We start from the raw sequence: 81,928 nt of genomic DNA, 5'->3' as shown, positions 1-81,928 counted from the left end.
CCAACGGAAGAGAAACAAACAATCCGACAGGAACTATCACTAACGAAAAGAAGAAGATAGTTGACGCACTGTAGGAAAGAATAAATAGCGCCCCTCTGAACGGAACGCTCTTCGTCTCATTCCATAGATTTGGAAATAGCCAAGTAGCTACACCATCGAAACTAAAAGGAGTCCCTGGGGGATCGGTGTCTGGTTTCATATGTGGACTAACAAGTGCCAAGCAGTTGACATGCGTGAGTACGTACAGGAGTTGTCCAAAATGACTCCCCTGAGTTCTCATTTGAACCCATATTCCCCGCTCCAATTCCGATTAGCCGCGAGGTCGAAGTCCCCATCAACTGAGTAGACAGGTTGCCAGAGGTGGTGGGTATCCACTGATTGGCCAATCCTGCAGAGACATTTGCACCAAGCTTTATTGTGCTGCCGAGTGCTCCGCCGAAGGCGCTCACGGATAGCTGCAAAGGAGTGGCATTGGGATTGAAAAGGAGAGTGCTCCCCATGGAAAATCCACTGCCTATCGCCATTGAGCCAAACCACTGCCCGGGTGTGACAGTTGCGATATTCCCAGAGGTCAATGTAGTTTGTGCAGTCACCCCCCTGAGCATGAGCCACGGCGCGCCAAAGTACGTCGCAACTGGCGCACCGACGATCAACAGAGCGGCGCCAACACCATTTCGCCCTCGTTCAGCCTGTGCCTGGTTGGTCGGATTGTTGGGGTTCCAGTTCGCTCCGTAGACCAAACACGTCGTGCTGGCGCACGGGAAATACTGCGGATTGTCAGCGCTATTGGCCGGCCCATAGGTCATTCCGGTCGTATCAAAGACGTAGGGTGACCTCGCTCCGCCCGTGCCCTGGACGATGAAGTTCATCAACTCCCGGCTGGGCGCGCCGGGCAGGGTTTCCTGGAGGGCATAGCCATTTGCTACCACTCTCAGGCCCGGGTCATAGACCATGTCCCCCGCCACCGTCCGGGTCGGCGACTGCGAACTGTAGGCTTGCCCGGTCGCTGAATCATAGGACTGCAAACCGCCCGAAGGAGTGGCCACATTGCCGGACGCGTCACGCACACCGGACCATCGCAGGGCCTCCGCAATCTGCTCCGGGGTGTACTTGCCGCCGGACTGAGCTGCGAGCAAATGTGCGTTCACCGTATCGCTGGGATGCAAGATGCGGTTGTTTGCATCGGTGTTGTAGGCGCTCGCAGCGCCCGCGGTTCCGCCAGCGAGCGCGCCAACCACGGAAGCGAACCCGGCGCCCAGCGTGCTTGCAGCCACTCTGGCAGCCGACGGACTCAGTCCCGCGCCTATCAGGCTATCCAACATGCTGTTTTGCAGGTCGTTGAGCGATTGCGCTCCGGCAGCAGCGGCGCCCGCGCCTGCAGCGCCGCCCGCGCCACCCGCCAACCCACCGACGACAAGATGGGCAGCAACGCGGTAGACACCGCTTTCACCCCACTTTGCCGCCTCCGCCACCATCGCATCGCGCTCGGGCGAGGGCCCCATGGCATTGGCTTGACGCATCAGCGTTCGATACTGATCCTCGGCGTAGTCTCCAACGGCGCGCGAAGCCTGCGATCCGAACTGCGACGTGATCAGAACCTGCGCCTGAATGTCGCGCATAGCACGCTGACGATTGGTCATCTGCAGCGCGTTGGTGCCGTCCACGCCGGTCCGGATCGCCGTATTGCCCGCAATGCCCGAGATGCCGCTGCGGGTCGTGCTGGACCGGTCGATGTCGCTGTCGCCGATGCCTGCGCCCCCGCCGCCTGACGTGCTGATGTTGAAGCTATAGCCGCTGCCCTTGAAAATATCCCGGTTCACGAGATCGGTCATCGTCAAGCTGGCGGTGTTGAAACTGTTCTTCCCTTCGTCCACGGCCGCATCCTTGCTGCTGATGGCGGCGCCGACGAGCGTCGTATTGCCCCGAACGCTGACACCAAAGCCCCCGTCGCCCGCAAAGAAGCCGCTTTGTTGGGTCGCGCTGGCAAAGTCGCCATCGCCGCGCATGTTGTTTGCGCTCACGCTGACGCTGCCGCCGTAGCACGCGTAGATGCAGAAGCTTCCGCTGAAGCCACCGCCGCTGTTTTCGCTATGGTAGGTGCTGGTATCTTGCAGGGTCTCGATGCGTAGATTGCCACCTACATTCGCTTCGACGCGCTTGCCCGAGACAATGGCCCCTCGCACAGTGGTATCCCCACCGCTCTGGATGCTGACCTGCTGCCCAGCCTTGACGGTGGTGTTCGTCCACGCGCCGTCGGTTCCGCTGTCGCGTCCGCTCTGGCTGGCCGCCGCGACTTCGAGCGTGATGCCATTGGTCTCGCCGAAGGCCACGCCCACACCGATGCTCGCGTTGCTGCTGCGGCTGGTAGAGCTCTCCTTCTTGATATTTGAGGCCGCTTCCAACGTGACGTTGTTGTCCGCCGCGAGGCTGACGTTCTTCCCGCCGTCGATCTGGCTGCCTCGCACGAGAATGTTGGAGTCTCGCCCACCACCGGCGGCGACGATGGAGACGTTGCCGCCGGCCTGCACGCGCGAGCGCGCCGAGGTGTCGCTGCTCTCTTTGCGTGTGGATTCGCTCGAGCTGCTGCCGATGGTCAGCGTTGCGCCCATGCTAACGGCTCCAGTGCCGTCCGGGTTTTGGGTCGCGGCCTGCTGTGCAATGTCCTGGTAGGCCGAAAAGCCGCTCAGTCCGATGCTTGCCGCGCCCAGCGCCTTCATGCGGTCGTCCTTGGTATTGCCCATGGCTTCGGCCGTGTCCTCCATGCCCCGCAGCATGTCGATCAGCGGCGCCTTGAAGCCCAGCGTGATGCCACTTTGCGAGAAGCTTTGTGTGCTCTCGCTGCGGCTGCTTTCGCGCGCTTCCACGATCTGCACATCGCGCGCCTGTATGTCGATGTTGCCATCGGGGGCCGTCACATCGCTGCCCACCTGGCTGTAGCGGTTGCCGGCAGTGATGGTGACATTGCCCGAGATGGCGCCCACCGTGCTGCCCACGGCGGTGCTTTCATCGCGCTTGCTGGTGCTTCGCATGTCCTGGTGACCCCAGGTCCAGCCTGAGCCTGCATCGAAGATGCCGCTCTTGGATTCCTCGCGCACGGTCTGACTGTCCCGGGTCTGCTTGGCAGCCTCGATGGTGATGTTGTTGCCGGCCTGCAGTTCGGTTCCCTTGTCACTCACCACATTCGAGCCGCGGATGCGGATGTCGTTGCCGGCATCCAGCACCACGGTCTTGCCGCCCAAGCTGCTGCCGATGACGCCGGTCGAACCGAAGGTGCCCTGATCCTTGCGGCTTTCGCTTCCTCCGAAACCATGGTCACTTGTTTGAAGACCCTCGTTCAGTGCCGTGCCGGATTGGCCCTCGACGATATTGATGTCGCGCTTAGCGATCACCTCCAACGCTCCGTCCGTGCTGTCGATGGTGGCGGCACGTGCGTTGACATCCCGCTGGGCTCGCAACCGGATGTCGCCGCTGGCCTCGACGCGGGTGCCGACTTCCTGCGTGCTGGCCTCGGCGCGGTAGTTGCCCACATCCCGGACCGTGGCGTCCTGCCTGGCGGTAGTGACGGTGCCCAGGTTGATATCGCGGCCCGCGCCGATCTCGGTCGTGCCTTCCTTGCCGCTGTTGGCGACGAGGGCGCCAATCAGGTTGACGTCACGCCCAGCCGAAGCCACCAGCACGCCCTTGGAGCCGGTCACGTAGAGGCCGGCCACCCGGTCGACGATGGTGGCGCCGCGCAGGCTCACGGCCCCGGGGGTAAGGTCCAGGGCCAGCCCACTGCTGCTGGTCGTGGTGCGCACGTTGATGTCGCGCCCGGCCTCGATCTTGAGCTGGCTGGCCGCGTCGATCGTGCCGCCGATGTTGTTCAGGTCGGTCCGGGCCTTGAGGTCGAGGCTGCCACCGGAGATGCGGCCGTTCAGGTTCTGGAGGTTCTCCGCGGTGATGCTGACGGTCCTGCGCCCGGCGACCGTGCCGCTGTTGACCAGGTCGCCATCGAGCTTGAGGTTGACCTCCTTGCCGGCCAGCAAGGCGCCCGAGCCGTCGACGTCGCCGTTTTTTACTCGCGCATAGACCTGTGGCACGAGCACGCGCTGAGTGCTGCCGTCCGGCAGTATGACGGTCTGCTCCACCAACCAGACGATGTCGCTGGTCAATTGCGCCATCTGTGCTGGCGTGAGCGCGATTCCCGGGCGCAGTGCGTATTGGCGCGCAAAAGTGAGGCCCGCATCCATCAGCGCGGCGTATTGCTTGTCGTCGCTGTCGTAGCCGTCCAAGTAGCGGTAGCCCGTCAGTTGCGCCACCTGCTCGCGGATCAGGCGCTGCTCGTAGAAGCCGTCGCCCAGGCGCTTGAGCGTGTTGTTCGGGTCCTGCCCCAGGTTGTTCAGCAGGTAGTCGCTGCTGAGCCAGTTGCGCTGGTTGGCAAAGCGCGGATCGGTCTCTATCAGGTAGTGGCTCGAAGCCTCCGCATGCGTGCGGAAAAGGCTGGCCGACGGGACGGTCAGGTTCGGCAAGGTGGCGCGGACGACCTGTGTAGAACCCGAACTCTCGGCCAGACGCACCTCGAAAATCGGATGGACGATGGGGCCCGTCGCGCCGCCAGAGGCCGTACCTGACGCGTTCACCGGCGTGCCGGTCCCGCCCGCCACGCCCGTGGGACCGCCGGCATTGATGCCACTCGGACCGGTGATGCCCTGGTTGGTGTGGCCGGGGGTCAGGGTGCCGGTGGATCCGCCGCTACCCGCCACCGAGACATTGCCCTCCTGCCGTGCCGCCGCCAGGGTCACGGTGATGGGCACGCTGGTGTTGTAAGGAGATACCTGCTCGCCGTCACCCAGACCCGCCTGGAACAGCTGCACTCCGGTGCGAGTCTGCGCCCCGGAGACCTCGACGTTCTTGTTCGTGATCGTTCCGCCGGTGACGGTCAACGCCCCCCCGGCCAAGATCTGGCTCATGTCGTTGGTGCCGCTGCCTACGGCGATGTTCATCTTGCCGCCAGCGATGATGCGGGCGGGCGACGACGTCTGCAGCACCGGGGTGGTGGTCGACTCGGTATAGGCCCAGGCGTAGTAGGAGCGCGCGTAGTTGTCGTAGACGTCCCGGATGAAGGCCTCGGTCGAGGCGTCGAGGCGCTTGTGGGCCTCAAGGTAGGCCGCCAGTTGGGCGTCGTTTGTCGGCAAGTCGGTCGCCGGTGGCATCACACCGAAAGCGGCCCAGATCGGATCGGTGCGCGAGTACCAGGCACCGGGCTCTGTGAACGGCTCGCTGAAATCGATATTCACATAGCGTATGCCATGCAGATCGCTGCTGTTGCGCGGCGGATTCGCGTAGTAGGTGCCGTAGCGGGACAGCGGATAGCTGGCCGAGGGCACCAGAATCCCCGAGAACTGGCCGAAGACGGGTCCCGCGGCGTAGCTCACGAAGCTGGGCCACAGATACCCCATCAGGTGCTCGAAGTCGACCGAGGGGCCCTGAACCGTCACGAAGACCAGCTGGCTCGGATCGTAGCGCGTCGAGCTGCCGGGCAGCGCATATTCCCTGTGCTCTCGACCATCCGACGTGGTCTGGGTGCTCCATGTCACGCCGCCGTTGGTGTTGTTCAGGACATTGGTTTTGATATCGGCATTGCCGACTGCCTCGATGGTGGCCGCGTGGTTGTTCAGCGTGCCGGCTGCTTCGCTGGCCTTGCCGTCGACCAGCTTGCCGCCGATGAAAAGGTCTCCACCACTCAGGATCAGCGCGCCATCGCGGTTGTTGATGGTGCCGGCGCCGATGTCCAGTCGGTCTCGTGCCGCAATGGTGCCGGCCGAAGCCACGCCGTTGACCGTTTCCGCGCTGTTGTTGAGCGTGCCGGCACCGATCGCGATGTGGTCGCCATAGATACGACCAGTGCCAAGGTTGTCCAGTGTCCCAGCATTGATCCGGGTCTCGATGCCATCGATCACACCTCGATTGGTCAATGTGCCGCTGGCGTTCAGCGTGGTGTTCTTCCCCTGGATGTCGCCAGTCGCCGTGTTGTTGATGTCCTTCGCGGAAAGTGTGAGGTCGTTGCCGGCACTCAGCTTGCCACCATTGGTGATATTGCCGGCCGTCGATATGTTCAGGTTGTGGTTGGCGATGGTTTCGCTGCCTGCGGCAAAGGCGATGTCCTCGGTGACCCCCAAGCTCATGTCGCCTTGCGACAGCAGCTTTCCGTCCCACGTGACCGAACCTGCGTCGAGCAAGACGTTCTTGCCGGCGATCAGGGTGCCGCCGGTGTTGAGCACTGACAGGCTCTTGACTGCACCGGGGTCCTTCACGGTGAGCGTGTCGCCTGCAGATACCAGGCCCGCGCTGTTGTCGATCTGCCCGCTGCTGGTGAGCATGGCGTTCTCGTCCGCACGAATTGCACCCGTTTTATTGGAGAGCGACTGCGCCGAGATGTTGACATTCTTGCCTTCGATGCCCAGCTCTGCGCCCTGAGTGCCGGCGTTGTTGAGCGTGACGGCGTGAAGCGTGGTCGTCGCCGTGGACCGGATCAGGCCTTGCACATTGGCAAGTCCTGTTGTGGTGAGGCTGAGGTCCCCAACCGCCAGAGTTTGCCCGCCGCTGTTGTCATACCCCGCGAGACCTGTGTCGATCGCAACGGTTGATTGGCCCAGCACCATGCCGCCGCCAGAGTTGGAGAAGGCGCCGGTATCGGCGGTCAGTGCATTCTTCGCGCCGATGAATCCGGCCGCGTTGTCGACCGCACCGCTCTTGATATCGAGCGTACTGGCACTGGTGATGCCGCCCTGCTTGTTGTCATAGCCAGCGGCGTTGGTGTTGCGCAGCGTCTGGCCCTTCGTGTCGATGGTCATTGCGGCGCCGGACTGGATCAGTCCGGTGTCGTTGTTCAAAGCGCCCGACTTCAGATCGACAGTGGTGGTCGCCGCCAATGTCCCTTTCTCGCTGTTGTCCAGGGCATTGCCGCGTGTGTCCACCGTCAGGCTGTCACCAAAAACCTTGCCGCCCGTGTTGATGAGGCCACCATTGGCCAGGGCAACCTTGCCTCCGGCCTGCAGCGTTCCTTCGTCATTGGTCGTCGCACCGGAAGTGGTCACGCCCAGGTTACCCTTGACTGCCGCGACAGTGCCGAGACGATTACCCAAGGTGGCTGCAACGAGCCTGGTGTTCCCGTTGGCAGCCAGGGTGCCACCCGCGTTCGTCGCGGCACCGCCGATGGTGAGGCTCAGATCGCCGACAGCCGTTGCGCTGCCACTGTCGTTGTTCAGCTGGCCGGCGGTGATCGTGGCGTTGCCACCTGCGCTGACCGTGCCTTTGTTGCTGTTGTCGAGCACGCCAGTCACTGCCAAACCGAGGCTGGAAGCTTCGGCCGCACGGATCGTTCCGCCCTGGTTCGTGAGACTGCCCGCGGAGAGGCTGACGCCGCCGTTGCTGGCGATGGTGCCGCCGGTGTTGTCCAACGCAGCTTTCGCCGTGATGCGCGCAGCTTCGCTGCCCGTCTGAACAATCTGTCCACCGCGGTTGCTCAAGGAGCCTGCATCAACGGTGATCTGCTTGGCGCTGGTCTCGCCACCATCCTGGTTGAAGGCGCTGGACAGCGCGACCACCAGAGCGCCGTTGGTCGTAATCTTGCTCGGGACACCCCCCGTTTTCGCGCCATCGTATCGGCCGCCGGTGATGGTCAATGCGCCCAGGCCAGCGTGCTCGACCTTGCCCGCGTTGTTGGTGATGGACGCGGCCTGCAGAGTCAAGTCCTGTCCGTTGCTGGCGATGCGGCCGCCGTCGTTGTTCAGCGCTCCGCTGGCGGCGATGGTGGTCGCACCCGTGCCGGTCTGAACGATCTCGCCCTCGTGAGTGTTCGAGATGTTCGAGACCTTCAGGTCCAACCGGTCTGCGTTGAGTGTGCCGCCATCGTTGACCAGCGTTTGCCCGGCATTGCTATTGGCCGTGATGGCAAGCGTGCCGGGCGTGATGACCGTGGCCTTGCTTGTGATCACGTTGCCCTGCGTCGCCGTGATCCCAATGTTGGCCGCGTTTGTCTGGCTGGCCGACACATCGACACTCGCGCCGTGCAGCACGGCGTCACCGGCCGCAAGGTTGGTGCCGCTGGCAACGAGCGCTCCGGAAGTCGTGACACGCAGTTCGCCCGCACTGCCGAGCTTGCCGTCGCTCTGGATGCCCGCGCCAAAGACGCCTGTCGTCCCGCTTTGCACACGGCCTGCCGCGACCGTCGTGTGGCGGCCTGCCGTGATGCTCCCGTCGTTCGCCAGCTGACCCTCAACCACGACGCTGACATCGTTCTCGCCCCGCAAGCTGCCGCTGTTGGCGATCGAACCCGCCTTGACATTCAGATCGGTCGCTGCACCAAGCGAGCCACCGCTACCGTTGATCAGCGCATTGACCACGTTGACCTGCACGCCCCCCTGTGCCGACTGGATGCTGCCCGTCGTGTTGTCGAGGCTGCCGGCGCCCAGTGCCATAGCCTGATTGGCGATCAGCGTGCCGGCGTTGTTGTTCATGGCCCCCACCACGTGTGCCATCAGGCGGCCGGTGGCCGAGATCGTGCCGCGCGTGTTGTCTGCCTTGCCGCCGACCGCGAGGCTCGCATCGCTGCCGCTGGCTAGCGAGCCATCGACGTTGATCAGGTCGCCGCTCGTGACGATGTTCAGCGAACCCGCATTGAGCTTGCCGCCGGTGTTGTCGAACCTCCCGACATTGGCCTCGAAACCGTTGCTGACGTTGAGCGTGCCGCCGTGGTTGTCGAACGTGGGCTGGCTCACGGCCATGCTGGCGACGCTCAGGGTGCCGCCGTTGTTGTTGATGTTGGCGCTTTGCAGGCTGATGGGCCCGCCGGCGTAGATCTTGCCCCCGTCGTTGCGCAAGGTGCCGGCCGCGGTGACGGTACCGGGCGATGGCGGCACATACGGCGCCGGCGCGATGGTGCCGGTGCCTGCTGTCGGCGCGCCTGGGGTGGCAGTGCCGCCCGTTCCAGTTCCTGTGCCCGTACCGCCGCCGGGGCCGGGCGTGGAAGGCGCAGCCGCCACCGGCTCCAGCCCGATGACGCCGCCGCTGGTGTTGCTCAAGGCCGGCGCATTCAGCCCGAGGCCGGCGCTGCTGGTCTGGCGCAGGGTGCCGCCGCGGTTGTCGATGTCGCCCGCGGTGCTGGCGAGCTCCAGCCGCGCGCCTTCGAGCGTGCCGCCCGTCCCGTTCAGTGCATTGGCCAGGTCGCCCTGGGTCGTGAGCTTCAGGTTGCCGCCGCTGCTGATGCGGCCGCTGTTGGCGAGCGTCAAAGCCGCGAGGTTCGCATCGGCGGTGGCTTGGAGCGTGCCGATGTTCTCCAGGCGCCCGGCGCTGGTGACGATCAGTTGGCCCGCGCCCATCAGCGCGGCGGCGCCCGGCGCGGCCTGGATGGTGCCGGCGTTGCGCACGCCCAGGCCGGCTTCAGTGCCGATGAGGGTGATCTTGCCGGCGTACATGCCGCCGAGCGCAGCCACGTCCAGGGCAAAGGTGGGCGCCGTTCCGGTGCCCGTGGTAGGCGTGACTTGGCCGTGGTCGGCGCTGACCGTGTTGGCGCCGGTCACCACCTTCAGCTCGCTGGCCCAGATGCCGGCGTTGGCCTGCACGGCGCGCGCGAGGATGGCGGCGTAGTCGGTCTTGCTGGCGTCCAGGCCCGCGCCGTCGATGGTGATGGTGCCGCCGCGCACAAGGAAGCTGTCCAGGCCGCCCACGGCATTGAACTGCGGTGTGCCGGTGGTCAGCGTGGCTCGGCTCGCATTGATGAAGCCGCCGCCGTCGACGCTGATGCCAGCGGGGTTGGCGATGATCACTTCGGCCCTCGCCCCGCCGACTTCGATGTAGCCGCGCAGCTGGCTCGGACTGCCGCCGTTGACCTCGCTCAGAATGATCCGCGCGGGCCCCCTCGCGAGGAACGGATTGCCCTGAACAATGCCACCAAGTTGCGTTTGCACGTTGGTGCGGCTGTTGTTCAGGATGGCGCCGTTGGGGCCGACGTTGAACTGGTTGTAGATGTTGCGCGAGACACCTGCAGCCGACGGCGTCTGGATGTTGATCAACGGCACACCGTTGGGTGCCACAAGAACTGTGGGCCGCTGATTGCCCGGGACGTTGGGTGCGCCAACCATCTGCGCATGAACCGGACTCGCCGTGAACATGCCCGCGAAAGCCGCCCCCACAAGCATCGGAGCAAGAGCCGCAGCCCCCACCAACGCAGCCCCCGCAACCGAGGTCGCTTTGGAACGCCCTTTCCCCGTGCTCGCCGCAGTTTCCTGAACCACCATGCGCATGCCTCGGGCTGCATTGAAGATGATGCGGTGCAGATGGCGATTCATATCCTGAGCTCCCTGAGATTTTTTTAGTACCCGCGTCAACGTTGTATCAAAACGCGTCGCAGTCCAATTGTCGGGGGATGAACGGCCTATATAGCGTGACGTCATGCCGGCTCCTGCGCACAAGGTCACGAATTAAGGCTTGGCAAATGTCAAGAATTCTCGAATTGATCTTTCGATTAATTCTTAGGTATTCATGCCCACTCAAGCCGGGCTGCTGCAGAACAGCGCCGTTCTGGGCGATCGATCAAACCGGGGGCAACCCAGCAGGGTGTTGATTGCCGCCGAAAATTGACCCAGCTAACGCAGTAATTTCCGTCTAAGACTGACCCACGTAAAACCCTACCCTGCTGATTTTTAAAGCAAGGGGATCCTAGGAGTGATAGACGTGGCGACATTGAATGTCATCAGACGTTGGGCCCTGCGCGAGCAGATGTCCATCCGCGAGATAGCTAGGCGTACAGGCCTGTCTCGCAACACCGTAAAGAAGTACCCGCGAGCCGGCGATGAAGAGCCGCGCTACGCCAAGCGGACGAGCTCAAGCAAGCTCGATCCCTATGCCGAGAAGCTCGCGACCTGGCTCGCGATCGAGGCAACCAAATCGCGCAAACAGCGGCGCAATCTGCGGCAGATCCACACAAGCAGCATACAGATCTGCATCAACGTTGGGCGTTACGTTCTCCATTGCACTTGTTCTCCTGTTTGCGCATGTTGGCAGATCGCTCTTCTGTGCCGGATTCCCATGGAGTTCATCAACTTTGATTCGAATAGCCTTCTGGCTCAAGAATTGAGCACCATCAAACACGATGCCGGTGTCAAATTTATTGCGTAAGTAGTTGATATTTTTGAAAATGAAGGCGCATTTATTTTGACCCCCTACACGCGTCGCACGCTACCAGAGCAAGCTCAGCGGCCCGCTGCTGGACCGCATCGACCTGCACATCGAGGTGGCGGCCGTGTCGGCGCCGCAGCTGCTCGATGCGCCGGCAGGCGAATCGACCGACAGCATCCGTGCGCGCGTCGTGAGCGCGCGCGACCGCGCGCTGCAACGCCAGGGCCATGCGAACCAGGCGCTGCAGGGCCGCGCGATCGACACGCACGCCGTGCTCGACAACGCTGCGCGTCAGTTGCTGCAGCAGGCCGCCGCACGGCTGGGCTGGTCGGCGCGCAGCACGCACCGCGCATTGAAGGTGGCGCGCACCATCGCCGACCTCGCGGCGGAAGATGCCGTGCAGGTCGCGCACGTGGCGGAGGCGGTGCAGTACCGCCGCGCGCTGCGCACGGGCGCGCCCTGACCTCGCCCTTTACTTGAACTCGTGGCTCACGACCGGTGCGGACTTGCTGTCCTGCACCGTCACGCGCTGGCGGTAGGCCGTGAGGTCGCCGTTGCGCACCTCGATCGTGTAGATGCCCGGGCGCAGCGACAGCGACTTGAGCGGCGGGCTCACGCCGCGGTCCGCACCGTCGACGAAGACCTGGCCCCAGGGCCGGATGTTGAACTGCACGCGGCCCATGCCGGGCGCCGCAGCCGAAGGCGGTGCGGGTGCGGCCGGCGGTGCGCCCGCGACCACGGTCGGCACGGGGTTGCTGCCCGCCACGGGTGGCGGCGGTGACTGCCGGTTGAGCTGGGCGATGGCGTTGCGCGCCTCCCGCGCATGCAGGCCGCGGCGGTGGCGCCGCAGGTAGGCCTCGTAGCCTTCGCGCGTGTTCTCGGCTTGGGCCAGGTTCCAGTCTTCCACCTCGGCGACCACGGCGGGGTCGGGGGGTGGCGGCGCTTCGGGTGGTGCGGGCTGAGCCGGCTGCACCGGTTGTGCAGGCGGAGCCTCGGGCTCGGCCGGCGGCGCGGCAGGCGGCGTAGGCGCGGCAGCGACCGGCACGTTGTCGAGCGGGCTCAGCGGCGCGCTGGCCGACGCGGCGGGCGCGGACGCAGGCGGTGCCCCGGAGGCGGTCCCTGTCGGCGGCATCGCCGCTGGGGGCGCGCCCGGATCGGACATCGGCGTGCCGGGCGGCGGTGCCGACGCCACCATCGGATCGGACGGCGCCTTGGCCGTGAGCCGCCAGCCGATCCAGCCGCCGACCGCGAACAGCGCGAGCACCAGCCCGCCCACGAGGAACCACGGCGGGCGCTTCGACGGCTTCTTCGGCCGTGCGACGGGCGACGGCGGTGCAGGCGGTGGTGGTGTCGATGCGCGCGCAGCCACCGCTTCCGCAGGCACGGGTTGCACCTCGGGCGCGGGCGGTGGCGCCTCCACTTCCGGCTCCGGCGGTTCCTCTGGCACAGCCGCCGCGACGGGCACGACAACAGCAGCCGTCGCCACCGCCAGCGCCGACCGGTCCACCACATAAAGATCGCCCAACTTCACCAGCCCCAGCTCGGCCGCGAAGGCCGCCACCGTCTGCGTGCGGTCCTTGCTGTGCACGGCCAGCGTGTGGTCCACCGCGGCGCAGAAGGCCGGGCTCAGGTCGTCGCGGTCCATCGACGACAGCGGCACGAAGGCGTCCTGCACGCTGCGCACCACGGCCGAGGGCGGCGGGTGGCCGGTCACCGCGCGGTACAGCACGGCGCCGAGCGCATAGAGGTCGGTCCACGCGCCCTGCAGCAGCGTGTTGTCGTCGGCGTACTGCTCGATCGGCGAGTAGCCCGACTTCACCATCACCGCGACCTCGTCGACGAGGTCGGCGATCGACTTGCGCGCGGCGCCGAAGTCCAGCAGCACCGGGCGGTCGTCCTGCTGCTGGATGAAGATGTTGTCGGGCGCGATGTCGCGGTGGAAGCACTGGCTGTGGTGCAGCGTGTCGAGCGCACCCAGGAGCGGCCCGAGCATGCCGAGCAGCCAGGGCTCGGTCAGCGTGCCGGGTTCGCTCTCGGCCAGCTTGCGCAGCGTGCGACCCTTGTACAGCTGGATCGCCATGTAGGCGGTGGAGTTGGCCTCCCAGAAGCGATGCACCCGCACCAGCGCCGGATGGCTGAACTGCGCCAGCGTGCGCGCCTCGTTGATGAAGCTGCGCAGGCCGGCCGCGAAGGTGGCCGTGAGCCGCTCGGAGCGCACGTGCACGCTGTTGTCGCCCACGCGGCGCGCGAGCATCGAGGGCATGTATTCCTTCACCGCCACCTCGCGCTGCAGCGAGTGGTCGTAGGCGCGGTAGACGATGCCGAAGCCGCCTTCGCCGATGACTTCGAGCAGCTCGAACTCGTCGAGCCGGTGGCCCGTGCCGAGGGGATGGGGGCGCTCCTCCGGCGGGTCGGGCGTCACGCTAGGGCTGGCGGGCGTCGTCATGGGGTGTCTCTTTTTCCTGCGGGTGGGTCGGGCGTGTCATGCCCATGGCACGTGGCCTTGCGAAAACAACTGGGAGAACAGCGGGGTGTTGAGCCCGCCGCCGTGCGCCGCGGTGCGCAGCGGCGAGCCGTCGGCCTGGTTGGTCCACCAGTAGCTGGTGCCGCCGAAGGGGTCGAAGCACAGCGGCAGTTCGGGCCAGCCCAGGCGCTGCTGCGCGCTCGCGCCGTATGCGCCATGCACACCGTTGGCAGCAGGGCCGGCGGCCGCGCCGAGGATCGAGAGGATGTCGTCCGAGCCGCCGCTGGCCGTGCGAAAGCCCGTGCGGCCCGCGGCCAGCACCTGGCTGTCGAAGAGGTCGGGCGCCACGCCGTGGCGAATCGCCTGCAGCAGCGCGCTGCCGCACTGCCAGTACCACGCGGCCGAGCCTTCGAGCACGGCGGGGTGGTAGCGGCTGGCGTCCACTTGCAGCGTCACGCAGGCCGGGTAGTAGCGGCCCACGCGGTCGCAGCTGGGCGCGATGCAGCCGAACTGCACCGCGTTCACGCCGTGCGTGGCCGGAATGGCGAAGTTCCAGACCGGCGCCACCGCGTAGTGCCGCGTCATCGCGTCGGGCCAGCGCTTGAAGCTGCTCAGGCCGTTCTGCATCCAGCGGTCCCACCAGGCCTGCAGCTCGCGCGGCATGCGGCGATAAAGAAAGTCGCCGGCCGACGGCAGCTTGCCGTACCAGCCGATCTGCTCGTCGACGGGCGACCAGGCCTGCGGAGGAAGGGGGCTGTTCATGCAAGGCCCCTGCTGATGTGGTTCATCTCAGGATTTCCCCGGGCACGAGAAGCTGTTCATCTGCGACAACCGCAGCGGGTTGTAGACGCTGTTGGCCGTCACCGCGAGCACCACCTTCTTGCCCTGCAGATCGAAGGTCGCATTGAACGATTCGGGCGTGCGGCCCGACGAGATCGAGGCCTTGTCGAACAGCCGGTGCAGCGCCCACGGCCCTTCGGTCACGATGCCGCCGGCCGGCGTGCCGTTGGCCACCGTCACCTGCAACCGCACCTGGTTGCTGTTGCGCGGACCGGGCCACTTGATGCTGCTGGGCGCCTGCGGGCCGTGGGCATAGCGCACCGTCTGGCCGTCGATGTCGAGCGTGAACTGCGTGAGCGTGGCGTCCATGTCCTCGGGGCGGATGTCGAGCGTGAACGAGGGCGTGCGCCCGCCCGCCATGCCCGAGAAGAACACGTCGCGGATCGCCTGCGCCTTCTGGAACGCGTCGAGGTACGCCGAGCGTCCCGACGCGCTGCCGTCCACGCCGCGCTTGAAGGTCCACGGGTTGACCGAGGTGTCGACCTGCGAGGCGAGGTTCTTTTGAAAGAAGTCGTCCATCATCCCGCCGGGCGCGAACAGCTGCGCGAAGTCGCCCGCCGCCACGTCGCGGTTGGAGCCGCGCGCGAACGGGTAGCGCCCCGCAATCGCCTGGCTGCAGAACTGCCCGATGGTCGCGGCGGCGTTCTGCCCGATGTTCTGCCGCGTCACCGCTGCGGCCTTCGACGACGCGGTGGCCGAAAGATCATTCAGCATGCCCTGGAACGGCACCGGCAAACGCCCTGCCTCCGCCTGCAGCTTGGTCACCGCATCGCTCGACGGTGGGATGTTGCCGCTGCGCAGCGCGGTGTCGGTGGCGGTGAGAAAAGTGTAGAGCTCGTTGATGAGCGCGGCCGTCTGGTCCAGCGGCGTCTGGCCGCCGGCCTTGGGCGCGGTCACCATGCGGCGCAGCGGCGCGAAGTGGTTGTCGACCAGCGACTCGGGCCGGTCGGGCGCGGTGTTGCGGCGCTGGCTCCCGTCGGGCTGGCCGATGAGCTGCTCGATGCGCTCGCGCGTGCTCGTCACGCGGTTCTGTGCCTGGTCGAGCAGGCTGCGCGTGGCCTCGTCGTGGTTGCGCAGCAGGTCGGTCTCGCGCGCCGCGCCGCGGATGATGCGCGACATCGGCGACTCGCCGGTCGACAGCACGCGCGTCATCTGGATGCTCTGCAGCAGCGACTTGCTCTCGGCCAGCCGGATGTCGGCCAGGTACTCGTCCCAGGTGCGGATGTAGTCGGTGAGGTACAGGCGCCGCACCTCGCGCAGCAGCAGCTCGCGCGACGTGATGTCGGCCATGCCCGGCGCGCGGATCTGCAGCACCCAGCGGTCTTCCTGCTCCAGCGCGAGCGTGGTCTCGGCCATGCGCTTGTCGAAGATGTCCCAGTAGCCGCGGTAGGTGAAGAGCGTGGGAATGCCGTCGGTCAGCGGCTTGCCGCTGGCACGCCGCACCACCAATGCCGACTCCGCACCGCCCGCTTCGGCGATGGTGAAGGCATTGGGCGCGCTGGTCTGCAGGAGGATGCGGCGCAACCGCGCATACGAGCGCTGCGCGAGCGGCACGCCGGCCAGGCGCTCGCGCGTCTGCGCGATGAGCTTGTCGTCCTTGGTGAAGGGCGAGGTCACAACGCGGTCGGCGAACAGCGTCTTCAAATGCGCCTCGAGGTTGGTGCGCTGCTCGCGCGTGAGCGAGGCGCCGATCTTGCGGTCGACGTCGGTCAGCAACCAGGCCTGCAAGAAGTCGGCGTCGTAGCGCTCGGGGTCGTACAGCATGAGATACGCCTTGAGCGCCTCGTAGCTGTATTCGGCATCGGCCTTCGCGGCCTCGCGCAGCGACTGCTCCACGCGTTGCGCGGCCTGCGGCAGCAGCACGGTTTCCAACGCGCGCTGGTACACGCCGTCGGTCGCGGCCTGCAGCTTCTCGCCCTGGTAGAGCCCGAAGCGGTAACCCACGGGCGGATCGCCGATGTCGAACTCGGCCGACTTGGGCAGGCCGCGCAGTCGGTCGAGGATGAGCAGCGAGCTCGCGACGTCGCCGCTCGAATCGACCACCGTCGGCAGCTCGCCGCGCGCCGCCGCCTTGTTGAAGGCCTTCGCGTTGCCGTCGACCTCGGCCACGTAGGCCTTGTTGTGGCGCCAGCTGTTGGCCCAGGCGCCCAGCAGCACCACCGCGAGCAGCCCGACCAGCGCGTAGCCCGCGAGGTCGATCGCGCGGCGGCGGCGGTACCAGCGCAGGTTGGTGCCGGCCACGCCCGCGTCGCGGAAGATCACCTGCTGCAGCAGCTCCTTGAGGAAGTAGCTCTTGCCCGGGCCCGGCGGCGGCGCGGGCGGCGCGTTCACCTGCAGGTAGCGCTTGATGGCCCCCATCACGCGGTCGAAGGCCGTGCCCTCCTGCGTGCCGCTGGTGAAGTACACGCCGCGCAGCAGCGGCGCCACCTCGAACTTCGACGGGTTGAACACGTCGGCCAGGAAGGTGCCCAGGATGTCCTCGAAGCTCGCGAACTGCTGCGGCAGCAGGTAGGCCTGCGCGCGCCGCATCGGGTCGGGCTCGGTCGCCATCAGCTCGGGCAGGCGCTCGTCCAGGCGCTGGTGCAGCAGCTTGTACTCCTGGTGAAAGCGCTCGCGCAGGTCGGCCTTGGCCGGGTCGGCGGGGTTGCCCTCGATGGGGAAGGTGAAGCCCCACACCTGCTGGCGCTCGGCGCGGCCCAACGAGCCGAAGTACTCGTTGAAGCCGGCCAGCAGGTCGGTCTTGGTGACCAGCACGTACACCGGGAAGTTGATGCCCAGGTCGTTGCGCAGCTCGAGCAGCCGCTTGCGCAGCGCCATCGCGTGGCGCGCGCGCTGCGCGTCGTCGGCCAGCGGCAGATCGGCGATGCTGATGGTGAGGATCGCGCCGTTGATCGGCTGGCGTGGCCGGAACTTCTTGAGCAGCTCGATGAAGCCCTTCCACTCGCCCTCGTCGGTCTCGCGGTGGCTCTCGTGCGTGGTGTAGCGCCCCGCCGTGTCGATGAGCACGGCCTCGTTGGTGAACCACCAGTCGCAGTTGCGCGTGCCGCCGATGCCGCGCACCGCCGCCTTGCCGAGCTGGTCGGCGAGCGGAAAGTCCAGGTCGGAGTTGACCAGCGCCGTGGTCTTGCCCGAGCCCGGTGCGCCGATGAAGATGTACCAGGGCAGCTGATAAAGGTACTGCCGGTCGAACAGCGCGAAGCGCCCCGCCGCCTTGCCGCCAGGGCCCGGGCCGAAGCGCATGTTCTTCAGCACCGCGGTGGCGTCGGAGAAACCGCTGTGCAGTTCCTTGATCTCGGGCGCTTCTTCGGGCTTGGCTTCCTTCGCCTTGGGCGACGGCGTGCGCAGCTGGTGCAGCAGCTGCGCGTTGAGGCGGCGCTCGCGCCACTTGCGATACGCCACGCGCAGCAGCCACACGCCGAACATCAGCGCGATGACCACGATGCGCACGAACTCGCTTTCGAGCGGGCGGTAGCGGCCCACGGCGATCACCGGGCCGATGACCCAGATCAGGAACGCAAGCGCAATCAGTCCGAACAGGACCCAGAGGTCGCGGCTGACGAGAAAACGGAAGAGCGAGCGCAGCATCAGCGGGTGCCTCCTTGCGAGGGTTGCTGTTGCGGCGCAGTACCCGGCACGGGCACGCCCGCGACCGGCGCCACCAGCAGCGTCACCTCCACACGCCGGTTGCGCGCGCGGTTGGCTGCCGAGTCGTTCGGCACCAGCGGATCGGCGTCGCCGCGGCCTTCGGCGCGCAGGCGCTCGGGCCGCGTGAGGCGCCGGCCGATCATGGTCTTCACCGCATCGGCGCGCGCCTGCGAGAGCTGCCAGTTGGACGGGAAGCGCACGCTGCGGATCGGCTGGTCGTCGCTGAAGCCGCTGACCAGCACGTTGCCTTCCACCGCATTGAGCGCGTCGGCCACGCGCGCGAGCACCGGCGCGTAGCGGTCGAGCACGCGGTCGGAGCCCGAGGCGAACAGGCCGTCGCCGCGCAGCACCACCACGCTGCGGTCGGCCTCGTCGCGCACCGTGAGCAGACCATCGCGGATCTCGGGTTCGAGAAAGCGCTGCAGGCGCGGCTGCACCGCCACGGGCGCGGCCACCGCGCGTTGCGTCTGCGGCAGGCGCACCGCGCTCACGGCCGAGAACGCGCCGTCGGAATGGCCCGCGAGGTTGAAGGTGAGCACCGCGAACACCAGCACCAGCAGCACCGCTGCCACCGCGCCCACGGCCCACACCGGCAGCCAGTGACGCGTGCGACGCACCGGCGCGCTCGCGTCCTGCCAGTGCGGCGACAGCGGCACGGCAATTTCGCCGCGCGTCTGCCGGATGATCTGCAGCAGCCGCTGCTTGAGCGTTTCGAGCTGCGAGCGGCCGTTGTCGATGACACGAAAGCGCCCCTCGAACCCCATCGCCAGGCAGAAGTAGATGAGCTCGATGAGGTGCAGGTGCTGCTGCGGGTTCTGCACCAGCCGCGACAGCAGCTGGAAGAACTTCTCGCCGCCCCAGGTCTCGTTGTGGAACATCACGAGCAGGCTCTGCGACGACCAGATGCTGCCGCCCCACGGCGTGAGCGCCGCGGCCTCGTCGACCGCCGTGCACAGGCAGTAGCGCGCGCCGATGATCACTTCGGGCGCAATGCCGGCCTGCTGCGCGCGCGTCTCGAAACGCCGCACCTCGTCGACCAGGTGCTCACGCAGCTGCGCGGGCGCCGGATGGTGGCCGGTGGCGCGGATCTGCGGGATCAGGTCGAGCAGCGGATTGGCCGCCGCCACCAGCGGGTTGTTGCCCGCCAGCGCCGTGTCGCCCGCGTGCGGGCGCCGCGCGTCGTGCCACGCGGTGAAGGCATCGGGCAGGGCCTGCGGTGGCTGTGGTTGCTGCGACCCCGGGCCGCTGCTGGTGTTCGCACCGCCGCCCGGATTGGGCGGCACGAAGCCTCCCGGGCCGACGGCCATGTCATTGGCACCGTTCATAGGGTCCCTCACGGACGGATGGCCCAGAACTCCATGGCGAGCCCCGGAAAGTCGCCGGCCAGGTGCATGGCGACGCCGCCCGATTTCTCGAGCTGGCGCCACATGTCGCCGCCCTTGTCGAGTTCGAAGTAGTGGTAGCCCGCGTGGTACGGGATCTGTCGCGGCGCCACCGGCAGCGAGCGCACGACCACGCCGGGCAGCTGCAGCTGCACGAGGTCGCGGATGCGCTCGACCGAGCCGATCTTGACCTGCGTCGGAAAGCGCTGCTGCACGGCATCGGCCGGCAGATCGGCATGCACCGCGAGCACGAAGGCCGCGTTGCGCACCAGCACCGGGTCGGGCATGCGGCCCACGCGCACGCCGTGGCTGCGCTCTTCGAGTTCGATGGCGATGGCGCTCTGCTCGAGCACTGCCGACAGCGAACGCCGCAGCTCTTCCATCAACGGGCGGATGCTCTCGTTGAGGTTGTCGTGGTCGTACACGGGCCACACCACCGGACGGCGCGTGGGCGAGGTGTGCGTGGCGAGGTCGCAGGCCAGCTTGAGCCAGTCGACGAACAGCGTCTCGGGGTGCACCTGCACCGCCTGCTGCGCATGCCAGGTGAGTGCGAGGTAGCGATTGACCAGCTCCAGCAGCAGGAAGTCGGAGACCTCGCTCACGCCGCCGCGCCCCGGTTGCGACAGCCGCGAGGCCAGCGCTTCGGAACGCTGCGTGAGCAGGCCGTGCAGCTCGGCCGTCATGCTGCGCAGCATCGGGTGCGCCGAGGCATCGAGCACCGGCGGAATGTAGTTGGCATCGACCACCAGCTTGTGGTCGGTGCGCCGCTCGATCACGCGCACCGCGCCGATGGCCTGCCACTCGGCCGTGAGCGACGACGCACGCGCCAGCCGCAGGCGCGGCTTGGCCAGCTGCAGCACCGCGGGGCCGAGCGCGACCGCGTTGCCGTCGGCCACTTCGCGTTCGACCACGCCGAAGCGCGCGGCCGAGCCTTCGTCTTCCGAGAAGATCACCTCTTCGCTGCCGGGCCGGCGCAAGGGCAGCGCAAGCACGATGAGTTCGTCGGTGAGGTCGGTGGGCACGTCGAAGGGCATCGGTGCGTCTTCGAGGCCGAATGAGAACGGCGTGCCGTCGGGCAGCACGCCCGCGCCGCCGAGCAGCGACACGCGGCCGAGCGCGAAGGCATCGCGGTCGATGTCCAGATGCAGCCATCCCCAGTAGGCACCCTGCATGCCCGCGGTGCGGCGAGTGACGTACTGCTCGACATAGCGCTCCATCTGCTGGAAGTGCTGGGGCCGCAGGTACATGCCTTCGGACCACACCACGCGATTCGCCAATGCCTGAGGTTGGGCGCCCTGACCGGCCGCGCCCGCGTTGCGAACTGTCACCAAAGAACCTCCTGGAGTGCTCACACGGAGGCGGGGAATGCGCTGTACAACGGCTCCCCGCTCGATCTTCTTTCGCGTCTGATGCTACACGGCGCCTCTTGCGTTCTGCACGACTTTTCAGAGGCAGATGCGCCGCACTTTTGTATTAGCGCGCGCTGAAACTTAACGACTTGGTAGCACTTCGAGCCCGCTCTTGCGCACCGCGATGCGCACGCCCTGCTCGCTCGGAGAAAACTGCCACACCTTGTAAAGATTCGTTTGCTTGGGCTCCTTCAACGGCAGCACGATGCGCCACCGAGCCGCTTCCAGCTTGCGATAACCGGCGATCACGCCGATGGCGCGCGAGTCGAGTCCGGCCTCGCGCTTGAACACGCGTTCCTCGCCGCTGCGCAAGATGGCCTGGTCCGCGTTCACGAGTTCGGTCATGAGCGTCTCGCGGTCGCGGTCCTGCAGCGCGAAGTAGTCTGCCGTCTCAAAGTTGCCGGAAGATTTCAGTTCGAAGACCTTCACGAGAATCGGTGCCGACTGGCCGCGGCCGTCGGGATTCACGCCCTCGTCGATGCGCACGGTGATGGCGTAGGGCGTGGGCATCGACTTGGCTGTCGATGCGCATCCTGCAATGCCAGAGAGGCCTGCGAGCAACGGTGGTGTTGCCAATGCGCCTTGAATCAAGGTCCGTCGATGCATGAGATCTCCCTGAAAGCTTCGCGATCTATATTATCGAAACCATGCACGCGCACGGTGTGCATTGCGTGTTGTTGCATCACGATGCACAGCACACCCTCACTCACGCATTGCCTCTCGCGAAGTAGGAGAAAAGATTGAAGTCTTGCCTGCCTGTTCTGTCTTTTGCCTTCATGCTTGCGCTGTTGAGCGGCTGCCAGAGCACCCCGGATGCATCGCAGCAACCCGAACGCCTGAGCCAGCAAGTGGCGCGCACCACGCTCGAACGTGCGCAGCAGGCCTACGACACCGGCGACTACGCCAAGGCCATCTCTACGTTGAAAAGCGGCGGCGTGTCGGTGTTCGACGGGGCCGAGCCCGTGACGCGGCTCGCTGCATTGAAGCTCGAAGCCTTCAGCTACTGCGTGAACAACCAGATCGCGGAATGCCGCACGCAATTCCGCAAGCTCCTCGATGTGTTCCCGAGCTTCGACCTGAACGTCGCGGAACGCACCCACCCCGTGTGGGGCCCTGCGTTCGAGGCCGCGAAGAAGATGAAGCGCGGATGACACGCGGCCGGCCACGGCCGCGCATTGCTCATGCCGCGACAAACATGGAGATGCCATGCGCTGGACAGTGATTGAACACGGCGGCACGCCCGTGACCTCGGGGCCTTCGGCGTTGCTCGCAGCCCCGGGCGGCACCATCGGCCGCAGCCCCGACAACCACCTCGTGCTGCCCGACGAACAGCGGCAGATCTCGCGCCTGCAGGCCACCGTGCGCTTCGACGACGAAGGCGCCGCCGTGGTCCGCAACATGAGCGCGGTGTTGCCGATCAGCGTGAACGGACGCACGCTGCGCCACGAAGAAGAGTCGCGCGTCGCGGAAGGCGATCGCGTGACGATCGGCAGCTACGTGCTTGAAGCTGCGAATGCCCAACAGGCCAAACAGGCAGCGCCCTCCATCACCGAGGCCCCGATCACCGAACCGCTCAGCGAACATCCGGTCGCGCCGATCACGGAGCCGCCGCCTGAGTTGCCCGTGTCCATGCCTGCAGCGCCGGCCCCTTCGCCTTCGATCAGCGCGCTGCTGCCTGCTGCATCGCCGGCGTCCGATGTCTTTGCAGACCTGTTCGGCGAAGGCGCGCTGCCCCTCGGCGATGCACTGCCCGAGACGACGGTCGCGATGCCGACCTTCGCGCCCGCGCCGGTGAATGCGCCGGCACCTGCGCCCCTGCCTGCGCCGCCGCCACCACCACCTCCGTCTTCGACTCCGTTTTCTTCCGCTGCTGCAGCGGCTCCCGCGACCACGCAGGTCTCCGCGCAGATGCCGTCGGCCGCCGACTGGGACGCCATCCTCGCGAATGCACCGCGCCGCGCCGACGATGCGGCGGCGCCGATGCCCGACCCGATGGCGCAGGAGCCCTTCGCCCTGCCCTCGCAGGCGCAGCGCAACCCCGTCGATCCGCTCGCAGAGTTGAACCCGCAGTCGACGCAGGGCCTGTCCGACCTCGCGCTCAAGCGCAGCATGGACCCGCTCTCCTTCTTCGCCGAAGACCGCGACGCGCCCTCGCCGCTGTCCGACCCGCGCCCCACAGCGCTGACGCAGGAGAACCCGCTCGACGACGTGCACCCGGCGATGGACCTGATCGCCAGGCCGCCCGCGGCATCGTCGGGCCACAGCCTCGCGAACCATGCGCGCGAGATGACGTCGCAGTTCAATCCGCCGCAGCCGGTGGCGGCCACGCCGTCGGTCGCAACGCCAGAGCCTGTGGAAGAGGTGGCGCCAGTTGAAGAGCCTGTCGTTGCCGCAGCGCCGGAGATTCCCATCGCGGTGGCGGAGCCCGTCGTCCCTGATGAAGAAGCGCCGCCGGCCTTGCCCGTCGCTGCAGTCCCTGCGCCAGCGCCCGCATCACCACGCCCGCCCTCATCCGGCGACGACCTGTTCAAGGCGTTCCTCGAAGGCGCCGGCGTGCCCGAGATCGCGGGCCAGCAGCCGCTCGATGCCGACGCGATGCGGCACCTCGGCCGGCTGATGCGCGCCTTCACCGACGGCACCATCGAGCTGCTGTCGTCGCGCGCCATGCTCAAGCGCGAGGTGCGCGCCGAGATCACCATGATCGTGGACGAAGAGAACAACCCCTTCAAGATTTTGCCCAACGGCCGCGCCGTGCTCATGCAGATGTTCGGCGCGCGCATGCCCGGCTTTCTCACGCCCGAGGCCGCCGTACACGATGCGCTGGGCGACCTGCAGTCGCACCAGCTCGGCATGGTCGCCGGCATGCGCGCCGCGCTGCTCACGCTGCTGCACCGCTTCGATCCGGGTGGGCTCGACAAGGCTACGCCGCACGACGGCGGGCTCGGCGAGAAGCTGTTGCCCGGTGGTCGCGAAGCGCGGCTGTGGCGCCAGCTGAAACAGCTGCACGCCCACACCACGGCTGCTGTCGAAGACGACTTCCAGGCCGTCTTCGGCCGCGCCTTCCAGCAGGCCTACGACCGCGAGATGGAACGCTTGAAGGAGGCGCGCCGTGCTTGAAGCCACTCACGCCTTCGCGGTGCCCATCTCGACCTCGCAGTTCTCGTGCGTGGGCGAACGCAGCGGCAACCAGGACGCCATCGGTTATCACCTGGACGAACGCAACGCCTGCTTCGTCGTGAGCGACGGCGTCGGCGGCCACGCAGGCGGCGAGCTGGCCTCGCGCATCGTGGTCGACACCGCGCTCAACACTTTTGTCGACCACCCGTCCGTCGCGGCCGAAGACATTCGCCACGCCGTGAAAGAGGCCAACGATGCCGTGCTCGCCAAGCAGCGCGAGCTGGCCGACCAGAACCGCATGAGCGCGACCATCGTCTCGCTGTTCGTCGACCGCGCCACCGGCGAAGCCTGCTGGGCCCATGTGGGCGACAGCCGCCTCTACTGGTTCCGCCGCGGCGCGCTCATGCAGCGCACCGAAGACCACAGCCTGTCGGAACGTTCAGGCGAAGCCGCCGCGGGCCACGGCGCCAACGGCGGCGAACGCCTGGTGAAGAGCAACCTGCTGTACCGCGCGCTCGGTGCGCGCGCGACGGCGGAAACGTCGGTGTCGACGCCGCAGCGGCTTGCCGACGGCGATGCGTTCCTGCTGTGCACCGACGGGCTCTGGCAGCTCATCTCGCAGCAGGTGATGGAGCGATCACTGCAGCTCGCCGACAGCGCCGAAGAGTGGCTCGCCCTGCTGCGCCGCGCGGCCGAAGCCAAGGCCGACGAGTCGCGCGACAACTACTCGGCGCTGGCGGTGTGGGTGGGGTCGCCGCAGCAGGTGACGCTGGCGGGGCCGGTCTGAACCGACGCGCCCTCAGGGCGCCAACATCAGCACCTTGTACTGGCTCGGCACGATGCGCATGCCGACGATGTTGCAACGGTTCTGCGTCGTGATGCTGGTGACCCGCGTGGCCGGCGTCCCCTTGAGAAGCACGGTGAACGCGCCTGTCACATGACGCGATTGCTGCATGAACGTCTGCGACACCACGCCGCCCAGGGCCCCGGGCTGATCCCCCAGGGTGATGGGCGTGGTCGTGGCCATGTTGTGTGCCGGCATCGCCATGAAGAGGATGTTCCAGGCATTCGGAACAGCCATCGGCCCCATGGCCATGTTCGGGTATGGAATGGGCACCGGCGTCTTGCAGACGTCGGGGAATGCCATGTCCATTCCCATGAGCTGACAGTTGGCAAACATCGGGTACCTCCTCGTTTAGCCCATGTGGATCTGAGCCGCGTCCACCTTCACCAGCTCCTGGCCGGTGACCACCGTGTGATGGCCATGAATGCGCACCGTCTCGCTGGCCTTGTAGTCCATGTGGCCCGCACGCACCTGGTCGACTTCATCCGTCAGGCGCAGCGTCTGACGCGCCATCTGCACGATGCGATCAGCCACGGTCTCGAAGACCTTGCCGACCAGCCGGACGCTGCCGGCCGCGGCCTGCACGGAGCGCGTCACCAGCCGCAGTTCACCGATGTCGCACTCGCCCTCTTCTGCCTTGAGTACGAAGCGCTTGTCCGCGCGAAGCCTGAGCTCCGAGGCACTCGCGATGGTCACCCGGCCGTCGCCGGCAGACGCGAAGGTGACGTCGCCCGCCGCCTCGATGCAGCTTGACGACGCATCGGCCTGCTCGATCACGGCGATCAGGTAGGTTCGCGCGCTGTCGGGACCGGACACCAGCACGGTATCGCCGCTGGCCGGTTTGAGCAGGCAGCTCGCCGCGCGCCGGCACACCCAGACAGCACCCTGCTCGTCGTCGACGGTGACACGTCCATCCGGCAGCAGTGCGGCGACCACCCCCTGGAAGTGAACCGGCGCCGTCAGCTTCGAGGCTTTGTGCAGTGAAACGACTGACATGGAGGTCTCCTTGTTTCGATGGGTGAACAGTGGAACGGACAGGCCTGACGGCATCAACGCGGCGGATGGATCTCTTGAGCCTTGAACAGCTCCGCATCGTTTTCGATGATGCCGCCGCCTCCCGAGAAACGCGCCTCTGCGCGCGCGGCCCGATGAAAGCGAGTGCGCAGAAAACGTGCATTGCGCAGATCCGCGTTCTGAAGTTCGGCATAGGAAAAATCAGCATCGTGCAGGTCCGCGTCGCGAAAGCTGGCACCCGTCGCGTGCGCGCGATGGAACACACTCAGCGGCAGGCGCGAGCGGCTGAAATCGGCACCTTCGAGTTGAGCGTCGGCCCAGATCGACTGATCGAAGATGGCATCGCTGCAATTCGCTTCACGCAGATCGGCTTCCGGGAACATCGTCTGTGCGGCATCCACTGCGCTGAAGTTCGCCTGGGTCAGCGTGGCGCCCTTGAAGTTGCTCTGGGTCAGCACGGCGCCGCTGAAATCGACCCCTGCCATCGCGCTGTCGGTGAACTGGCAGCGCAGGAAGGCGGTGTGCGCCAAGCGCTGGCCTTCGAGATTGCACTCCATCAGGATCGAACCGTCGCATTGGGCCTGGGCGAACTCGACCGTGCGCAGGTCCATGCGATAGAACATCAGGTGCAGCAGCTTCGCCCCACGGCAATCGAGCTGGTCGACCCGTGATTCGGTGACGACGATCTGATCGCAAATGCTGGGCCTCAACACCGCATGCCCGAGCTCGCATCTGACAAAAGCCACGCGCTCCATTTGCGCCTTCCCGAAATCCGCGTGAGCCAGCGAAGATTCGAAGAAGTTGGTGTCCAGCATGAACGCGCGGCCGAGTTGCGCGGCCTCCAACCGGCACCGAAACACGCGCACGTCTTTCAAGCTGGCCGCCGACAGGTCGGCTTGATCGAAGTTGCATTGCGCCAGCGAACTGTCGTCGAGGCTGGCGCCACGCAGATTCGTCCGGCTCAGGTCGACGTGCTCCATCTGTGCCCCCGACAAGTCGACGCCGCTGAGGTCCTGACCCGCGAGACTCGCTCTGACCACCGGTTCGCCATGCCGAATCTTGTCCAGAAGTTCTTCGACTGTCATCGAACGGGCTCAGTCCTTCGTGCGGGCAAGGTCTTGGCGCCTTGGGTGTAGGCGCCGATGAAGGTGGTCGAGCCGTCGATGGCGGCCTGCGACACGTCGGCGCGAAACAAATTGGCGTCCTGCAGGCTGGCAAAGCGCAGGTCGGCCTTGGAAAGATTGGCGTCGATGAGGTTGGCCCCGCGCAACGAGGCTTCGCGCAAGTCCGCGCGAATGAACAGGCTCTCGCCGGCATGCAATCCCTCCAGCCGCGCGCGCCGCAGGTCGCACTCGGAGAAGTCGCAGCCGTCAAGGCGTGCCTTCGCGAGGTCAGCGCCAACCAGTAGGGCGCCGCGCAGGCCGCACTGCTTGAGCGAAGCGGCGCAGAACACGGCCTGCACCAGGCTGCAGCCATGAACGAAGGAACAGGTGACGAGGCTGGCCTCGGTGAAGTCGACCCCCTCCTGCGCATCGAGGGTGACGAAAGCACAGGCGTTCAGCGCGGCGCGTACGAAGGATGTCCCCTTGAAGCTGCACTCGATCCAGCTCACCTGCTTGAACGCGGCGTTGTCGAACGCCATGTCTTCCAGTGCCAGCTTGACCATCGCCATCTGCTCCCAGTGCGAGCCGCGCGCATCGCAGCGCACCCATTCGCTTTCGAACAGATCGGCTTGGTTGAACGCGGCCTTCGCCAGCACGCAGGAACGAAAAATGGTCTTGTTGCAACGCGTCTGCACGAAGCTCGCACCCGTGAAGTTCGCGCCTTCGCATTGCGCGCCACCCAGATTGGCCTCGTCCAGCCGCGCATCGGTGAGCGAAGCCCGGACAAGCCGCGTCCGCGCAAGCACCGCGCGCGTGAAGTTGCAGCCATCGAGCCGCGCGTCGCTGAAGTCGACGTCTTCGAGGTTCGCTTCCGTGAAGTCGGCACCACGCAGATCCAGGCCCGAGAGGTTGGCGCCGACGAAGCTCATGCCTGCGAAACGACGCTCACCGCTGGCTGCGGCCTCCAGACGCCGACGCAGCCGCCTGGAGCGCAGGCTGCTGGCCGGCGGCGCCGGCTCGAGCAGGTGTGCGCCGTGGAGGTGTCCCATGCGTGCGCTGTGCCCTGCCTGCTCGCGCAGCCGCGCGCTTTCGGCGGCCTCGTCGGGTGTGAGGGGTGTTTGGCGCTCGCGCGCCGCGTCTTCCTCGAGGCGCGCGAGGTCACGCAGCAGGTGGTCCGGGTCGAATCGGCGCTGCACAGGCTTGCCGGTCCGCGCCGTGACCTCGGTCATGGCCTTGTCGATGCTCGCCTGGATCTCGCCGGACAGCTTGCGCGGGTCCATCTGCGACAGCGGCGGGATATCGATATCGGGTTGGATGGCAGCGGGCATCCCGTGTGCGACGGCCTTTGCGCGGTCCTCGGCGGCGCGGGCAAGGGCCGCCTTGCGCATCTGCTCGAGGGCTTGATCGGCCTTCTCGGCGAAGTCGGGCAGATCGTCCATGGAGGCAGGCGGCTGCAAATCCGGTTCGGACAGGGGCGGCAGATGCTGCTCGGGATCCAGGCCCTGCGCCAGCAGTCGGGCGCGCAAGCGTTCGTGCTCGCGCTGCCGGCCTGCGCGCAGGTTGCGCACCTGCGGAAGCGAAGCGATATCGGGCATCTGGTCACCTGCCCATGGCCCCATGACAGCCTTGGGGACCAGGTCGCTGTCACGCAGGACCAGCACCGCCTTGGCTGGATCGATGCGCTGCTGCAGCACCTGCTGGTAGTGGGCGAGCGGCCGCGGCTGATCGCGCAACTCGAGCGCGGGCATGATGTGCTTGACGTCGGCCGCGTCATCCTCGGCGATGGGCGATGCACCGTGCCAGACCAGGATGACGCGCTCGGCGTGCGGAAAAAACCAGGCCGTGCTCAGGCGCAGCGAAATTTCCGACAGCGCGCCACCGTCTTTCTGAAAGCTGGCGAAGCAGCGCGCCTGCCAATCGGGCAGCTGGCCGCGCATCACCGGCTGCCGAGGGTGCATGTTCCACAGTTCGTAGGCGGCGCCCGGCGGCAGTTCGCGCTGGCCGGGCAGGCGCTGGTCGGCAGGTGCGGCATTGAAGTAGCGCCAGTCCATGTCCTCGGCGAAACCCGGGTAGTCGTGCTGCAGCCACTGCTGGTCGTAGGCGCGCCCCATCAGCGCAAGCCGCTGCGGCCGATCGGGTGGTACGGCACCGAAACCCGCAGGCACGATGCGCCGCCCGGGTGCGTCCTGACGCGCGCCGGGCAACTCGACATGGGGAAGCCGGCGCGTATGTACGCCGTTGATCGTTTCATCGAAGCTGCCGATGCCTTCCGGGTTGTCGGGCTCGCCCGGGCCGCCATAGGCATGTGCCCAATCCAGCCTCAGGCGTTCGAAAGGCTGGGCAGGCGTCGCGCGGCCGTCAAGCCAGTAGCGATCACCACTCACCAGCACTGACTTGGCTTGACCCTGGAAGACGGCCTGGGCCGCGCACAGTGTCTTGTCGTCCTGATGCGCCGTGTACGCATAGCCGCTGACCAGCCACTCCGGCTCGATCTTGGGCACGCCCAGGTCCAGCACGTTGCCGGGCCCGATTTCGTCGGCCGCCAGCTTCCAGAGATCCTGGTCGGGCATCAACAAGGGCTCGGGCGCCAGGCTGGCCATCGCGAAGACCGAGACGCCCAACAGGTCTTGCCGCTGCCGTCGGAAGGGCCGCGTGAGGATGCTCAGGCGAAAAGGCTTGATGGTCTTCATGGGGGCAGCGCGCCTGCTTCAGCGCATCGGCTGGTCGATGGCGATCTCGCGCGAGACCGGGTCGAAGCGCAGCTTCACGGAGCGCCCCGGTGCGAAGTCGGCGAGCTTCACCGGGCTGATCGGGGCGACCAGTTCCGTCTCGTAGGCAGGCAATCCGCCCTCAGGCTGTACCAGCAGCTTGAGCCGCACGAGGATATAGATGCGCTCGACCCGCATGGCCGTGTCATAGCTCTCGAGCACCCTCGCTGCGGCCGGCTGGCCCGTACGAAGCACTCGTTCGGCGAGATCCGCACCCATCACGTGGCGGTTGACCACATGCTGCAGATGCGTCACGCGCAAGACATAGCGCTTGGCCAGCGTGGTCAGCACGAACGGCAGCAGCACGACGACCGCGAGGGGGACAATCAGATACCAGTACTCAGTGAACCACATAGCGAAAAGATCCAACACGCGCCCCAAGCTCAGAGATAGACGGTGATGCCTCTGGGGTTCACCCTGACTTGGGAGTAGTCGACTTTTGACGCAGGGTTGTCCGTCGTGAAAAGCGTCCGGGTGGCGGTATAGAGGCCGATCGCACCGCTGGCGGAAAACATGTCGAACTTGTTGATGGCGCCCGTGATCGAGTAGGCGTTGAAACCCACGTTCTGGGCGGCGACGCTGATCACCCGCCCATTCAGGAATACGGCAGCGCCATTGATGCTCACGTTGATCCCGGTGATCCCCATGTTGAAGCCCTTGAAGGCGATGCCCCAGTCCGTGAAGGTCACCTTCTTGGCCGACTTGTCCTCCACATGAGGTGCATCCAGGATGATCTTGGTCGGTGACTTGATCGTGATGTCGTCCGCGGTGCTTTCCAGGTGCATCGCGCCATCCGTCGTCGTTGTCAACGACGTGTCCGCGTGCACCTTTTGCGCTCCCTTGACGAGATAGTCCTCGTCGCCCTTGACCGTCACCTTCTTGCCCTTGGTTTCTTCGGTGTACAGACCGAGCACCGTGGTGTTCTGCGGGCCATCGATGTCTTCCTTGAGCGACGTACCGATGATTCGCTCTTCACCGCCGTCTACCGTGTCCGTGCGCTTGCCGGTGACGTGGATGGTCTGATTCCCGATGACATCGATCTGCTGGTTGCCACCATCCACCTTGATGAACTGGTCGCCGCCGTTGACGGTGATCTTCTGCGGCCCGCCCTTGTTGACCGTCAGCGTGTGCGGCCCGTTGACCGTCACATCGAGCGAGGTATTGGTCGTGTAGGTGTCCGAGCCTTCGATCACCGTCACGCGCGTGCCGTCCACGGTGTGTGTTTCGTTGTTCTCGACGTTGAGGCTGTAATCCTTCTGCGCGTGCATCTTGATCGACTCGTTGCTGGGGTCGTCGTCGATCATGAAGTGATTGGCCAGCTCCCCGTCGCCCTTGATGGTGCGGCTGATGAACCCACTGACCGTCGCCTTGGCCGGCAGCTCCAGCGGCGGCATCTGGTCGGCGTTGTAGACGCGGCCGATGATGATCGGGCGGTCGGGACAACCGGCGATGAAATCGACGATGACCTCCTGCCCCACGCGCGGATGGTTCACGGCGCCGAAGTTGGAGCCCGCCCACGCGCTGGACACGCGCACCCAGCACGAGCTGTCTTCGTTGCGCTGGCCGTAGCGGTCCCAGCGGAACTGCACTTTCACGCGGCCGTACTTGTCGATCCAGATGTCTTCGCCGGCCGGCCCGACCACGGTGGCGGTCTGCGGGCCCTGCGTGCTCGGCACGCGCGTGATGCGCCTTGCGCGGAACGGGAACGAGGTGGGCTGCACGCCGAAATGAAAGCTGTACTCGCCCTGCATGCCACCGCTGGCGTAGCCGCCTTCGCGCAGGCTGTACATCACCGAGACGACGAGGTACTCGCGGTTGTCCTCGTTGCGCGGTGCGTTCTGCATGGTGAAGCGGTAGCCGGGCGCCATGCCGCGCACGTTGGTGTGGCCGGTGTCGACCTCGGCCTGGGCCTGCGCCTCTTCGAGGCGGATGCGCGCGTAGTGCTCGCCCTGCCCCGCATCGCTGTAGCCGCCCATCCACTCGTACATCTCGTAGCGGCCGTGGTCGTTGCCGCGCGGCTGGCTGCGCGTGTTGAGCAGGTCGGCCTTGGGCTTCTTGAAGTCGAAGTCGTCGACCACGTAGGTGCCGGGGCGGATCTCTTCGGTGACTTCCCACTGGTCGATCACTTCGCGGCCGGGGTCGGTCGCACGGTCGCTCGCGAGGTAGCCGATCTTCGGGTAGCCGGGCAGCGTCTCGTGGGCGCTCATGTCGTCGGCCAGCACCAGCGTGTGCTGGTTCTTGTCGTGCTTGAAGTAGTAGTAGATTCCCTCGTGTTCCATGAGGCGGCTCACGAAGGCGAAGTCGGTCTCCTGGTACTGCACGCAGTACTCCCACTGGCGGTACGAGGCGCTGAGCTTCTTCTCGAAGGCGAAGCCGTACTCGCCCAGCACGTCTTCGAGAATTTCGACCACCGACTTGTTCTGGAAGATCTTGCAGTCGCTGGTGCGCGTGAGGTACCAGAGCCAGGGCCGCACCGAGGCGCGGTACACGGTGTAGCGCGAGGAGCCGCCCTCGCGGCCGATCATCGTAAAGCGCGTGATCTGGCCGTTGAGGTAGCGCGGCGTGCCGCTCAGCGTCTGTATTTCCAGCCCGAGCGGCTTGCCGAGCAGGCCCTTCATGTCGACCGAGGTGTTCGGGCTCAGCAGATCGACCTCGAACTCGAACAGCTGCGACAGCCCTTCGCTGCCGTGCATCGAGCGGAACAGCAGCTGTTCTTCTGCGAGCGGGGTGTGGGCTTTGACGACTCTGTCCATGCGGCTCTCCCTGGTGTCTACGCGGGGCGTTCTGAAAACTCGTACTGGAAGTCGTCGCCTGCTGCACCCAGCTGAACGCCGGCGAGCTTGCGCGCACTGACGGTGGCGCCGATGACTTCTTCGCTCAGTCGGGGCAGGATGGTGTGCGTGAGGATCGCGTCGATCATCCGGCCACCCGACTCTATGGCCGTGCAGCGGCGTGCGACAAGCGCGACGGCGCTGTCGTTGTAAGCCAATGCAATGCCGTGGTTGGCCTGCAGGCGCGCCGCGATGCGGTCCAGCTGCAGGCGAATGATCCGGTGCAGCGCATCGGCCTGCAGCGGGTAGTAAGGCACGACCACGAGCCGCCCGAGCAGCGCGGGCGCAAACACCTTGAGCAGCGGCTCGCGCAACGCGGCGGCCAACGGCTCGGGGTCGGGGCGCAACGTCGGGTCTTCGCACAGCTGCATGACGAGGTCGGTGCCGACGTTCGACGTCATGATGATCACGGTGTTGCGGAAGTCGATGTGCCGACCTTCGCCGTCTTCCATCCAGCCCTTGTCGAAGACCTGGAAGAAGATCTCGTGCACGTCGGGGTGCGCCTTCTCGATCTCGTCGAGCAGCACGACGCTGTAGGGCCGGCGGCGCACGGCCTCGGTGAGCACGCCGCCTTCGCCGTAGCCCACGTAGCCGGGCGGTGCGCCCTTGAGCGTGGAGACGGTGTGCGACTCCTGGAACTCGCTCATGTTGATGGTGACGAGGTTCTGCTCGCCGCCGTACAGCGCCTCCGACAGCGCGAGCGCGGTCTCGGTCTTGCCGACGCCCGAGGGGCCGCAGAGCAGGAACACGCCGACGGGCTTGTTGGGGTTGTCCAGCCGCGCACGCGCGGTGCGGATGCGCCGCGAGATGGTCTCCAGCGCATCGGGCTGCGCGACCACGCGGGCCGACAGAATGTCGCCGAGCCGCAGCACCGACTGCGCATCGTCGCGCACCATGCGGCCGATGGGAATGCCGGTCCAGTCAGCCACCACGGTGGCGACGGCCTGTGCATCGACGGCCGCGAGGATGAGCGGTGTCTCGCCTTGCAGCTGCACGAGCTGGTCTTGTGCCTCGTTGAGTTCGGCGCGGATTTCCTCGGGTATCCGCTCGGGCTCGGCGGGCGCTTCTTCGTGGTTGTCTTCCACTTCCGCCTGCACCGGCACCGCCGCAGGCGACAGCAGCTTGCGCAGCGCGACGATGCGCTCGACCAGCGCGGCCTCTTCCACGCGCCGCTGCTCCAGCAGCGCGAGTTCGGCCTGCGCCGCCGCCACTTGCGCGGCGATGTCTTCGACGCGCTGGTGCTCGCCGACGCCGATCGCCGCCTCACGCCCCGCGATGCCGGACTCGATGCCCAGCACCTCGATGCGCCGCTTCAAATCTTCGAGTGCCGCCGGCAGCGCATGCTGGCTCAGCGCCACGCGCGCACACGCCGTGTCGAGCAGGCTCACGGCCTTGTCGGGCAACTGGCGCGCGGGAATGTAGCGGTGCGACAGGCTCACGGCCGCTTCGAGCGCGGCATCGAGGATGAGCACGCCGTGGTGTTTTTCCAGCTCGGCCGAGATGCCGCGCAGCATGACCACGGCCTTGGGCTCGGTGGGCTCGTGCACCTGGATGGTCTGGAAGCGCCGCGTGAGCGCCGGGTCTTTCTCGATGTACTTCTTGTACTCCGACCACGTCGTCGCGCCGATGGTGCGCAGCCGCCCGCGCGCAAGCGCAGGCTTGAGCAAATTGGCCGCATCGCCGGTGCCGGCCGTGCCGCCCGCGCCGACCAGCGTGTGCACTTCGTCGACGAACAGCACGATGGGCTTGGGGCTTTTCTCGACCTCGTCGATCACCTGGCGCAGCCGCTGCTCGAACTCGCCCTTCACGCCCGCGCCGGCCTGCAGCAGCGTGGGGTCGAGCACCCACAGCGACACGTCCTTCAGCGAAGGCGGCACGTCGCCTGCGGCCAGGCGCGAGGCCAGGCCTTCGACCACCGCCGTCTTGCCGACACCGGCCTCGCCGGTGAGCAGCGGGTTGTTCTGGCGGCGGCGCATGAGGATGTCGACGATCTGGCGGATCTCGTCGTCGCGGCCGTACACGGGGTCGAGCTCGCCCGCGCGCGCCTTGGCCGTGAGGTCGCTCGCGTACTTGGCGAGCGCCGAGCCGCCGGCGGCGGGCGCATCGCCCTGGTGCTGCGCAACGGGTGCGCCTGTGCCCGCATCCGACGCGGCGTCGTAGTCGTCTTCCGGCGAACCTTCGGTCCACGCCGCGAGCTGCGCGACCAGCACATCGGGCACGAGCTTGTCGAACTCGCGCGAGATGCCCGAGAGCACCTGGCGCAGGCCCGGCGTCTTGACGATGCCGGCAAGCAGGTAGGCACCGCGGATCGAGGTGGCCTCGAAGCGCAGGCTCGCGTACACCCACGCGCGCTCGACGGCGTGGTCGACGTGCTCGGAGATGTCGCTGATCGACGTGGCACCGTGCGGCAGGCGGTCGAGGGCGCGCACGAGGTCCTGCTCGACCGCATCGAGATTGAGCCCGGCGCGCTTCACGATGCGCAGCAGGTCGCTGTCCTGCAGCTGCAGGATCTGGTGCAGCCAGTGCACGAGTTCGACGTAGGCATTGCCGCGCAGCTTGGCGAACGCAGTGGCGGTCTCCAATGCCTTGTAGAGCATCGGATTCAGTTTCGAAAAGAGAGAGACGCGGCGGATGTCGGTCATGAAGGTGCCGGTGCGTTGCGGGAAAAGAGCGCCTCGGGCTGGAACACCATGTCGCCGGCGTCGGTGTCGGACAGGCGCGTGCCGAGCCAGCTGCCCCAGCCCAGGCGCTGGTCGCTGCTCAGCCGCATGCCGCGCGCCTCGGGCTTGCTGAGCACCAGCCGCAGCTCCCAGGCGAATTCGATGCCGACGTACTGGCGCACCCAGTCGACCACCTGCTGCAGCCGCGGACTGCCCGGCAGGAACTCGCGGAACTGCTGTTGCGACAGCGGGCCGAGTTCGAGGCGGAACTTGCTCTGCGCATCGCGCACCGCCAGCCCGATGGTGGCGCCGCTGCCGAGCCGGTGGTTGCGCCCGAGCAGGCCGATGCGGCTGACCTGGCGCTCGTCGATGCGCACCCAGTCGCCCACGAACTCGACCACGCGCACGGGCACGTCGAAGTACAGGCGCAGGATCTGGATGAGGCCTTCGGGGTTGCGCGTCTGGCGCACCAGGTGCCCGGCCATGTGGGTGCGCGCGTGGTCGGCAATGCGGTCGCGCGCCTTCAGGCCGGGCTGCCCCATGTTCATGAGGCTGGCCACGTAGTCGACGAAGCGATGGCCGTCGGGGCGGTCCAGGCTGTTGACCGATTGCGCGTCGGCCCAGGCGCGGTAGAACAGCAGGATCAGCCGGTGATGGAACAGGTCGGCGAACGCGCTCAGGGTGTTGTCGGCATGGTGGCGCTTGCGCTCGCGTGCGTACTCGGTCAGGTGCAGTGGCAGCGGGCCGTTGGGACCGAACAGGCCGAAGCCGTAGATTGAGATGCGCGGCGCGCCGTCGTGGTCGACCTCGACGCCCGACACGTTCGACGGCGCAAAGGCCATCGAAGGCTCCTGCCCCAGCCGCAGCGGCTCGTCGAGCGGGCGCGGCGCGCGGCCCAGCAGCGGATGGTCGCCTTGCGCATCGAGCCGGCGCAGCAGCATGAACAGGTCGTGCTCGAAGGGCTGCTCGACGAGCTGGGCCCACAGCACGGGGTCGGCTTCGGGCACGCCGCGGCGCGGCGTGGTCTTCGCCTTCGCTTTCGTGCGGGCCCGCGCTTCACCAGTCGCCTCGTCGCGCACCTCGGCCTCTGCCGGCAGCACGCGCGGCATCGTGTCGTCGGTGAGGCCGGTCGTGCTCATACGGCGGGGCGGCGTCCCACGCGCGGGGTCCAGCGTGCGATCTCGCCGCGCTGCAAACTCGACAACGCGAACTCGGTGAACGCATTGAGCGACACATGCCGGCTGAAGAACTGCTCCAGCACGGCACCGAACAGGTACGGGCTCGCGCCCGAGAACGCAACCTCGTCGATCTGCAGCGCAATCTCCACGCCACGCCCGAACACGATCGGGCCCGGCTCGGGCAGGCGGCGGAACACCGGCCCCAGCGCCATCGAGCGCACGCCCTGGATCTGCCGGCGCACGGCCGGGTCGGCCAAGTTGCCGTACAGGTCGAGCATCTCGCGCAGCGCGGCGGCGCCCTGCGTGGCATCGACGTCGGTCAGGCTCAGGTAGTTGAGGCCCAGGTGGCTGATGAGGCGCCACGTGAGCGCACCTTCGGCCAGCGCCGGGTACGGCCGCGACGGGCCGCGCAGGATGCGCACGCCGCGCACCGGTGCCGACACGCGCAAGGTGAAGTCCGACTCCAGACCGGTGGGCAGCAGCAGCGGCAGGTCGCGGTTGGTGCACAGCGCGTCGATCGTGATGTGGCGCAGGCTGTGCGGGAACGGTGCGTCGTGCTGGTCGACCAGCGACACATACACCTCGCTGCCCGTGTAGCTGGTGCGCGTGCCCTGCGCACGCGCGCGGTCGGACACCAGGCGCGGCTCGCGGCGCAGCGAGAAGTAGGCGCCGAAGTCGCCGTCGTCGGACGCGAACGAACCGAGGAAGGGCCGGAACTCGCGCTCCTCCGAGCCGTTCGCCATGTGGCCCGTGACGCGCTCGACGGTGAATATCTCGAAGTCGCGCGGGCGTGTGCGGTCGATCACCGCGTGGTGCTCGTGCTGGCCCGGCCCGACCGGGATGCGGTCGCTGCGGCGCGGCACGAGGTTGATGATGGGCGTGCAGAACAGCGAGAAGTGCTTGGCATCGACCAGCCGCTCCAGGTCGGCGTCGGCGCGGTCGAGCAGGATCACGATCTCCATCGTGGTGCCGCCGATGGCCGAGGCCGCCGCGCGTAAATTCTTCACGCTGAAGAACAGGTAGCGCTCGGGAAAGGCGAAGTACTCGTGCAGCAGGCGGTAGCCCTGGAACGAGCGCGCGTCGTAGGGCAGCAGCGACTGCTCGGGGTCGAAGCCCTCGTGGCGGATCGCCTCGTCGCCCAGCGGCACGATGCGCGCCGTGCTGCCGGGGCCCGCGCGGCACACGGTGGCCACGCTGTGGTGAGCAACCAGTTCGAGCACGCGCAGCGCATGCAGCTCGGCGCCCGAGAGAAAGAACTCGAGCCGCTCCAGCGGCATCTCGGCAAAGCGTGCGCCGCCCACGGCTTCGAGCTTGATCGTGATGGCGCTCTTCGCCTGGCGCGCCGCCATCGGCAGCGCATGCGCGATCTCGGCCGGCACGGGGCCCAGGCTGGCGTCGGCGATCCTGATCGGCCACAGCGTGACGGCGTGGCCCGTACGGAACTCGCACGCCGTCTGCTCGCCCTTGATCATGCGACCGCGCAGCAGCGTATGGCGCGGCAGTTCGTAGCCCGCTTTCAGCGAGCCTTCGTTGAGGTTGCCGTCGATCTGCACCACGGCCATCGCGGGCAGCGGCGCGAGGAAGTTGGGGTACACCACCTCCAACAGGCGCTGCGAGAAGCGCGGAAACTCCGCGTCCATCTTGAGCTGGATGCGCGCCGTGAGAAAGCTGAAGCCTTCGAGCAGGCGCTCCACATACGGATCGCTGACCTCGATGCCGCGCATGCCCAGGCGGCCCGCGATCTTCGGGTAACGCTGCGCGAACTCGGCCCCGAGCTCGTGCATGTAGGTGAGCTCGCGGTTGTAGTAGTCGAGGAGCTTGGCGTCCACTAGCTGCGCCCCCCGCGTTGTTCCCTCTCCCGCGTGCGGGAGAGGGTTAGGGTGAGGGTTGCGGCCTCGAGGACGCAGCCACCCGTTGCAAGGCCGTCGGCCCTCACCCCCGCCCTCTCCCAGAGGGAGAGGGAGTAATTCCGGGGAGCCGGTGAGAAAGAGGCCAATCGCATCACAGCCCTCCCGTCGGCCGCAGCACCATATGCCCGCTTTCAAGGTCCAGCTCCGAACGCAGGATGAACTCGATCGGGTACGGCACCGACCACAGCGTGCCGCGGATCTCCAGCGCGAGCAGGTTGTGGTGCTCCAGGTCGGTCGCATCGGTCACGCAGCGCACGTCGATGCTGTCCTTCATGATGCGCGGCTCGAAGTCGATGATGGCTGCGCGGATGGCCGCTTCGACGTCGGCGAAGTCGACCTCCGACATGCGCCCGCCGGCCCAGCCGCGCACGCCGTAGTTCACCACCGAGCCGCGTGCGCGCGGCATGCCGTTGATGCGGTGGTCGGCGCCGAAGTTGGTGGTGTTGAGCAGCCACTGCAGGTCGCGCAGCACCGAGTCGCGCAGCAGCTTGCCGCTCATGAGGAAGGCGCCTGCGCGCTCCTGGCCGTTCTGCGGCGCCTTGTCGGTGAGGCGGTCGAGCAGCACCGGCTGCAGGCGGTCGCGCGCGACGCTCTCTTGTGCGTCGCCGTCGAGGTCGGTGGTGGCGGGACTCATGGCGCCGCGCCTTCCGCTGCCGCTTCGAACTCGATGCGCCGCAGGTCGAGCAGCGAGTGGTCGCCGGCCTCGCTGATCAGCGTGCGCTGGCCGATGCCCGCGAACTGGTCGTCGCCCGCGAGCGGTTGCCAGTCGGTGCGGCGGCCCAGCGCGGTCTCGTCGTCGAGGCGGTCGAGCGCGCCCGGGTAGCGCACGGGCACCAGGGCGCTGAGGCCGCGGCCGTCGTGCAGCTCGATCTCGGCCGGCGCCCACAACAGGTCGACCAGATGCTGCGGGCGCGAGAACTTGATGCGGCGCACCGCCGGCAATGGCAGCCACGCATAGCCCGAGGGCGTGAACAGTTCGAGCACCGCACCGATGCGCGCGTCGCCGTCGCACAGCCAGGCGAAGTCGCTGTGCGCGGTGGGCTCGCCGTCGAGCGCCTGCACGCCGCGCGCGTCGGAGCGGTCGATGGTGGTCAGCGTGCCTTGCAGCGCGGGGGCAGCGTCGCGCACGGCCTCGCGCAGTGCGGCGGCTTCGTCGGCGCGCTCGGCAGGCAGCGCGGCGGCGCTCAGCAGCTGCTCGACCCAGTCGGCATTGCCCGAGACGATGGCCGGCGTGCGTCCGCCGCCGGCCCAGAAGTCGCTGCGCGCTTGCTCACCCCGCAGCGCCATCGCGCAGGTCACGCTGGCCGGCGTGAACGTGGGGTCGAGCTTGGTCGCGAGCTTGAGCTGGTCTTCGGCCCGCTGCCATTCGCCGCGCAGCGCGAGGAAGTGGCACAGGGCAAGGCGCAGGCCGGCGTTCTGGGGACTGGCGCGGATCTGCCGCTGTACCCATTCGGTGTGCTCGGCCACGGAGCGCTCGCCCAGCACTGCAAACCCATCGCCCATGAAACTTCCCCGTTGACTGGCTGAAAGGTGAAAGGCGGCGCGCCGCGAAGGGCCGCCGCAAGAGACAGACAAACGGCTGTAGACCGCCGGCGAGGGCTGCATGGCCATGCAGGCCACGGCCCCGCCGCGCAAGAAGGAAATCAGGCTTCCTTGTTTTCCTTGATGTTCCAGCCCAGCACCGTCTCGGCGCCCTTGCCGCCCTTGTCGGTCTGTTCCCAGTACTGCTGTTTCACCTTCGCGGCCTGGAAGGCGTACTGCACGAAGACGGCGTCCGAGCCCTGCTCGGCCGTGTACTGCACCGAGGTGACCAGCACCTCTTCGAGCGTGACGCGCGTGTATTCGATCTGCGAGCCGCCGGCCTTGCACACGGCCACTTCGACCTTGCTCAGGTGCTTGCCGCTCGCGCAGTTCTTGAGCACGGAAGGCGCGGCCTTGTCGATGCGCGCGAGCACCTGCAGGTCGTTGAAGCTGGCCTTGCCCACGCCGCCGCCACCGCCGCTGACCATGTTGCCAGGCTGCGTCGCACCCCATGCAAACGACTTGATGTCGGTCCAGTCCTTGTGGTTCGAGTCTTTGGACTCACCGTTTGCTCCCTCGACGCGCATGAACATGTCTACTGCCATGATTGACCCCCAAAAGTTATCGATGAATTGCCCGGTAGCGGGACAGTGGAATTAGCTGCTGTCCTTCTTGTTGGACGGCAGCTTCGAAACCAGCCGCAACGACACCGTGAGCCCTTCGAGCTGGTAGTGCGGCCGGAGAAAAAACTTGGCGGCGTAGTAGCCGGGGTTGTCTTCGATGGCTTCCACCTGGACCTCGGCCGCCGCCAGCGGCTTCATGGCCTTCGTGTCCTGCGACGAGGTGCCGGGGCTGCCGTCGACGTAGTTCATGATCCAGTCGTTGAGCCAGCGCTCCATGTCCTCGCGCTCGCGGAACGAGCCGATCTTGTCGCGCACGATGCACTTCAGGTAGTGCGCGAAACGGCAGCATGCGAACAGGTACGGCAGGCGCGCCGCGAGGTTGGCGTTGGCCGAGGCATCGGCGTCGTAGTACTCGGCCGGCTGCTGCAACGATTGCGCGCCGATGAAGGCCGCGAAGTCGGAGTTCTTGCGGTGCACCAGCGGCATGAAGCCGTTCTTGGCCAGCTCGGCCTCGCGCCGGTCGCTGATGGCGATCTCGGTCGGGCACTTCATGTCGACGCCGCCGTCGTCGGTCGGGAAGGTGTGGGTGGGCAGGTTCTCGACCGCGCCGCCCGACTCCACGCCGCGGATCGACGTGCACCAGCCGTACTGCTTGAACGAGCGGTTGATGTTCACGCCCATCGCATAGGCCGAGTTGGCCCAGGTGTAGCGCGTGTGCAGCGCCGAATCGGTTTCTTCCTCGAACTCGAACTCGTCGACCGGGTTGGTGCGCGCACCGTAGGGCAGGCGCGCCAGGAAGCGCGGCATGGCCAGGCCGATGTAGCGCGCGTCTTCCGAATCGCGCAGCGAGCGCCATGCGGTGTGCTCGGTGTTCTGGAAGATCTTGGTCAGGTCGCGCGGGTTCGACAGCTCCTGCCACGAGTCCATCTGCATCACGGTGGGCGAGGCGCCGGCGATGAAGGGGCAGTGCGCGGCGGCGGCAATCTTCGCCATCTCGCCGAGCATCTCGACGTCGGGCGGGCTGTGGTCGAAGTGGAAGTCGCCAATCAGCGCGCCGAAAGGCTCGCCGCCGAACTGGCCGTACTCGGCCTCGTAGATCTTCTTGAACATTGGGCTCTGGTCCCAGCCGATGCCCTTGTGGCGCTTGAGCGAGCGCGCCACTTCGCGCTTCGATGCACACATGACGCGGATCTTCAGCTGCTCGTCGGTCTCGGTGTTGTTCACGAGGTAGTGCAGGCCGCGCCATGCACCTTCGAGCTGCTGAAAATCTTCGTGGTGCAGGATCTGGTTGATCTGCTCCGACAGCTTGCGGTCGATCTCCGTGATGATGGCCTGCACGCTGCGGTAGGCGTCGTTCGAGATGGTGACGGTGTTCTCGAGCGCCTGCACGGCCAGCGTCTTGACGGCGTTCTCGACCGCCTCGCGCGCCTGCTCGGTCTTGGGCTTGAACTCGCGCTGAAGAAGGTCGGAGAACTCGTTGGGTTCGAGTGCTTCGACGGTCGCGGTCTTCGCGCGTGCGCTCTGCTGGGATGCGGTGCTCATGGTGCGGTCCTGTCGTCGGCTTGCTTGGCTGCTGCTGCGGCATCTGCGGCCGCTTGCGCGACCGCGGGGTTGGGCGCGGACGCCAGCGACTTGAGCAGCGCCGGGTTCTGCAGCGCCTGTGCAATGAGTTGCTCGGCGCCGTTCTTGCCGTCCATGTACGAGAGCAGGTTCGACAGCTCGGTGCGCGCTTCGAGCAGCTGCTGCAGCGCATCGACCTGCCGTGCAATGCGCGCGGGCGAGAAGTCGTCCATGCTGTCGAAGGTGATGTCGACGTTCATCTGGCCTTCGCCGGTGAGCGTGTTGGGCACCTGGAACGCGACGCGCGGCTTGATCGACTTCATGCGCTCGTCGAAGTTGTCGATGTCCACCGCCATGAACTCGCGCTCCGCGAGGTCGGGCATCGGATCGGTCTGCTTGCCGGCGAGGTCGGCAATGACGCCCATCACGAAAGGCAGCTGAATCTTGCGTTCGCTGCCGTAGATCTCGACGTCGTATTCGATCTGCACGCGCGGCGCCCGGTTGCGCGCAATGAACTTCTGACCACTGTTTCTGACACGGTTGTCTGCCATAAGCTTCCTCTTGAAACTGAATGCATGGGTCGTACCGGTCGGCCGGTGCCGGGGCGTTCGGACGCGCCGGCTGCAACGACCGCTAGGGCGATGCGGTGCCGCCGTTCAACGGGCGGCCGGCAAGGCTTTCTATCTTTTGCAATCCCTCGGGCACGAGCTCTTCGATGATCTGGAAGAAGTTGAGGTCCAGCAGCCGCTGGGCCCTGCGGATCAGCATGGGCGCCGGGTGGCTCGGTTCCGTTCGCTCCAGGAACTCGCACGCTTTTTCCAACAACACTTGCACATCTTCACGGGCCGATATTTCAATCTCTTGAATGCGCAGCGCACGCGCGGCCATCGGCGGGGCCGCTGCAGCGTGCGCGGCGGGTGCGTGCACGTGCGCCGCACCGCTTGTGTCTTCTGCACTGCCCACTGCCGAAGCCTGCGGCACCTCGCTGTGCGGCTGCTCCGGCAGCAACTGGCCCACGGTGCGCAGCGACCGCTCGAGCCGTGAAAAATCGGGCGCCCAACTCTGGCCCAGCGCGCGCTCGCAGGTCTCGCGGATGCGCTGCAGGAGTGCCAAAGCCTCACGCAGGGCCACCACGGGCGCTGCCGCCTTGTCGTGTGCGCGGCGTGCGGCCTCGCGCAGGCGGCCGACGCCGCCGGGGTAGTCCACCTGGTCGCTCTTGCTCGAATCGAGCAGCGCCTCGACCTGCCGCAGGCTCATGGCCGTGCCACCGTCTTCGAGCAGCCGCGCATCGCGCACGCTGCGTCCGAGCCCTTCGGCTTCGGCCAGTGCGGCCAGCGCATTCATGCGCGGCAGCGGGTCTTCGTTCGTGCCATCGACGACGCGCGGATGCACGTCGTTCCAGAAAGTCTGCAGCACCGCATCGACCTGGCGCAGCCCGTCGACATAGCCGGGCAAGCCGCGGCTTTCGGTCCATGCGAGCGTGAGCGGCACCAGCACGCGCAGGTCGCGCGTGCGCAGGCACAGCTGCCGTGCGATGCGGTCTACGCGCGCCCAGTCGGGCGGTTCGGCGGGAATGATCGTGTCGCCGAACTGTTGCTCGCGCTTGCCCGTGGCCGCCTGTTGCAACGCCATGAAATCGGCGTCGTATTCCAGATCTTCACCACAGGGAAGCGGGCCTTCGACAGGCGTCTGCAACAGATCGATCTCGTTCGACAGCAACCGCTACTCCCTTGTTTATCCACTCGCGATGGTAGTCATCTTGAGGGTAAGAAGAAGCATGGTCAACCGCAACAGAATGCAAAGTGCAGCCTCTGAATTCCAAAGAAGTACATCTGCTTTTAAAGTGCAGAAATACGGTCTACAGCAGCTGGCGAGTGGCCAAGTTGCGCATCAGGGCACTGAGGCCGAAAGACCACCGAGGCGCTTGATCTGCATGCACCACGCGGTTGTTCAGTGCGCCCAATTCAGGCGCGGCAATGCGCACGTGATCGCCCACGACATGCGTGAATCCTTGCCCCGGTCCGTGACGGTCTTGTGTCGGCGCGAACATCGTGCCAAGAAACAACATGAAACCGTCTGGGTAGGCGTGGTGGCGGTTGAGTGTCTGTGCCACGAGGTCGAGCGGATCGCGGCTGATCTTCGACAGCGAGCTCGAGCCTTCGAGCGTGAAGCCCTCGGGGCCCGTCACGTTCAGTGCGACCGTGATGCGCCGCACATCGGCAATACCGAAGTGCGCATCGAACAGACGGATGAACGGGCCGATGGCGCACGACGCGTTGTTGTCCTTGGCCTTGCCCAACAGCAGTGCGCTGCGGCCTTCGAAGTCGCGCAGGTTGACGTCGTTGCCGAGCGCAGCGCCGAGCGTCTCGCCGCGGCTGTTCACCGCAAGCACGACCTCGGGCTCGGGGTTGTTCCAGGCCGAGTCCGCGTGAATGCCCACATCGGCACCCGTGCCCACGGCCGCGAGCACCGGCGCCTTGGTGAAGACCTCGGCGTCGGGGCCGATGCCGACCTCGAGGTACTGCGACCACATGCCCTGCGCGATCAGCACGTCCTTCACCTTCATGGCTTCGGGCGAGCCCGGCACGATGTCGGCGAGGTTGTCGCCGAGCACATCGCCGATGGCCGCGCGCGTGGCCTCGGCGCGCGAGGCATCGCCGCGCGCCTGCTCTTCGATCACGCGTTCGAGCAGGCTCGCGACGAAGGTCACGCCGCTGGCTTTCACCACCTGCAGGTCGCACGGTGCGAGCAGCCAGGGCTGGCCGCTGTCGCGCGTGCTCTCGTCGCTGTTGGCGAGCACGGCCTCGAGCGCGGCGATGCGAGGCGCGGTGCCACTCTGCAATGCCGCGCGCACCGCTTCGGCCGGCGAGCCCTTGCCTTCGAGCAAATCGCTCATGGTCGGTGCGAGCTTCGACAGGTCGTGCAGACCATCGCCCTGCACGGCCGCCAGCACCGGGCCCACGCCGGGTTGCCAGAGACGGCCGACAAGGGTGGCGCGCTCGGCGTCGCGGGGCAGGCTGGAAGCGGTCGAAAGGTTCAGTGGCATGGCGTGGTGTCTCCGTGAATAAGGGCTGCGCGCCATCGTAGCCGCGGCCCCGGAACCGCGCCCGCAGCGGGTCAGTGGCTCGGCGTGGCCCGCACGCGTGCGACGTCGGCGGGCAGGTTGGTCCATGCCGCTTCCTGCGGTGCGAAGCGGGCGCGCATGTAGCCGGCGAGGTCGGCGATCTGGCGGTCGTCGAGCGCCTCGCGGAACGCCGGCATGAAGCCGATGTCGCGGTGCGCGGGTGCGCGCACGCCGTCGAGGATGGTGCGCAGCAGGTTGTCGGGCCGCGTGCTCGTGAGGCTGCTGTTGAGTGCGAGCGGCGTGTTCACGCCCAGCAGCGTGGGGCCGTCGCCGTCGTGGTGGCACGACGCGCACGCGCTGTCGAACATGCGCTGCGCGGGGCCGAGCAGCTGGCCCTGCGTGCGCGCGGCGTTGTCGATGGCCTGCTGCGCGAGCGCCCGCGGTTGCGCGACGGGCTCGGGGTTGAACGACCCGAGGTAGACGGCCATCGCACGCACGTCGGCGTCGGGCACCTGCGCGAGTTCGCGCACCACCTCGGCCATCGGGCCGCCCGCGATGCCGTGGCGCGGCGAGTGGCCGTGGCGCAGGTAGCGGTAGAGCGCGTCGGTGGCCCATGGCACGGCGGCCTTCGACAGCTGCGTGAGCGCGGGCGCTTCCCAGCCATCGACCATCGCGCCCGAGAGGACCGCACTACCGCCCTGCTCCGCGCCGAGCGCGTTGCGCGGCGTGTGGCAGGCGCCGCAGTGGCCCAGGCCGTTGACGAGGTAGGCGCCACGGTTCCACTCGGCACTCTGCGTGGGCACGGGCTGCAGCGGCGCGGGGTCGTGGAACAGCGCGTTCCAGCCGGCCATCAGCGGACGCAGGCTGAACGGGAACTTGAGTTCGGACTTGGGCGTTTCCGCGCGCACTGCGGGCATCGCCATGAAGTACGCGTAGAGCGCCTGCAGGTCGTCGTCGCTGGTCTTCGCGAAGGCGGTGTAGGGGAACGCGGGGTACAGGTGATGGCCGTCGCGCGAGACGCCTTCGCGCATCGCGCGCTGGAAGGCGCTGAAGGACCAGCGGCCGAGGCCCGTCTCTGCATCGGGCGTGAGGTTCGTCGTGTAGAGCGTGCCGAAGGGCGTCTCCATCGCACGGCCGCCGGCATTGGGCGCGCCGCCGGGTGCGGTGTGGCACACGGCGCAGTCGCCGAGCGCGGCGAGCACGCGGCCGCGTTCGATGGTGGACTCGCTGTAGACCGGTGCGGTGAGCGACACGGGCGCGATGGCCGAGCGCCAGCCGAGCAGGCCGGCGATGACGCCGAGGCCGCCGATGAAGAGCGCGGCGCCGGTGGCCCACAGGCCTTTGCGCCGAGGCCAAATGCCTTCTGTATTGCTCCTTCCCCTCCCGGGGGAAGGTTGGGATGGGGGCACGGCAGCGTCACCACTCCAACGCCGCTCGCCCCCACCCCCGCCCTCCCCCGGAAGGGGAGGGAGCAAAACCCGATTCAACTCGGCCAGCACCGTCTCCGGCGTGAACGGCGGCGACCTGAACCTGACCCCCGTCGCATCAAAGATCGCATTCGCAATCGCCGCCGTCCCCGGCACCGACGACGACTCGCCCGCGCCCAGCGACGGCTCGCCGGGCCGCGGCATGTGCATGATCTCGATCACCGGCACGTCGCGGAAATTGATGATCGGGTAGCTGCCCCACTCGCGGCTCGCGACCACGCCGGTCGGCAACACGCCCGGCAACTGCGCACCGCCAGCAGCAGCACCTTGCTGCGGCGCGAACTTCACCTCTTCCATCAGCGCGCGGCTCGTGGTCTGGATCACGTTGCCGTGCACCTGGTGCTCGACGCCCGCCGGATTGACCAGCAGCCCCGCGTCGTGCCCCACCACGACGCGGCGCACATGCACCTCGCCGGTCTTTCGATTCACCTCCACGTCGGCCACCCACGCAGCCCATGCGGCGCCGAAGCCCGGCCACTTGCTGTGGATGTAGCGCGCGTACGCAAAGCCCTGGCCGAAGAGGATGTCGCCGCCCTCGCCGAGCCCGCCATCGGCGTTCTCCTGCGGTCCGGTGCGCATGCGCCAGCCGGCCTTCTGCGCGGTGGCCTGCACGAGTTCGATGGCGCGCGGGTCGTCCAGATGCCGCAGGCGGAACTGCACCGGGTCGACACCCGCCGCCGTCGCCAGCTCGTCGATGTACGACTCGTGTGCGAACGAACTCGGCAGCGCCGACACGCCGCGCAGCCACGAGGCGCGCACGATCGGCGCCATGTCGTTGACCTTCACGCGCAGGTTGTCGTAGCTGTAGGGCGGGCGCGCGGTGCGGTCGCCCATCTCGTAGGCCTGCGCCACGGGCTCGACCGTGCGCGTGAGCAGCAGCGCCAGCGTGGGCGCGCCATTCGAGGGGTACGAGGTTTCAAAGTCGTAAGCGGCGACGCGACCGTCAGCCATCAGCCCGCCGTCGATCTCCATGAGTTGCGCGGCGCCCTTGGGCTCCCACGCATGCTCCTGCTCGCGCGAGAGCTGCACGCGCACCGGCGCACCCACGGCACGCGCGAGCAGCGCGGCATCGGCCGCCACGTCGTCGGCGCCGTTGCGGCCGTAGCAGCCCGCGGCCTCCATGCGCACCACGTCGACCTGCACGTCGTCCACGCCCATGAGCTTCGCGAGGTCGGCGCGCAGCACGTGCGGGTTCTGCGAACCGGCCCAGCACCGCAGCTGCATGCCGCTGCCATCGGCGGGCTGCCAGTCGGCCAGCGCGCACGACGGGCCGATGGACGCGTGCATCTGGTACGGCCACACGTAGGTGCGCTGCATCGGCTGCGTGGCAGCTGCGAGAGCGCCATCAACGTCGCCCTCGTCGACCAGCAGCCGCTGCGTCGAGGGGTTGTCGCGCAGCGCCTGTGCCACGTCGCGCAGGTCGGGCATGCCGGGCCAGGGCTTCCAGGTCACGCGCAATTCGCGCATCGCCTGCTCGGCGTGTTCCTCGCGCTCGGCGACGATGCCGACGAAATCGCGGACCACGACCACGGCGCGGATGCCGGGGATGTGTGCGATCGACGATTCGTCGACCGATTCGAGCGTGTTGCCGATGAACTCGCCATGGTCGGCGCCCGCGTACGGCGGGCGCACCACGCGGCCATGCAGCATGCCGGGCACGCGCATGTCGTGCACGAACACGAGGTCGCCCGCGAGCTTGGCGGGGATGTCGACGCGCGCCTGGCGCGTGCCGACGAGGCGGTAGTCGGCCGGGTTCTTGGGTGTCGCGTCGAGGTCGAGCCGCAGCACGGTGCGCTGGTGCGTCACGAGGTCCGCGTAGTTGATGTGGCGGTCTGGTGCCTCGGCGACGCGCACCACGCCGTTGCGCACCTGCAGCGCATCGACGGCCACGCCCAGCCGTTCGGCCGCACGCGCCAGCAGCCAGGCCCGCGCCTGCGCTGCGGCCAGCCGCAGCGGCTGCGCGTGGATCTGGATCGACGCGCTCGCGATGGTCGCGCCCTGGTTGGGCGCGCGCGCGGTGTCGCCGAGCATCATGCGCACGCAGGGCATGCCGAGGTCGAGCTCTTCGGCCACGATCTGCGCCAGCGCGGTCTGGATGCCGGTGCCCAGGTCGACGTGGCCGTTGAGCGCGGAGACGCTGCCGTCGTCCCACAGCGCGAGCAACACCTCGTCGCCTTCGATGGGGTTGCTGGCGATGAAGGCGGGCTGGCCTTTGGCGGGCGGTGGTGGGGACGGGGCGTCGCGCACCACGAGCAGCACGCCGTCGGCGGCGAGAAATTCCGCGCGCGTTTGCGGCAGGTCGGCGCGGCGCGTCATTGGTTTTGCCCCCTCTCCCTCTGGGAGAGGGTTGGGGTGAGGGCCAGCGGCGATGGCAAAGGCTGTGCGTGTGCGAAGGCCGATGCCCTCACCCTAGCCCTCTCCCAGAGAGAGAGGGAACAACACAGGGAATTCCCACCGCTCACGGCTTCGTCTCCGCGCGCATGCGCACCGCCGCACGCTGCACCGCATCGAGGATCTCGATGTGCGTCCCGCAACGGCACAGGTTGCCCGACAGCTCGCTGCGGATGCGCGCCTCGCTCGCGCCGGGATCACGCGCGAGCAGCGCCGCGGCCTGCATGACCATGCCGTTCAGGCAGTAGCCGCACTGCGCAGCCTGCGCATCTTCAAAAGCCGCCTGCACCGGATGCCAGCGCCCGCGCATGCCCAGGCCTTCGAGCGTCGTGATGCTGCGCCCTGCCACGCCATGCGCGGGAATCACGCAGGACCGCGCCGCCACGCCGTCGACATGCACCGTGCACGCACCGCACTGCCCGAGCCCGCAGCCGTACTTCGGGCCATTGAGCCCAAGGTCGTTGCGCAGCAGGTGCAGCAGCGAGGCTTCGCGCGGCACGCCCGTGAGCGTGTGCGCCCGGCCGTTGACCTGCAGGTGCAGCGGCTCAGCGCCGCAACTGGCCGTCACGGGTGTACATCTCCAGGTCCACGAAGGTCGAGCCGTTGTGGTTCTTCGCGCTGTAGTCGATGGGGAAGTCGCCGAAGCGCGTGCTGCCGATGCTCTCGAGCCCGGCGATGAAGCTGTCGCGCGTGAGCGCCTTGCCCGCGCGGCGCAGGCCCTCGGTCATCACGCGCGCGACGATGTAGCCCTCGAGCGCGGTGTAGCTGTCGATCTTCTGGCCGAACTCGGCGCGGTCGCGCTGGTAGTCGGCCACGATGGGCACGCGCAGCGCACCGGGCGGCGGCACGATGCTGGCCGTGACCAGCCCGGCGAGCTTGCCGTCGAGCCGCTTGGCCGAACCCGCCGCGTCGGTGATGCCGACCGACAGCGTGTACAGCGGCGCCGCCGCGCCACTCGCGCGGTAGTCGCGGATGAAGACCTCGGTCATGCGCCCGGCCATGATCATCACGACGGCGCCGGGGCGGCCTTCGGCCAGCCCGCCGACCACCTGCTTCGCGTCTTCGGCGGCGATGGCCATGGGCAGCGTCTGCACCACCTTCACCTTGTATTCGGCGGCCAGCTGCTCGCAGGTGGCGAGGTTCGACTTGCCGAAGGCGCTGTCTTGATAAACCACGGCGATCGACTGGATGCCCAGGGTCGAGAGGTGGCTGATGATCTTGCGCAGCTCCAGGTCGTAACCCGCGCGCACGTGGAACAGGTAGCGATTCGTCTTGGTGCGGAACGACGTGGTGCCCACCAGCGGCGCGAACATCGGCACGCCGGCCTTCTCGGCCAGCGGCATCGCGGCCGCGAGGTTGCCCGTGGCGACGTAGCCGGTGAGCGCGAAGACCTTGTCCTCGTCGATCAGTTTGGCCGTGTTGACGGCCGTCTTCGCGGGCTCGTAAGCGTCGTCGTAGGTGACGATTTCGATCTTGCGGCCATGCACGCCGCCCGACTTGTTGACACGGTCGAAGTAGAGCTGGATGCCCGCGCGGTAGTCCACGCCGAAGTCTTTCGCCGGCCCGCTGAACACGGCCGACTGGCCGATGCGGATCGTGCTGTCGGTCACGCCGTTGTCCGCGCGCGCCGGCCGCAACAGGCCGGGGCCGAGCGCCAGTGCCGCGCCGCCCGCCACCAGCGTGCGCCTTGAAATCGAAAGCTTCATGCGTGTCTGTCTCTTCGTTGTTGTCGTTGTCGTGGTTGCCGCGGTGGCCCGCGGACTTTGTCGTCAGCCGGCCTGGATGTCGCCCGACTGGATGCGCTTCACGCCCTTGGCCGTCATCTGCTTCCATGCAGCGGCCAGCGAGCCGTTGAGGTCGATGCCGCGCGTGGCGTCTTCGATCACGTAGGCCTCGAAGCCGGCCTTGCGCGCGTCCATCGCGGTCCAGGCCACGCAGAAGTCGGTGGCCAGGCCGGTGACGAACACGGTCTTGATGCCGCGCGCCTTGAGGTAGCCGGCCAGACCCGTGGCCGTCTTGTGGTCGGCCTCCTCGAAGGCGGAGTAGCTGTCCATGTCCTTGTGGAAGCCCTTGCGGATGATGAGCTGCGCGGTCGGCACCTTCAGCTCCTTGCCGAGCGCGGCGTCGTCCGTGCCCTGCACGCAGTGGTCGGGCCACAGCACCTGGGTGCCGTAGTTGAGCTTGGTCGTCTCGAAGGGCTTCTTGCCCGAGTAGGTGCTCGCGAAGGAGGCGTGGCCCGCCGTGTGCCAGTCCTGCGTGACGACGATGTTCTGGAACGCGGGTGCCAGCGCGTTGATGACCGGGATCACCTCGTTGCCCCCCTTCACCGCGAGCGTGCCGCCGTCGAGAAAGCAGTTCTGCACATCGACCACGATCAGCGCGGCCTTGCCGCCGGGCTTGATCTTGCCGGCCGCGAAAGCGGACGAGAGCCCAAAGCTGCCGAGGCTGCCGACGAGCCCAAGGGCAGCGGCGGACTTCAAGACGGTTCTGCGATGCATGGTGTGGACTCCGGTGGGTTGAGGGAAAGAAGAAAGGAAACGGTCAGACGCTGAGGTAGGCCCTGCGCACTTCTTCGTTGGCCGCCAACTCGGCCATCGTCGCGTGGTAGCGGATCTGCCCCTTCTCGAGCACGTAGGCGCGATCGGAGACCAGCTCGGCGAAGTGCATGTTCTGCTCCGACAGCAGGATGCTCACGCCCTGCGCCTTGAGCTCGAGGATCATGTTGGCCATCTGCTCGACGATGACCGGGGCCACGCCCTCGGAAGGCTCGTCGAGCAGCACGAGGTACGGGTTGCCCATCAGCGTGCGCGCGACGGTGAGCATCTGCTGCTCGCCGCCGCTCATGCGGCCACCCGGGCGGTTCGGCATTTCGCCGAGGTTGGGGAACAGCTGGAACAGGCGCTCGGGCGTCCACAGCGGCGCCGCGGTGCCATCGGCCCACTGGCGCGCGGGCTGCTTGCCGACCTCGAGGTTCTCCATCACCGTGAGGTCGGTGAACACGCGCCGGTCTTCGGGCACGAAGCCCAGGCCCAGGCGCGCTGCGTGGTGCGGCTCGCTCTTGGAAATGTCGTGGCCGAGGAAGCGCACCGCACCGCGGCGCTTGCTCAGCATGCCGATGAGCGTCTTGAGCGTGGTCGACTTGCCCGCGCCGTTGCGGCCCATGAGCGCGACGACTTCGCCGCGCCGCACTTCGAGGTCGACGTCGTAAAGGATCTGTGCGGCGCCATACCAGGCGCACAGCGCCTTGGCTTCCAGAAGAGGTTCGTGTGTGCTCATGCGGCAACTCCCAATGCAGCAGCCTTTTCGGCGATCTTCTCGAAGGTCTTGCCGCTGCCGAAATACACCTCCTGCACCTTCGGGTGGTCGCGGATCTCGAGCGGCTTGCCCTGCGCGATGAGGCGCCCGCGTGCCAGCACGATCATGCGGTCGGCGTACGCGAACACCACGTCCATGCTGTGCTCGGTGAAGAGCACGGCCATGCCGCGTTGAATGACGAGGTCCTTGGTGAGCGCCATGAGCGAGTTGCGCTCCTGGGGCGCCATGCCGGCGGTGGGCTCGTCCATGAGCAACAGCTTGGGCGAGTTGGCCATGGCGATGGCGAGTTCGACGCGCTTCACGTCGCCGTACGCCAGCACGCTGCAGGGCCGGTCGGCCTGCGCCTTCATGCCGACCTGGTCGAGCAGCGCCAGTGCCTCGTCGCGCTTGTGGTCGGCCGCGCGGCGCCACATCGAGAACAGCTTGTGGTCGTGCGAGAGCAGCGCCATCTGCACGTTCTCGACGACGGTGAGCGAGGCGAAGGTTTCGGCGATCTGGAAGGTGCGGCCCACGCCCTTGCGCCAGATTTCGCGCGGCTTGCGGCCCACGAGTTCGTGGCCGTCGAGCGTGATCGAGCCCTGGTCGGCCTTGAGCTGGCCGTTCACCATGTTGAAGGTGGTCGACTTGCCGGCACCGTTGGGGCCGATGAGCGCGAGCAGTTCGCCCGCGGGCAATTCAAAGCTGATGCCGTCCACGGCCTTCACGCCGCCGAACGATTTGCCGAGGTTGTCTACTTTGAGGAGGCTCATGCCTTCACCTCCTTGAGCTTCGCATCTGCGTCTGTTTCATGCTTCGGTGTGCGCCAGCGATCGACGAGTTGCTTGATCGACCCGGCAATGCCCTGCGGGAACAGCAGCACCAGGATCAGGATGATGGCGCCGAGCATCGCGCGCCAGTAGTCGGTGTTGCGCGCCACGGTGTCGTGCAGCCAGGTGAAGGTGACGGCGCCGACCACCGGCCCCGCCAGCGTCTGGATGCCGCCCAGCAGCACCATCACGAGGCCGTCGACCGACTTGCCGACCGACAAACTCTCGGGCGAGATGCTGCCCTTGGAGAACGCGTAGAGCGCACCGGCCAGGCCGGCCACGGTGCCGGCGATGACGAAGGCCGCCCACTGCATGCGCTTGACGTCGATGCCGATGGCATCGGCGCGCAGCACCGAGTCGCGGCCCGCGCGCAGCGCATAGCCGAAGGGCGAAAACAGCACGCGGCGCAGCCACCACACGCCCGCGCCCACGAGCACCAGCGTGAGCCAGTAGTACACCTGCTTGTTCGACAGCCATTCCGAAGGCCACACGCCGGTCAGGCCGTTGCTGCCGCCCGTGAAGCTGTCCCACTGGTAGGTGATGGCCCAGGTGATCTGCGCAAAGGCCAACGTGAGCATCGCGAGGTACACGCCCGACAGCCGCACAGCGAACCAGCCGTAGACAAAGGCACCGAGCGCGGCCACCAGCGGTGCGACCACGAGCGCCAGCTCCATCGGCAAATGCAGCGTGCGCACCAGCAGCGCCGCGCCATAGGCCCCGAGGCCGAAGTAGGCCGCGTGGCCGAAGGAGTGCATGCCGGCCGGCCCCATGATGAAGTGCAGGCTGGTGGCGAACAGCGCGGCGATCAGCAGGTCGATCATCAGCACCGTGGTGTAGGGCGAGCCGGCCGTCAGCAGCGGCAGCGCGGCAAGCACCAGCGCGAGCCCGGCGGCGGCCACGATGTAGGCGGTGCTCGGGGGGCGCAGCGGCTCTTCCTGCATGCCGACGTAGCGGCTCGGCGCCTGCGGCCGGCCGAACAGGCCCCACGGACGCCACACCAGCACGATGGCCATCACGAGAAAGTCGACCATCAGCGTGAGCTTGGAGAACGACACGTCGATGCCGAAGATCTGCACCACGCCCAGCCAGATGCACACGGCCTTGATCTCGGCGATGAGCAGCGCGGCCACGTAGGCGCCGGGCAGCGAGCCCATGCCGCCGACCACGACGACGACGAAGGCCGCGCCGATGGTGTTCAGGTCCATCTCGAGCGTGGCGGGTTCGCGCGGCAGCTGCAACGCGCCGCCCAGGCCGGCGAGCAGTGCGCCGAGCGCGAACACGGCGGTGAACAGCCAGGCCTGGTTGACGCCGAGCGCGCTGACCATCTCGCGGTCTTGCGTGGCGGCGCGCACCAGCGTGCCGAAGCGCGTGCGCGTGAGCAGCAGCCAGACGAGGCCGAGCACGAGCGGGCCGACGACGATCAGGAACAGGTCGTAGGACGGAAACTGGCGGCCGAGGATTTCGACCGAGCCCTTGAGGCCCGGCGCGCGCGGGCCGAGCAGTTCGTCAGGGCCCCAGAGCCACAGCACCGCGTCCTTGATGACGAGCACGAGCGCGAAGGTGGCCAGCAGCTGGAACAGCTCGGGCGCCTTGTAGATGCGGCGCAAGAGCAGCACCTCGATGAGCGCACCCAGCACGCCCACCGCGAGCGCGGCGATCAGCAGCGCAGGCCAGAAGCCCACGCTCGGGCCGAGCTTCTCGACGAGCGTGTACGCGGTGTAGATGCCCACCATGAAGAACGACCCATGGGCGAAGTTGACGATGCGCGTCACGCCGAAGATCAACGACAAGCCGGCCGCCACCAAGAACAGCGAGGACGCGCCAGCCAACCCGTTGAGCAACTGAACAACGAAGCCTGAAAAGCTCATGAAAGACCCTGAGGAAACTGGAGACACCGCGCCCCGCCGTCATCGACCGACGGCAGGCGCGTTGCGGGAACCGCGCGCAATCAGTCCGCGGGGCGCATCTTCTTCACTTCGTCGTCCGTCGGCTGGAACTTGGCGCCGTCGAGGTACACGTAGTCGACCATCACGCCCTTGCCGCCGTCGTTCTTGGTCTTGCCGACGTACGCGCCCATGGTGGACTGGTTGTCCTGGGCGCGATAGCTGATCTTGCCGAAGGGCGTGTCGACCTGCAGGCCCTTGAAGGCTGCGACGAGCTTCTCGGTGTCGGTGCTGCCGGCCTTCTTCACGCCGGCCGCGATCGAGTAGATGGCGCTGTAGCCCACCACCGAACCCAGGCGCGGGTAGTCCTTGAACTTGGCCTGGTAGGCGTCGTTGAAGGCCTTGTGCTCGGCGGTCTTGATGCCGTACCAGGGGTAGCCGGTGACGATCCAGCCGTTGGGGGCCTCGTCCTTCAGCGGGTCGAGGTACTCGGGCTCGCCGGTCAGCACGCTCACGACTTCACGGTCCTTGAAGAGGCCGCGCGTGTTGCCTTCGCGCACGAACTTGGAGAGGTCGGCGCCGAACAGCACGTTGAAGATGGCATCGGGCTTGGCATCGGCCAGGGCCTGCGCCACGCTGCCCGCATCGACCTTGCCCAGCGGCGGTGCCTGCTCGGCGACGAACTCGACGTCGGGCTGCACAGCCTTCAGCAAGGTCTTGAAGGTGGCGACCGACGACTGGCCGTATTCGTAGTTGGGGTACACGATGGCCCAGCGCTTCTTCTTGAGCTTGGCCGCCTCGGGCACCAGCATCGCGACCTGCATGTAGGTCGAGGGGCGCAGGCGGTAGGTGTACTTGTTGCCGTTGCTCCAGACGATCTTGTCGGTCAGCGGCTCGGCGGCGAGGTAGAAGAATTTCTTCTGCTTGGCGAAGTCGGTCAGCGCCAGGCCCGTGTTCGACAGGAAGGCGCCGGCCAGCACGTCGACCTTCTCGCGCGAGATGAGTTCTTCGGCCACGCGCACGGCATCGCCGGGGTTGGCGTTGTCGTCGCGGCTGATGAGCTCGAGCTTCTTGCCGTTGACGCCGCCCTTGGCGTTGATCTCGTCGACCGCGAGTTCCATGCCCTTCTTGTAGGGCTCGAGGAAGGCGGGCTGCGCCTTGTAGCTGTTGATTTCGCCGATCTTGATCACGCCCTGCGCATGCGCGGGGACCAGGGCCGAAGCCAGCGTGACGACGGAAGCGGCGCAGAAGACATGGCGCAATGGATTCATCGGGAAGCTCCTAGAAGTTCGAACAGAAAACACGATGCGGTAACGACGATGCAATGACAGGTCAACGAAGACCGTCTTCGCCCTTGATTTCGCTGGCTTGCAGCCCGCCGACGCGCGGCAGCGGACGGCCGCTGTCGGTGACGGCCACGGCGACGACGATTTCGTTGGCGCGCGGCGCGTCGGCCACGCGGGCCTCGATGGCGTCGAAGTGGCTGCGCACGAAGGCGGCGTCTTTATGGCCCAGCGGCACGTCGATGGCGGTGCCCAGCGTGCCTTGCTTCTTGGCCGAGGGCACGAGCGCGGCGCCCTTCTCGACCGCCACGCGCAGCGGTGCGCCCAGCTTGGGATGCAGGATGGCGGCGGCATGCTCCAGCTCGCCACGCTCGCCGACGATGGCGGCCTTGCCGTAGCTCTGCACCTGGCCGGGCTCGATGCCCAGCGCCTTCACAGCCTTCTGGCCGAGCAGCGCGCCGAGCTCTTCGCCGATGGCGATGAGTTCGTCGAGGTTCTCGCTGTAGCGGCCGGCGTAGGGGTTCTCGATGACGGCGATGGCGACGGCGCGGCGCGTGGGCGGCGTCACGTCCTGCCCCATTTCCTTGCGGGTTTCATCGACCTGGATGACGAGCTTGCGGATGTTGGCGGTCATGTGCTGTGTGTTCCTTGTCTTGTCTCTTGTCTTGTGGGCTCAGCGCAGGCCGTCCCACTTGCTGATGTCCTTCGCGAGCAGGCCGCCGACGCGCGCATGCACGCGGTAGCCGGTGCTCATCGCGAGGATGAAGACGATCTCGTCGGCCAGGGGCGCACCGGGCACGCGCACTTCGATGGCGTCGAACTGGCCGCGCACGTAGCTGGCGTTGATGTTGGTGAGCGGCACATCGAGCGTGGCGCCGGGCGGGCCGACCTTCTTGGTCGAGGGCACGATCGACAGCGCGTTGCCGGGCTGGCCGGTTTTCTCTTCGGCCTTGCCTGCGGTGTAGGCGGCGCGGCTGCCCTTCCAGCCGAGCAGTTCGCGCATCGCGTAGCCGCCGGGCACATGCCACAGCGCGCCGTGCTCCAGCTCGCCGTCGGCACCGACGATGGCGCCCTTGCCGTAGGTGGCGATCTGCTCGAGCGGCACGTCCATGGCGGCGTGCAGCTGGTGCGCCATGTCGACGCCCACGGGGTCGAGCAGCGCCATCATCGGCAGGATGTCGGGCTCGTAGCGGCCCGCGAAAGGATTGGTCAGCACCGCGCCGATGGCACCGCGCACCAGCGGGGTGTCGGCACGCGGGCCGAACTCGTGGTGGATGTGCTCGACATGGGTGAAGACGCGACGGATTTCGATCATGAAAAAGAACCTTGCTTTTCGTTAAGCAAATACTGAACCAACTGCTTCGGGCAGCGCGACGTCCAGCGACTTCGAGCATAAGGGTTCCACCAGCCGCCACTGCCCCTGGCAAACGAGCAGAACAGCCCACACGAGCCCCCTTTTCTGCAGCGCGTGGGCACAGGCCGCGCCCGCATCGAGTGCATGGTGCACCTGCGCGGGCGCCAGCGTCGGCACGTCGACGGTGACGAGGGTGTCGCCGAGGTCGCTGTCGTCCTTGCAGTCGCTGGCGGGCTTGCGCTGGATGAGCGCGTCGGCCACATCGACGGCGTTGGCGATCACGGTGGCGGCGGCATCGGCTTGCGCCGCGGTGGCGGCCAACACCGTCACGCTGTCGGCGATGCCCAGCGAGAAGCTGCGCCCGCGCCAGCCGCTGGTGGCAACGCCGCGCACGGGTTGGTCGGCGTGCAGCTCGAACTGGCCGTCGGTGGTCAGCACGCGGCTGTCGCGCCAGTCGAAGCGTGCGAGATCGGCGAACACGCCCACGCGCGCGGAGTGGCCAGGCGCGAGGTGCAGCGCGATGTCGCCGCCGTTGTTGATCCACGCGCGCTCGACGCCGGGCCGGTCGTAGAAGGCGATGAGTTCCTGCGCCACGCTGCCGGCCACGGCCGCCATGGGCGTGAGGAACAGCGGCGAAAACGCGTCGCAGGCGTCCCACATGCGCCGCGCGACCACGCCGCGCGGGCGCTGACGTTCAGTGACAGGCAGGCGCAGCTGCGGCAGCTCGCGCACGAGTTCATCCAGCACATGGCCGAAGCGCGCCCAGGCCGCGTCGTGCGCGGCGGCGACGGCGTACGGATCGCCGTGTGCTTCGGCCACGATGTCGATCGGGCCGTGGTTGAAATGCCAGCGGCTCGCGTCGAGCGCTGTACGTTGGGCGGACATGAATCAGCCCAGCATGGGGGCGTGACCCAAGGGCCACGGATTGGCATCGTCGATGACGAGCCATTGGCGCGCCAGCGGTGCGCCGTCTTCCTGCCACGCACCGCGCGCGAGCGCCTGTTCGAGCGGGAAGATGTGTTCGACGTGGCCGCCGAGCGCCTCGTAGTCGGCGCGCCGCATGCTGAACTCGATGGGCGCGACGATGGCCGGCGTGGGCACGGTGCCGAAGCTGTGGTCGGGCATGCGCATGACGTCGGCCATCACGGTGATGCCGCCGCCGGGCCACACATAGGCCGGCGCGCCGCCGCAGGTGACGTTGACCAGCGCGCGCTTGATGGCGCGCGTGAGCAGCACCGGGTTTTCGGTGACGCCCGCACGCAGGCTGCCACCGGCGCCGCCGAGGAACAGCACGGTGCACAGCGAAGGCTCGCAGTTCTCGCCGATGCGATCGACGATGCGGCGCACCTCGGGTGGCATCTCCTGTTCGATAGGCTTGAGTGCGTCATCGAGCACGTACCACTGCGCGTGCTCGCCGGTGGTCGAGGTCATGAGCAGGCGCAGGCCGGGGCGGGCCACGCCCTCTTCCCAGCCTTCGATGATCGAAAGCGGGTCGGCGATGTCGGTGCCGCCCCAGCCGTTGCCCGGGTTCGCGACCTGGAAGTAGCGCCCCGGCGTCGACTTGCGCCCCAGCATCTGGATGCCCGAGGGCGTCATGTCGAGGCAGCGGCCGGCCTGGTGCTCGGTGAGCACGCCGGTGATGTGGTCGTCGACCACCACCACCTCGTCGGCCACGCCGGCGAACTGGCGCGCGAAGATGCCCACGGCCGCCGAGCCGCAGCCCACGCGCATGCGCTGTTCTTCGACGCCGTTGACGATGGGCGCCTTGCCGGCCTGGACGACGAGGCTGGCGCCGCCGTCGATGGTGCATTCCACCGCCTGCTTGTTGCCCAGCAGCTGCATCAGCTCGGCCGTCATGCGGCCCTCTTTCTTGCTGCCGCCCGTGAGGTGGTGCACGCCGCCCAGCGACAGCATCTGCGAGCCGTACTCGGCCGTGGTGACATGGCCTACGACCTCGCCCTTGTAGCGCACGTTGGCCTGCTCGGCGCCCAGGAAGCGGTCGGTGTCGATCTTCACCTTGAAGCTGCAGTAGCTGAAGATGCCTTCGGTGACGACGGTGACCATGTCGACGCCCTGGGCTTTGGAGGCCACGATGAAGGGCGCGGGCTTGTAGTCGGGGTAGGTGGTGGACGAGCCCACGCCGGTGACGAAGACCTCGTCGGCGTGCAGCAGGTCGCCGTTCCAGTCGGGCGTGGCCTCGGCCTCGGCCACTTCGGCACCAGGGCGATCGAAGGGCACCAGCGCCGGCTGTTCGCTGGCGAGCGTGCGGCGCAGCAGCACCACGGGATCGACGCGCACCAGCACGCCCTGGCGGTTGGCGTAGCGGTCGCAGGCGCCGGTGCGGCCGTCGGAGATCTGGCACAGCACCGGGCAGGCGTTGCACTCGACCTTGGCGGTGCTCATCTTCTCGTTGCGCGGCGGCGCCTTGCCGAAGGCGGTGCTGCCGGCCTCGGCAACCAGAGGCATGTCCATGCCAGGCAATCCGTCTGTCTTGGTGTGTTCAGTCATCGGGGCGATCTCGTGGTGTGGTGCTGTCGGAGCGGGTCTTCAGGCTCCGGAGGTTTGCAACAAACGTGCCGTGCAAGTGCTTGTGCGCCGGCTGTCGTTTGTGTAGCATCCCCTACACTTTCATGTTGCGTTCACTACATTAAAGGTCAATGTAGCAAACAGGCCCGATGCTTGCAATGGTGTTTTCTCGCGGTGTTCATCGGGGTTTTTCCGACCAACGACAATGGAGGGTTGCTAGCCGGCCGATGGCGGACGCCCCAAAGGCGTGCATTTCGGCTCAGCCACCCTTTCCTGTCTTCAACCAACACTTGAGTTCTGTATGAGTGCATTCAGCGAAGAACGCGTCCTGAGCGTCCACCACTGGACCGACCGCCTGTTCACCTTCACCACCACGCGCGACCCGTCGCTGCGCTTCTCGAACGGTCATTTCACGATGATCGGCCTGAAGGTCAACAACAAGCCCCTGCTGCGCGCGTACAGCATCGTGAGCCCCAACTACGAGGAGCACCTCGAGTTCCTGAGCATCAAGGTCGAAGAAGGCCCGCTCACCTCGAAGCTGCAGCACATCCAGGTGGGCGACACCATCATCGTGGGCCGCAAGCCCACGGGCACGCTGCTCATCGACTACACGCTGCCGGCCAAGCGCCTGTACCTGTTCGGCACGGGCACCGGCCTGGCGCCCTTCATGAGCATCATCCGCGACCCCGAGACCTACGAGAAGTTCGAAAAAGTCATCCTGGTGCACGGCGTGCGCCAGGTCGACGAGCTGGCGTACCACGACCTCGTGACCGACCACCTGCCCAAGCACGAGATCCTGGGCGAGATGATCGAGAAGCAGCTGCTCTACTACCCGACCGTCACGCGCGAGGAGTTCCGCAACCAGGGCCGCGTCACCGACCTCATCGAGAGCAACAAGCTCACCGACGACCTCGGCCTGCCCCCGCTCAACGTCGAAGAAGACCGCGTGATGCTGTGCGGCAGCCCCGGCCTGCTGGTCGACCTGAAGCACATCCTGGAAAAGCGCGGCTTCAAGGAAGGCAACACCTCGACGCCGGGCGACTTCGTGGTCGAACGCGCGTTCGCCGAGAAGTAAGCAAGCAACAGAAGAGGCGCTGCGCGCACGATGGCCGACTCCCGCTCCGTCAGCAAGCCCAAGCCCCAGCGCCGCACCGGCGTGCGCGAGGCCGCGGCCCAGGCCACGCGCGACAGCATCCTCAAGGCGGCGACCAAGGTGTTCGCCAAGTACGGCTACGACGGCGGCAGCGTGGAGAAGATCTCCAAGGCCGCCAAGTCGTACGACCGGATGATCTATTACTACTTCGGCAGCAAAGAGGGCCTGTTCATCGCGGTGCTCGAAGGCATCTACCAGCGCATGGACGACGCCGAAGCCGCGATCGCGCTCGACGCCTCGCGGCCCGTGGAAGCGCTCACCGAAGTCATCCGCTTCGTGCTCGGCTACTACCGCAAGAACCCCGAGTTCGTCACCCTGCTGAACACCGAGAACCTGCACAAGGGGCGGCACATCTCGAAGTCGCTGCGGGCGCGCGAGTACTCGTCGCGGGCGGTGGCCATCATTGCGGAAATCCTGGCCAGCGGTGCGGTTCAGGGCCTGTTCCGCACCGACCTCGTGGCGCGCGACATCTACCTGCTGATTGCGTCCACCGGCTATTTCTACACCTCGAACCGGCACACGCTCACGGCCTTCCTCGGCGAGCCGATGGAGTCGCCCGAGGCGATCAGGCACTGGGAAGATTTCGTGATCGAGACCCTGCTGCGCACCGTGCGCGCGGACGACATCCAGGAACAAGACAACACCACCCCACCCCACGAGGACACCACGAAATGGCAGAAATCGCAGCCGGCGCAAAGTCGGGCAAGGTCGTCATCAAGAACATAGGGCTGCTGCTCTCGGGCGACATCGACAAGCCCATCCTCGACGCCGACACCCTCGTGGTGAACGACGGCCTGATCGTCGCGATCGGCAAGGAAAAAGACTGCGACCTCGAAGGTGCACAGACCGTCATCGACGCGCGCAAGACCTGCGTGGCGCCCGGCCTCATCGACAGCCACGTGCACCCCGTGTTCGGCGACTGGACGCCGCGCCAGGGCCAGATCGGCTGGATCGATTCGACCATGCACGGCGGCGTGACGACCATGATCTCCGCGGGTGAAGTGCACCTGCCTGGCCGCCCGAAAGACATCGTCGGCCTGAAGGCACTGGCCGTCACCGCACAGCGGGCGTTCGACAACTTCCGCCCCGGCGGCGTGAAAGTTCTCGCCGGCGCGCCGGTGATCGAAAAGGGCATGGTCGAGAGCGACTTCAAGGAACTCGCCGAAGCCGGCGTGGGCCTCCTGGGCGAAGTGGGCCTGGGCTCGGTGAAGGCCGGCTACGAGGCCAAGGAAATGGTGGCGTGGGCGCGCAAGTACGGCATCCAGAGCACGATCCACACGGGCGGCCCGTCGATCCCGGGCTCGGGCCTGATCGACAAGGACGTGGTGCTCGAAGCCGACGCCGACATCATCGGCCACATCAACGGCGGCCACACCTCGCTGCCCGAGGCGCATGTGTGCGAGCTGTGCGAGAAGAGCACGCGCGCCATCGAGATCGTGCACAACGGCAATGAGAAGGTCGCCATTGCGGCGGCCAAGGCGGCCCTTGAATTGAAGTGCCCGCACCGCGTGATCCTCGGCACCGACGGGCCCGCGGGCTCGGGCGTGCAACCGCTGGGCATCCTGCGCATGGTGGCAATGCTGTCGTCGATCGCGAACATCCCGGCCGAGCTGGTGTTCTGCTTCGCGACGGGCAACACGGCGAAGATCCGCAAGCTCAACTGCGGGCTGATCGAAGTGGGTCGCGATGCCGATTTCGTCTTCATGGACCGCGCGCAGCATTCACCCGCGCCGGGCCTGCTTGAGAGCGTGCAGCTGGGCGACATCCCGGGCGTGGGCATGGTGATGATCGACGGCCTCGTGCGCTGCGGGCGCAGCCGCAACACGCCGCCTGCGACGGAGATTCCGGTGGTGGTGTCGGGCGGGCACTGAACGCCAGCGCTTCTCTTTCTCCTTCCCCCTCTGGGGGAAGGTCGGGATGGGGGCAGGCAGAGCGCCCGATGGATGCGCCGCGTGCCCCGCCCCCACCCCAGCCCTCCCCCAGCGGGGGAGGGAGAAAGACGGCTACTTCGCGCGAAACACCAGATACCGCGCAGACAGGAAGTTCACCACCAGCCCCGCGCAGCTGCCCAGCGCCACGCCGAGGGCAGGCGCCCACGTCCCACTCATCTCATGCAGCACGAACACATAGGCGCCGTAGTTGACGACCGCACCGCCCAGCATCGTCACGAGATAGCCCAGGTACTCGCGGAGCACCGAGCCCGAGCCGTTGCTGGCACGCCGCGCGCTGAACGTGTAGCGGCGGTTCAGCGCCCAGGTGGCTGTCGCGGCCGCCAGGAAAGACAGCACCCGGGCGCCGTACCAACCCAGCAGCGGCGCCAGCAGGTACAGCACCACCACGTCGACCACGAACCCCGCCGCGCCGACCACGGCGAACGACAGGAACTCGCGCCCGATCTTCATCGGCTGCGCAGGCTCTCGCGCACGCAAGGCTGCGCCAGGTAGCGCAGCCGCTTGGCCTCCTGCCGGCCGAGCGTGACGGTGTGCATCACCACGCCGCAGACAAAGGACAGCAGCGCCGCCAGCATTGCGCCGGTGGCGAGCACCGCCGTGGGCAGCCGCGGCACCAGGCCGGTGTGGGCGTAGGTCATGAACAGCGGCACGGCCAGCGCGAGCGCACCGATCGCGAGCACCGCGGCGACGATCGAGAAGAACTGCAGCGGCCGTTCGCTCACGAACAGCTTGCCGATGGTCTTCAGGATGCGCCAGCCGTCGCGGTAGGTCGAGAGCTTGCTGTGCGAGCCCTCGGGGCGCGTGCTGTAGGCGGTGCCTTCCTCGGCGTAGGGCATGCGCAGTTCGAGTGCGTGCACGGTCAGCTCGGTCTCGATCTCGAAGCCCTGCGACAGCGCCGGGAACGACTTGGCATAGCGGCGCGAGAACACGCGGTAGCCCGAGAGCATGTCGGTGAGGCCGCCGCCGAAGAGCTGTGCCACGGTGCCCGTGAGCAGCCAGTTGCCGAAGCGGTGGCCCGCGCGGTAGGTGAGCGCGTCCTGGCCGTCGTCGACGCGGCTGCCGACCACCATGTCGAGGTTGCCTTCGACCAGCCGCGCGATAAGGCGCGGCGCGGCGGTGGTGTCGTAGGTGGCGTCGCCGTCGACCATCACGTAGATGTCGGCCTCGACGTCGGCGAACATGCGCCGCACCACGTTGCCCTTGCCGCGCGCGGTGACGTGCGTGACGATCGCGCCGGCCGCGCGGGCCACGGCGGCCGTGTTGTCGGTGGAGTTGTTGTCGAAGACGTGGACCTCGACGCCGGGCAGCGCCGCGCGGAAGCCTTCGATCACCTGGGTGATGGCCAGTGCCTCGTTGAAGCAGGGGATGACGGCGGCAATGCGCGGCATGGCGGACACGGGAGCGGGTCGGAGGTCGGTCATGGTGCGGTCAGGGCGGTCGCCGGAAGGAGTCGGTAGGCCCGGCTGCCGTCTTGTTCGTGCAGCAGGCCATAGTATTTGTCGAAGTCGGGCCGCGCACTGAGCACTTTCACCATCTCGGGCGACATGACGACGGTGGTGAAGCCCTCGGCGGCCAGCTTGCGCGCGGTGTCGCCGGGCGACAGCAGCAGGTAGTCGCGGTAGCGCCAGCGCCCGAGCGTGTCGCCCCAGATCGGGTTGGGGCCGTAGTAGATCGCCTCGTTCAGCGCGATCTGATACACGCGGCCGGTCACGTGGCGGCGCACATAGTCCATCACGCCGTAGCCCGGCACGTGCTTGCGCAGGAAGGCTTCGCGGCTCTCGGGCGTGAGCGAGATCATCGACACCTTGGTGGCCGTCTGGCCGACCGACACGGCGGCCAGCACGGCCAGCAGCAGTACGACGACCCAGTCGCCGATACCCGCGCCGCTGCGCGAGCTGTTGGATGTTGCCGTCGGGGCACCGCGCAGGCGACGCACGCCCGCCGCGATCCCGCTGCCCAGTGCCTGCCAGCCCACGGCGGCGGTCAGCGCCAGCAGCGGGAACGAGGCCATGAGGTAACGCGGGTAGCGCGAGGTCACGACCCACACGGCCACGGAGTACAGGCAGAACCAGCCCGCCGCGCGCACGGCGGCAGAGCGCTTCCACCACACGCTGAAGGGCGCGAGGAACACGGACCAGATCAGCGCGTTGGGCATCTCGGCGTGGTCGCGCACGTCGGCCACCTGCTGCACGTAGTCGGCCGGAATCCATTCGCTGAAACCGAACACGCGCGCGCCGATCGGGTTGAAGGGGTCGCCCGTCATGATGGCGTTGCGCGCGTACCAGTAGATGCACGGGATCAAAAAGCACAGCAGCGCCGGCGCCCAGGCCCGCCACACGCGGCGCTCGTGGCGCAACACGAACAGCGCCACCAGCGGCAGGAAGATCAGCGCCTGGTACTTGGAGCCCGCCGCCACGCCGAGGCAGAACGCCGCCAGCGAGAGCCAGCGCGTGCCGTCGCGCAGGGGTTCGGATTCGCGCCACCACCACAGCGCCACTAAGGCGGTCAGCACGAACAGCGCGACGCCCATGTCGATCAGCGCGTTGGCGTAGTCGCCCATGCCCAGCCAGATGGCCGCGCCGATGCAGGCGGTGAGCCGGTTGGCGTGCAGGATGCCGATGCGGAAAATCATCACCACCGACAGCGCACCCGCCAGCGCGTTGAGAAAGTGCGGCAGCACGTCGTCGCCCACCTGCAGTGCGGCGGCGTACAGCAGGTTGTAGTTGTACGGGAACCAGGGGTAGCGCAGCCAGTCGTGGATGCCCAGCGTGCCCTGCTGCGCCACCAGGCGTGCGTAGGGCAGGTGGTACATGAGCTCGTCGAAGGCGGCCGGCGGCGCGAGCGGCGCCACCAGCGCCGGCAGCGCGACCAGCGCCAGCGCGAGGGCGGCGATGCGCTCGAAGCGGCTCCAAGGTGGGGTGACGGGCGCGGCCGCGCGCAGTGCGCGGATGTCGGCGCGCCAGCCGCGCCACTGCCACGCGGCGGCCACGACGCCCGCACCGACCAGGCCCAGCGTGGCCTCGCGACGGAAGAGTCCGAAGATGGCCAGCGCCTGGAAGGCACAGATGTACAGGCCGACGCCGAGTGCCGCCGCCATGGCGGCTTCGAGCCAGGCGTCGCGGCGCGACGGGGGACGCAGGCGCGCGAGCACCGCGCGGCCGGCCCCCCAGCAGGCGATCACGAAGATCGCGAACTGGGCGTAGTGCGCGGCGGCAAAGATCAGCTTCTGAATATCAACTCCCGTGGCCGGTCACACCGGTGGGCCGGCCGACCGGCAGGTTCAAAGGTTCGGCGCGAGCAGGCGCTCGAGCTCCGCTTCGCTCGTGTGGCGCCGCGCCGCCTGGTCCTGCAACTGGTCGTGCCCGATCTTGCCGACGTTGAAGTACGTCGCATCGGGGTGACCGAGGTAGAAGCCGCTCACGCTGGCGGCGGGCATCATAGCGAGGCTCTCCGTCAGGGTCATGCCAATGTCCGCGCAGTTCAGAAGGTCGAACATCGGGCCCTTCACGCTGTGGTCGGGGCAGGCCGGGTAGCCGGGCGCGGGACGGATGCCGCGGTACTTCTCGGCAATCATGTCGTCGTTGCTCAGGCCTTCGTTGCTCGCGTAGCCCCACAGGTCGGTGCGCACGCGGTGGTGCAGCGCCTCGGCAAAGGCCTCGGCCAGCCGGTCGGCCAGCGCCTTGAGCATGATGGCCGAGTAGTCGTCGAGGTCGTCCATGAAGAACTTCTCTTTCTTCTCGACACCCAGCCCGGCCGTGACGGCGAACACGCCGACGTAGTCCTTCACACCGCTGTCTTTCGGTGCAACGAAGTCGGCCAGGCAGCGGCTGGGGCGCATCACGCCGTCGATCATCTGCTTCTCGGTCTGCTGGCGCATGCCGTACCAGGTGAGCGCGACTTCGCTGCGCGTCTCGTCGGTGTACAGCTCGATGTCGTCGTCGTTCACGGTGTTGGCGGGCCAGAAGCCGACCACGCCGCTGGCGCTGAGCCAGCGCCCTTCGATGAGGCGCTTGAGCATGCGCTGGCCGTCGGCGTACACGCGCACGGCCTCGGTGCCGACGACGTCGTCCTTCAGGATGGCGGGGAACGGCCCGGCCAGGTCCCAGGTCTGGAAGAACGGGCCCCAGTCGATGTACTTGGCCAGCTCGGTGAGGTCGAAGTTCTTGAACACGCGACGGCCGATGAACTTGGGCACCGTGGGCACGAAGTGCGCGAAGTCGACCGGCGTCTTGTTGGCGCGCGCCTTGGCCAGCGGCCACATCGGCACCTGCTTCTTGTTGGCGTGCTGGGTGCGCACCTTGGCGTAGTCGGCGTTGATCTCGTCGATGTACGCGGTGGCCTGGTCGCTGAGCAGCGACTGCGCCACGCTCACGCTGCGCGAAGCATCGGGCACGTAGACCACGGGGCCTTCGTAGTGCGGCGCAATTTTCACGGCGGTGTGCACGCGGCTGGTGGTGGCGCCGCCGATCATGAGCGGGATCTTCTTGATGCGGAAATGGTCGTCGCGCTGCATCTCGCCGGCCACGTACTGCATCTCTTCGAGGCTCGGCGTGATGAGGCCCGACAGGCCCACGATGTCCGCGCCCTCGACCTTGGCACGCGCCAGAATTTCGTGGCACGGGACCATCACGCCCATGTTCACCACTTCGAAGTTGTTGCACTGGAGCACGACGGTCACGATGTTCTTGCCGATGTCGTGCACGTCGCCCTTCACGGTGGCGATGATGATCTTGCCCTTGGTGCGCACGTCGCGGCCCGCGGCCTCATCGCGCAGCTTTTCTTCCTCGATGTAGGGCAAGAGGTGGGCCACGGCCGACTTCATGACGCGCGCCGACTTGACCACCTGCGGCAGGAACATCTTGCCGGCGCCGAACAGGTCGCCCACGATGTTCATGCCGTCCATGAGCGGGCCTTCGATCACGTGCAGCGGGCGGCCGCCCTTGGCCAGGATCTGCTGGTAGGCCTCTTCGGTGTCTTCGACGATGAAGTCGGTGATGCCATGCACCATGGCATGCGAGAGGCGCTGGTTGACGTGCACCGGGTGCTCGGGCGTGCCGCGCCATTCGAGGCGCTTGCTCTCGTCCTTGGCGCCGCTCTTGGCGGTTTCGGCCACTTCGACCAGGCGCTCGCCGGCGTCAGGGCGGCGGTTGAGCACCACGTCTTCCACGCGCTCGCGCAGCGTGGGCTCCAGGTCGTCGTACACGCCGACCATGCCGGCGTTGACGATGCCCATGTCCATGCCCGCCTGGATCGCGTGGTACAGGAACACGGTGTGGATCGCTTCGCGCATCGGGTCGTTGCCGCGGAAGCTGAAGCTCACATTGCTCACGCCGCCCGACACCTTGGCGCCCGGCAGGTTCTCCTTGATCCAGCGCACGGCGTTGATGAAGTCGACCGCGTAGTTGTCGTGCTCCTCGATGCCGGTGGCAATGGCGAAGATGTTCGGGTCGAAGATGATGTCTTCGGGCGGAAAGCCCACCTCGTCGACCAGCACGCGGTAGGCGCGCTCGCAGATCTCGATCTTGCGTGCGTAGGTGTCGGCCTGGCCCTTCTCGTCGAAGGCCATGACCACGGCGGCGGCGCCGTAGCGCTTGACCAGCTTGGCCTCGTGCTTGAACTTGTCGACGCCCTCCTTCATGGAGATGGAGTTGACGATGCCCTTGCCCTGGATGCAGCGCAGGCCGGCCTCGATGACCTCCCACTTCGAGCTGTCGACCATCACCGGCACGCGCGCGATGTCGGGCTCGCTGGCAATGAGGTTCAGGAAGCGGACCATGGCGACCTTGCTGTCCAGCATGGCCTCGTCCATGTTGATGTCGATGACCTGCGCGCCGTTTTCCACCTGCTGGCGCGCGACGGCCAGGGCCTCTTCGAACTGGCCGTTGAGGATCATCCGCGCGAAGGCCTTGGAGCCGGTGACGTTGGTGCGCTCCCCGATGTTGACGAACAGCGTGCCTGCGCCGATGGCGACCGGCTCGAGGCCGGACAGCTTCATGGGAGGGGGAGCAACGGGAGCGGAAACGGATGCGGGAATCTGGGACATGGCCTCACCTGCGGAAGAGTCGAACAGGCGAGCGTCGTTGTCGCCCCAAGCCTGACGGTTCGCCTCTGTGGCGAACCGCTGCAACGCTCCTTGGGAAGTCGCGCATTTTAGGTCGATTCGATTGCGCCCTGGGAAAACCCCAGTTTTCATTCCTGCACGTGTCAACAGAATGCGCCCACCGTTTCCGAACGAACGTTCGTGTTTTTAACCAGACGTAAGGGAGAGCGCCAGATGGTCAGGAAGTCGAATGCCCGGTTGCCGCATGCAGCCACCCCGATGCGCGCCGTGGCCTTGAGCTGCGGTCTCCTGGCCGCAGCGGCCCTCACTGTTTACGCGCCACGGGCGCAGGCCGCGGCCAGCGACGCCGCCACGCGGGTCGAGGCCCGCGTGACCTCCGACACGGCGAAGACCCGCTACCCGATCGTGCTGGTCCACGGCCTGCTCGGCTTCGACAACCTGCTGGGCGTCGACTACTTCTACGACATCCCCGGCAAGCTGGCCGGCGCGGGCGCCAAGGTGTATGTGGCGCAGGTGTCGGGCACCAACACCTCCGAGATCCGCGGCGAGCAGCTGCTGCAGGAGCTCAAGACCATCCGCGCGCTCGAGCAGAACCCCACGCTCAAGTTCAACCTCATCGGCCATTCGCAGGGCTCGCCCACGGTGCGCTACGTGGCGGCGGTGGCGCCCGACATGGTGGCCTCGGTCACGTCGGTGGGCGGCGCCAACGGCGGCTCGAAGGTGGCCGACCTGCTCGCCAAACTGCCCGAAGGCGGCATCGCCCAGACGCTGGTGGTGAAGGCCATCGGCCTGCTGACGGGGATGATCGGTTTTCTCTCGGGCAAGGACCCGAGCCAGCTGCCCGAGGTGCCGCTGAACGCGCTGGCCTCGCTCACCACGGCGGGCGGCGCGGCCTTCGACGCCAAGTTTCCGCAGGGGCGCCCCGCCGCGGGCTCGTCGTGCGACGTGAAGAGCGGCGCGGCCGTGGCCAACGGCGTGCGCTACTACTCGTGGTCGGGCGTGTCGACCAGCTTCAACCTGTTCGACCCGAGCGACACGGCGCTGTCGACGCTGGGCGGCCTGTTCTTCTTCGGCGAGGCCAACGACGGCCTGCTCGCGGTCTGCACCACGCGACTGGGCACCCACCTGGGCGACTACCGCCAGAACCACCTCGACGAGGTGAACCAGGCCTTCGGCAACACCTACGGCAGCCAGTTCCCGTACTACGAGAAGAAGCCGCCGGAGCTGTTCAGGGAACAGGCCGCGCGACTCAAGAGCGCGGGGCTCTGAGGACGCAGCGCATGCGCGGCGTGGCGTTGACCATCGGCGCGGTCGCGCTGGTGGCCGTGGGGACCGGATGGCTGGCCCTTGGACCGGAGGCGGTCGATGCGCCCCGGGCCGCCGCGCCCCGCACCACGGCGACGGTCGCTGCGCCCACCGCGTCCCGACCGGCGCAACAAACCGCCGCAGCCCCCGACGCCCTCCTCACCCGCGACCTCATCACCCTCTTCGACCAGGTGCTCGCCGAGGCGCAGGCCGACAACAAGGCCACGCTGATGGCCCGCGCGCCCGCCCTGCTCGCCAAGCACCTGCGCGAAGACTGGCGCGTGCGCGCGCTGGGCCTGCTGGAGCGCTACGTCGACATGCAGGAAGCCCTGCGCACCCTGCAGCCGCCCGCACCCGGCGACCCGGCCTTTTTGCGGCGCAGCCTGGAGGCGCGCGAGGCGGTGCGCCGGCAGTTCTTCGCGCCCGAGGAAATCGAAGGCCTGTTCGGCGACCAGATCCGGCAGGACCAGTTCATGGCCGAGAAGATGGAATTGCTGTCCAACCCCGGCCTCACGCCCGAGCAGCGTGCGGCGGCGCTGGCGCAGAGCGAGCAGGCCTGGCTGTCGCCCGCGCAGCGCGAGGTGCGCAAGGACGCGGTGGCCCACCTCGACGTGATGCGCCAGACCGAGGCGCTGCAGGCGCGCGGCGCCAGCCCCCAGGAGCGTTTTGCCGCGCGCAGCGAGACCTACGGCTATGAAGTGGCGCGCGGCCTGGCCACGCTCGACCAGGAAACCCAGGAATGGAACGCCCGGCTCGACCGCTACGCGAGCGCCCCCGCAGCCGAGCAGGCCCAGCTGCGCGAGACGCTCTTCAACGAAAACGAGCGCCTGCGCTTGAGCGGTGCCCTGGCGATGCGCTCGTCCGCTGCGCCCAAGCCGGCGCGATGAATTCGATAAGTAAGCGCAGGCTTACGCAGGTTGCGCTTCGCCCATGGCCGAGGCCGGCAGGCCGAACACGCGGTCGAAGGCCCAGTTGAAGACGAAGGTGTAGACCAGGAAGAACACCACCAGGCCCAAGTCCATCACCAGCGCCTGCCAGAGCGACACGCCCAGGCCCCAGGCCAGCATCGGCACCAGGAAGGCGATCAGGCCGCCCTCGAAGCCGATGGCGTGGGCGATGCGGCGCTTCAGGCTGCGTCCGCGCACCGCCTGGCGCGACTCCCAGCGCTCGAACAGGGCGTTGAAGGTCAGGTTCCAGATCACCGCGATGACCGAGGCGCCCACGGCCAGCAGGCCCGAATGGCCGAGCCCCGCGTCCGACATCAGGGCCAAACCGGCGCTGGCCGCCACGATGGCGATGCCCTCGTAGAGGGAGATGTAAACGATCCGACGCTGAATGCCCTGCATGAATTTCTCTGTCTGTGTGACTGCGATGGGTGGACTTTATTTGTGTTTCGCTGATATAAAAAGTTAACTTGTTTCAGTTTTATTGATAGGTCGGCACCCCATGGCTTTCTCCAGCGACAACGTCGAGGTCTTCCTGGCCGTGCTCGACCACGGCTCCTTTTCGGCCGCCGCGCGGGCGCTGCGCAAGGTGCCGTCGGCCGTGAGCATGGCCATCGCCAACCTCGAGGCCGAGCTGGCGCTGCCGCTGTTCAACCGCAGCGGCCGCGAGCCGCAGCCCACCGCTGCCGCGCGCTCGCTCGAGCCCCAGGCGCGGCTGCTCGCGGCCCAGCTGCGGCAGCTGCAGGTGCAGGCGCTGGCGCTCACGCAGGGGCTGGAAGACCGGCTCACGCTGGCCATCGCGCCCGAACTGTTGGCCGCGCCCTGGAGCGGGCCGCTGGCGGCGCTGGCCGACGACTACCCGCTGCTGCAGGTCGAGGTGCTGGCCGCGCCGCAGGCCGATGCGCTGGCGCTGCTGCACAGCGGCCGGGCGCAGCTGGCGCTGGTGTTCGAACGGCCCAGCCTCGACGGCCGCGAGGGCTTCCAGGAGGTCGGCAGCGACACCATGGTGGCCGTGATGGCGCCCGAGCACCCCGTGCTGCGCGCCGCGGCCGGCGGGCGCCTGCGCGAGGAGCACCTGACCAACACGCGGCAGATCGTGGTCGCGGGGCGCGACCTGGGCACCAGCGACCCGCGCTTCGTGTTCGCGCGGCATGTCTGGCGCACCGACAACGCGCTGGCCGCGCTGAGCCTGATCACCGCCGGGCTGGGCTGGGGCTGGCTGCCGCGCAACTTCGCGCGGCCGCACGTCGCGGCGGGCGCGCTGGTCGAGATTCCGTTCGAGAACCTCAGCAACGGGCTCGACCTGTGGGTGGACGTGGTGTGGTCGCGCGAACGGCCGCTGGGCCTGGGTGCGCAGCGTTTCGTGGCGCTGATCGCGCGCGACCGTCAGGCAGCGGCCGGCATCGAAACGCCGGCCGTTTGAGTCGGCTCAGGACCGGCCGTGGCCGTGCCCGCCTCCGCCGCCATGCCCACCGCCTCCACCACCCTTGCCACCACCTCCGTGCGGACGCCCTCCTCCACCACCGCCGCCCCCACCGGGCCGGCCCCCGCCCGGATGCGGATGCGACACGCCCGGCGGCGGTCCGGGCCGGAAGCCCGGCTGCGGCCTGGGCGGACGGAACCCGGGGTCGCCGGGTGGCCGATAGCCCGGTCCACCGGGCGGACGAACGCCTGGGCCATGCGGTGGCCGGACGCCAGGCCCGTGCGGCGGACGCACGCCCTGCCCCGGCGGCCAGGGCCGCGGCTGCCAGGCCGGGCGCACGGGCGGCGGCGGGCGCCAGCCTGCGATCGGTGGCGGCGGTGGCCGCTGGCCCCACCAGCGCCGGTCGCCGTACCAGGGACGGTCGCGGTAGTAGTCGGCCCAGTAGCTGCCGATCACGAAAGTCACGATGGGCACGCCGATGACCGCGCCGTAGGTGGCCAGCGGCACGCGCTGCTGCTGGTAGGCGTAGTCGAGGTTCCTCGACCAGACCCAGCCGCGCCCGCCGTCGGGCAGCACCACGTCGCACCAGCCGTAGCCGCTGGTGCAGCCGACCACGTCGACCGGCTGGCCCGGCCCGAGCCGTGCCACCAGCGGGTAGTCGCCCGAGGGCCCGGCGCGCATGTTGACCGCGCCGCGCGTGAAGGCCTGCTGCGCGGCCGCCGCAAGCGGCAGCAGCAAAACGAGCGCGCCCAAGGCAGCGCGACGCAAGAAGGATGTGGCGTTCATGAGGGGCTCCTGTGCGCGCCAGCGTAGGCGCGGGGCGCGGAGCCGTCAATCAGCCGAAGGCGCGCGCGGCGCCCGGCTTCAGGCGGCCTCTTTGTAGAAGCCGTTGGTGTTGAGCATGCGACCCTTGGCCGGCGCCACCGCCGCACCGATCGCCGCGATGTGGTCCGGCGTCGTGCCGCAGCAGCCGCCCACGATGTTCACCAGCCCCTCGGCCGCGAACTCGTGCAGCAGGCGCGAGGTGACGTCGGGCGTCTCGTCGAAGCCGGTGTCGCTCATCGGGTTGGGCAGGCCGGCGTTCGGGTAGCAGCTGATGTAGGTGTCGCCCGCCACGCGCGCCAGTTCCTGGATGTAGGGGCGCATCAGCGTCGCGCCCAGCGCGCAGTTCAGGCCGATGGCCAGCGGCTGCGCATGGCGCACGCTGTGCCAGAAGGCGGTGACGGTCTGGCCGCTGAGGATGCGGCCCGAGGCGTCGGTCACCGTGCCGCTGATGATCAGCGGCAGGCGGTGCCCGCTGTTGTCGAAGTACTCGTCCACCGCGAACAGCGCGGCCTTGGCGTTGAGCGTGTCGAAGATGGTCTCGACCAGGATCACGTCGGCGCCGCCTTCGACCAGCGCTTCGGTCTGCTCGTAGTACGCCGCGCGCAGCGATTCGAAATCGACATTGCGTGCGCCCGGGTCGTTCACGTCGGGGCTGATGCTCGCCGTCTTGGGCGTCGGGCCAAGGGCGCCGGCCACGAAGCGCGGCTTGTCGGGCGTGCTGTACTTGTCGCAGGCCGCGCGCGCCAGCTTGGCCGATTCGAGGTTCATCTCGCGCGCCAGGTGGGCCATCTTGTAGTCCTCCTGCGCGATGGTGGTGGCGCCGAAGGTGTTGGTCTCGATGAGGTCGGCGCCGGCCGCGAGGTAGGCCTCGTGGATGTCGGTGATGACGTCGGGCCGCGTGAGCGACAGCAGCTCGTTGTTGCCCTTCACGTCGCGCTCGAAGTCCTTGAAGCGCTCGCCGCGGTACTGTTCTTCGGTGAGCTTGAAGCGCTGGATCATCGTGCCCATCGCGCCATCGAGGATGGCAATGCGTTGGGCGAGGATGCCAGGCAAGGCCTGGCCGCGGGTGTAGATGACGGGCTTCATAGCCCCATATTCTCGCTCGCCCCCAGGCTCCGCGCACTTCGTGTCGCTTCTCCTTCCCCCTACCGGGGGCAACGCCGATCGCCCGGCAAAGCCGGTTCGATGGCGTTCCACCTGAACACGAAAAAGAAAACGATCAGCGGCCTTCGACGAAGGCCAGCACCGCTTCCAGCATCCGGCGCACATGCGGCTGCACGCCCGCCGCCACGTCGGGCAGGTAGTCGAAGGGCAGCGCTTCCTGCATGTAGCTCGACTGCGTCATCTCCAACTGCACCGCATGCACGCCGCCGGCCGGGTTGCCGTACTGGCGCGTGATGTGGCCGCCCTTGAAGCGGCCGTTGAGCACGCCGGTGTAGCCGGGCGCCGACTCGGCGATGCCGCGCAGCGTGGCGGCCAGTGCGGGGTCGCAGCTCTTGCCGTCGGCGGTGCCCAGGTTCAGGTCGGGCAGCTTGCCTTCGAAGAAGCGCGGCAGCACGGAACGGATCGAGTGCGCGTCCCACAGCGCGACGGTGCCGTGCGCGGCCGTGAGGCGGTCGAGCTCGGCCTGCAGCTGCTGGTGGTACGGTCGCCAGACGGCGTCGCGGCGTTCGGCGATCTCGGCGTCGGACGGGTGCTCGCCGGCGTTCGCGTAGACCGGCGTGTCGTCGAAGGTGTCGACCGGGCACAGGCCGGTGACGCTCTGGCCCGGGTACAGGCTGGCGCCGTCCGGCGGACGGTTCAGGTCGACCACGTAGCGCGAGTGCGTGGCCACGAGCACCGAGGCGCCGAGTGCATCGGCGAAGTCGTAGAGCTGTTCGAGGTGCCAGTCGGTGTCGGGCACGTGGCGTGCCTCGTCGGTGAAGCGCGCGGCCAGCGCGGGCGGCACATGCGTGCCGACGTGCGGCATGGAGATCAGCAACGGGCGCGTGCCCTGGCGGAAGCGGAACGCCGGTTCGGTGGTGGTGAAAAGAGCCATGGGGTGAATTCTCAGTCCTGCAGAAGCTGGGTGCGCGCTGCCACGAAGCCCGATGCCGCGCTGTCGTGCAGCGCGTGGCGGCCGGCCGTGACGCGCGCGCGGCCCGCCACCCAGACCGCGTCGACGGCCGAGGTGCGGTGGCTTGCGAACACATGAGCCGAGAGCATGTCGGGGGCCGACAGGCCCTGCAGCGCGAGGTGGTTGGCATCGAGCACGACGAAGTCGGCCTGCTGCCCCGCGGCCAGCCCACCGACCGTGCGGCCCGCCGCCTGCGCCCCGCCCTGCACGGCTTCGAGCGTGAGCGCGGTGGCCACGTGCGGCTGCGCCGCGCTGGCGCCGACGTTGCGCTGGCGCCGGCCCAGGCGCTGGCTGTATTCGAGCATCAGCAGTTCTTCGGCCGCGTTGACGCTGGCATGGCTGTCGGAGCCCACGCCCCAGGCGCCGCCGTGGCTGCGCCAGCGCGCGAAGTCGAAGATGCCGTCGCCGAGGTTGGCCTCGGTCGTCGGGCACAGGCCCGCGACCGCGCCGCTGCGTGCGGCGTATTCGTATTCGGCGTCGTTCATGTGCGTGGCGTGCACGAGGCACCAGCGCGCATCGACGCTCGCGTGGTCGAGCAGCCATTCGACCGGGCGCAGGCCGCTCCATTCGACGCAGTCGTCCACTTCCTTCGTCTGCTCGGCGATGTGGATATGGACCGGTGCCGTGCGGTCGATGGCGTCGAGGCCGGCGAGCGCCTCGCGCAGCGCCTCGGGCGGCACGGCGCGCAGCGAATGCGGCGCCAGGCCCAGGCGCGCGCCCTGCGCGTCGCAGTCGGGCTTGAGCGTGTCGAGCAGGCGCAGCATCGACTCGGTCGAGCGGATGAAGCGGCGCTGCCCGTCGGTGGGCGGCTGGTCGCCGAAGCCGCTGGTCTGGTAGAGCACCGGCAGCAGCGTGAAGCCGATGCCCGTGTTGTGCGCGGCGCGCAGCAGCGCGCGGCTCAGCGCCGCGTCGTCGGCGTAGGGGCGGCCGTCGGTGTCGTGGTGCACGTACTGGAACTCGCACACGCTGGTATAGCCCGCCTCGAGCATCTCGGCGTAGAGCCAGGTCGCAATGGCTTCCATGTGCTGCGGGCCGAGGCGCGCAGCAAAGCGGTACATCAGCGTGCGCCAGCTCCAGAAGCTGTCCTGCTGTTCCGCGCGGTGCTCGGTGAGCCCGGCAAAGGCGCGCTGGAAGGCGTGCGAATGCAGGTTGGGCATGCCCGGGATCACGGGGCCGTGGGCGGCGGGCGTGTCGGCGGGGCGTGCCGCACCGGCTTGCACCTGCGTGAGCTGGCCCGCGTCGTTCCACGTCAGCAGAACATTTTTGGCCCAGCCTGCGGGCAGCAGCGCATCGGCCGCGAAAAGCGTGTGTGTCATTCAGTGGCTCCGATGGCGATGCGCCCCTGGCGCACCACGGTGCGGACCGGCTGCTGGCCGAACCAGTAGGCCAGCTCGGCCGCGTCGGCCAGGTTCCAGAGCACGAAGTTGGCGGGCATGCCGGGCGCGATGGCGCCGTGCGTGGCCTGCAGGTTCAGCGCGCGCGCGGCGTGCACGGTGACGCCGGCCAGCGCCTCGGGCACGGTGAGGCGGAACAGCGTGCAGGCCATGTTGACCATCAGCAGCAGGCTCAGCGTCGGCGAGGTGCCGGGGTTGTGGTCGGTCGACACGGCCATCGGCACGCCCGCGGCGCGCAGCGCGTCGATGGGCGGCAGGTGCGTGTCGCGCAGCGTGTAGTAGGCCCCCGGCAGCAGCACGGCCACGGTGCCCGACTGGCGCATGGCCGCGATGCCGTCGGTCGACAGGTGCTCGATGTGGTCGCACGACAGCGCGCCGTAGCGCGCAGCCAGCGCGGCGCCGCCCATGTCCGACAGCTGCTCGGCATGCAGCTTCACTGGCAGGCCCAGCGCCTGAGCGGCCTGGAAGACCTGCTCGGTTTCCTCGAGCGAGAAGGCGATGCGTTCGCAGAACACGTCGACCGCATCGACCAGCCCTTCGGCCGCGAGCGCGGGCAGCATCTCGTTGCAGACGAGGTCGATGTAGTCGCCGCTGCGGCCCGCGTATTCCGGCGGCAGCGCGTGCGCGCCGAGAAACGTGGTGCGCACGGTGACACCGTAGGCCTCGCCCAGGCGCCGCGCCACGCGCAGCTGCTTGCGCTCATGTTCCAGCGCCAGGCCGTAGCCCGACTTGATCTCGATGGCGCAGACGCCGTCGGCCAGCAGCTGTTCGAGGCGCGCGGTGGCCTGGGCGAACAGCGTGTCTTCGTCGGCCTCGCGCGTGGCGCGCACCGACGAGACGATGCCGCCGCCCGCCTTCGCCACCTCTTCGTACGTGGCGCCCGCGAGCCGCATGGCGAACTCGTTGGCGCGCTGGCCGCCGTAGACCAGGTGCGTGTGGCAATCGACGAGACCGGGTGTGACGAGCGCGCCGCCGCCGTCGTGTGGCGCGAGCCCCGCGAACTCGGCGGGCAGATCGGCGCGCGCGCCGACCCAGCGGACCGTGCCCTGCGCGACCACGAGGGCCGCTTCGGCGTCGGGCGCCAGGGTCAGGCCGGGCGCCGCACCGGGCGCCAGGCGCAGGCCGGTCCAGAGGCCGTCGGCCGAGGGGAATTCGCTGGGGGGTTTCATCGTCATCTCTTTGTGTCCTTTCGCCGGTCAGCCGGGCACGAAGCGCACGGCCACGAGCCGCACGTCTTCACTGCCCGGTGCGGCTTGCCACGCTTGCGCGTGATCGGTCCAGCACAGGCCTTCGCCTTCAGCCAAGGCTTCGTCATTCAAACGCCAATCGCCACGCAACGCCAGCAGCACGCCGTGCGCTGCGGGCACGATATTGGCGGCGTGGTCCAGCACCTGCACGTCGGCGCGCCACTGACCGCCGCGGGTCATCACGTTGAAGTCGTTCGACGCGCCGCCGAGCAGCGTGCAGTCGATCGGGTCGTCGCCGGAAAAAACGAAGGGCCGGTGCGGCACGTCGAGCCGGTGCGACACGCGACCGTCGTGCGTGAAGAGACGCACGCCGTCGCCTTCGAGCAGCATGATCTGGCGATCGACACCCGGGAACACCGAGAACGGGCCGGCCGACGCAATGGTCGCGATGCTCACGCGCCAGCCGAAGCTGTCGAGCCCCGCGCCTGGCGGCCAGCTGGCGATTTCCTGCGTGGTGCCGCCGCCGTTTTTCCAGGGCATGGCGCGCAGGGTCGCGCGCGAAAAACGCTGCACGCTCATCGCATCAACCCGCCCTGGCGCAGCTTCTGCTCGAAGTGCCGCAGGATCAGCGTCATCGTGCCCGTGAGCACGAAGTACACGACCGCAATCGCCAGGTACACCTCGAGCGAGCGGTACGACACGCTGATGATCTTCTGGCCTTCGTGCATCACGTCGTGGATGGTCAGCAGCGACACCAGCGCCGAGTTCTTGATGAGCGCGATGAACTCGTTGCCCAGCGGCGGAATCATGCGCACCACGGCCTGCGGCAGCACGATCTGGCGCATCGCCACGCCGGGCGTCATGCCCAGCGATTGCGCGGCCATGGTCTGGCCCTTGTCGATCGACTGGATCGCGCCGCGCACGATCTCCGACACGTAGGCGCCCGAGTACACGCCGAGCCCCAGCACGCCGCACAAAAAGGCCGGCAGCAGGATGCCGAAGTGCGGCAGGCCGAAGAACAAAATGAACAGCTGCACCAGCAGCGGCGTGCCGCGAATCGCCGCCACGTAGGCGGTGCACACGCCGTAGATCCAGCGCCGCTTCGGGTTCAGCCGGCCGATGCCGACCAAGAGGCCCAGCACGCAACCCAGGGCCAGCGCGCAGGCGGTGATTTCCACCGTGACCAGCGCGCCGCGCAGCAGGTCGGGCCAGCCCTGCCAGACGGGCGAGAAATCGAAGTCCATGGCGCGCTTACTTGGTGTTCGCGCTGAACCACTTCTTGACGATCGCCGCGTAGGTGCCGTCGGCCTTGAGCTTCTCGATCGCGCCGTTCACGGCCTTGGTGAGCTCGGGCGTGTCCTTGCGGATGGCCATGCCGTATTCCTCGGTGGTGATCTGCTCGTCGAGCACCTTCAGGCCGCCGCGCGTGCGCACGTACTGGAAGGCGGCGGGCTTGCCGGTCACGGCGGCATCGGCGCGGCCGATGTCCACGAGGTTGAACATCTCCTGGTTCTTCTCGACTTCCAGCAGCTGCACCTGCGGGAATTTCTCCTTGGTGTAGGCCACCGACTTGGTGCCCACCTGCACGCTGACCTTCTTGCCGTTGATGTCGGCCGGCTTCTTGATCGTCGTGTTGTTGTCCTTCACCATGACCACGAGGCCGCCGGCGTAGTACGGCACGGTGAAGTCGACGACCTTCTTGCGCTCGTCGGTGATGTAGATGCCCGACACGGCCATGTCGAAGCGCTTGGAAATGAGGCCCGGCACGAGGCCCTTGAAGTCGATGTCGATCCACTCGATCTTGCGGCCCAGCGTCTTGCCGATGGCCTCGACCAGCTCGACGTCGAAGCCGGTGCGCTTGCCGTTTTCCACGAACTCCATCGGCGGGAAGGTGGCGTCGGTGGCCACGCGCAGTGGCTCGCCCTGGGCGTGTGCAGCGCCAGCGAAACCGAAGAAGGCGAGGCCGGACAGGGCGGCGGCGACGAGGGTGCGACGGGTGTTCATGAGAGGGCTTTCGTGGAGGTGAGGGAGGAGAAAAGAAAAAAGCGGTGCGGCTACTGCAGTGCGCGCGAGATGCGGGCCGCCGTGACGACGGTCATGTGGACCAATGCAGCTTCCATGCCTTCGACGCGCGTGAGCGGCGCCATCAGCGTGATCGCCCCGCGCAGCCGACGGCCCGCGGCCAGCACCGGTGCGCTCGCGCCCCAGACGCCGGCATCGACCTCGCCGTGCGTCACGGCATGGCCGGCAGCGCGGATGGTGCCGAGTTCGGCGGCACGCTCGGCGCGGCGTTCGGGGGCTTCGTCGAGACCGTCGAGCAGCAGGTCGCGCGCGTCGTCGGGCGCATGGGCCAGCAGGCACTTGGCGCTGGCGCCGTCGCGTGCGGGCACGCTGCGGCCGCGGTCGAAGGAGCAGCGCAGCGACTGTTCGCTGTCGATCATCTCCAGGCACACGACGCGGTCGTTCACGAGGGTGACGAGCGCCACGCTCTCGTGGCTTTGCTGCGCCAGCACGCGCATGTCGGCGCGCGCGGCCATCACGAGGTCGGAGTTGCCGTCGAAGCCGCTGGCCAGCTGCACGCTCACGGGCCCCGGCGAGTAGCGGCCCTCGGACTCCATCACGAAGCCCCAGCGGCGCAAGGTGGCGACCTGCCGGTACAGCGTGCTCTGCGACAGGCCGGTGGCCTGCACGAGCTCGGCCGCCGTCATCGCCGCCTTGCTTTGCGCCAGCACCGACAGCACGAACAGCGCGCGGTCGTTGTGGGCAGGAGCGTCGAGAGGGGTCGTCATCGGGGGCAATCGCTGGGCGGTCGAAAGTGGATGCGGCGTGCAGTATCTTGCTCGCCGTTCTCACGTCCAAGCCCGAATTCCCACGCGATGGGAATGAGCGCGTTTTTTCTTTCTACCTTCGTCTTACCCGGGGCATCAGACAGCGAGCAACGGGAAGAGCGGATCGTCCATCGGCGCCCCCGCCGGCAGGCGCTCGGCCAGGCCCGGGAAATCGGGCGAGGTCTTCCAGCTGCGCGGCGCGTGGCGGATGTCGTCGCCCAGAAATCGCACCGAGAACACGCGGCGACGGTTCGGCCCCTCGACGCCGGCCGCCGCATGCAGCGTGAGCATGTGAAAGCAGACGAAGTCGCCGGGCTCGATGTCCCAGCCGACGATGGGAAAGCGCTCGCGCGCACCCTCGATGTCGGGCAGGTCTTCCAGGCTGCCTTCGGGGAACCACTTGGCGTGGTTGTCCATGAAGGTGCGCGGCATGAGCCACGGCCCCTTGTGGGAGCCGGCCACGAACTCGAGCGTGGCGGCACGCGACACCGGATCGACCGGAATCCACATGCTGACGTTCTGCGCGCCGTCGATGTTGTAGGGCCTGCTCACGCTGTTTCCGGAGTCGCGAAGGCCTGCCAGGGCGGGCCAATCAAGGCGCGTGA

Annotated in this window: 58 protein-coding genes, 3 pseudogenes and 1 riboswitch; of the genes and pseudogenes, 11 read left to right on the top strand and 50 right to left on the bottom strand. The window is 67.6% G+C overall.

The features are described from left to right. Positions 1 to 206 precede the first annotated feature (206 nt). On the bottom strand, positions 207 to 10,328 hold the full coding sequence (locus AAG801_RS03700) for a hemagglutinin repeat-containing protein (RefSeq protein ID WP_341887202.1): 10,122 nt from the start codon (positions 10,326 to 10,328) through the stop codon (positions 207 to 209). A gap of 376 nt (positions 10,329 to 10,704) precedes the next feature. On the opposite strand from AAG801_RS03700, the pseudogene AAG801_RS03695 reads away from it, so the two are divergent. Together AAG801_RS03695 and AAG801_RS03690 are read left to right on the top strand one after the other, a co-directional pair. Beyond that, a pseudogene (locus tag AAG801_RS03695) lies at positions 10,705 to 10,962 on the top strand (helix-turn-helix domain-containing protein); the annotation flags it as partial. Between the two features lie 238 nt (positions 10,963 to 11,200). Beyond that, positions 11,201 to 11,620, top strand: a pseudogene (locus tag AAG801_RS03690) (ATP-binding protein); the annotation flags it as partial. Positions 11,621 to 11,629: 9 nt separating this feature from the next. Here AAG801_RS03690 and AAG801_RS03685 read toward each other — a convergent pair. From AAG801_RS03685 to tssJ, 6 genes are all read right to left on the bottom strand, one after another. Further along, positions 11,630 to 13,603, bottom strand: a complete 1,974-nt coding sequence (locus AAG801_RS03685; protein ID WP_341887201.1) for a serine/threonine-protein kinase — start codon at positions 13,601 to 13,603, stop codon at positions 11,630 to 11,632. 36 nt (positions 13,604 to 13,639) lie between these two features. Continuing rightward, positions 13,640 to 14,383, bottom strand: a complete 744-nt coding sequence (gene tagF, locus AAG801_RS03680) for a type VI secretion system-associated protein TagF (protein ID WP_341887200.1) — start codon at positions 14,381 to 14,383, stop codon at positions 13,640 to 13,642. 27 nt (positions 14,384 to 14,410) lie between these two features. Then, complete coding sequence (tssM, locus tag AAG801_RS03675) at positions 14,411 to 18,046, bottom strand: type VI secretion system membrane subunit TssM (protein WP_341887199.1); 3,636 nt, start codon at positions 18,044 to 18,046, stop codon at positions 14,411 to 14,413. Continuing rightward, a complete protein-coding gene (locus AAG801_RS03670; RefSeq protein WP_341887198.1) occupies positions 18,046 to 19,431 on the bottom strand; it encodes a DotU family type VI secretion system protein in 1,386 nt (461 codons plus the stop codon). Before AAG801_RS03670 ends, tssM begins: the two co-directional genes overlap by 1 nt. 8 nt (positions 19,432 to 19,439) lie before the next feature. Next, the gene (tssK, locus tag AAG801_RS03665) at positions 19,440 to 20,735 is read right to left on the bottom strand and encodes a type VI secretion system baseplate subunit TssK (RefSeq protein WP_235926916.1); all 1,296 of its coding nucleotides are present in this window, start codon (positions 20,733 to 20,735) and stop codon (positions 19,440 to 19,442) included. Positions 20,736 to 20,978: 243 nt separating this feature from the next. Next, positions 20,979 to 21,503: a type VI secretion system lipoprotein TssJ gene (tssJ, locus tag AAG801_RS03660; protein WP_101493510.1), complete on the bottom strand. Its 525-nt coding sequence runs from the start codon at positions 21,501 to 21,503 to the stop codon at positions 20,979 to 20,981. A 170-nt stretch (positions 21,504 to 21,673) separates the two neighbouring features. Here tssJ and AAG801_RS03655 point away from each other — a divergent pair, with 170 nt between their 5' ends. From AAG801_RS03655 to AAG801_RS03645, 3 genes are read left to right on the top strand one after another with little or no spacing between them, the layout of a single operon-like run. Next, a complete protein-coding gene (locus AAG801_RS03655) occupies positions 21,674 to 22,048 on the top strand; it encodes a TssQ family T6SS-associated lipoprotein (RefSeq protein ID WP_225616869.1) in 375 nt (124 codons plus the stop codon). A gap of 55 nt (positions 22,049 to 22,103) precedes the next feature. Further along, complete coding sequence (gene tagH / locus AAG801_RS03650; RefSeq protein WP_341887197.1) at positions 22,104 to 24,014, top strand: type VI secretion system-associated FHA domain protein TagH; 1,911 nt, start codon at positions 22,104 to 22,106, stop codon at positions 24,012 to 24,014. After that, positions 24,007 to 24,801 (top strand): protein phosphatase 2C domain-containing protein, encoded by a 795-nt coding sequence (locus tag AAG801_RS03645; RefSeq protein WP_341887196.1) that lies wholly within the window; start codon positions 24,007 to 24,009, stop codon positions 24,799 to 24,801. Before tagH ends, AAG801_RS03645 begins: the two co-directional genes overlap by 8 nt. 12 nt (positions 24,802 to 24,813) lie before the next feature. Here AAG801_RS03645 and AAG801_RS03640 read toward each other — a convergent pair whose 3' ends face one another. From AAG801_RS03640 to AAG801_RS03505, 28 genes are all read right to left on the bottom strand, one after another. After that, positions 24,814 to 25,194 (bottom strand): DUF4150 domain-containing protein, encoded by a 381-nt coding sequence (locus tag AAG801_RS03640; protein ID WP_056583673.1) that lies wholly within the window; start codon positions 25,192 to 25,194, stop codon positions 24,814 to 24,816. Positions 25,195 to 25,209: 15 nt separating this feature from the next. Next, entirely contained in the window at positions 25,210 to 25,854 is a 645-nt protein-coding gene (locus AAG801_RS03635) for a DUF3540 domain-containing protein (protein WP_341887195.1), read from the bottom strand. Between the two features lie 53 nt (positions 25,855 to 25,907). Further along, positions 25,908 to 26,957: a pentapeptide repeat-containing protein gene (locus AAG801_RS03630; RefSeq protein ID WP_341887194.1), complete on the bottom strand. Its 1,050-nt coding sequence runs from the start codon at positions 26,955 to 26,957 to the stop codon at positions 25,908 to 25,910. Continuing rightward, positions 26,954 to 29,665 (bottom strand): DUF2169 domain-containing protein, encoded by a 2,712-nt coding sequence (locus AAG801_RS03625; protein ID WP_341887193.1) that lies wholly within the window; start codon positions 29,663 to 29,665, stop codon positions 26,954 to 26,956. The genes AAG801_RS03630 and AAG801_RS03625 overlap by 4 nt, the downstream gene beginning before the upstream one ends. An 18-nt stretch (positions 29,666 to 29,683) precedes the next feature. After that, positions 29,684 to 30,097 (bottom strand): hypothetical protein, encoded by a 414-nt coding sequence (locus AAG801_RS03620; RefSeq protein WP_341887192.1) that lies wholly within the window; start codon positions 30,095 to 30,097, stop codon positions 29,684 to 29,686. A gap of 29 nt (positions 30,098 to 30,126) precedes the next feature. Then, positions 30,127 to 32,496 carry a type VI secretion system tip protein TssI/VgrG gene (gene tssI / locus AAG801_RS03615; protein ID WP_341887191.1) on the bottom strand — a complete coding sequence of 790 codons (2,370 nt, stop codon included), beginning with the start codon at positions 32,494 to 32,496 and terminating at the stop codon, positions 30,127 to 30,129. Between the two features lie 17 nt (positions 32,497 to 32,513). Beyond that, a complete protein-coding gene (tssH, locus tag AAG801_RS03610) occupies positions 32,514 to 35,216 on the bottom strand; it encodes a type VI secretion system ATPase TssH (protein ID WP_341887190.1) in 2,703 nt (900 codons plus the stop codon). After that, positions 35,213 to 36,373 (bottom strand): type VI secretion system baseplate subunit TssG, encoded by a 1,161-nt coding sequence (gene tssG / locus AAG801_RS03605; protein ID WP_341887189.1) that lies wholly within the window; start codon positions 36,371 to 36,373, stop codon positions 35,213 to 35,215. The genes tssH and tssG overlap by 4 nt, the downstream gene beginning before the upstream one ends. Continuing rightward, positions 36,370 to 38,241 (bottom strand): type VI secretion system baseplate subunit TssF, encoded by a 1,872-nt coding sequence (tssF, locus tag AAG801_RS03600; RefSeq protein ID WP_341887188.1) that lies wholly within the window; start codon positions 38,239 to 38,241, stop codon positions 36,370 to 36,372. The genes tssG and tssF overlap by 4 nt, the downstream gene beginning before the upstream one ends. Before the next feature lie 172 nt (positions 38,242 to 38,413). Then, a complete protein-coding gene (gene tssE, locus AAG801_RS03595) occupies positions 38,414 to 38,956 on the bottom strand; it encodes a type VI secretion system baseplate subunit TssE (RefSeq protein ID WP_341887187.1) in 543 nt (180 codons plus the stop codon). Next, positions 38,953 to 39,825 (bottom strand): type VI secretion system accessory protein TagJ, encoded by an 873-nt coding sequence (locus tag AAG801_RS03590; RefSeq protein ID WP_341887186.1) that lies wholly within the window; start codon positions 39,823 to 39,825, stop codon positions 38,953 to 38,955. The genes tssE and AAG801_RS03590 overlap by 4 nt, the downstream gene beginning before the upstream one ends. A 140-nt stretch (positions 39,826 to 39,965) precedes the next feature. Beyond that, positions 39,966 to 40,448 (bottom strand): type VI secretion system tube protein Hcp, encoded by a 483-nt coding sequence (locus tag AAG801_RS03585; protein WP_056583653.1) that lies wholly within the window; start codon positions 40,446 to 40,448, stop codon positions 39,966 to 39,968. Positions 40,449 to 40,499: 51 nt separating this feature from the next. Next, a complete protein-coding gene (gene tssC, locus AAG801_RS03580) occupies positions 40,500 to 42,008 on the bottom strand; it encodes a type VI secretion system contractile sheath large subunit (protein ID WP_153281189.1) in 1,509 nt (502 codons plus the stop codon). Then, positions 42,005 to 42,577: a type VI secretion system contractile sheath small subunit gene (gene tssB / locus AAG801_RS03575; protein WP_341887185.1), complete on the bottom strand. Its 573-nt coding sequence runs from the start codon at positions 42,575 to 42,577 to the stop codon at positions 42,005 to 42,007. The genes tssC and tssB overlap by 4 nt, the downstream gene beginning before the upstream one ends. 82 nt (positions 42,578 to 42,659) lie before the next feature. After that, positions 42,660 to 43,721, bottom strand: a complete 1,062-nt coding sequence (gene tssA, locus AAG801_RS03570) for a type VI secretion system protein TssA (RefSeq protein ID WP_341887184.1) — start codon at positions 43,719 to 43,721, stop codon at positions 42,660 to 42,662. A 163-nt stretch (positions 43,722 to 43,884) separates the two neighbouring features. Beyond that, a complete protein-coding gene (locus AAG801_RS03565; RefSeq protein WP_341887183.1) occupies positions 43,885 to 45,072 on the bottom strand; it encodes a fumarylacetoacetate hydrolase family protein in 1,188 nt (395 codons plus the stop codon). A gap of 71 nt (positions 45,073 to 45,143) precedes the next feature. Next, a complete protein-coding gene (locus AAG801_RS03560) occupies positions 45,144 to 48,893 on the bottom strand; it encodes a molybdopterin cofactor-binding domain-containing protein (RefSeq protein WP_341887182.1) in 3,750 nt (1,249 codons plus the stop codon). Between the two features lie 142 nt (positions 48,894 to 49,035). Next, the gene (locus tag AAG801_RS03555; RefSeq protein ID WP_341887181.1) at positions 49,036 to 49,536 is read right to left on the bottom strand and encodes a (2Fe-2S)-binding protein; all 501 of its coding nucleotides are present in this window, start codon (positions 49,534 to 49,536) and stop codon (positions 49,036 to 49,038) included. Further along, positions 49,514 to 50,674, bottom strand: a complete 1,161-nt coding sequence (locus AAG801_RS03550) for an ABC transporter substrate-binding protein (protein ID WP_341887180.1) — start codon at positions 50,672 to 50,674, stop codon at positions 49,514 to 49,516. The genes AAG801_RS03555 and AAG801_RS03550 overlap by 23 nt, the downstream gene beginning before the upstream one ends. Positions 50,675 to 50,737: 63 nt before the next feature. After that, positions 50,738 to 51,466: a bifunctional nicotinamidase/pyrazinamidase gene (gene pncA / locus AAG801_RS03545; protein WP_192194426.1), complete on the bottom strand. Its 729-nt coding sequence runs from the start codon at positions 51,464 to 51,466 to the stop codon at positions 50,738 to 50,740. Between the two features lie 43 nt (positions 51,467 to 51,509). Then, the gene (locus AAG801_RS03540) at positions 51,510 to 52,244 is read right to left on the bottom strand and encodes an ABC transporter ATP-binding protein (RefSeq protein WP_070063547.1); all 735 of its coding nucleotides are present in this window, start codon (positions 52,242 to 52,244) and stop codon (positions 51,510 to 51,512) included. After that, positions 52,241 to 53,032 (bottom strand): ABC transporter ATP-binding protein, encoded by a 792-nt coding sequence (locus tag AAG801_RS03535; protein WP_341887179.1) that lies wholly within the window; start codon positions 53,030 to 53,032, stop codon positions 52,241 to 52,243. Before AAG801_RS03535 ends, AAG801_RS03540 begins: the two co-directional genes overlap by 4 nt. After that, the gene (locus AAG801_RS03530) at positions 53,029 to 54,957 is read right to left on the bottom strand and encodes an ABC transporter permease (protein ID WP_341887178.1); all 1,929 of its coding nucleotides are present in this window, start codon (positions 54,955 to 54,957) and stop codon (positions 53,029 to 53,031) included. The genes AAG801_RS03535 and AAG801_RS03530 overlap by 4 nt, the downstream gene beginning before the upstream one ends. An 80-nt stretch (positions 54,958 to 55,037) precedes the next feature. After that, positions 55,038 to 56,243, bottom strand: coding sequence for an ABC transporter substrate-binding protein (locus AAG801_RS03525; protein WP_099794556.1), 1,206 nt, complete (start codon positions 56,241 to 56,243; stop codon positions 55,038 to 55,040). Between the two features lie 61 nt (positions 56,244 to 56,304). Then, positions 56,305 to 56,889 (bottom strand): amino acid synthesis family protein, encoded by a 585-nt coding sequence (locus AAG801_RS03520; protein ID WP_101493532.1) that lies wholly within the window; start codon positions 56,887 to 56,889, stop codon positions 56,305 to 56,307. Between the two features lie 39 nt (positions 56,890 to 56,928). Further along, entirely contained in the window at positions 56,929 to 57,570 is a 642-nt protein-coding gene (locus AAG801_RS03515; RefSeq protein WP_319358616.1) for an amino acid synthesis family protein, read from the bottom strand. Between the two features lie 21 nt (positions 57,571 to 57,591). After that, positions 57,592 to 58,494, bottom strand: coding sequence for a UPF0280 family protein (locus tag AAG801_RS03510; protein ID WP_341887177.1), 903 nt, complete (start codon positions 58,492 to 58,494; stop codon positions 57,592 to 57,594). Between the two features lie 3 nt (positions 58,495 to 58,497). Continuing rightward, entirely contained in the window at positions 58,498 to 60,117 is a 1,620-nt protein-coding gene (locus AAG801_RS03505) for a 6-hydroxynicotinate reductase (RefSeq protein WP_341887176.1), read from the bottom strand. Positions 60,118 to 60,436: 319 nt separating this feature from the next. Between AAG801_RS03505 and AAG801_RS03500 the strand changes: the two genes are divergently transcribed. From AAG801_RS03500 to AAG801_RS03490, 3 genes are read left to right on the top strand one after another with little or no spacing between them, the layout of a single operon-like run. Beyond that, complete coding sequence (locus AAG801_RS03500; RefSeq protein WP_099794551.1) at positions 60,437 to 61,210, top strand: ferredoxin--NADP reductase; 774 nt, start codon at positions 60,437 to 60,439, stop codon at positions 61,208 to 61,210. Positions 61,211 to 61,240: 30 nt separating this feature from the next. After that, positions 61,241 to 62,014: a TetR family transcriptional regulator gene (locus tag AAG801_RS03495; protein WP_341887175.1), complete on the top strand. Its 774-nt coding sequence runs from the start codon at positions 61,241 to 61,243 to the stop codon at positions 62,012 to 62,014. Continuing rightward, the gene (locus tag AAG801_RS03490) at positions 61,960 to 63,159 is read left to right on the top strand and encodes an amidohydrolase family protein (RefSeq protein ID WP_341887174.1); all 1,200 of its coding nucleotides are present in this window, start codon (positions 61,960 to 61,962) and stop codon (positions 63,157 to 63,159) included. Before AAG801_RS03495 ends, AAG801_RS03490 begins: the two co-directional genes overlap by 55 nt. A gap of 132 nt (positions 63,160 to 63,291) precedes the next feature. Here the strand turns inward: AAG801_RS03490 and AAG801_RS03485 are convergent, their stop codons facing one another. The 4 genes from AAG801_RS03485 to metH all read right to left on the bottom strand — a co-directional run bounded on the left by AAG801_RS03485 (position 63,292) and on the right by metH (position 69,283). Then, a complete protein-coding gene (locus AAG801_RS03485) occupies positions 63,292 to 63,690 on the bottom strand; it encodes a GtrA family protein (protein WP_341887173.1) in 399 nt (132 codons plus the stop codon). Further along, positions 63,687 to 64,661 carry a glycosyltransferase family 2 protein gene (locus tag AAG801_RS03480; RefSeq protein ID WP_101493539.1) on the bottom strand — a complete coding sequence of 325 codons (975 nt, stop codon included), beginning with the start codon at positions 64,659 to 64,661 and terminating at the stop codon, positions 63,687 to 63,689. The genes AAG801_RS03485 and AAG801_RS03480 overlap by 4 nt, the downstream gene beginning before the upstream one ends. Continuing rightward, the gene (locus tag AAG801_RS03475; protein WP_341887172.1) at positions 64,658 to 66,421 is read right to left on the bottom strand and encodes a phospholipid carrier-dependent glycosyltransferase; all 1,764 of its coding nucleotides are present in this window, start codon (positions 66,419 to 66,421) and stop codon (positions 64,658 to 64,660) included. The genes AAG801_RS03480 and AAG801_RS03475 overlap by 4 nt, the downstream gene beginning before the upstream one ends. A gap of 99 nt (positions 66,422 to 66,520) precedes the next feature. After that, positions 66,521 to 69,283, bottom strand: a complete 2,763-nt coding sequence (metH, locus tag AAG801_RS03470; protein ID WP_341887171.1) for a methionine synthase — start codon at positions 69,281 to 69,283, stop codon at positions 66,521 to 66,523. 22 nt (positions 69,284 to 69,305) lie between these two features. Further along, positions 69,306 to 69,381: riboswitch (S-adenosyl-L-homocysteine riboswitch) on the bottom strand. 133 nt (positions 69,382 to 69,514) lie between these two features. On the opposite strand from metH, the gene AAG801_RS03465 reads away from it, so the two are divergent. Together AAG801_RS03465 and AAG801_RS03460 are read left to right on the top strand one after the other, a co-directional pair. After that, positions 69,515 to 70,570: a triacylglycerol lipase gene (locus AAG801_RS03465; RefSeq protein WP_341887170.1), complete on the top strand. Its 1,056-nt coding sequence runs from the start codon at positions 69,515 to 69,517 to the stop codon at positions 70,568 to 70,570. 11 nt (positions 70,571 to 70,581) lie between these two features. Next, positions 70,582 to 71,493, top strand: a complete 912-nt coding sequence (locus tag AAG801_RS03460; protein WP_341887169.1) for a lipase secretion chaperone — start codon at positions 70,582 to 70,584, stop codon at positions 71,491 to 71,493. A 21-nt stretch (positions 71,494 to 71,514) separates the two neighbouring features. On the opposite strand, the gene AAG801_RS03455 is transcribed toward AAG801_RS03460, so the two are convergent. Beyond that, a complete protein-coding gene (locus AAG801_RS03455) occupies positions 71,515 to 71,952 on the bottom strand; it encodes a PACE efflux transporter (protein ID WP_099794538.1) in 438 nt (145 codons plus the stop codon). 100 nt (positions 71,953 to 72,052) lie between these two features. Here AAG801_RS03455 and AAG801_RS03450 point away from each other — a divergent pair, with 100 nt between their 5' ends. Beyond that, positions 72,053 to 72,973 carry a LysR family transcriptional regulator gene (locus AAG801_RS03450; RefSeq protein WP_341887168.1) on the top strand — a complete coding sequence of 307 codons (921 nt, stop codon included), beginning with the start codon at positions 72,053 to 72,055 and terminating at the stop codon, positions 72,971 to 72,973. Between the two features lie 6 nt (positions 72,974 to 72,979). Here the strand turns inward: AAG801_RS03450 and AAG801_RS03445 are convergent, their stop codons facing one another. The 10 genes and pseudogenes from AAG801_RS03445 to AAG801_RS03400 all read right to left on the bottom strand — a co-directional run. Continuing rightward, the gene (locus AAG801_RS03445) at positions 72,980 to 73,759 is read right to left on the bottom strand and encodes an SH3 domain-containing protein (RefSeq protein ID WP_341887167.1); all 780 of its coding nucleotides are present in this window, start codon (positions 73,757 to 73,759) and stop codon (positions 72,980 to 72,982) included. A 78-nt stretch (positions 73,760 to 73,837) separates the two neighbouring features. Further along, positions 73,838 to 74,884, bottom strand: coding sequence for a homocysteine S-methyltransferase family protein (locus tag AAG801_RS03440; RefSeq protein WP_341887166.1), 1,047 nt, complete (start codon positions 74,882 to 74,884; stop codon positions 73,838 to 73,840). Between the two features lie 133 nt (positions 74,885 to 75,017). Then, on the bottom strand, positions 75,018 to 75,836 hold the full coding sequence (hutG, locus tag AAG801_RS03435; RefSeq protein WP_341887165.1) for an N-formylglutamate deformylase: 819 nt from the start codon (positions 75,834 to 75,836) through the stop codon (positions 75,018 to 75,020). Between the two features lie 11 nt (positions 75,837 to 75,847). Next, positions 75,848 to 77,230, bottom strand: coding sequence for a formimidoylglutamate deiminase (locus AAG801_RS03430; protein ID WP_341887164.1), 1,383 nt, complete (start codon positions 77,228 to 77,230; stop codon positions 75,848 to 75,850). Further along, positions 77,227 to 78,477: an imidazolonepropionase gene (gene hutI, locus AAG801_RS03425; protein ID WP_341887203.1), complete on the bottom strand. Its 1,251-nt coding sequence runs from the start codon at positions 78,475 to 78,477 to the stop codon at positions 77,227 to 77,229. The genes AAG801_RS03430 and hutI overlap by 4 nt, the downstream gene beginning before the upstream one ends. 27 nt (positions 78,478 to 78,504) lie before the next feature. Beyond that, positions 78,505 to 79,074 carry a HutD family protein gene (locus AAG801_RS03420; RefSeq protein ID WP_341887163.1) on the bottom strand — a complete coding sequence of 190 codons (570 nt, stop codon included), beginning with the start codon at positions 79,072 to 79,074 and terminating at the stop codon, positions 78,505 to 78,507. Further along, positions 79,071 to 79,739, bottom strand: coding sequence for an amino acid ABC transporter permease (locus AAG801_RS03415; protein ID WP_099794526.1), 669 nt, complete (start codon positions 79,737 to 79,739; stop codon positions 79,071 to 79,073). The genes AAG801_RS03420 and AAG801_RS03415 overlap by 4 nt, the downstream gene beginning before the upstream one ends. A gap of 7 nt (positions 79,740 to 79,746) precedes the next feature. After that, complete coding sequence (locus AAG801_RS03410) at positions 79,747 to 80,499, bottom strand: transporter substrate-binding domain-containing protein (protein WP_099794525.1); 753 nt, start codon at positions 80,497 to 80,499, stop codon at positions 79,747 to 79,749. Between the two features lie 50 nt (positions 80,500 to 80,549). After that, complete coding sequence (locus AAG801_RS03405) at positions 80,550 to 81,284, bottom strand: IclR family transcriptional regulator (protein WP_341887162.1); 735 nt, start codon at positions 81,282 to 81,284, stop codon at positions 80,550 to 80,552. 135 nt (positions 81,285 to 81,419) lie between these two features. Beyond that, positions 81,420 to 81,863 (bottom strand): annotated as a pseudogene (locus tag AAG801_RS03400) (phytanoyl-CoA dioxygenase family protein); the annotation flags it as partial. Positions 81,864 to 81,928: the final 65 nt, after the last annotated feature.

It is taken from the genome of Variovorax sp. YR752 (assembly GCF_943372545.1).
The sequence above is the reverse complement of the archived record's forward strand: the minus strand, read 5'-3'. Positions and strand labels throughout refer to the sequence as shown.

Bases quoted from the DNA above. Each gene is read 5' to 3' on its own strand.
- AAG801_RS03700 (WP_341887202.1), bottom strand. From the start codon at position 10,328: ATGAATCGCCATCTGCACCGCATCATCTTCAATGCAGCCCGAGGCATG.
- AAG801_RS03685 (WP_341887201.1), bottom strand. From the start codon at position 13,603: ATGACGACGCCCGCCAGCCCTAGCGTGACGCCCGACCCGCCGGAGGAG.
- tagF (WP_341887200.1), bottom strand. From the start codon at position 14,383: ATGAACAGCCCCCTTCCTCCGCAGGCCTGGTCGCCCGTCGACGAGCAG.
- tssM (WP_341887199.1), bottom strand. From the start codon at position 18,046: ATGCTGCGCTCGCTCTTCCGTTTTCTCGTCAGCCGCGACCTCTGGGTC.
- AAG801_RS03670 (WP_341887198.1), bottom strand. From the start codon at position 19,431: ATGAACGGTGCCAATGACATGGCCGTCGGCCCGGGAGGCTTCGTGCCG.
- tssK (WP_235926916.1), bottom strand. From the start codon at position 20,735: ATGTACCTGCGGCCCCAGCACTTCCAGCAGATGGAGCGCTATGTCGAG.
- tssJ (WP_101493510.1), bottom strand. From the start codon at position 21,503: ATGCATCGACGGACCTTGATTCAAGGCGCATTGGCAACACCACCGTTG.
- AAG801_RS03655 (WP_225616869.1), top strand. From the start codon at position 21,674: ATGCTTGCGCTGTTGAGCGGCTGCCAGAGCACCCCGGATGCATCGCAG.
- tagH (WP_341887197.1), top strand. From the start codon at position 22,104: ATGCGCTGGACAGTGATTGAACACGGCGGCACGCCCGTGACCTCGGGG.
- AAG801_RS03640 (WP_056583673.1), bottom strand. From the start codon at position 25,194: ATGTTTGCCAACTGTCAGCTCATGGGAATGGACATGGCATTCCCCGAC.
- AAG801_RS03635 (WP_341887195.1), bottom strand. From the start codon at position 25,854: ATGTCAGTCGTTTCACTGCACAAAGCCTCGAAGCTGACGGCGCCGGTT.
- AAG801_RS03630 (WP_341887194.1), bottom strand. From the start codon at position 26,957: ATGACAGTCGAAGAACTTCTGGACAAGATTCGGCATGGCGAACCGGTG.
- AAG801_RS03625 (WP_341887193.1), bottom strand. From the start codon at position 29,665: ATGAAGACCATCAAGCCTTTTCGCCTGAGCATCCTCACGCGGCCCTTC.
- AAG801_RS03620 (WP_341887192.1), bottom strand. From the start codon at position 30,097: ATGTGGTTCACTGAGTACTGGTATCTGATTGTCCCCCTCGCGGTCGTC.
- tssI (WP_341887191.1), bottom strand. From the start codon at position 32,496: ATGGACAGAGTCGTCAAAGCCCACACCCCGCTCGCAGAAGAACAGCTG.
- tssH (WP_341887190.1), bottom strand. From the start codon at position 35,216: ATGACCGACATCCGCCGCGTCTCTCTCTTTTCGAAACTGAATCCGATG.
- tssG (WP_341887189.1), bottom strand. From the start codon at position 36,373: ATGAGCACGACCGGCCTCACCGACGACACGATGCCGCGCGTGCTGCCG.
- tssE (WP_341887187.1), bottom strand. From the start codon at position 38,956: ATGAGTCCCGCCACCACCGACCTCGACGGCGACGCACAAGAGAGCGTC.
- AAG801_RS03590 (WP_341887186.1), bottom strand. From the start codon at position 39,825: ATGGGCGATGGGTTTGCAGTGCTGGGCGAGCGCTCCGTGGCCGAGCAC.
- AAG801_RS03585 (WP_056583653.1), bottom strand. From the start codon at position 40,448: ATGGCAGTAGACATGTTCATGCGCGTCGAGGGAGCAAACGGTGAGTCC.
- tssC (WP_153281189.1), bottom strand. From the start codon at position 42,008: ATGAGCACCGCATCCCAGCAGAGCGCACGCGCGAAGACCGCGACCGTC.
- tssB (WP_341887185.1), bottom strand. From the start codon at position 42,577: ATGGCAGACAACCGTGTCAGAAACAGTGGTCAGAAGTTCATTGCGCGC.
- AAG801_RS03565 (WP_341887183.1), bottom strand. From the start codon at position 45,072: ATGCCACTGAACCTTTCGACCGCTTCCAGCCTGCCCCGCGACGCCGAG.
- AAG801_RS03560 (WP_341887182.1), bottom strand. From the start codon at position 48,893: ATGACGCGCCGCGCCGACCTGCCGCAAACGCGCGCGGAATTTCTCGCC.
- AAG801_RS03550 (WP_341887180.1), bottom strand. From the start codon at position 50,674: ATGAAGCTTTCGATTTCAAGGCGCACGCTGGTGGCGGGCGGCGCGGCA.
- pncA (WP_192194426.1), bottom strand. From the start codon at position 51,466: ATGCATCGCAGAACCGTCTTGAAGTCCGCCGCTGCCCTTGGGCTCGTC.
- AAG801_RS03540 (WP_070063547.1), bottom strand. From the start codon at position 52,244: ATGAGCACACACGAACCTCTTCTGGAAGCCAAGGCGCTGTGCGCCTGG.
- AAG801_RS03535 (WP_341887179.1), bottom strand. From the start codon at position 53,032: ATGAGCCTCCTCAAAGTAGACAACCTCGGCAAATCGTTCGGCGGCGTG.
- AAG801_RS03530 (WP_341887178.1), bottom strand. From the start codon at position 54,957: ATGAGCTTTTCAGGCTTCGTTGTTCAGTTGCTCAACGGGTTGGCTGGC.
- AAG801_RS03525 (WP_099794556.1), bottom strand. From the start codon at position 56,243: ATGAATCCATTGCGCCATGTCTTCTGCGCCGCTTCCGTCGTCACGCTG.
- AAG801_RS03520 (WP_101493532.1), bottom strand. From the start codon at position 56,889: ATGACCGCCAACATCCGCAAGCTCGTCATCCAGGTCGATGAAACCCGC.
- AAG801_RS03515 (WP_319358616.1), bottom strand. From the start codon at position 57,570: ATGATCGAAATCCGTCGCGTCTTCACCCATGTCGAGCACATCCACCAC.
- AAG801_RS03510 (WP_341887177.1), bottom strand. From the start codon at position 58,494: ATGTCCGCCCAACGTACAGCGCTCGACGCGAGCCGCTGGCATTTCAAC.
- AAG801_RS03505 (WP_341887176.1), bottom strand. From the start codon at position 60,117: ATGACTGAACACACCAAGACAGACGGATTGCCTGGCATGGACATGCCT.
- AAG801_RS03500 (WP_099794551.1), top strand. From the start codon at position 60,437: ATGAGTGCATTCAGCGAAGAACGCGTCCTGAGCGTCCACCACTGGACC.
- AAG801_RS03495 (WP_341887175.1), top strand. From the start codon at position 61,241: ATGGCCGACTCCCGCTCCGTCAGCAAGCCCAAGCCCCAGCGCCGCACC.
- AAG801_RS03490 (WP_341887174.1), top strand. From the start codon at position 61,960: ATGGCAGAAATCGCAGCCGGCGCAAAGTCGGGCAAGGTCGTCATCAAG.
- AAG801_RS03485 (WP_341887173.1), bottom strand. From the start codon at position 63,690: ATGAAGATCGGGCGCGAGTTCCTGTCGTTCGCCGTGGTCGGCGCGGCG.
- AAG801_RS03480 (WP_101493539.1), bottom strand. From the start codon at position 64,661: ATGACCGACCTCCGACCCGCTCCCGTGTCCGCCATGCCGCGCATTGCC.
- metH (WP_341887171.1), bottom strand. From the start codon at position 69,283: ATGTCCCAGATTCCCGCATCCGTTTCCGCTCCCGTTGCTCCCCCTCCC.
- AAG801_RS03465 (WP_341887170.1), top strand. From the start codon at position 69,515: ATGGTCAGGAAGTCGAATGCCCGGTTGCCGCATGCAGCCACCCCGATG.
- AAG801_RS03460 (WP_341887169.1), top strand. From the start codon at position 70,582: ATGCGCGGCGTGGCGTTGACCATCGGCGCGGTCGCGCTGGTGGCCGTG.
- AAG801_RS03455 (WP_099794538.1), bottom strand. From the start codon at position 71,952: ATGCAGGGCATTCAGCGTCGGATCGTTTACATCTCCCTCTACGAGGGC.
- AAG801_RS03450 (WP_341887168.1), top strand. From the start codon at position 72,053: ATGGCTTTCTCCAGCGACAACGTCGAGGTCTTCCTGGCCGTGCTCGAC.
- AAG801_RS03445 (WP_341887167.1), bottom strand. From the start codon at position 73,759: ATGAACGCCACATCCTTCTTGCGTCGCGCTGCCTTGGGCGCGCTCGTT.
- AAG801_RS03440 (WP_341887166.1), bottom strand. From the start codon at position 74,884: ATGAAGCCCGTCATCTACACCCGCGGCCAGGCCTTGCCTGGCATCCTC.
- hutG (WP_341887165.1), bottom strand. From the start codon at position 75,836: ATGGCTCTTTTCACCACCACCGAACCGGCGTTCCGCTTCCGCCAGGGC.
- AAG801_RS03430 (WP_341887164.1), bottom strand. From the start codon at position 77,230: ATGACACACACGCTTTTCGCGGCCGATGCGCTGCTGCCCGCAGGCTGG.
- hutI (WP_341887203.1), bottom strand. From the start codon at position 78,477: ATGAAACCCCCCAGCGAATTCCCCTCGGCCGACGGCCTCTGGACCGGC.
- AAG801_RS03420 (WP_341887163.1), bottom strand. From the start codon at position 79,074: ATGAGCGTGCAGCGTTTTTCGCGCGCGACCCTGCGCGCCATGCCCTGG.
- AAG801_RS03415 (WP_099794526.1), bottom strand. From the start codon at position 79,739: ATGGACTTCGATTTCTCGCCCGTCTGGCAGGGCTGGCCCGACCTGCTG.
- AAG801_RS03410 (WP_099794525.1), bottom strand. From the start codon at position 80,499: ATGAACACCCGTCGCACCCTCGTCGCCGCCGCCCTGTCCGGCCTCGCC.
- AAG801_RS03405 (WP_341887162.1), bottom strand. From the start codon at position 81,284: ATGACGACCCCTCTCGACGCTCCTGCCCACAACGACCGCGCGCTGTTC.